At 63.1% G+C, this 82,069-nt stretch carries 75 protein-coding genes, 1 tRNA gene and 4 pseudogenes; 45 read left to right on the top strand and 35 right to left on the bottom strand.

The window, feature by feature from the left end; genetic code table 11:
• Positions 1–198 precede the first annotated feature (198 nt).
• Both NKH19_RS20665 and NKH19_RS20670 read left to right on the top strand, forming a co-directional pair.
• Positions 199–1,275, top strand: a complete 1,077-nt coding sequence (locus NKH19_RS20665; protein ID WP_352870680.1) for an extracellular solute-binding protein — start codon at positions 199–201, stop codon at positions 1,273–1,275.
• Complete coding sequence (locus NKH19_RS20670; protein WP_352870681.1) at positions 1,272–2,582, top strand: flavin monoamine oxidase family protein; 1,311 nt, start codon at positions 1,272–1,274, stop codon at positions 2,580–2,582. Before NKH19_RS20665 ends, NKH19_RS20670 begins: the two co-directional genes overlap by 4 nt.
• Here the strand turns inward: NKH19_RS20670 and NKH19_RS20675 are convergent.
• Genes NKH19_RS20675 through NKH19_RS20685 form a run of 3 tightly spaced genes read right to left on the bottom strand, consistent with a single transcriptional unit; the run spans position 2,546 to position 5,395 of the window.
• Positions 2,546–3,619 (bottom strand): ABC transporter ATP-binding protein, encoded by a 1,074-nt coding sequence (locus tag NKH19_RS20675; protein WP_352870682.1) that lies wholly within the window; start codon positions 3,617–3,619, stop codon positions 2,546–2,548. The two genes, NKH19_RS20670 and NKH19_RS20675, sit on opposite strands and share 37 nt — an antisense overlap.
• 37 nt (positions 3,620–3,656) lie before the next feature.
• On the bottom strand, positions 3,657–4,481 hold the full coding sequence (locus NKH19_RS20680; RefSeq protein ID WP_352870683.1) for an ABC transporter permease: 825 nt from the start codon (positions 4,479–4,481) through the stop codon (positions 3,657–3,659).
• Positions 4,478–5,395, bottom strand: a complete 918-nt coding sequence (locus tag NKH19_RS20685; protein WP_352870684.1) for an ABC transporter permease — start codon at positions 5,393–5,395, stop codon at positions 4,478–4,480. Before NKH19_RS20685 ends, NKH19_RS20680 begins: the two co-directional genes overlap by 4 nt.
• A 271-nt stretch (positions 5,396–5,666) precedes the next feature.
• Between NKH19_RS20685 and NKH19_RS20690 the strand changes: the two genes are divergently transcribed.
• Complete coding sequence (locus NKH19_RS20690) at positions 5,667–7,088, top strand: aminotransferase (protein WP_352870685.1); 1,422 nt, start codon at positions 5,667–5,669, stop codon at positions 7,086–7,088.
• 202 nt (positions 7,089–7,290) lie between these two features.
• On the opposite strand, the gene NKH19_RS20695 is transcribed toward NKH19_RS20690, so the two are convergent.
• Entirely contained in the window at positions 7,291–8,493 is a 1,203-nt protein-coding gene (locus tag NKH19_RS20695; protein ID WP_352870686.1) for an aromatic ring-hydroxylating oxygenase subunit alpha, read from the bottom strand.
• A gap of 494 nt (positions 8,494–8,987) precedes the next feature.
• On the opposite strand from NKH19_RS20695, the gene NKH19_RS20700 reads away from it, so the two are divergent.
• Positions 8,988–9,398: a hypothetical protein gene (locus tag NKH19_RS20700; protein WP_352870687.1), complete on the top strand. Its 411-nt coding sequence runs from the start codon at positions 8,988–8,990 to the stop codon at positions 9,396–9,398.
• Between the two features lie 116 nt (positions 9,399–9,514).
• Here the strand turns inward: NKH19_RS20700 and NKH19_RS20705 are convergent, their stop codons facing one another.
• A complete protein-coding gene (locus tag NKH19_RS20705; protein ID WP_352870688.1) occupies positions 9,515–11,602 on the bottom strand; it encodes an ATP-binding protein in 2,088 nt (695 codons plus the stop codon).
• Between the two features lie 79 nt (positions 11,603–11,681).
• Positions 11,682–12,455: a response regulator gene (locus tag NKH19_RS20710; protein WP_352870753.1), complete on the bottom strand. Its 774-nt coding sequence runs from the start codon at positions 12,453–12,455 to the stop codon at positions 11,682–11,684.
• 46 nt (positions 12,456–12,501) lie between these two features.
• Between NKH19_RS20710 and NKH19_RS20715 the strand changes: the two genes are divergently transcribed.
• Positions 12,502–13,203, top strand: coding sequence for a winged helix-turn-helix domain-containing protein (locus NKH19_RS20715; RefSeq protein WP_352870689.1), 702 nt, complete (start codon positions 12,502–12,504; stop codon positions 13,201–13,203).
• A 72-nt stretch (positions 13,204–13,275) separates the two neighbouring features.
• Here NKH19_RS20715 and NKH19_RS20720 read toward each other — a convergent pair whose 3' ends face one another.
• Both NKH19_RS20720 and NKH19_RS20725 read right to left on the bottom strand, forming a co-directional pair.
• Positions 13,276–13,443, bottom strand: a complete 168-nt coding sequence (locus tag NKH19_RS20720; protein WP_352870690.1) for a hypothetical protein — start codon at positions 13,441–13,443, stop codon at positions 13,276–13,278.
• A 55-nt stretch (positions 13,444–13,498) separates the two neighbouring features.
• On the bottom strand, positions 13,499–13,831 hold the full coding sequence (locus NKH19_RS20725) for a hypothetical protein (RefSeq protein ID WP_352879182.1): 333 nt from the start codon (positions 13,829–13,831) through the stop codon (positions 13,499–13,501).
• A gap of 355 nt (positions 13,832–14,186) precedes the next feature.
• Here NKH19_RS20725 and NKH19_RS20730 point away from each other — a divergent pair, with 355 nt between their 5' ends.
• On the top strand, positions 14,187–14,642 hold the full coding sequence (locus tag NKH19_RS20730; protein ID WP_352870692.1) for a L,D-transpeptidase: 456 nt from the start codon (positions 14,187–14,189) through the stop codon (positions 14,640–14,642).
• Between the two features lie 111 nt (positions 14,643–14,753).
• Here the strand turns inward: NKH19_RS20730 and NKH19_RS20735 are convergent, their stop codons facing one another.
• Both NKH19_RS20735 and NKH19_RS20740 read right to left on the bottom strand, forming a co-directional pair.
• Entirely contained in the window at positions 14,754–17,837 is a 3,084-nt protein-coding gene (locus NKH19_RS20735) for an efflux RND transporter permease subunit (RefSeq protein WP_352870693.1), read from the bottom strand.
• Positions 17,834–19,171 carry an efflux RND transporter periplasmic adaptor subunit gene (locus NKH19_RS20740; protein WP_352982729.1) on the bottom strand — a complete coding sequence of 446 codons (1,338 nt, stop codon included), beginning with the start codon at positions 19,169–19,171 and terminating at the stop codon, positions 17,834–17,836. The genes NKH19_RS20735 and NKH19_RS20740 overlap by 4 nt, the downstream gene beginning before the upstream one ends.
• 145 nt (positions 19,172–19,316) lie before the next feature.
• Here NKH19_RS20740 and NKH19_RS20745 point away from each other — a divergent pair, with 145 nt between their 5' ends.
• Positions 19,317–19,850 (top strand): TetR/AcrR family transcriptional regulator, encoded by a 534-nt coding sequence (locus NKH19_RS20745; protein WP_352870695.1) that lies wholly within the window; start codon positions 19,317–19,319, stop codon positions 19,848–19,850.
• 17 nt (positions 19,851–19,867) lie between these two features.
• Here the strand turns inward: NKH19_RS20745 and NKH19_RS20750 are convergent.
• Positions 19,868–20,002: pseudogene (locus NKH19_RS20750) on the bottom strand (Lrp/AsnC family transcriptional regulator); the annotation flags it as partial.
• A gap of 150 nt (positions 20,003–20,152) precedes the next feature.
• On the opposite strand from NKH19_RS20750, the gene NKH19_RS20755 reads away from it, so the two are divergent.
• The 5 genes from NKH19_RS20755 (at position 20,153) to NKH19_RS20775 (ending at position 25,401) form a co-directional block, all read left to right on the top strand.
• Positions 20,153–21,481 carry an NAD(P)H-dependent oxidoreductase gene (locus tag NKH19_RS20755; protein ID WP_352870696.1) on the top strand — a complete coding sequence of 443 codons (1,329 nt, stop codon included), beginning with the start codon at positions 20,153–20,155 and terminating at the stop codon, positions 21,479–21,481.
• A 2-nt stretch (positions 21,482–21,483) separates the two neighbouring features.
• Entirely contained in the window at positions 21,484–22,512 is a 1,029-nt protein-coding gene (locus NKH19_RS20760; RefSeq protein WP_352870697.1) for a thiamine pyrophosphate-dependent dehydrogenase E1 component subunit alpha, read from the top strand.
• Positions 22,512–23,510, top strand: coding sequence for an alpha-ketoacid dehydrogenase subunit beta (locus tag NKH19_RS20765; RefSeq protein WP_352870698.1), 999 nt, complete (start codon positions 22,512–22,514; stop codon positions 23,508–23,510). Before NKH19_RS20760 ends, NKH19_RS20765 begins: the two co-directional genes overlap by 1 nt.
• A 3-nt stretch (positions 23,511–23,513) precedes the next feature.
• Positions 23,514–24,923: a pyruvate dehydrogenase complex dihydrolipoamide acetyltransferase gene (locus tag NKH19_RS20770; RefSeq protein ID WP_352870699.1), complete on the top strand. Its 1,410-nt coding sequence runs from the start codon at positions 23,514–23,516 to the stop codon at positions 24,921–24,923.
• 109 nt (positions 24,924–25,032) lie between these two features.
• Positions 25,033–25,401 carry a hypothetical protein gene (locus NKH19_RS20775; protein ID WP_352870700.1) on the top strand — a complete coding sequence of 123 codons (369 nt, stop codon included), beginning with the start codon at positions 25,033–25,035 and terminating at the stop codon, positions 25,399–25,401.
• Positions 25,402–25,431: 30 nt separating this feature from the next.
• Here the strand turns inward: NKH19_RS20775 and NKH19_RS20780 are convergent, their stop codons facing one another.
• The gene (locus tag NKH19_RS20780; protein ID WP_352870701.1) at positions 25,432–26,403 is read right to left on the bottom strand and encodes a sugar-binding transcriptional regulator; all 972 of its coding nucleotides are present in this window, start codon (positions 26,401–26,403) and stop codon (positions 25,432–25,434) included.
• Positions 26,404–26,665: 262 nt separating this feature from the next.
• On the opposite strand from NKH19_RS20780, the gene NKH19_RS20785 reads away from it, so the two are divergent.
• From NKH19_RS20785 to NKH19_RS20810, 6 genes are all read left to right on the top strand, one after another.
• Positions 26,666–27,652, top strand: coding sequence for an ABC transporter substrate-binding protein (locus NKH19_RS20785; RefSeq protein WP_352870702.1), 987 nt, complete (start codon positions 26,666–26,668; stop codon positions 27,650–27,652).
• A gap of 183 nt (positions 27,653–27,835) precedes the next feature.
• Complete coding sequence (locus tag NKH19_RS20790) at positions 27,836–29,449, top strand: ABC transporter permease (RefSeq protein WP_352982746.1); 1,614 nt, start codon at positions 27,836–27,838, stop codon at positions 29,447–29,449.
• Entirely contained in the window at positions 29,437–30,516 is a 1,080-nt protein-coding gene (locus NKH19_RS20795; RefSeq protein WP_352870704.1) for an ABC transporter ATP-binding protein, read from the top strand. Before NKH19_RS20790 ends, NKH19_RS20795 begins: the two co-directional genes overlap by 13 nt.
• Positions 30,516–31,682 (top strand): MBL fold metallo-hydrolase, encoded by a 1,167-nt coding sequence (locus tag NKH19_RS20800; RefSeq protein ID WP_352870754.1) that lies wholly within the window; start codon positions 30,516–30,518, stop codon positions 31,680–31,682. Before NKH19_RS20795 ends, NKH19_RS20800 begins: the two co-directional genes overlap by 1 nt.
• Positions 31,679–32,437, top strand: coding sequence for a 5'/3'-nucleotidase SurE (locus tag NKH19_RS20805; RefSeq protein WP_352870705.1), 759 nt, complete (start codon positions 31,679–31,681; stop codon positions 32,435–32,437). Before NKH19_RS20800 ends, NKH19_RS20805 begins: the two co-directional genes overlap by 4 nt.
• A 163-nt stretch (positions 32,438–32,600) precedes the next feature.
• On the top strand, positions 32,601–33,764 hold the full coding sequence (locus NKH19_RS20810) for a DUF930 domain-containing protein (protein WP_352870706.1): 1,164 nt from the start codon (positions 32,601–32,603) through the stop codon (positions 33,762–33,764).
• A gap of 4 nt (positions 33,765–33,768) precedes the next feature.
• Here the strand turns inward: NKH19_RS20810 and NKH19_RS20815 are convergent, their stop codons facing one another.
• Together NKH19_RS20815 and NKH19_RS20820 are read right to left on the bottom strand one after the other, a co-directional pair.
• The gene (locus NKH19_RS20815; protein ID WP_352870707.1) at positions 33,769–34,443 is read right to left on the bottom strand and encodes an HAD family hydrolase; all 675 of its coding nucleotides are present in this window, start codon (positions 34,441–34,443) and stop codon (positions 33,769–33,771) included.
• 91 nt (positions 34,444–34,534) lie between these two features.
• Positions 34,535–35,176, bottom strand: a complete 642-nt coding sequence (locus NKH19_RS20820) for a hypothetical protein (protein WP_352870708.1) — start codon at positions 35,174–35,176, stop codon at positions 34,535–34,537.
• 195 nt (positions 35,177–35,371) lie between these two features.
• Between NKH19_RS20820 and NKH19_RS20825 the strand changes: the two genes are divergently transcribed.
• The 5 genes from NKH19_RS20825 to ptsP are packed head-to-tail and all read left to right on the top strand — an operon-like array spanning position 35,372 to position 40,091.
• Positions 35,372–35,809 (top strand): transcriptional regulator GutM, encoded by a 438-nt coding sequence (locus tag NKH19_RS20825; RefSeq protein ID WP_352870709.1) that lies wholly within the window; start codon positions 35,372–35,374, stop codon positions 35,807–35,809.
• 60 nt (positions 35,810–35,869) lie between these two features.
• The gene (gene srlA, locus NKH19_RS20830) at positions 35,870–36,631 is read left to right on the top strand and encodes a PTS glucitol/sorbitol transporter subunit IIC (protein ID WP_352870710.1); all 762 of its coding nucleotides are present in this window, start codon (positions 35,870–35,872) and stop codon (positions 36,629–36,631) included.
• A 16-nt stretch (positions 36,632–36,647) separates the two neighbouring features.
• Complete coding sequence (gene srlE / locus NKH19_RS20835) at positions 36,648–37,646, top strand: PTS glucitol/sorbitol transporter subunit IIB (RefSeq protein WP_352870712.1); 999 nt, start codon at positions 36,648–36,650, stop codon at positions 37,644–37,646.
• Positions 37,647–37,673: 27 nt separating this feature from the next.
• Positions 37,674–38,054, top strand: a complete 381-nt coding sequence (locus NKH19_RS20840; protein ID WP_352870713.1) for a PTS glucitol/sorbitol transporter subunit IIA — start codon at positions 37,674–37,676, stop codon at positions 38,052–38,054.
• A 57-nt stretch (positions 38,055–38,111) separates the two neighbouring features.
• Positions 38,112–40,091 (top strand): phosphoenolpyruvate--protein phosphotransferase, encoded by a 1,980-nt coding sequence (gene ptsP / locus NKH19_RS20845; RefSeq protein WP_352870714.1) that lies wholly within the window; start codon positions 38,112–38,114, stop codon positions 40,089–40,091.
• Between the two features lie 15 nt (positions 40,092–40,106).
• On the opposite strand, the gene NKH19_RS20850 is transcribed toward ptsP, so the two are convergent.
• Entirely contained in the window at positions 40,107–40,907 is an 801-nt protein-coding gene (locus NKH19_RS20850) for a hypothetical protein (protein ID WP_352870715.1), read from the bottom strand.
• Between the two features lie 158 nt (positions 40,908–41,065).
• Here NKH19_RS20850 and NKH19_RS20855 point away from each other — a divergent pair, with 158 nt between their 5' ends.
• Positions 41,066–42,076: a sugar-binding transcriptional regulator gene (locus NKH19_RS20855; RefSeq protein ID WP_352870716.1), complete on the top strand. Its 1,011-nt coding sequence runs from the start codon at positions 41,066–41,068 to the stop codon at positions 42,074–42,076.
• Here the strand turns inward: NKH19_RS20855 and NKH19_RS20860 are convergent.
• Both NKH19_RS20860 and NKH19_RS20865 read right to left on the bottom strand, forming a co-directional pair.
• Positions 42,063–42,731 (bottom strand): annotated as a pseudogene (locus tag NKH19_RS20860) (TIGR01459 family HAD-type hydrolase); the annotation flags it as partial. The gene NKH19_RS20855 and the pseudogene NKH19_RS20860 overlap by 14 nt on opposite strands.
• Positions 42,727–43,149 (bottom strand): annotated as a pseudogene (locus NKH19_RS20865) (carbohydrate kinase); the annotation flags it as partial. The pseudogenes NKH19_RS20865 and NKH19_RS20860, both read right to left, overlap by 5 nt.
• A 158-nt stretch (positions 43,150–43,307) precedes the next feature.
• Here NKH19_RS20865 and NKH19_RS20870 point away from each other — a divergent pair.
• The 3 genes from NKH19_RS20870 to NKH19_RS20880 all read left to right on the top strand — a co-directional run bounded on the left by NKH19_RS20870 (position 43,308) and on the right by NKH19_RS20880 (position 45,825).
• Positions 43,308–43,661: a cupin domain-containing protein gene (locus NKH19_RS20870; RefSeq protein WP_352870717.1), complete on the top strand. Its 354-nt coding sequence runs from the start codon at positions 43,308–43,310 to the stop codon at positions 43,659–43,661.
• Between the two features lie 214 nt (positions 43,662–43,875).
• Entirely contained in the window at positions 43,876–45,384 is a 1,509-nt protein-coding gene (locus NKH19_RS20875; RefSeq protein WP_352870718.1) for a multicopper oxidase family protein, read from the top strand.
• A 6-nt stretch (positions 45,385–45,390) separates the two neighbouring features.
• Positions 45,391–45,825, top strand: coding sequence for a YqaA family protein (locus tag NKH19_RS20880; protein WP_352870719.1), 435 nt, complete (start codon positions 45,391–45,393; stop codon positions 45,823–45,825).
• On the opposite strand, the gene NKH19_RS20885 is transcribed toward NKH19_RS20880, so the two are convergent.
• The 3 genes from NKH19_RS20885 to NKH19_RS20895 form a co-directional block, all read right to left on the bottom strand.
• A complete protein-coding gene (locus tag NKH19_RS20885; protein ID WP_352870720.1) occupies positions 45,808–46,419 on the bottom strand; it encodes a cytochrome b in 612 nt (203 codons plus the stop codon). The two genes, NKH19_RS20880 and NKH19_RS20885, sit on opposite strands and share 18 nt — an antisense overlap.
• Before the next feature lie 133 nt (positions 46,420–46,552).
• A tRNA-Arg gene (locus tag NKH19_RS20890) sits at positions 46,553–46,629 on the bottom strand.
• Positions 46,630–46,714: 85 nt separating this feature from the next.
• Positions 46,715–47,878 (bottom strand): M20 aminoacylase family protein, encoded by a 1,164-nt coding sequence (locus NKH19_RS20895; protein WP_352870721.1) that lies wholly within the window; start codon positions 47,876–47,878, stop codon positions 46,715–46,717.
• Positions 47,879–48,094: 216 nt separating this feature from the next.
• On the opposite strand from NKH19_RS20895, the gene NKH19_RS20900 reads away from it, so the two are divergent.
• Positions 48,095–49,258 carry a D-alanyl-D-alanine carboxypeptidase family protein gene (locus NKH19_RS20900; RefSeq protein ID WP_352870722.1) on the top strand — a complete coding sequence of 388 codons (1,164 nt, stop codon included), beginning with the start codon at positions 48,095–48,097 and terminating at the stop codon, positions 49,256–49,258.
• Positions 49,259–49,346: 88 nt separating this feature from the next.
• Positions 49,347–50,477 carry a CobW family GTP-binding protein gene (locus NKH19_RS20905; protein WP_352870723.1) on the top strand — a complete coding sequence of 377 codons (1,131 nt, stop codon included), beginning with the start codon at positions 49,347–49,349 and terminating at the stop codon, positions 50,475–50,477.
• 3 nt (positions 50,478–50,480) lie between these two features.
• On the opposite strand, the gene NKH19_RS20910 is transcribed toward NKH19_RS20905, so the two are convergent.
• The 5 genes from NKH19_RS20910 to NKH19_RS20930 form a co-directional block, all read right to left on the bottom strand.
• Entirely contained in the window at positions 50,481–50,723 is a 243-nt protein-coding gene (locus tag NKH19_RS20910) for a sulfurtransferase TusA family protein (protein WP_352870724.1), read from the bottom strand.
• 8 nt (positions 50,724–50,731) lie between these two features.
• Positions 50,732–52,030 carry a L,D-transpeptidase family protein gene (locus NKH19_RS20915; RefSeq protein ID WP_352870725.1) on the bottom strand — a complete coding sequence of 433 codons (1,299 nt, stop codon included), beginning with the start codon at positions 52,028–52,030 and terminating at the stop codon, positions 50,732–50,734.
• A 217-nt stretch (positions 52,031–52,247) separates the two neighbouring features.
• Positions 52,248–53,198: an acetyl-CoA carboxylase carboxyltransferase subunit alpha gene (locus tag NKH19_RS20920; protein ID WP_352870726.1), complete on the bottom strand. Its 951-nt coding sequence runs from the start codon at positions 53,196–53,198 to the stop codon at positions 52,248–52,250.
• A 99-nt stretch (positions 53,199–53,297) separates the two neighbouring features.
• Complete coding sequence (locus NKH19_RS20925) at positions 53,298–54,215, bottom strand: site-specific tyrosine recombinase XerD (protein ID WP_352870727.1); 918 nt, start codon at positions 54,213–54,215, stop codon at positions 53,298–53,300.
• A gap of 17 nt (positions 54,216–54,232) precedes the next feature.
• Entirely contained in the window at positions 54,233–54,385 is a 153-nt protein-coding gene (locus tag NKH19_RS20930) for a histidine kinase (RefSeq protein WP_183454671.1), read from the bottom strand.
• 210 nt (positions 54,386–54,595) lie between these two features.
• Here NKH19_RS20930 and NKH19_RS20935 point away from each other — a divergent pair, with 210 nt between their 5' ends.
• The 3 genes from NKH19_RS20935 to NKH19_RS20945 are packed head-to-tail and all read left to right on the top strand — an operon-like array spanning position 54,596 to position 57,239.
• The gene (locus NKH19_RS20935) at positions 54,596–55,207 is read left to right on the top strand and encodes a shikimate kinase (protein WP_352870728.1); all 612 of its coding nucleotides are present in this window, start codon (positions 54,596–54,598) and stop codon (positions 55,205–55,207) included.
• On the top strand, positions 55,204–56,346 hold the full coding sequence (aroB, locus tag NKH19_RS20940; protein ID WP_352870729.1) for a 3-dehydroquinate synthase: 1,143 nt from the start codon (positions 55,204–55,206) through the stop codon (positions 56,344–56,346). The genes NKH19_RS20935 and aroB overlap by 4 nt, the downstream gene beginning before the upstream one ends.
• A complete protein-coding gene (locus NKH19_RS20945) occupies positions 56,343–57,239 on the top strand; it encodes an HlyC/CorC family transporter (protein WP_352870730.1) in 897 nt (298 codons plus the stop codon). Before aroB ends, NKH19_RS20945 begins: the two co-directional genes overlap by 4 nt.
• Before the next feature lie 116 nt (positions 57,240–57,355).
• On the opposite strand, the gene NKH19_RS20950 is transcribed toward NKH19_RS20945, so the two are convergent.
• From NKH19_RS20950 to NKH19_RS20960, 3 genes are read right to left on the bottom strand one after another with little or no spacing between them, the layout of a single operon-like run.
• Positions 57,356–58,900 carry a SpoVR family protein gene (locus NKH19_RS20950; protein ID WP_352870731.1) on the bottom strand — a complete coding sequence of 515 codons (1,545 nt, stop codon included), beginning with the start codon at positions 58,898–58,900 and terminating at the stop codon, positions 57,356–57,358.
• A 9-nt stretch (positions 58,901–58,909) separates the two neighbouring features.
• Complete coding sequence (locus NKH19_RS20955; RefSeq protein WP_352870732.1) at positions 58,910–60,217, bottom strand: YeaH/YhbH family protein; 1,308 nt, start codon at positions 60,215–60,217, stop codon at positions 58,910–58,912.
• A gap of 18 nt (positions 60,218–60,235) precedes the next feature.
• Positions 60,236–62,185 carry a PrkA family serine protein kinase gene (locus NKH19_RS20960; RefSeq protein WP_352870733.1) on the bottom strand — a complete coding sequence of 650 codons (1,950 nt, stop codon included), beginning with the start codon at positions 62,183–62,185 and terminating at the stop codon, positions 60,236–60,238.
• Between the two features lie 409 nt (positions 62,186–62,594).
• Between NKH19_RS20960 and NKH19_RS20965 the strand changes: the two genes are divergently transcribed.
• Positions 62,595–63,401 carry an alpha/beta hydrolase gene (locus NKH19_RS20965; protein ID WP_352870734.1) on the top strand — a complete coding sequence of 269 codons (807 nt, stop codon included), beginning with the start codon at positions 62,595–62,597 and terminating at the stop codon, positions 63,399–63,401.
• 106 nt (positions 63,402–63,507) lie between these two features.
• Positions 63,508–65,060 (top strand): annotated as a pseudogene (locus NKH19_RS20970) (acetolactate synthase large subunit).
• 30 nt (positions 65,061–65,090) lie between these two features.
• Here NKH19_RS20970 and NKH19_RS20975 read toward each other — a convergent pair.
• Positions 65,091–65,393, bottom strand: coding sequence for a BolA family protein (locus tag NKH19_RS20975; protein ID WP_352870736.1), 303 nt, complete (start codon positions 65,391–65,393; stop codon positions 65,091–65,093).
• Between the two features lie 189 nt (positions 65,394–65,582).
• Here NKH19_RS20975 and NKH19_RS20980 point away from each other — a divergent pair, with 189 nt between their 5' ends.
• The 4 genes from NKH19_RS20980 to NKH19_RS20995 all read left to right on the top strand — a co-directional run bounded on the left by NKH19_RS20980 (position 65,583) and on the right by NKH19_RS20995 (position 70,374).
• A complete protein-coding gene (locus tag NKH19_RS20980; protein WP_352870737.1) occupies positions 65,583–66,203 on the top strand; it encodes a J domain-containing protein in 621 nt (206 codons plus the stop codon).
• Positions 66,204–66,326: 123 nt separating this feature from the next.
• Positions 66,327–67,313: a cobaltochelatase subunit CobS gene (cobS, locus tag NKH19_RS20985; RefSeq protein WP_352870738.1), complete on the top strand. Its 987-nt coding sequence runs from the start codon at positions 66,327–66,329 to the stop codon at positions 67,311–67,313.
• 11 nt (positions 67,314–67,324) lie between these two features.
• Positions 67,325–69,223: a cobaltochelatase subunit CobT gene (gene cobT / locus NKH19_RS20990; protein ID WP_352870739.1), complete on the top strand. Its 1,899-nt coding sequence runs from the start codon at positions 67,325–67,327 to the stop codon at positions 69,221–69,223.
• Between the two features lie 185 nt (positions 69,224–69,408).
• Positions 69,409–70,374, top strand: coding sequence for an esterase-like activity of phytase family protein (locus NKH19_RS20995; protein WP_352870740.1), 966 nt, complete (start codon positions 69,409–69,411; stop codon positions 70,372–70,374).
• A 236-nt stretch (positions 70,375–70,610) separates the two neighbouring features.
• Here NKH19_RS20995 and NKH19_RS21000 read toward each other — a convergent pair whose 3' ends face one another.
• From NKH19_RS21000 to rpmB, 3 genes are all read right to left on the bottom strand, one after another.
• Positions 70,611–71,291, bottom strand: coding sequence for a spermidine synthase (locus NKH19_RS21000; protein WP_352870741.1), 681 nt, complete (start codon positions 71,289–71,291; stop codon positions 70,611–70,613).
• Between the two features lie 59 nt (positions 71,292–71,350).
• Positions 71,351–72,031, bottom strand: coding sequence for a queuosine precursor transporter (locus tag NKH19_RS21005; RefSeq protein ID WP_352870742.1), 681 nt, complete (start codon positions 72,029–72,031; stop codon positions 71,351–71,353).
• A 162-nt stretch (positions 72,032–72,193) separates the two neighbouring features.
• Positions 72,194–72,490 carry a 50S ribosomal protein L28 gene (gene rpmB, locus NKH19_RS21010; RefSeq protein WP_056583698.1) on the bottom strand — a complete coding sequence of 99 codons (297 nt, stop codon included), beginning with the start codon at positions 72,488–72,490 and terminating at the stop codon, positions 72,194–72,196.
• A 257-nt stretch (positions 72,491–72,747) separates the two neighbouring features.
• On the opposite strand from rpmB, the gene NKH19_RS21015 reads away from it, so the two are divergent.
• Genes NKH19_RS21015 through NKH19_RS21025 form a run of 3 tightly spaced genes read left to right on the top strand, consistent with a single transcriptional unit; the run spans position 72,748 to position 75,152 of the window.
• Positions 72,748–73,533: a DUF3108 domain-containing protein gene (locus NKH19_RS21015; protein ID WP_352870743.1), complete on the top strand. Its 786-nt coding sequence runs from the start codon at positions 72,748–72,750 to the stop codon at positions 73,531–73,533.
• Between the two features lie 33 nt (positions 73,534–73,566).
• Positions 73,567–74,481 carry an aromatic amino acid exporter YddG gene (gene yddG / locus NKH19_RS21020; RefSeq protein ID WP_352870744.1) on the top strand — a complete coding sequence of 305 codons (915 nt, stop codon included), beginning with the start codon at positions 73,567–73,569 and terminating at the stop codon, positions 74,479–74,481.
• Positions 74,478–75,152: a lysoplasmalogenase gene (locus tag NKH19_RS21025; protein WP_352870745.1), complete on the top strand. Its 675-nt coding sequence runs from the start codon at positions 74,478–74,480 to the stop codon at positions 75,150–75,152. Before yddG ends, NKH19_RS21025 begins: the two co-directional genes overlap by 4 nt.
• Here NKH19_RS21025 and NKH19_RS21030 read toward each other — a convergent pair.
• Both NKH19_RS21030 and gloB read right to left on the bottom strand, forming a co-directional pair.
• A complete protein-coding gene (locus tag NKH19_RS21030) occupies positions 75,149–75,577 on the bottom strand; it encodes a cupin domain-containing protein (RefSeq protein ID WP_352870746.1) in 429 nt (142 codons plus the stop codon). The two genes, NKH19_RS21025 and NKH19_RS21030, sit on opposite strands and share 4 nt — an antisense overlap.
• Positions 75,578–75,600: 23 nt before the next feature.
• Positions 75,601–76,368 (bottom strand): hydroxyacylglutathione hydrolase, encoded by a 768-nt coding sequence (gloB, locus tag NKH19_RS21035; RefSeq protein ID WP_352870747.1) that lies wholly within the window; start codon positions 76,366–76,368, stop codon positions 75,601–75,603.
• 215 nt (positions 76,369–76,583) lie between these two features.
• Here gloB and NKH19_RS21040 point away from each other — a divergent pair, with 215 nt between their 5' ends.
• The 3 genes from NKH19_RS21040 (at position 76,584) to NKH19_RS21050 (ending at position 80,236) form a co-directional block, all read left to right on the top strand.
• The gene (locus NKH19_RS21040) at positions 76,584–77,372 is read left to right on the top strand and encodes a class I SAM-dependent methyltransferase (RefSeq protein WP_352870748.1); all 789 of its coding nucleotides are present in this window, start codon (positions 76,584–76,586) and stop codon (positions 77,370–77,372) included.
• Positions 77,373–77,524: 152 nt separating this feature from the next.
• On the top strand, positions 77,525–79,357 hold the full coding sequence (locus NKH19_RS21045; protein WP_352870749.1) for an ABC transporter ATP-binding protein/permease: 1,833 nt from the start codon (positions 77,525–77,527) through the stop codon (positions 79,355–79,357).
• A gap of 81 nt (positions 79,358–79,438) precedes the next feature.
• Positions 79,439–80,236 carry a DUF1194 domain-containing protein gene (locus NKH19_RS21050; protein WP_352982743.1) on the top strand — a complete coding sequence of 266 codons (798 nt, stop codon included), beginning with the start codon at positions 79,439–79,441 and terminating at the stop codon, positions 80,234–80,236.
• A gap of 66 nt (positions 80,237–80,302) precedes the next feature.
• On the opposite strand, the gene NKH19_RS21055 is transcribed toward NKH19_RS21050, so the two are convergent.
• The gene (locus tag NKH19_RS21055; protein ID WP_352870751.1) at positions 80,303–81,238 is read right to left on the bottom strand and encodes a glycosyltransferase family 2 protein; all 936 of its coding nucleotides are present in this window, start codon (positions 81,236–81,238) and stop codon (positions 80,303–80,305) included.
• 368 nt (positions 81,239–81,606) lie between these two features.
• Between NKH19_RS21055 and NKH19_RS21060 the strand changes: the two genes are divergently transcribed.
• Positions 81,607–81,927 (top strand): DUF1330 domain-containing protein, encoded by a 321-nt coding sequence (locus tag NKH19_RS21060; protein WP_352870752.1) that lies wholly within the window; start codon positions 81,607–81,609, stop codon positions 81,925–81,927.
• Positions 81,928–82,069 lie beyond the last annotated feature (142 nt).

An 82,069-nucleotide genomic window follows, 5' to 3' on the forward strand; every position in this document is an offset into this window, starting at 1 on the left:
CAACCGAACAAGCGCGCCTTAAATTGGCCAAGGCCTATCCAAAGCCAACGGCCAAAGAGTCATAATCCCTGTGCAGAGGTACTAGCCCCTTTCTGGGTGTCCCGCCTGCGCGTCGATCGAGTGGCAGACGGCTCGCAAAAGTCTGGGAATTCTCCTAACTTTGCGGTGACGTTTTCGCGACCGGGGGAATTCTCAGCCATGAAATCGATGCTACGCCGCCTTGCCCTTGCCGCCGCATGCATGATCGGCGTCGGCGTGGTCCATGCCTTCGCCGAGGGCGGCGGCGACCTCGTGGTGTTCGACTGGTCGGGCTATGAAGATCCGTTGCTGCATCCGGCCTACACCGCCAAATATGGCGCCGAGCCGACCTTCGCCTTCTTCGGCGACGAGGATGAAGCGTTCGAGAAGATGCGCGCCGGCTTCAAGGCCGACATCGCCCATCCCTGTTCGCAAAGCGTGGTCAAATGGCGCGAGGCCGGCATGTTGCAGCCGCTCGACACGTCCAGGATATCAGGCTGGAAGGATCTCAATCCCGGCATCATGGCGATGAGGGATCTCGCCGTCACCGCCGACGGCAAGGCCTGGTTCATGCCGTTCGACTGGGGCAACACCTCGCTGCTCTACCGCACCGACAAGGTGACGACAGAACAGGCGCAGTCGCTGAAGGTCTTCGCCGATCCCAAGTTCAAGGGCCGCGTCACCATCGGCGACAATGTCGATGACGCCTACGCGCTGGCAAGCCTGGTGATAGGCCTCAAGGACTGGACCAAGATGACCGATGCGCAGTTCCAAGAGGCATCCGCCTTCCTGCGCGATGTGCACAAGAATATCCGCTTCTACTGGACCGACGACACCGACCTCAACCAGGCGTTTATCGGCAATGAGGTCGATCTCGTCTGGGGCTGGAACGAGACCTTCGTGACGCTAAAAGGGCAAGGGATGCCGATCGCCATGAACCGCGACACCAAGGAAGGCATTTCGACCTGGGTGTGCGGTTATGTGCTGATGAAGGACGCGCCTGGCAAGCTCGACGAAGCCTATGAATTCCTGAGCGCCGTCAACGCACCCGGCGTGTCGGACTACCTGGTCAAGACCTTCGGCTACGGCCATGGCAACGGCGCCGGCATGGCAGCGATCGACCACAAGGTGCTGGCCGAGCGCGGCTTCGACAATCTCGACGAGTTTCTCGACAAGACGCTGTTTCAGCAGCCTGTGGCGCCGGAGCTCAAGCAGCGCATGGCCGCCGAGTTCGAGAAGATCAAGGCCGGCTATTGAAGAGCGAACAGGAAAGAACCGATGTCGTCATCGTCGGCGCCGGCTTCACCGGCCTGTCGGCGGCGCTTGAGCTGAAGGCAGCCGGCATAGATTTTCTGTTGCTCGAAGCGGGCGACCGCGTCGGCGGGCGGGTCGAGTCCATGGAGATCGGCGACGGCGAGCGTGTCGACAGCGGTGGTCAGTTCCTGTGCGAGGATATGCCGGCGCTGATGGCGTTGGTCGAGGAGCACGGCAAGACGCTGGTCGAGACCTATGTAGACGGCGAATTTATCGCCCAGCCGGCGATGTCCGCGGGGGAGGCGGCACAAACCTATGTCGGCTCGATGGCGATCCGCGATCGCATGAATGCTATCGCGCCTGATGATCCTGATACAGCCGGCTTATCAGCCGCCGCCTGGCTCGATCGCCAGGGCGACCCCGAGGACGCCAAGGCAGCCTTTCGCTCGATGATCGAAGGTCTGTGGTGCCAGGCACTGGAGAAGCTACCGCTTTGGCACCTCATCGACAATGATCGCCGTATTACCAACGAGGTGTCGGAGCTGCAATATTTTCTCGCGGAGACGATGCATTCGCTGGCGGAGGATTTGGCTCAAGATCTGGGCATCCGGGTGCGGCTTGGCGCGCATGTCACGCGCATCGAGCAAGGCGCAAATGGCGTGTCAGTCCATGCCGGCGCGGGTTCGATAGAGGCTCGTTGTCTGCTCGTCGCCGTGCCGCCAGTCATGGCGTCGAGGATCGACTATTCGCCGCCACTGCCGGCGGCCCTGGAGAAAGCACTCGGTGTCTGGCGGAGCGGTACGGTGATCAAGATGCTGGTGCGCTATCCCACCGCCTTCTGGCGAGCCAAGGGCTTGAGCGGCATGGTGATGTGGCGCGACCAGCCAGGTTTGTTTGCCTGCGACGCCAGCAAGGATGACGATCATCCGGCGCTGGTGGTTTTCATTGGCGGTCCGTCCGCCATCGAATGGCGCGGCTTTGGGCAGGAAGGCCTCCGCACCAGAATTGCGGCGCGTCTCGTTGCGGCTCTCGGTCAAGAGGCTGCGAAATGGCTCGGCTTTGCCGTCCGATACTGGTTCGACGACGAAGGCAGCGTTGGCGGCTACAGCGACCTCATCGTCGACATGGATGCGACCGACGCCGAGCGTACCATCCTGGCCGGCGCGCCGCCGGTTTATTTTGCGTCGTCGGAACTGTCGCCGTCATTTCCCGGCTATGTCGAAGGCGCGATCGTTGCCGGGCGCATTGCCGCGCGAAGAATCATCGCCGAGCTTCAATCGGCCATCGCCACCAAAGCCTCGGGATCGTAGGCGAGGCGGATCGAGGTCCCGACCGGGATGTCATCGGCACCGAAATCGTTGGTTTCGGTCACCGATAGCGGCTTTTCCAGTCCCGGTATCTCGACGATCAGATGGGTGATCTCGCCGAAATAGTGGCGTTCGACCACCTTGCCGGCAACCTCGAACTTCGCTGTCGCATTGTCCCACAGCACGCGTAGGCGCTCCGGCCTGATGCCGAGCGTGGCGCCGCCGCCATTGCGGACAAAAGCCTTGGGCTTGTCGGTCTTGATCCGGCCGAAGCCAAGCGTGTCGACGACCAGCGACGCGCCGTTCTCCTCGACGATCCGAGCCTTGACGAAATTCATGCCGCCGAGGAAGTCGGCGACCTGGCGGGTGACCGGCCGCTGGTAGATCTCCTTCGGCGAGGCGACCTGTGCGATCCGGCCGCCGAACATCACGGCGATGCGGTCGGACATGGCGAGCGCTTCGTACTGGTCGTGAGTGACCAGTACGAAGGTGATGCCGACCGCCTGCTGCAGGCGGCGCAGTTCGACCTGCATCTGCTCGCGCAGTTTCTTGTCCAGCGCCGACAGTGGTTCGTCGAGCAGCAGCACCTTGGGCCGCATGACCAGAGCGCGCGCGAGCGCGACGCGCTGTCGCTGACCGCCGGAAAGTTCTGTCGCCAGGCGCTTGCCGAAGCCGGTCAGTGAGACTTGCGCCAGCGCCTCCTCGACCCGGCGCCTTTCCTCGCCGCCCTGCAGCTTCAGCCGCTTCAGCCCATAGGCGACGTTCTGTTCGACATTGAGATGCGGGAAGATCGCGTAGCTCTGGAACACCATGTTGGTTGGCCGGCGATTGGCCGGGATGCCTTCCATCGGCTGGCCGCCGACAGAGATCGAACCGCTGGTCGGATTGTCGAAGCCGGCGATCATGCGCAGCAGCGTGGTCTTGCCGCAACCGGACGGGCCGAGCAACGAGAAGAACTCGCCTTCCCTGATGGTCAAGGAGGCGTCGTCAAGCGCCTTGAACGCCCCGTAGCTGCGGGTGACGCTCTTGATCTCGATCATGGATCGGTCGGATTGGGGGCGCAAGATTTGGGGCTGCTCAGGCATAGAGGCCTCCCTCGTTCCGGGTGCGTCTGGCCGTGCGGCGACGCAGGGTTTCGGCGACGGTCATCAACAGGAAAGAGGCAACCAGCAACAGTGTGCCCAGCGCCAGCACGCCCGGCAGCTTGGCCGCGAAGCGCAATTGCCCCCAGATGTAGATCGGCAGCGTCGCCTCGGTGCCGGTGAGGAAGAAGGCGATGATGAACTCGTCGAGCGAGATGGTGAAGCAGACAAGCAGGCTGGAGATGATGGCAGGCGCCACCATCGGCAGCGTTACCCGCCGGAAGGTGCCGAAGGCGCTCTCGCCGAGGTCGGCGGAGGCTTCCTCCAGGCTGCGGTCGAAGCCTTCGAAGCCGGAGGTCAGCACCGTCATCGAATAGGGAATGCAGACCAGCACATGGCCGAGCACGACGGTGAACAGCGACAGGCTCAAGCCAAGCTGCAGCATCACCAGCAGCATCGAGATGGCGACGATGACTTCCGGCAGCACCAGCGGCGCCATGATCAGGCCGTTGATGGTGCGACGGCCGGGATAGCGGTAGCGGGTGATCGAACGGGCGGCGAGGATGCCGAGCACAGTGGACAAGACCGCTGCCGACATCCCGACGATCAGGCTGTTCCAGGTGGCGTCGAGCAGTGCCGGCGTGCGCGGCAGGTCCTCGTACCAATGCAAGGTGAAGCCGGTGAGCGGGAATTTTGGTGTCGCCGCCGTGTTGACCGAGAAGATCGGCAGGAAAATGACTGGCAGATAGAGGAACACGACGTAGAGAAACGCATAGACGGCCAGCCAGCCGCCGGACAGGAGGCGCCGCACCGCACTCATCGCGCCAGCCTCTGGACGGCGCGGATGATCAGCACCGTGGCGCCGGCCATCAGGGTCACGATCAGCATTGTGGCGACGGATAGGGCGGCACCCAGTGGCCAGTTGGACGCCTTGCCGAACTGCGCCTGGATGGCATTGGCGATCATGACGCCGTCCTTGCCGCCGACAAGCTTCGGCGTGACGTAGTCGCCGACGGTCGGGATCATGACGATCAGCGCCGCCGAGATGACGCCTGGCGCCGACAATGGCAAGGTCACGCGCACGAACGAGCGCAGCGGTCCGTCACCGAGATCGGTGGCCGCCTCGACCAGCGTGCGGTCTATCTTTTCCAGCGAGACGAAGATCGGCAGGATGGCGAAGGCCGCCCAGGCATGGGTGAGCGTGATGATGACGGCGCTCGAATTGTAGAGCAGCGCGGTCGACGGCTCATCGATAATGCCGAGGCCCATCAGGCCGGAATTCAGGACGCCGTTGTAGCCGAGGATGACCTTCCACGACATCACGCGCAGCAGATAGCTGGTCCAGAACGGGATGGTGATGAGGAACAGCCAAAGGCTCTTGTGGCGGCCGCCATGGAACGAGATGAAGTACGCGATCGGATAGGCCAAAAGGACTGTGAGCAGGCTGACCGTCAGCGAGATATAGAGCGAGCGCCACAGCAGATCACGGTAGATCGGCTCGGTCAGCGCGACGCGGTAGTTTTCCAGCGTGAAGGTGCGGTCGATGGTCAGGTAGTGCTGCGTCCAGAAGGAATGCGCGATGACCACCAGGATCGGCAGGACCAGAAGAATGAGTGCGTAGATGAAGGTCGGGCTGATTAGAGCGAGGCCCTGTACGGGTTCGGACTGCAGAAGGGCATTTCGTCTGGCCCGCGTCATGCGCAACGGGGGCGACCCTTCCGCGGCCGCCGTCATTGCCAGTCTCCGGGGGGCAGGGCCCCAGGTGCGATCTCGGTTGCTGGCCTGGACTGTCCCGCCATGCGGCATCCCATTGTGCTGGCGCCGGCTGCTTTTTCCCCTTGCCGGCTTTCTTTCATCATGCGCGCATCCTTGGATTGAAATCAAGCGCCAATTCTGAAATATTGATTGAACGAACATTCAAAATGAAGTGACGAAAGCCGCTGTTTCCGACGCTTGGCATCTCATTTCATGACCGATGAATTCTGTGAAGCAATGTGAGGCGATGATGGCTGCGGCAAGAGACCTGAAGGCGACCGAGATGGCCGGCGGGGAGCCCGGCGACCATGCCGTCGAACTGGCCAAGCGCCATCTCGTCCAGCCTTGGCCGTTCGCCGGTTCGGTCGGCACCGAGGCTCGCGCGCTGATCGGCGAGGGCGACGGCATCTACATCACCGACAGCACCGGCAAGCGGCTGATCGACGGGCCAGCCGGCATGTGGTGCGTCAATGTCGGTCACCGCCGCGAGGAGCTCGCCAAGGTGATGTACGACCAGGCGATGGCGCTGTCCTACAACACGCCGTGGTACACGATGAACGCGCCGTCGGCGGAGCTTGCCATGCGCATCGCCGGCCACGCGCCGGGCGACCTCAGCCACGTCTTCTACACCACCGGCGGCTCTTCCGCGGTCGAAACGGCGCTGCGCTTCATGCAGTTCTACAACAATGTGCGTGGCCGGCCGGAAAAGAAGCTGATCCTGAGCCGCGGCGGCGCCTATCACGGCTCGACCTATCTGTCGGCCTCGCTCAACGGCCGCCCCCGCGACCGCGACTGGATGGACGGTGCCGGCGAACTGGTCATCAAGCTGTCGTCGCCCGATCCGTTCCGTCGTCCGCACGGCATGAGCCTTGCCGCCTTCGCCGATTTCCTCGTTGATCAGTTCCGCGACACCATCGCCCGTGTCGGCGCTGAACGGATCGGTGCTTTCGTCGGCGAATCGGTACAGGCATCCGGCGGCGTCGTGGTGCCGCCCGATGGCTATCTCAAGCGCATCCGCGAGATCTGCCGTGACAACGACATTCTCTATGTCTGCGACGAGGTGGTGACGGCCTTCGGCCGGCTCGGTCACGTCTTTGCCTCGGGCGAAATGTTCGGCATCGATCCGGACATGATCACCTTCGCCAAGGGCGTCACCTCGGGCTATTTCCCGCTCGGCGGCGTCATCATCTCGGAGCGGCTGCTGGAAGAGCTGCGCCGGTCGAACCATCCCGATGCGATGTTCGGTCACGGCCTGACCTACACCAGTCATCCCGTCGGCTGCGCCGTGGCGTTGAAGAACCTCGATCTGCTGGAAGAGGGCGTGCTTGCCCACACGCGGGAGGTCGCGCCTTATTTCCAGGCGCAGCTGAAGACGCTGGAAGATCTGCCACTGGTCGGCGAGGTGCGAGGCCTCGGACTGATGGGCTGCGTCGAATGCGTGGCGGACCGCGAAAGCAAGGACCAGCTGCAGCTCGACAAGGATGTGGGAAAACGCATCGACGCCCATTGCCATGAGCTCGGCCTGCTGGTCCGGCCGCTGATCAACATGTGCGTGATGTCGCCGCCGCTGGTCATCACGCGCGAGCAGATCGACGACATGATCGGCATTCTGCGCGAGGGCATTTCACGAACGATGGATGATCTGAGGAAAGAAGGCGTGTGGCGGGGGTAACTCGCTTCTCCCCGTTCTACGGTGCCGGCAGGCGGATGAGGGGCTGCGTTGGCGATTGGCCGCATCCGCTGCAAAGCAGTCGTCTGTCGAGGCGACAATTTCGCAAGTTCGGCGCTGCCCCTCACCTGCCAGCCGGCATCCTCTCCCGTAGAACCGGGAGAGGGGCGCTCTCATCGGCGATTTCGCCAACCACCAACGTCGTCTACGACCGCGACCTCAGCGCGTCGTTCAAGTTCCACATGTCCTTCTCCTCGGGCGCGGTCTCTAGGCCGAGCACCGGCAGCATCTTGCGCAGGTGGTCGTGGTGGGTGCGCACGCCGTATTCGAGGTCCGAGAGATAGAAACCCTCGAAGGCTTCGGACAGCATGGATTCGTTCGACCACACCGACAGTTGCACATCTTCCGACATGGTGTCGCGGTCGATGCGGAAGGAGAGGTAGCGGGCGGCGGCCTGCTCGCGGCTTTCGTCGCGGTAGCGGTAGATGGCGCCGCGCAGCAGCGTCTCACCCGTCGACAGTGGAAATTCGTGATAGAACTGCACCGATTCCGGCATCACCGAAATGACCGCATTGGGGAAGATGCCGTAATAGACCCAGGCCTTCTTCAGATAGTCGGGCAGATGTGCCGGCTCCGGCGCGATCTCGACGTAGTTCTTGACGCTCCAGCGCCGGCCGGCATGTGGGTTGTAGGTGGCGAATGAGCGCGAGACGCCGTTGATGAAGGGCTCGTCGAAATAGGTCGCGCCATAAAGATCCTGCAAGGCGGGATGCGCCATGGCGACGTGATAGCCCTCATTGTCGACATCGCGCACCGACTTCCAGTTGACCGGGGTCTTCTGGCTCCAGATGCCCCAGGAGGGCACCATGTCGGCGGCGTTGTAATGCGCGAATTCGGGTTCGATCGGCTTCATCAGTTCGGCGACCGAGGGCTGCGGCCCGCCATTGCGGAAGCGGATGAAGATAAAGCCCATCCAGACCTCCAGATCGAGCGGCATCAAGCCGAACTCGGTCTTGTCGAGATCGGGGAAGGAGCGCGGGCGCGCGGCACCGCGCAGCGTGCCGTCCAGATTGTAGACCCAGCCATGGAACGGGCACACCAGCGCGTTCTTGCAATTGCCCTGGCTGTCGGCGACGACGCGGCTGCCCCGGTGGCGGCACATGTTGTTGAAGCCGCGCACGACGCCATCCTTGCCGCGCACGATCAAGGCGCGTTCACCGACAACGTCCATGGTTAGATAGTCGCCAACGTCAGGCACGTCCGAAACGTGTCCGACGATCTGCCAGTGATTGCGGAAAACATGCTCCTTCTCAAGCTCGAGAAGAGCATCGGAATGGTAACTCCAGCCCGGGAGCCCCCGCCGGTCCCAATCGTTGGGGATCGCCACGTCACGGAGGTGCGGGTTCATAAAACGTCTCTTCTTTTTATTGAATACTTATTCAATAAAAGCATATTTCTCATTGAAATGCAATGGTTTGTGAAAATTAGGCGGTTTCCGCAGTGGAATTTTCATCTCGTCCGGAGCCGAAATCCACTCAGCTGTAGGCCCGGAAAGTCCCGGAGAATCCCGGGTGTTAGTCGGGGTTTCAGGGGACACTGTACCGACCCGACTTCGGAAGCGAAGGGGAGCAGGACCAGGCGCTTTCGCGAGGGCGAAAATGGCTTCGCTATTCTCCGGCCGGTTCGCTGATTCACAGGCATTCGGATCAGCACAGTCGGCGGAATCAGTCGAGAGTCGCTGTCGGGATGAAGAACGCATCAGCGCGCCCGCTTTTGCCCGATTCTGCCCGAAATGCTGTTTCCAACTCGTTACATTGTCAGTCATGCGCCACCGTTGCCTTGTTACAAAGCGCGGCTAAGTTCGTTTCATCACCAAAAAGAAACTCGGCGAAGGGGAAGGCAATGCATGCGAAAATCCAGACGATCCGCGGCGATTGCCGCCTTCAGGCTCCAGAGCGCAATGACCGCCGTCCGAAGCTGGCGCTGCGCCAGCGGGCCAGCGACCACCCCATGGCGATGTTCATGGTGCTGGCTGCTTGCGCCTTCGTCGGCATGGCGTTCATGCCGACAATCGGGCCGGCCTTCGCTTCGTTGAATCCGCCGGCCAACCTCATCGACGGCGCGCAGACGACGAGCAGGACCGCGCGTCTGCCGATGCCGGTGACCGACTTCGCCTGCAAGGGCCAGGCCTGGGGTGCCGAGAGCATCGATTGCCTGCACGCCATCGCCGAGCAGTCCGGAGCGCACAAGACCCGTGCGATACGCATGATCGCCAACGCCGCGCCGTTGACCGGCACGCCGAACATTTTCTGATTTCCGTCGAAGCATGATCTCGAACCGGTTCCCACTTTGGGATCATGCTCTGAACTCCCCGAGCGCTCCCTCCAGGCGCGCTCTTCTTCGGCCCCCGCCCCCGGGGGCCTCCTTTTTTATCCTTTCAAGGCCGCCTGTTCGGCGATGGCTGACAGCACACTGCGCACATCCAGCGTACTGAACGGCTTTTCCAGGATCTGCGGCCGCTGCTGCGCCGGCAGGGCCTCGATTTCGGCCTTCGCGCCGATCAGATCGCCGGTGACCAGCACGAAACGCCGCGCCAGGTCAGGCTTTTCGGCGAGCAGCTCGCGATAGATCGATATGCCGCTGATGCCGGGCATGCGCAGGTCCGAAAAGACGATGTCGGGCGGCATGTGGCCGCCCAAGGTGGCCGCGCCCGATTCCCAGACCGGAGCGATCCGCGACTTGATGCCCATCAATTCGAGAATGTCGGAGAGCGAGCCGGCGACATCCGGCTCGTCGTCGATGATCAGGGCATGGCGCAGGCCGCTCGATCGCGGCTGGTTGTCGCCAACAGTGGCGAGGCCGGCTACAATGGCGGGCAGCTGGACGACGAAACGCGCCCCCCTCGGCATCGCTTCCTCGAACCAGACATTGCCATTGTGCCGCTCGATGATCGATTTCGAGATCGACAGGCCGATGCCGGTGCCGACGCCGACCGGCTTGGTGGTGAAATAGGATTCGAAGATGCGGCCGCGGATCGCTTCCGGCACGCCGGGCCCATTGTCTTCGACCGAGAAGCAGGGGTGACCCCGGTCGCTGCGGAACGTCCGCACCTTGATCAGCCGGTCGCCGGCAATGCCGGCCAAGGCGTGTTGGCTGTTGATGAGGAAGTTGGCCGCCACCTGCGTCACGTGGTCGGCGTCGGCCATGGCCAGCAGCGGACCGGCGGCGAAGTCGGTGTCGATGATGATGCCGCTGGAGCGCGCGCCATAGGCGGTCACTTCCAGTGCCGCCCGGATCACCTGGTTGAGGTCGGTCTCGGCTTGCGCCGCCGGATGAAGCCGGACCATCGACAGGAAGCTCTTGACGATGCGGCCGCAGCGCTCGGCGGCCGCGCGCACTTTCTCGGCGCGCACCTTGGTCTGCGGATCGGAGGCGAATTCGTGCAGCAGCGTCGATTGCGCCACCACGACGGCCAGCGGGTTGTTCAACTCGTGCGAGACGCCGGCCAGCAACGAACCCATCGCCGCCATCTTCTCGTTCTGATGCAACTTCTCGCGCTGACGGCCGATCTCCTCCTCGGCGCGCAATTTGTCGCGCAGGTCGCGGATGGAGCCGAAGATCAGGCGACGGTCCGCGACCCGCATCTCGGTCGCCGTCAGTTCGATCGGGAACACTTCGCCGGCGGCGTTCTGGGTCACCGTCTCGAGCCGTTGGCCGACCATCGGCGCGCCGCGGCCGGACATGTATTCGGCCCCCGAAGCATAGCCCTTTCGGTAGTAGATCGGCACGATGGTATCGAGCAGGTCCTTGCCGAGGATGTCGCTGCGCTGGAAGCCGAACATCTTCTCGGCGGCCGGATTGAATTCGATGATCGAGCCGGTCTCATCGATGACGACGATGGCGTCGAGCGAGGCCTGCAGCATGGTGCGGCGAATGACCTCGCTGGCATGGGCTTCGGAGGGCGAGTGCTCGATGGCGTCGCCGATGGCGAGTGCGATGATGTGCAGCGTCGCTTCTTCCTCGTCGGTCCACTCGCGCTCGTTGACGCAGTCATTGACCGCCAGCGTGCCCCACAGATGGCCATGCGCGAAGACCGACACCGACAGGAACGACTTGATGTTCTGCTTTTCGAAGTCGGTCCTCAGAAAGCCTTCGAGATCGCGCGTATGGCCAGCGAAGATCTTGCCTTGCCGTTCGTCCTCGGCCAGCCGCTCCAGCAGCGGATCCGAATTGACGACCGACTGCATGATGACGGTCGGCGACGCCAGTTCGCCGCCGAAAAGAGGGTCGATCCAGTAGGCGGCGACGGATTGGGCGAAACCCTGGCCGGGCAGCTCGCGCAAGCGAAACAGGATGCCGCGCTGGCAATCCATGGCCCGGCAGAGCGTTTCCAGGATGCCGTCCATCTCGCGCTGCCAGTCGCCGGCCTCACGCAGCCGGCGAACGACACGCACGGCCGCCATCGCCGCGCCCTGCCTGAACCCTTGCATATCCGTGCTTGCTGCCTCAGCGATCATCTTGTGCCGTCATTCCGGAGTCGTGCCAATTCGATCGGCGAGCAATTGCTGCGAATGCTAACCCCTCTGGCCTCGCTGCTCAGTTGCCGTCGCCGGTCGGCAGCGAGAAGATATAGCCCTCGCCGCGCACCGTGCGCAGGAATTTTGGGTTGGCCGGGTCGGTCTCGATCTTCTTGCGCAGCCGCATGATGCGAATGTCGACCGCGCGCGACGATTCCGGGTCTTCGGTGAAGCCGATCGCCTCGGAGATCGCGGCGCGGGTCAGCAGCCGGTTGGCGCGAGTCAGGAAAACCTCCAGCACGTCGAATTCGCTCTTGGCCATGTCGATCACCGCGCCATTGGCGCCGGTGACCAGCCTGCCGTCGAGATCGGCCTGGAAAGGGCCGAAGGCAACGGCACGGCGATCCGTCCTGGCCTTCTTGTCCTGAAGCTCCTGCGGCTGGGGAACCCGGCGCAACACGCTGCGGACCCTCGCCAGCACTTCGCGCAATTCGTAGGGCTTGACGATGTAGTCGTCGGCACCGAGTTCCAGCCCGACGATGCGGTCGAGCGCGGTGCCGGCGGCGGTCGCGTAGATGATGCCGATCGGCAGTTTCGAGCGCAGCCAGCGGCCGAGCGAGAGGCCGTCCTCGCCGGGCATGGCGATGTCGAGGATGGCGAGATGGAACGACTGCGTTTCAACGAGGCTGCGTGCGGCGGCGGCGCTTTCAGCCGTGACCACGTCATAGCCGGCGGCGCCAAGATATTCGGCGACCGCGTCCCTCAAATCGGGCTCATCCTCGACGATGACAATTCTTGCCCGCACGATGTTTTCGCTCCCACTTTCAGTGGAAAGTAGATTGGGTATAAACATCATGTCCAGCACTCATATCCGGTTGCCAGGGAACGGTTTGGAAAACATGGCCGCACGATCGATCATCGCGCTTGTTTCCGTTGCCGAAGTGGTCGCGACCGAGCTCGCCGACCATCTTGAGCGGCGCGGCCATGATGTGCATCAGGCGCGCCAGCCCTGGGAGGCCGAATCGCTGCTGTCGGGAAAGGGCATCGATGTCGTCGTCGTCGGCGACAGTCTCAGCCAGGCGGAGGGGCGGGACCTGCTCCGGCGTTATGGCGGCCAAGGCGGGGGCGGCGAGGGCGGGCCGGATTTCATCCTGATCTGCCGGCCGGCCGATCTCGTCGACAAGGTGCTGGCGCTGGAGCTTGGTGCGGCCGACGTCGTCGAGAGCCCGCTCAATGTCAGGGAGCTGGCTGCCCGTGTTGGCGGCCTGCTTTCGCGACGCGGCAGGGGCATCCAGGAACTGATCGTGCTGGAGAACGCGACCGTCGATCTGAGGTCGGCCATGGTCATGCATCGCTCCGGCACGGAGGAACAGCTCTCGCCGGGCCAGGTGGCGCTGCTTAGGCTGTTCCTGGCCAGTCCGCGCAAGGTGCTGACGCGCGACGATATCATCGCCGCCGCACCGGCGGAAAACGCCGACGCCTTCGATCGCTCGATCGATTCGCGCATCGTGCGGCTGCGCCGCAAGCTCGACACCGAAACCATCACCACCATACGCGGCGCCGGCTACCGCTTCGATCCGCCGCGGCAATTCGCCGACTGATTGCCGGACGCTGACGCGGTCTCTTTTGTTGGGCATCGGCTTTTCCATCTCTGGGTCCGATGCTCCTGGCGCTCAGCGTACCAGCAGAAGTGATGGGCCCACCGGCATGTCACCGCCCATGGTGAGTTCGCTGGCATGGGCGCGGTCCCTGAGCAGCACGGTGACAAGGCCGGCAAAGCCGAGCAGGCCCTGCGCGTAGAGCAGTGCCGACAGCACCGAAGCGGCAAATTTCGTTTTCATCGCAGCAGTTCTCCAAAATGGCAATTCTTTAGAAATGAACGTGTTGCGGGTCGCTTCAGGACACCCCCGAAGTGCCCGCGCCGCCCACGGAACCCCCCGTCTCGGCGCGGGCCTTCGGTCCTCTCGGCAGCAAGTTGCCGGAGGGGCCGCGCAAACCCGTCAGCCTAAGGCCGACCCGCCAGAGGGCCTTGAGCCGGGCGATGCGCAGGCTGGAGACAATCCAGACCGAGGCGAAAAACAGTGCGGCATGCAGTGTCGAAATCTCGCCTGAAGTCATCGCGCCGAGCCTTGCCAATGGGGTGCCGGCAACCGTGCCGACGCCACCGATGACAGTTGCCGCGATGCTGATCCTGAGAAGCCAGGACAGCGCGTTCGATTTCGTTCCCATGTTTCGTTACCGGCTGTTTTCGTTGCGTCAACCTTGCTTGCGGCGCGTTTCCGGATCATGCCGCTCGAAGCCGCGCTTTGTTGCAATTCGGTTTCGAGATTGTCGGATTTTCTTCGTATAGTGATAATTCGCACTTTCGTTTAGAGGCGGATACCCATGTTTCCGATTTCGGCCTAGCCCGCCGGGTTACGGAACCGCTCCTATCGGGTTCTAGGAAGGGCTGCATTTGTTAACCAGTGGAAACAGATTCGAAACACAAACGAGCGTTTTGCGAAATCTGCTCGAAACATGACGTTGGGATAAGCGGCCATCGAATTGGAGCCGGCTGGACCGGCAGAGAGAGGGGAACATCATCATGCATACCGCCATTGCCGCCAAGCTCATCAACATCACCGCAGCCGCCTTGACGGGTGCCGCACTGCTGTTTGGTTCGGGCGCCGCGCACGCCGCCAACAAGATCGTGGCGCGCGTTTCGCTTTCACAGCAGATCATGGAAGTCTCGGTCGACGGCCGCCCGACCTTCGCCTGGAAGGTTTCCACCGGCGACCGGGCCCATGTGACGCCGACCGGCTCGTTCAAGCCGACCCGCATGCATGAGATGTGGTACTCGAAGAAATACGACAACGCCCCAATGCCGCACTCGGTCTTCTTCAGCGGCGGCTACGCGGTGCATGCGACCTATGCGATCAAGCGTCTCGGCCAGCCGGCTTCGCATGGCTGCGTGCGGCTGCATCCCGACAACGCCGCCGATTTCTACCAGCTCGTCGAAACCTTCGGGGCGACCAACACCAGCATCGTCATCGTAAAGTAGCCTGACGGGGTCGCTGCCTTCGGCCCATTGCGCCGAAGCCGTGGAGCGACCGTCAGAAAAAGAGGCCGGAAAAATCCGGCCACTTTCTATTTCCAGCTATTTTTTGTGCAATTAGCTCGGCAGTGCCGGCATCAGCTTGGGATCTGGTTTCTCGGCCAGATGAGGCAGGTCCTTGCTGGCGATGAAGGTGTAGAACATGGGCACGACGAAGAGCGTGAACATGGTGCCGACCAGTATGCCGGTGAAGATCACCAGGCCCATCGAGTAGCGGGCCGCGGCACCGGCGCCGCTGGACGTGATCAGCGGCACAACGCCAAGCGCCATCGCCGCTGTCGTCATCAGGATCGGCCGCAGGCGTACCTTGGCCGAGGCGATGATGGCGTCACGCCGCCGCATGCCATGGATTTCGCGCTGCTGGTTGGCGAACTCGACAAGCAGGATGCCGTGTTTTGTGATCAGGCCGATCAGCGTGATCAGGCCGACCTGCGTATAGATATTGAGCGTGCCGAGGCCCAGATTGAGCGGCACGATCGCGCCGAAGATCGACAGCGGCACCGCCATCATGATGATCAGCGGGTCGCGGAAGCTTTCAAACTGCGCCGCCAGAACCAGGTAGATCACGACAACGGCCGCCGCGAAAGCGATCAGGATGGTGTTGCCCTGTTCCTTTTCCTGTCGGGACTGGCCGGAATAGTCGAGGAAGAAGGCGTCGGGCAGGCTCTCCCTGGCGATGTCCTCCAGCGCTTTCAGCCCGTCGCCAGTGGTGACGCCGGGCAACGGAAGCGCTGAAATCGTCGATGAATTCAACTGGTTGAACTGCTCGATTGCCGCCGGCGCCGCATTGGTCGAAATCTTGACCACCGCCGACAGCGGCACCATCTCGCCCGTTACGCTGCGCACGAAGTATTCGCCGAGTTTGTCGGGGTTGTCGCGAAATTCCTGCGGCACCTGCGGGATGATGTCGTAGCTGTTGGAGTCGCGGTCGAACTGCGCCACTTCGGCGCCGCCGACCAGCAGTGTCAGCGTGCGGCCGATATCGGCGATCGGCAGGTTCAGCGCCGCTGCGCGGTCACGGTCGATGGTCACCGTCACTTCCGGCGCGTCATAGGCCATGGAATTCTGCACGACGATGAAGCGGCCGGAGGCTTGCGCCTTTTTCTTGATCTGCTCGGCCACCTCGTACACCTCCGAGGAAGCGCCGGTCGATCGCACCACCATGGAAATCGGCAGGCCGCCGCCGGAGCCCGGCAGCGTCGGCGGCGCGAAGACGAAGGCCTCGACGCCGGCGACTTTGGCAATACGGGCCGTAATGTCGGCCTGCAGTTCCTTCGAATTGCGCTTGCGTTCCGCCCAATCCTTGAAGGCATAGCCGACGAAGGCGCTGTTTGTCGTGCCGCCGAAGGCAACGGCCGAGAACTGCGCCCGTGTCTCGGGAATATCCTTCACCAGACCGAGGATCTGATTGACGTATGTCTCGGTGTAATCGGACGTCGCATAACGTGGTCCTGTCACAATCGAGAGCAGAAAGCCCTGATCTTCTTCCGGCGCCAGCTCGGTTGAGGTCTTGGTGAACATGAAACCGGTCACGCCGGCAAGCGCAAGCACGATGATCAGCGTCAATGGGCGATAGTTGAGCGAGCCGGAGACGGCCCGTTCATAGACATGTTCGACGCGTGCGAAGGTGCCGTCGACAATGCGCTGGAAACGGCCCGGCGTGCCGGATTTCAGGAGGCGTGCCGACATCATCGGGGTGATGGTGATGGCGATGACGCCCGATAGCACCACCGAGCCGGCGAGCGTGACCGCGAATTCACGGAACAGCGCGCCGGTCAGGCCGCCGGTGAAGGCCAGCGGCGCGAACACAGCTGCCAGCGTCATGGTCATGGCAACGATGGCTGACGCTATTTCGCGCATACCGCTGAACGCAGCCTGCATCGGTGACATGTGGTCTTCTTCCATGTGACGATGGATGTTCTCCACCACCACGATGGCGTCATCGACGACCAGGCCGATCGCCAGCACCATGGCCAGCAGCGACAAAAGGTTGATCGAATAGCCGATCGCGAACAAAAGGAAACAGACGCCGATCAACGACAGCGGGATGGTGACGATCGGCATCATCACCGAACGGAAGGAGCCAAGGAACAAAAGGATGACGACGACGACGATGGCAACCGCCTCGGCGATGGTCTTGAACACCTCTTCGATCGAGGCGCTGATCTGCTCGGTCGCGTCGTAGACGACCTCGATCGTCATGCCCTTCGGCAGAGTCTCCTGAATCTCCGGCACCAGCTTGGTGAGCGCCGCCGCCGTGGTCAGCGGATTGGCTGCCGGCGTCGGGAAGATGGCGAGGAAGGTGCCGGGCTTGCCGTTGAAACTGACCCTGGTATCGGTGTTCTCGGCGCCGAGTTCGACGCGAGCCACGTCGCGCAGCCGCACCACATTGCCGTCGGTCGAGCGCAGCGGCAGCTCGGCGAACGCCTCCGGCGTCTGCAATGTCGAGCGCACGGTGATCGATGAGACGACATACTCGTTCTGGGTGGTGCCGGGCGCCGACAGGAAGTTGGAATTGTTGATCGCCGTCAGCAGTTCGGAGGCCGTCACGCCGCGCGCGGCAAGCTTGATCGGATCGATCCAGACGCGCATCGAGTATTCCTGGGCGCCGAAGATCTGCACGTCGGCGACGCCTTCGACCGTCGACATGCGTGGCCTGATGACGCGCTCGATGTACTCCGTCAGCTGCTCCTTCGTCATGTTCGGATTCTGCATCGAGATGTACATCATCGCGAACTGCTGGCCGGTGCCCTTGACGATGACAGGGTCCTTGGAGGCGTCCGGCAAGGTGCCGCGCACGCCCTGGACCTTGGACAGCACTTCGGTCAGCGCGACGTCAGGGTTGGAGCCGAGCTTCATCTGCACCGTAACGGTGCTGGAGGACGGGCGGCTGGACGAGGTGACGTAGTCGATGTTCTCGGTCGAGGCGACGGCGCGGGCGATCGGGGCGGAAATGAAGCCCTGGATCAGATCGGCGCTGGCGCCTGGATAGGCCGTCGTGATGGTGATCGCCGTTTCGTCGACCTTCGGATACTGCCGGATCGACAGGTTGAAGATGCCCTGGAAACCCAAGAGCAGGATCATGCAAGCAAGGACCGTCGAAAGGACAGGCCGGCGAATGAAGAGATCGGAAACGCTCATTGCGGGTCGGCCTGCTTGTTCGCCGATTTGGTCGGGTCGATGGTGTTGTCCACAACGACGGACATGCCGTTGAAGAGGCGGTTCTGACCGGCGGTGACGACCTCGTCGCCAGTCTTCAGCCCCTCGACGATCTCGACCATGCCTTGATTGTGCCGGCCTGGCTTGACGAACACCTGCGACAGCACCAGCGCGGGCTTGTCACCTTCCGCCGCTGGCTTGGCCGGATCGGCAGCCTTGTCCGCCGGCTTTGCCGCATCGGCGGCAGGCTTGGCTGCGTCAGCCGCGGACTTCGTGGCATCGGCCGGCTTCGTGTCCGCGGGCTTGGCGTCCGCCGATTTGTCGGCTGCCGGCGCCGCGGGTTTTTCTTCCGGCTTGTCTGCCTGCGCCGGGGCCGCCTCGGCGGGCTTCGTCGGCCGCACCACAAATATGTAGTCGCCATAGAGGCTGGTCGTCAGTGCCGTTTGCGGCAGCGTCAGCACGTTCTGCTCTTCAGGCAGTTCGACACGCACCTGCACAAACTGGCCAGGGGTCAGCTTGCCGTCGGGATTGGCGACCTCCGCCCTGATGTTCACCAGCCGGCTGGACGAGTCGATCTTCGGGTCGATGCCGCGAATGGCGCCGGCAAACGGCCTGTCCTCACCGCCGAAGCCCAACCGAACCGTCTGGCCGATCTTGAGCAACGGGAGTTGCTGTTCGGGAACCGAGAAATCGACCCGCATCGTGTCGAGATCCTGCAGCGTCACCACGGCGGTGCCGGGGGCCAGGTACTGGCCGATATCGATCTTGGGAATGCCCACCGTACCGCCGAAAGGCGCCGCCAGTTGCTTCTGATCGAGCACGGCCCGCAGCTTGGTAACCTGGGACGCCGAGGCCGAGGCCGCCGCACGCGCCGTGTCCAGCGTCGAATCGGAGCCGACGCCACGCTTGGTCAGTTCGATGGCGCGGGCCAGTGATGTCTGATCGAGCGCGGCCTGCGCCTTCTGGGCGTCCAGATCGGCGCGCTCGACGGCGTCGTCGAGCTGCACCAGAACCGCATTGTCCGCCACCTTTTGGTTGGCGTGGAAAAGGATGCTTTTGACGATGCCGGTGGTCTCAACCGTCAGGTCGACACCGCGCACCGCCTTGACCGTACCGATCGCCTCGACGCCCGGCGTCCAGGTCGACGGCTTGGCGATGGTCGTCGAAACGGTTGCCGCCGGCGGCTTCATCGATGCGAAATATTGCTTGATGCCGTTGTCGCGCAGGAAGTTGAAGCCGACGATGCCGCCGACCACGACGACGAGCACGGCCAGAACCAGAACGATAAGAAAGATACGAAGTATGCGCTTGAACAAGGAAGTCCCCTCAGTCGAAATCCGGCGCGAAGCGCGGACATCGGGACACATATCGACTGCGGGTCCCGATTTCAAATAACGGCGATCTTACTGTACCGTCTGGACGGTCTTGTCAATTGGGCCTAAGTTTGCGAAGGGAGACGCCATGAGAGTCCAGCGAACGAACTCGCGCGAGAAGATTCTCGCCGCGGCGGCCGACGTCGCACGGGAATCCGGGCCCGGCAGCCTGTCGCTGGAAGCGGTCGCCAGCCGCGCCGGCGTATCGAAGGGCGGGCTGCTCTACAATTTCCCGACCAAGGCCAAATTGATGCAGGGGTTGGTCGAGGGCTATCTGCGCGAGTTCGAGCAAGCGCTGGACTCCGCCCGCGCGAATGACAAGGACGAAAACCCGCTGGCCGTCTACATCAGGCTGTCGGCCAATGATTGCGAGGAGAAGCGGCCGTCCGCGTCCTGGATATTCTCGGCGATCGCCGAGGATCCCGATTTCATGACGCCGATAAAGACATTCAAGCGGCAACTTTTCGAGCGGCTGAAGGGTGAGACGCCAGACCTCAAATCGCTGCTGGTCTGCTATCTCGCCATTGAGGGGTTGCGCAGCATGAACCTCTTCGACGCGGATGTCCTGTCGAAGGACGAACGAGAGCTGCTCGTGTCGTCCTTGCTCGAGATTGCCAAATAGGCGCCTGATCGAAGCGCTCAATCCACGGCGCGCTCAATGTCGCGGCGCAGGACGATCGCGGTTGTCAAATCCTCGACAACGCCATGAGTGGCGATGAGATCGCGCAGCGTGTTCAGCCTGTCGATGGATGGCACCTCGACCTCGACAATGAGCATTCCCCGCCTCTTTTTCGCTCCCGTCCGGACTGCCGGGAAAGTGGCCTAAAAGCCGACGGAATATGGACATTAGTCTTGACAGAAATACATATGTTCAATACCCGTCAGGCAATTGAACAAGCCTGCAATGTGGGAGGAATAAGCGGTATGGCTTCCAATGTTTCGTTGACGGGTCTTGCCCGCGATCTCGAGGAACGCGCCAAGTCGGGCAAGCCTATCCGCATCGGGCTGATCGGCGCCGGCGAGATGGGAACCGACATCGTCACCCGCGTCGCTCATATGTCGGGCATCGAGATCGGCGCCATTTCCGAACTGAACCTGCCCGCCGCCAGCAAGGCGGTCGATATCGCCTTCCAGGAAACCGGGCATGCGCGCCAAGTCTCGAACGCCTCGGCGATGACGGCGGCGATGGAGGCCGGCAAGGTGGCGGTCACCAGCGATGCCAGCCTGGTCATCAACAATGATCTCATCGACGTCGTCATCGACGCCACCGGGGTTCCCGCCGTCGGCGCCGAGATCGGGTTGCGGGCCATGGAACATGGCAAGCATCTGGTGATGATGAATGTCGAGGCCGACGTCACCATCGGCGCCTATCTGAAGAGCGAGGCCGACCGGCTTGGCGTCACCTATTCGCTGGGTGCCGGGGACGAGCCGTCCTCCTGTATGGAGCTGATCGAGTTCGTCTCGGCCATGGGCCACCCGATCGTTGCCGCCGGCAAGGGTAAGAACAATCCGCTCAACGTCGATGCCATTCCCCCCGATTATGAGGAGGAAGCCCGGCGCCGGCACATGAATGTGCGCATGCTGGTCGAATTCGTCGATGGCTCCAAGACCATGGTCGAGATGGCGGCGATCGCCAACGCCACCGGGCTGGTTCCCGACAAGGCTGGCATGCACGGCCCGGCCGCGACGCTCGGCGAATTGTCCAAGGTCCTGGTGCCGCAGAAGGATGGCGGCGTGCTGTCGAAGGTCGGCGTCGTCGATTATTCGATCGGCAAGGGTGTCGCGCCCGGCGTCTTCGTCGTCGCCGACATGTCGCATCCGCGCATCTCGGAGCGCATGGAAGATCTGAAGATGGGCAAAGGCCCGTACTTCACCTTCCACCGTCCCTATCACCTGACCTCGCTCGAAGTGCCGCTGACCTGCGCCCGCGTCGTGCTCTACGGCAAGGCCGACATGGTGCCGCTGGCGAAGCCCGTGGCCGAGGTCTGCGCGGTGGCCAAGAAGGACATGAAGCCGGGCGAGAAGCTCGATGCGATCGGCGAATATTGCTACCGCGCCTGGATCATGACGACGCCGGAGGCGCGCGCCGCCAAGGCCATTCCCTGCGGCCTGCTGCAGGGCGGCTCGGTCACGGCGCCGATCAAGAAGGGCGAGCTCATCACCTATGCGAATGCAGCTCCCGCGGCGGGCTCCAAGATCGCCGAACTGCGCGCCCGCCAGGACAAGCTCGTCTATGGGTCCGTGGGGGCGTGATCATGGCCGGAGCCAGCAAAGCCGTCGCGGACAGTCGCGCCAACCTGCCCTTCGTCTATCGCCAGTACAGCGCCGAGCAGCTCAGGCAGGTGCTCTACAAGATGTACCTCATCCGCCGCTTCGAGGAGGGCGCGGAGGAGTGCTACACGCGCGGCCTCATCCACGGCACCATGCATCTGTCGATCGGCCAGGAAGCCAGCGCCATGGGCATCTGCATGCCGCTCGCCGAGGATGACCAGATCACCTCGACGCATCGCGGCCATGGTCACTGCATCGCCAAGGGCGCCGAGGTCAAGCGCATGTTCGCCGAGTTCTTCGGCAAGACCACCGGCTACTGCAAGGGACGCGGCGGCTCGATGCACATCGCCGATGTCGGCAAGGGCAATCTCGGCGCCAACGGCATCGTCGGCGGCGGCATCCCGATCGCTGTCGGCGCGGCGCTCTCCTCCAAGATGATGAAGACCGGCAAGGTCGTAGTCTCCTTCTTCGGCGACGGCGCAAACAATGAAGGCGCCTTCCACGAGGCACTCAACATGGCGGCGATCTGGAAGCTGCCGGTCATCTTCGTGTGCGAGAACAATGGCTACGGCATGTCGACATCGACGGCCCGCTCGACCGCCGTCAAGAACATCGCCGAGCGCGCCGCCGCCTATTCGATGCCGGGCGTCATCGTCGATGGCAACATCTTCTCCGAGGTCGCCGAGGCGTCTCATCAGGCCGTCGCCCGAGCCCGCGCGGGCGAGGGGCCGACGCTGATCGAATCCAAGACCTATCGCCATCGCGGCCATTCCAAGAGCGACCGCAACCGCTATCGCACCAAGGAGGAGATCGAGGACTGGATGTCGAACCGCGATCCGATCACCCTGTTCGAGAGCGAGCTCAGGGAATTCGGCTTCATCGACGACAAGGGTATCGAGGCCATCCGTGACGCGGTGGCGCAGGAGATCGCCGACGGCATCGAGTTCGCCAAGGTGAGCCCGTCGCCCGACGTTCGCGACACCGGGAGTTATGTCTATACGGAGCAGGCGTGATGGACGCGATGGTGCGTGAACTGAGCTACGCCCAGGCGATCCAGGAAGCCATGGCGATCGCCATGGACATGGACGAACGCGTCTTCCTGATGGGCGAGGATATCGGCGTCTATGGCGGCGCCTTCCAGGTCACCGGCGATCTGGTCGAACGTTACGGCGCTGGCCGCGTGATCGACACACCGATCTCGGAACTGGGCGGTGCGGGCGTCGCGGTGGGCGCTGCCCTCACCGGCATGCGGCCGATCTTCGAATTCCAGTTTTCCGATTTCGCCACGCTCGCCATGGAGCAGATCGTCAACCAGGCGGCCAAGATGCGCTTCATGCTGGGTGGCGAGGTCTCGGTTCCCGTGGTGATGCGCTTTCCCGCCGGTTCCGGCACCGGTGCGGCGGCCCAGCATAGCCAGAGCCTCGAGGCCTGGCTCGGCCATGTGCCGGGTCTGAAAGTCATCCAGCCGGCGACGCCCTACGACGCCAAGGGCATGCTGCTGGCGGCGGTCGCCGATCCCGATCCGGTGATGATCTTCGAGCACAAGCTGCTCTACAAGACGAAGGGCCCGGTGCCCGAAGGCTATTACACGGTGCCGATCGGCAAGGCCGATATCCGCCGCGAGGGCCGCGACCTGACGATCGTCGCCACCTCGATCATGGTGCAGAAGGCGCTCGACGCCGCTGCCGCGCTGGAGAGCGAAGGCATCGACGTCGAAGTCGTCGATCTGCGAACCATCCGGCCGATGGACAAGCAGACCGTCATCGACAGCGTCAAGAAGACGTCGCGGCTGATGTGCGTCTACGAAGCGGTCAAGACGCTGGGCATCGGCGCCGAGGTCAGCGCCATGATCGCCGAGAGCGAGGCGTTCGACTACCTCGACGCGCCGATCGTGCGGCTGGGCGGCGCCGAAACGCCGATCCCCTACAATCCGGAACTCGAGAAAGCGACGGTGCCGCAGGTTCCCGACATCATCACCGCCGCGCGCGCCCTCGTGAAAGGGGTTCGCTAGCCCATGCCGACCGAAGTCATTCTTCCAAAGGTCGACATGGACATGGCGACCGGACAGATCTCGCGCTGGTTCGCCGAGGAAGGCGCCAGGGTCAAGAAGGGCGATGTGCTGTTCGAGATCGAGACCGACAAGGCGGCGATGGAAATCGACGCGCCGGCCAGCGGCGTCCTGCGCGATGTCACCGGCAAGGAAGGTGTCGATATCGCGGTCGGCGCGGCTGTCGCGTGGATCTATGCCGACGATGAAAGCTATGCGCCAATTTCCCCCCTCGAGGGGGAGATGTCGACAAAGTCGACAGAGGGGGTTGCCTCAGGAGGCACCGCCCCCGCGTCGAGCACTGCCGAGAGGACCCCACCCGACCGGCCTGCGGCCGGCCACCCTCCCCTCGAGGGGGAGGGGAGAACCCGCGCGACACCTTTGGCACGGCGCCTTGCCCGTGAGGCAGGCATTGCGCTCTCCAATATATCAGGCACGGGCCCGCATGGCCGTGTGGTGAAGGCCGATGTCGATGCGGCACTTTCCTCCCCCCTCGAGGGAGAGGTGTCCGCGAAACGGACGGAGGGCGTCGCCTCAGAAGGCACCGCCCAATCCAGCACTGCCATAACGCCGAGCCCGGTCGAAGCGACCCCACCCGACCGGCCGTTGGCCGGCCACCCTCCCCTCAAGGGGGAGGGGGACGTGCTGCGCTTGTTCGAAGCGGGCTCCTACGAACTCGTCCCGCATGACAACATGCGCAAGACCATCGCGCGCCGGCTGGTCGAGGCCAAGACCACCATCCCGCATTTCTACCTGACGCTCGACTGCGAACTCGATGCGCTCTTGGCGCTGCGCACGCAGATCAATGCGGCGGCGCCGGTGAAGAAGACCGAAAAGGGCGAGGCTCCCGCCTACAAGCTGTCGGTCAACGACATGGTGATCAAGGCGATGGCGATGGCGCTGAAGGCGGTGCCGGATGCCAATGCGTCGTGGACGGAAAGCGCCATGGTCAAGCACAAGCATGCCGATGTCGGCGTTGCCGTGTCGATCCCGGGTGGCTTGATCACGCCGATCATCCGCAAGGCGGACGAAAAGACGCTGTCCACCATCTCCAACGAGATGAAGGATCTGGCCAGTCGCGCGCGCGGCCGCAAGCTGAAGCCGGAAGAGTATCAGGGCGGCACCACGGCGGTGTCCAGTCTCGGCATGTTCGGCATCAAGGATTTTGCCGCGGTCATCAACCCGCCGCATGCGACGATCCTGGCGGTCGGCGCCGGCGAGGAGCGGGCAGTGGTCAAGAACGGCGAGATCAAAATCGCCACCGTGATGTCGGTGACATTGTCGACCGACCATCGCGCCGTCGACGGTGCGCTCGGTGCCGAATTGCTCGTCGCCTTCAAGCGGCTGATTGAGAACCCGATGGGCATGCTGGTCTAGGCTCTGTAGGCCGGCGCCAGATGATGCGCCGGCTCACAAACAGAAACGACTTGTCAGGCGCCGACCCTTGACCCATGTTCTAGATGGATCGCTATCCACGGAGGCCAACATGCCCGCATTCGACCCATCTGACGTCAAAACCCTGTTCAGCAAGGTCATGGGCGCGTCGCCGTCCGATATCAAGCTGGTGGCGCAGCGCCTGCACGATCACGCCTTCGAGCCGCGCATGTCGGCGGAGGAGACGAGGCAGCTTGTCGTCGGCCTCGGCTATGACAGCCTGGATGCGTTCTGCGCCGACATCGGCCTTCCCCTGCATATCGCAGAGCGCTGGAGCCGTTTTGGCGTTTCCGGCGAGATGAAGCAGGTGTTCACGCTGCTGGCGGCCCAGCGCAAGCGGGTGGCCGAGGCGATCGCCGAGTTCGAGTCCATGACCCATGTCGGCGTCGAGGATTTTTTGCGCGAGCGCGGGCTGATATAGCCCGTAAAAACCCGTCGGATCGAAGCCGTTTCAGCCACCCTTGGCAAGCAGCGCCGTGGCCGTATTGCTATCAGTGATCAGCACATTGGTGCTGACGGCTTTCAGCGCGGCGAGGATCGCCGCGACCTTGCGCTTGCCGCCGGCGGCCAGCACCACGTTCGGCACCTGGGCGACAACATCGAGATCGATGGCCATGACACGTCCGTTGACTTCATGGTCGACCAACGCGCCATTGGCGTCGACGAAATAGCACAGCATGTTGGCGACCGCGCCCTTCGCTTTCAGCGAGGCGATCAGCGAGGATGGCACGATGCCGTGCCGGAAGATGGTGGCATCCGGCGACATGTCGCCCACCGTCAGTAGCGCGATGTCGGCGGCGGCCGCGCGCTGGCGTACGTCCTGCAGGGTCGGCTGTGCCCAGAGGAGATCGCGCAGCGAGGAATAGTCGACGATCACCGGCGCGGTAATCTGGTAGCTGTCCACATCGAAGACATCGGCGACCTTGGCGGCGACGATGGACGGATTGATCCATTGCGAGTGCGGCAGGCTGCCGACGAGCGCCACCACGGAGGCGCGCTTCAGCTGCCGGCGGGCGAGGAAACCGAGGCTGGCATGCAGCGTCGCGCCGCCGCCGATCGCCAGCGTCATGCCGTCCCGCATCTGCTCGCCGAGGTAGGCGGCGACGGCATGGCCGATCGCCTTTTCAAGATGGTCATGGGCCGAAGGCGTCGGGATGACCACGGCGGCGTTGAGACCCCAGCGCTTCTCAAGCGCGCGCTCGAGCCCGACCTGTTCGGCCGTCGGGGCATTGATCATGGTGACGACGATGCCTTCGGCGGTGCAGGCGGCAAGTGTGCGCATGACCTTCACCCTGGAGACATCGAGCTTTTCGGCGATCTGCTCCTGCGTGAAGCCTTCGACATAGTAGAGCCACGCCGTCTTGACGTTGAGATCCGACGAGACCATCGGGAGGCGAGCCGGTGTGGGTTTTTCCGGGGGCATCGGTCCTCCTCCCTCATGAGCCATGGCATGGCCGGATGCCCTCTTCGGAGAAACGCCGGCCGGATGTCAACTGATGCCGGTTTCCGGCACGTCGATTGTCGCACAACCCCTGTTCATTTGTAATTGACATTGTACATATGAACATATTTTGTGGGTTTCATGCGCTGTGTCATCCACCAGTCATATGCGCCGTGCAGGGAGGAAGAGACGGGGAACTGGCCAGGGGCCGGACCGGTCATGCACAGACAAGACAGGAGGTCTCATGAAGACGCACTTCATCAAGCTGCTGGCCAGCCAGCTGGCGCTCGCGGCAACTTTGTTTGCCGGCGTGGCAAACGCCGAAGCACTGACGCTTTATACATCACAGCCTGAAGCCGACGCGGCCAAGACCGTAGATGCGTTCAAGAAAGCGCAGCCGGGTATCGATGTGAACATCTATCGCTCCGGAACAAGCGACATCCTCACCAAGATGGCGGCGGAGTTCGCCGCCGGCAGCCCGCAGCCCGATGTGCTTCTGATCGCCGATGCGGTCAGCATGGAGCTGTTGAAGAAGGACGACCGGCTGCTGCCCTATCCAGAGGCAGAGCTTGATGGCATCGAGCCGGATGCCTATGACGCCGACAAGACCTATTTCGGCAGCAAGCTGATCACCACCGGCATCGTCTACAACACAGCGGCCGCTGAAAAGCCGGAGCATTGGGCCGACCTCACCAAGCCCGTCTATGCCGATGGCCTGGTCATGCCGAGCCCGCTTTATTCGGGTGCGGCCGCCTACTTGCTTTCGGGCTTCGTCGGCGACAGCAATTATGGCTGGGATTTCTTCCAGAAGCTGAAGGCCAACAATACCGTCAGCGTGCGCGGCAATGGCGCCGTGCTGAAGTCGGTGGCATCAGGCGAGAAGCCCTATGGCATCCTGGTCGACTTCATGGCGATGAATGCCAAGAAGAAGGGTTCGCCGGTCGAGTTCGTGTTCCCCAGCGAAGGCGTGCCGGCGGTGACCGAACCGGTCGCCATCATGAAGACCGCCAAGAATGTCGACGGCGCCAAGAAGTTCGTCGACTTCATTCTTTCCGACGACGGCCAGAAGCTCGCACTGTCCATGGGCTATCTGCCGGCGCGCGCCTCGGTCGGCCGCCCCGAATGGCTGCCGGAAGGCGTCAAGATCAAGGTGATGCCGTTCGACACCAAGGCAATCGTCACCAAGACCGTCGCCGACAAGGCGAAGTTCTCGGAACTGTTCGGCGGCTGAGCCGGCAAATCCCGGCGGGATGCCGTCACAACGGCATCCCTGACGGGCGAGACCCGAGCGCATCGGCCGATCGATCCCCAGGAAAAGCAATCATGTCAACACGGATCAGGGAAAGCCGTGGCCAGGAAATGGCCCCTGACGGCGGCGGTAGCCATCGTCATCGTCCTGCTGTCGCTGCTGCCGATGCTGCGCCTCATCAAGGAGATCGTCGCACCCGGCGGCACACTGTCGGCCGCCGCGATAAAGGCGGGGCTCGCCAGCCCAGCGACCTGGATCGCGACCTGGCACACGCTGGTAGTCGGCGTCGGCGGCACCCTGCTGGCGGTGCTGTCTGGAACGCTGGTGGCCCTCCTCATCACGCTGACCGATATCCGTCGCCGCGGTGCCCTGGTGCTCTGCTACGTCATGCCCTTGATGATCGCACCACAGGTGACGGCGCTGGCCTGGCTGCAACTGTTCGGCCCGGCGAGCCCGTTCCTCAAACTCTTCGGCGCGGCACCGCCGCTCGGTACCAAAAATCCGCTCTATTCCACATCAGGCATTGTCCTGCTGCTCGGCGTGCAGTACGGCCCGCTGGTCTTCCTCCTGGTGCGTGCCGGCCTGCGCAAGCTGCCGCGCGAACTGGTCGAGGCGGCGCGGGCGGGCGGCGCCGGCTGGTTCACCGTGCTGATCACCATCGTGCTGCCGCTGATGACGCCGTCGATCATGGCGGCAGCGGCACTCGCCTTCGTGTCCTGCGTCGGCAATTTCGGTATCCCGGCCTTCCTTGGCATTCCCGCCAACTATCTCGTGCTGCCAACGCTGATTTATCAAAAATTGGCCGGCGGCGGCCCCGCCGTGCTGGGCGAAACCGCATTCCTGTCGGTGCTGATCGGCGTCATCGCCATGGCGGGTATTCTGGCCCAGGAGGTCATGAGCCGCCGCCGCGACTATCGCATCAGCTCGACATCGCTGGCGGCCGAGCCCTATGAACTCGGCCGGTGGCGGCCCGCCGTCCAGGCCGGCATGTGGCTGCTGGTCGTCCTGGTGCTGGTCCTGCCGCTGTTCGGGCTAGCGCTGACGTCGCTGGTGCCGGGCTACGGAATTGCGCTCACCGCCAAGACGATAACGCTCGACAATTATCGTTTCGTGCTGTTCGAGCATGACGCGGCCAATCGCGCCTTCTTCAACAGCTTCTGGCTATCGATCGCGGCTGCCTTCTTCGCGGTCATCGTCGCCGTGCCGATCGGCTATCTGATCGCCTGGGGCAAGCAGCGCTGGGTGCGGTTGCTCAACCTTTCGGTCGAATTGCCCTATGCCTTGCCGGGCGTGGTGCTGGCGATCGCCTCGCTGCTGCTGTTCCTGCGGCCGATCCCGCTGACCGGCATCCAGCTCTACAACACGGTCTGGATCATCCTCTATGCCTACCTCGCCCGCTTCCTGGTGCTGGCGCTGCGGCCAATCATCAGCGGCTATCATCAGATCGACCGGGCATTGGAGGAGGCTGCGCAAGTGGCGGGCGCCGGGCTGTTCACGCGCATGCGCACGATCATCTTTCCGCTCGTCGCACCCGCGGCGATCGCCGGCGGCCTGCTGATCTTCATGACCGCGCTCAGCGAGCTTACCGTGTCGGCGCTGCTGTGGTCGTCGGGCTCGGAGACGATCGGCGTCGTGATGTTTTCCTTCGAGCAGGGCGGCGATTCCAACTACGCGGCGGCGATGTCGGTCATCACGGTGGCGGTCACCTTCATGCTGATGCTGGTGACCAATCTGCTTGCCCCCTACCTTCCCAGCGGAGTGCTGCCATGGCGCGATTGAGCCTGGACAATGTGACCAAGAGCTTCGCCAATTTCGATGCGGTGAAGGATGTGTCGATCGATGTCGCCGACGGCGAGTTCCTGGCGGTGCTCGGGCCCTCCGGCTGCGGCAAGACGACGTTGCTGCGGCTGGTCGCCGGATTCGAGAAAGTGACATCAGGCGAAATCCGCATCGGCAGCGAGGTCGTGTCGGGCAAGGGCGGCAGTGTCGCGCCGGAGAAGCGGCGGGTCGGCATCGTCTTCCAGAACTATGCGCTGTGGCCGCACATGACGGTGGCAGAAAACATCGGCTATTCGCTGAAGGTGGCGAAGCTCGATAGGGCTGTCGCACGCCGGAAGGTTGCCGATGCGCTGGCGCTGGTCAACCTGCAAGGGCTGGGCGACCGCCGGCCGGCCAATCTCTCGGGCGGCCAGCGCCAGCGCGTGGCGTTGGCGCGCTGCCTTGTCGCCGCGCCCTCGCTGGTGCTGTTCGACGAGCCGCTCGCCAATCTCGACGTGCATCTGAGGGCCTCTATGGAGGACGAGTTCGCGTCCTTCCACAAGCGCACCGGCACGACCATCGTCTACATCACCCATGATCAGGCCGAGGCGATGGCTCTGGCCAACCGCATCGCGGTGATGGATGGCGGGCGCCTTGCCCAGCTGGCGACGCCGCGCGAACTCTATCATGAGCCGGCAAATGAAATGGTGGCGTCCTTCATTTCGCAAGGTATTTTGCTGCCCGCCGATGTGCTCGGCGCGGAGCAGGCAGGTCACTGCAAGGTCCGGGTTCTCGGCGCTGAGCTGGTTGTCCGCTGCCGGCTTGGCGAGCGGCCGCGCGCTGGCGCAAGGATCTGCTGCCGGTCAGCCGATCTCGACGTGTCGCCGGACGGCCCCGGTTTCGACGGCTTGGTCAAGCGAGTGATCTACCAGGGCGGCTCGGCGCGCATCGAATTCACGCCTTTCGCCAGCCCCGACCTCATCTTGCATTTCGAACAGCCCGACCCGGTCGTGCTGGAGAGCGGAGCCCAGGCGCGCCTGCGGATACGATCCGGCTGGCTGATCCCGGCGGTGGGGGCGGTATCATGATGATGCTCGATCTGTTCGGTGGCTTTGGGGAAAAGGGCCGCACCAGTCTTGCTGTCAGCAGCGGAAACGATCGCATCCTGCTCGACATCGGCATCAAGGTCGGCGCTTCCGGAGCAGAATATTATCCGGCGCTGAACGGGTCGATCGCCGACATCGACGCGCTGCTCGTGTCGCATGCCCATGAGGACCATATCGGCGCGCTGAGCTGGCTGTTGTCGCGCGGCTATGTCGGCCCGATCTTCATGACGGCCGAGACCCGCGACGAGGCTCCGGCCGCACTTGCCGGCTACGCGGACCCCAATGATCTTAAGCAGTTCCCCTTTCCAAAAGATCGCGTCGAGCTTTTCGAGCCCGGCGATACGCTGGAGAGCGGCAATCTCTCCATCAGGACTGGACGGTCAGGGCATGTCGTTGGCGGCGTCTGGTTTGCCGTCGATGATGGCGAAAGCCGCGTTGCCTATTCCGCCGACGTGGTGCCGGACAGCAATGTCTTCGTCATGGACACGATCCCGCAATGCGACCTTCTTGTCCTCGACGCCTCCTACGGCGCCGATCCAGTGCCGGGCGCGGCGCGGGCGCGCGAGATTTCGCAGTGGGTTGCGAAGCATCCGCAGGGGTGTCTTTTGCCGACGCCGCTGTCGGGCCGGTCGCTCGAATTGATCGCGGCCTTGCCGGGACCGTTTGCCATCCATGCCGGCATGCGTTCGTCACTGGAAGCGCAGATCGGCGCCACCGCATCCCTGCTGCCAGGTGTCTCGGAGTTCTTGCTTCGCCGATTGCAGGATGCAGCCGACTGGACCGATGCCGATCCCCTGCCGTCGCTGCCGTTGCTTGCCGATGACGGCATGGGTGAGGCCGGACCCTCGTCGCGGCTGCTGCCGCGCGCCGACCAGGCCGGTTTTCCAGTGCTGCTCACCGGGCATCTGCCGTCCGGCTCGCCGGGCGATCTGTTGCACAAGGCCGGTCGGGCGGACTGGGTGCGCATGCCCACCCATCCGACGCTGTCGGGCAATGTCGAAATCTGGGAAAGAGCGGGGCGCCCTATGGCGCTCGGTCATTCCTGCGCCGCCGATCTTCTCGATGATCTCAAAAGCCACATCCCGCCGCTGCGCACGCAATGCCGCACCGGCCAGCGCATCACGGTGCCGGAGGCAAGAAAACCATGAGAATTCTGATCTGCAACGATGACGGCATCGAAGCCCCGGGGCTTGCCCGTCTCGTCAAGGCCGCCGGCTTGTTGAGCGACGATGTGTGGGTGGTCGCGCCCGATGGCAAGCGCACCGCCGCCGGTTCGTCGCTGACGATCGCTCGGCCCTTGACCATGCAGCGCGTGAGGCCGGGCTGGTATTCCTGTTCCGGCACGCCCGCCGACTGCGTGGTGAGCGCAATGACGTGGCTGTTTGCCGATGCGCGGAAGCCGGACCTGGTGCTGGCGGGCGTCAATGACGGCCGCAACGTCGCCGAGGATCTCGCCTATTCCGGCACGCTTGGGATTGCGCGAGAGGCGACCTTCTGGGGCTTGCCTGCCATAGGCTTCTCTCGCGTGAAGAACCCTCACTTCACCGATGCCGATGACCAGTGGCTGGGCACACTGATCGCCTCACTGTGGCGGTCGCGTGCCGACTGGGCGACGGATGGCCATTGGTTGAGCATCAACCTGCCGACTTCGCTGCCGGCCGAAGTCAGGCAGCCGCGCATCGGCCGCGACAAGATCGCCCGCAAGGCCGAGATCATGGAGAGCGATGGTAATCGCACGGTCATCACCATTCCGCGCGGCCGCGACCATGCCAGCCAGCCGGGCGACGAAAACGCGGCGATCGATGCAGGCTTCATCAGCATCAACCGGCTGAACTGGTTTGGAGAAACGCGGCTGGACCAGGGGCTTCTGAACGGGGTCCTGGGCCCGCAGCAAGCTAGCTGATCCCAGGTCTGATGAAATCGGACGGGCGGCCGCTTGTTGAGTCGCGCCTCGATAGCAAGGCCCTGCGCGTGGTGATCCAGATCACCAACCTCTCAGGGGCCAAATTGCGCCAATCCAGTGCTTATGCTTGAAGCCGCCGCTATTTCATTCCACATCGGTCAGGATGAAGGGCGAGACAGGAGAACGGCGTCGGAATCTGTTGTGGGGCATCCCCGCATCGCTGATCCTGCATGCGCTTGTCGCGGCGCTCCTGGTATATGGCATACCCACGCCTCCGGAACAGCCGCAGGAGGAGCAGCCAGTCAATGTCGCGCTCGTGCCTCCGCCCGAGCAGCCGAAGCCGAGACCTGCTCCCGTGTTGCCCCCTAAGCCGCCGGAACCGAAGGTTGAAAAGCCGCCCGAACAGAAAGTTGAAAAACCGCCTCCGTCGGAAAAGCAGGCGCGCAAGCCCCCTCCAATCGAAGTCCTGAAGCCCGTTTTTCAGTTCGGCGACAAGGATGGCGGCCCCAGGAAATCCCTGGATGGGGCCAGCGCTGAAGACAATTCGCCCGCGCCGGCCAAGGATGAGGATTCGAAGCCTGTCGTGCCGAAGCAGGCAGAGGAAAAATCCATCGCGCCGGCAGATTCAACCAGAGTCGGCGAGAAGCCGGCAACCGCAGCCAAGCAGGCCGAGCCCACGCAGGAGAAACAGGCAGCTTCAGCCCAGGACGTAGACAAACAGCAGGCAGTCCAACAAGACGCGCACGACGCAAACAAGCAAACGGCCGAGGCACCAACGCCATTGGCTACGGCCGGTAGCGACAGTGAGGCCGAGCTTCCCACAATCGAGCTTCCCACATCAGCCGAAGCGCCGAAGCCCAGGCCTGCAAATGCGCCAAAGCCCGAGCCTTCAAAGGTCTCGAAGTCCGCAAGCGAGAGCGCTAGGAGGCCAAGTTCCACGGACGTAGCCGCTGCATCGCGGCGCTATTCGGACCTTCCGGGCGTCCGCAAGCTCTACTCACAGGGCGCGACCGGCGACGCGTCGGCCACAAGCTCGATGGCCGGAGTGCCTCGCGGCAAGCGGGCAGCCAAACTTTGCGCCAGCGCGTTGCAGCAGCAATTGCTGGATGCCTCCTATTTTCCCGAGTTGATCCCAAGTGTTCCGCTGAAGGCTGGCAACATCCTCGACGCCCCCGATGTAGCCTTCCGCACGACAACCACCTGGTATCATCTGGGCTTTCGATGCGAGGTCGACAGCGATGCGACGAGGGTCTTGTCTTTCAATTTCCGTGTCGGGCCAGTGATCCCGCCTGGCGATTGGGTCCGTCTTGGACTGCCTGTTCGCTAGCAGATCAGGCAGGAACACCGAGTCCAGCCAATTGCCGGCTAACTTCATGCCAGTCGACGCAGACGAAATCGGCACCCGCCGCCATCAGCCGTGCGCCATGTTCGGCGTAGGTATGACCACCCCCGGTGTAGCCGATCGCCGTCATCCCGGCGGCGACGGCGCCCTGGATGCCGAAGGGCGAATCCTCGATGACGATGCAGTCGGCGGGGTTGGCGCCCATCTTGTCGGCGGCGAACAGGAAAATGTCCGGCGCGGGCTTGCCGTTCTTGACCATCGAGGAGCTGTAGATCGCATCGCCGAAAAATCGCGCCAGTCCCGTAACGGCCAGGCTGTGGTTGATGCGCTCGACGGAGGATGACGAGGCAACGCAGCGGTCGCCGGCAAGAGTCCGCAGAAACGCGGTGATGCCCGGTGTCGGTTTCAATTCCTGCGAAAACACCACCTTGGTCTCGGCCCAGATATCGTCATCCGCCGCCGCCGGAAACTGGTGGCCGGTCAAATCCTTGATCTTGGCGATGATGTCGGACTGCTTCATGCCGACGCATTGGGCGATAATGCCGCCATGGACGCCGGGCATGCCGTGCTTTTCATAGACGCGCTCATAGGCCCTGGCGGCCAGCGGTTCGCTGTCGACGAGAACGCCGTCGCAATCGAAAATAATAGGCCTTGGTCGCGCCACGCGCTTCTCCATCGAGTCAATTCCGCACATCGCTATCGGCAAAAAATCAAATGTTCAATAGCGCGGGTGTTTGGGCCACAAGCCGACGGGCTCAAAGCTGGCGCAGCGCATCGCTCGCACGGGAAGTCCCGAGCGCCCGTTGCATGGCTTGCCGGGACTGCGCTCGATCCGGCGTTATCCAGTTCGGCTCGGCGCCGAGGAAGCGGTCGAGGAAAGCCACCGCATACGCCGGCACCTCGGTCACGTTCTCGCGATAAGACCACCAGGTGCGCAGGTCGTCGGCGCATTTGTCGATGCTGGGTGCCGTGCCGAATTCCTGCTCGTGGATCGCCGAAATCACCGAGACGCAGTAGTTGGTGTAGAGGAAACCCTCCGGCCAGAAGCGGACGATTTCCAGCGTGCCGGCATTCGTTTCCGTCTCGATCAGCTGAGTGAGGCCGGAGATTTCCCTGGCCGGCGCCTGTTTGATCAGCTCGCGCAGCACGAGGCCGGCGGCAAAGACGATGAAGTCGGCGCGGTCGATCGCGGCGAAGCGCTTCTGCGCCTCCATGATCTCGACCCAGTCGAGAAAGGCCCTGGTGAGCTTGGCCTCGTCGATTTCAAAGCGCACGCCAAAAGTCTCCGAAACCACCTTGGCGCTGCCGCGAAAGGTGGCGCGGAACCAGCGCAGCTGCCGCAACCGATGGCGAAGGTCGGGCATTAAGGCCAGTTCGTCCCTAAAGGGCAGATCCATATTCCTCGTATCCTGTTTCCCGGCCAGGGTAGCACAATGGCGCCGTCGCCGAAATCTGTCAGCGTTCCTGTGGATGATGGCAGATAAGGTCAATATCATACATATTGACATTCTCGGAAACAAATGTTCTCACTTTGCTGTTGTCGCGTGCTGGTCCAAGGTGCGGTTCAACTGAGGCTTCGGGAGGAGAACCGAATGGCGATTTGGCAGTGGGGACTGCTTCTGCTGGTTATCGTGTGGGCGCTGCAATCGCTCGGCGTCTGGCTGCAGATGCGGCACTATTCGGATGTCTTCAGGGGCGTCACCGATCAGTACAAGGATGGCTTCGTCGGAGCCGGCAATTTTCGCGGTCGATTGGCCAAGGGCACCATCGCGCTTGTCGTGGTGACACCCGATCTGGTCGTGCGCCGCCTGATGGTGATGAGCGGCCGTTCCGTGTTCACCAAATTCAAAAGACATGAAGAGTTCGAGGGCGTTCCCCTCGATCGGCTCCGGTCCAACCCTGCAATCATGGGGGAGGGGGAATCCGGTGTGGCCGAGGCCGTGAAACGGGCGATCGAACAGATCGACAAAACACGGTCGGAGCCGGGGAAGAAGCCGGGTCTGTCCGGTTTGAACGTAGCAAGGGCCTAGAGGACGAGAGGACGCCGCGCACCGACTGGGATTAACCGGCGGGCGGCATAAGGAGGAGAAATGTCTGTATTTTCGTTGTTGGCGCAGCATGCCGACATGGCCGTGCACAATCTGCATGTCGCAGGTGCCATGGTCTCGGATGCTGCTTTGCATGGCAAGCTCGCTGTCGAGCATGCCTCCGACCATCTCGTTGTCCTGGCGCAAGCGGACAGCGGACCCATCACCGTCGATGAGTTCAAGGAAAAGCTGAAAGACGTCCAGCAGGAAGAGCAACTCGGCTGGCTGACCGCCATCGGCAAGTACTTCATCGGCATCTTCCAGAAGGGCGGCGAGGTGTTCGCCGGCTTCGTCACCGGCATCATTCCGACGCTGGTGGTGCTGATGACGGCCTTCTACGCCGTCACCGAACTGGTCGGCGAAGAGCGCGTGCATGGCCTGGCGCGCGGCGCCGGCCGGATCGCACTGACTCGCTACACGCTGTTGCCGCTGCTTGCGGTGTTCTTCCTCACCAATCCGATGGCCTATACGTTCGGATCGTTCCTGGAAGAAAAGCACAAGCCGGCCTTCTATGACGCGGCCGTGTCCTATGTGCACCCGCCGCTCGGCCTGTTCCCGCACATCAATCCCGGCGAATATTTCGTCTGGGGCGGCATTCTCGTCGCGCTGCTGGAGCTGGAGAAGAAGGGCGTCGTCGTGGCCGGCTACCACGTCAAGGTGGCGATCTGGTACGCCATCGTCGGTCTCGTCATCATCCTGCTCAAGGGCATGCTGACCGAACGCATCACCGCCATCATGGCACGCCGCCAGGGCGTCGAGCTGTAAGGGCGGGGAGGACATCATGGACAGGACATACAAAGCGGTACGGATTTCCCAGGGCAAGACCGGCTGGGGTGGCCCGCTGGTCATCGAGCCGACCGCGCAGCGAAGCAAGGTTGTTTCGGTGACCGGCGGTGGCATTCATCCCGTGGCGCAACTCATCGCCGATATGACTGGTGCCGAAGCCGTCGACGGGTTCAGGGCGCCGCCGATCGAAAGCGAGATGGCGGTTGTCGTCGTCGACTGCGGCGGCACCGCACGATGCGGCGTCTATCCGCGCAAGCGCATCCCGACCGTCAATCTGACGCCGGTCGGTCAGTCCGGGCCGCTGGCCCAGTTCATCACCGAGGACATCTACGTTTCGGGCGTGAAGCCGGCCAACATCACAATGGCGGACGGATCCGAAACGGTCACGACCGCAGGGGGAGCAGCAGCGATGAGTTCGAGCAACACCAATGCGACGCCGACGGCGCTGCCTAGCGAGGGCGGGCTGATCGGCCTCATCAGCACGATCGGCCGCGTCATGGGTCGTATCGTCGGCATCTTCTTCAACGCCGGCCGCCGCACCATCGATCAGGTCATCCGCAACGTGCTGCCGTTCATGGCCTTCGTGACCATGCTCATCGGCCTGATCCTCTACACCGGTATCGGCGATGTGCTGGCACAGCCGATGGGTCCGCTGGCCAACAACATCGTCGGCCTGCTGATCATCTCGGCGATCTGCGGCCTGCCGTTCCTGTCGCCCATCCTCGGGCCGGGCGCTGTTATCGCGCAGGTCATCGGTGTCGCCATCATCGGCCCGCAGATCGCCAACGGCACGATTTCGCCGGCAATGGCGCTGCCGGCGCTGTTTGCCTACAATACCCAGGTGGGCTGCGACTTCGTCCCCGTCGGCCTGGCGCTCGGTGAAGCCAAACCGAAGACGATCGAAATCGGGGTTCCGGCGGTGCTCATCAGCCGCCAGATCATGGGCCCGGTCTCGGTGCTGATCGCCTGGGTCGTCAGCCTGATCGTGTTCTAGAGACAGGTACAAAATGAGGTTCGCCATATGACGGTTCTTCTGAGAACACGGGTCACCGCCATCGGCCCCGAAGTGGCGGACCTCGCCGAAGCGGGCGTGGTCATACTGTTTGCGGATGGCTCGCCGCCGGAACTTGCAGAGGTTTCCGTGCTCCACAAGACGGAGCACGGACCCAGCGACGGCGCGCCTCAAAAGGGCGCGTCGATCACCCTCGGCCCGGTTTCAGCTGCCATAACGGCGATCGGCGCCAGCGCCTGGAGCAAGGTGGTTGAAATGGGCCATGTCGTCATCTCGTTCAACGGCGCCGCCGAGGCCGAGAGGCCAGGGGAAATCTGCGCATCGCCGGTCGATCCGGAAGCGCTCGTGGCCGCCCTGAAGACCGGCACGATCATCACCATCGCCGCCTGACAGTATCCGAGCCGTCACCCGTCTGGCGGTGGCGCCAAGAAAAGCAGAGTATTTGCCATGGAACGCTCGACCATCGTCAGAGTGCATGAAGGTTTGCACGCCCGTCCCGCGACGCGGTTCGTCAAGCTCGCCAAGGGTTTCGAATCCGATGTCGAGTTGGTCAAGGACGGCAAGGCGGTCAGCGCCAAGAGTTCGGTCAAGCTCATGCTGCTGGCGGTCAAGGAGAACCAGGAAGTCACTGTGCGGGCGAACGGCGCCGACGCCATCGAGGCGATCGAGGCGCTGATCGGCTATCTGGAAAATCCGAGAGCGGGCCTGGATGATGAAGCTGAGTCGCAGAGCCCGGCGAATGGGCAGGAAATGGCACCCGCGCCAGCGCCCGAATCCGTGCCGGCGACGCTTGGTCGAGCAACCGGCTTGCGTGGTGTAGCCGCAAGCGAAGGATTTGCCATCGGACCGGCCTTTGCGCATTTCCCGCCCGATATTGCCGGACAAGGCCGCATGTTGCAGGCGGAGGAGATTGCCGGCGAGATCGACAGGTTCCGCGCCGCCGTTGGCGCCGTCCAGGCGCGCATGGACCATGCGTTGGCGCAGGACAGCCTGTCGGCTGGAGACCGCGGCATCGTCGCCGCGCTTCGTGACATCGCCGCCGACGACAGCCTGACCGGCGAGGCCGAGACCTTGATCAAGGGCGGCAACGATGCGATTTCGGCTGTCATCACAGCAGCTTCCACCATCGCCGCCGATTTCGGCGCTGTCGACGATCACTATCTCAACGCGCGGGCGGACGACGTCCAGGCGGTCGGCCGGCAGATCTGCCTGGTGCTGCTGGGGCAGGACGATGTCAGCCTCGAAAACATCCCCGAAGGGGCTATCCTGATTGCCGACGACATCGGCGCCTGGGATCTGGCGCGCGCGCCGCTGAAGCGCATCGGCGGCGTGGTCTGCGGCCATGGCGGCGCGACCTCGCACATCGCCATTATCGCCCGCTCGCACGGCATTCCGGCGGTGCTCGGCCTCGGCGATCAGGTCAATGCCTTGCGCACGGCGCGAGAAGTCGCGCTCGACGGCAATGCCGGCCATGTGATCATCGACCCCGACGAGGCGACCCGCGCCGACTTCGCCGGCCGCGTCGAAGCGGCGGCAAGGGAGCGCGCCGGGCTGACCGTCTTCAAGACGGTGACGCCGAAGCTCGCCGACGGCAGGATCATCGAAGTCGCGGCCAATATCGGCTCGCTGGAGGAAATCGAGGCGGCGCTGGAGGCCGGCGCCATGGGCGTCGGCCTGTTCCGCACCGAGCTTCTGTTCATGCGCCACATGCACCTGCCCTCGGAAGACATGCAGGCGGAAACCTACGCGGCGCTGGCCAAGGCTTTTGCGCCGTATCCGGTTATCGTGCGGACGCTCGACATTGGCGGCGACAAGCCGATTGCCGGCATCGAATTTCCCGATGAGGAAAACCCCTTCCTCGGCTGGCGCGGCATCCGCATGTGCCTCGACCGGCCCGACATCTTCAAGCGCCAGCTGCGGGCGCTGCTGCGGGCGGCCGTCCACGGCAACATCAAGGTGATGCTGCCGATGGTGTCCGATATTGGTGAGGTCAGGCAGACGCGGCTTCTGGTCGATGAATGCGCCGCCGAACTGAAAGCCGAAGGCGTGCCACATGCGACGTTCGATCTCGGCGTGATGATCGAAACCCCGGCCGCCGTGCTGATCGCCCCGGCTTTGGCCAGGGAGGTCGCTTTCTTCTCGATCGGCACCAATGACCTCACCCAGTACATCATGGCCGCCGACCGGCTCAACCCGACCGTGGCGAAGCTCAACGATGTCACCAATCCGGCCGTCATGTCGGCGATCGACATGACGGCCAAAGCCGGCGTCGCCGCCGGCATCATGGTCGGCATGTGCGGTGAGGCGGCCGGCCGCCCCGATCTCATTGCGACCTTCGTGAGGATGGGGCTGACCGAACTCTCGATGAGCCCGGCCTCGATCCAGCGCGCCAAGAAAACGATCATGGCGATGGCGGCGGAAGGCTAGCCGAGGTCTCGATAATTACGGCAAATGGGCAAGCAAGGTGGCGAAAACCGGTGTCAATTCACTGATCGGGTTCGCCCTGGCGCAGGCCTGAACGATGCGGTCGTGGCGGATATCGGCTGCCAGGATCGCGATCTCCAGCATATCCGGCTCCGGCGAACCGTCCCTGCCGGTGGTGGCCAGGCCGCAAGCCAAAGCGAGCGGCGCCAGGCAGCTTATGTCGAGCGCTTGGCCGCCCACCGCCGGCGTTTCCGGCGCGGTCTCGGCAAAGCGAACGGGACGCTGGTTGAGGCACTCGACCAGCAACGCCGAACAAATGGCCGCGATCGCCTGCAGTCCGGCGCCCGGCGCGGCCAATGCGGCCAAAAGGTCGCCATGCCGCTTGCGCATCGTTGCATGGACGGCCGCGAAATCGGCTTCGTGGATGCGGGCATTGTCGATGTTCAGGCCGGCAAGCACTGCCTTGGTCAGATAGTACATATCGCGCCGGAACAGGCGCTCCGCGCTCAGCTGGCGATCCTCATTGCCGACCGGAAAATAGGTGCCGAGGCCTTTTACCGTCGTGCCGTCCACCTCTATCGGGCGCTCATGCGGGACGAAGGATTCAGCGATCGACAGCGCTTCATCGACGGCACTCGCGGCATGGCTGAGCAGGCCTTCGATGCCCTTGCCCGGAAACGACGGCAGATGGCTGGTTGCTTCGCGCAGGACACTGGCGTCGCCGCTGCCGTCATGGCGGCTCTGGCGGATCACGTCGCGGACTTCCCGCAGCCGGTCTTTCAGATTGACGCGGACATCTTCGGAGATTTGTCGGAGCATCGCGGATCGCCTCGAAATTGCTGCGGATGGCCGCCAACAGGTGGCGGCCATCACCTCTACATTGTTCCTATCGATTGGTAGATCAATAGGCGATACTAGACCAGCATGCAGAATCGGCGACGGCGCGCTCGTCCATTGCCGCAGGGGGAGAGACAAGCGTGGGCAGGCGACGACAGGGCGAAAGCGAAAACGGCCGAGGCGAGGCAACCGAGCAGGTCGCCAGCGAAAGCCGGACGGATCGCCTGAGGATCCGCGCCGCCTGGATGTATTTCGTCGAGCAGATGACGCAGAACGAGATCGCCGATGTGCTTGGCGTCGGCCGCGTCACCATCGTACGCATGCTGGCGGACGCCCGCGCGCGCAACGAGGTTAAGATCAGCATCGAAAGCGAGTTGTCCGAAATCGTGCGGCTGGAGCGCGCGCTGGAAAAGACGTTCGGGCTGCAGCAGGCGCTGGTGGCGCCGCTTTCCACGCCCGACGCCGATCCGTTGCCGGCAATCAGCGCCAAGACCGGCAGTTTCCTGTCCGACACGATGAAATCCGGCATGCGGGTCGGCGTGGGCTGGGGCCGGACGCTGTTCTCGAGCCTGCCCTTCATCAGCGCCAAGTCGCTCACCGACTTCAAGGTCATTTCTCTGCTTGGCGGCGTCGGCGTCGTGCGGCGCTACAACCCGGCGGAGTTCGCCTGGCGCTTCGCCCAAATCTTCCAGGGCGACGGCTATCTGATCCCGACGCCGGCCGTCGTCGACAGCGTCGAGACCAAGATCGCGCTGGTCGAGCGATGCGGCCTGCAGGAGGTTTTTGAAATGGCCAACGTGCTCGATGCCGTTCTGCTGAGCGTCGGCGGCATCGCCTCGGCCACCACCTTCTCTCGCGGCGGCTTTCTCAAGGAAGCGGATCGGGAGGCCCTGCTTGCGCGTGGCGCCGTTGGCGACCTTCTGTTCCATTTCTTCGACCTCAATGGCGATCTGGTCGACCATCCCGTCAACAGCCACGTGATGTCGGTGGATGTCGACCGTCTGCGCAAGGCGCCGATCCGCATCCTCACCTCCGGCGGTGCGGAGAAGACCGAGGCGCTGCTCGGCGCCATGACCCTGATCGCACCGACGATCCTGATCACCGACGAGGAAAGCGCGCGGCGCATGCTGGAAGCGGTCACCGGAAGCTGAAGCTTTCGGTGATATAGTCCGGCCAGGCCTGCTGTTCGTCGAAAACGGCGGCGAGATCTGAAGTGTCCGCCAGTATTCCACTTAGCACCAGCGCGGTGGCGATTCCGGCGCTTTTTCCCCCCGATATGTCGTGCTCGACGCTGTCGCCGACGCAGACCACGCCACGGCGCTCCGGGTCGCCGACCAGCGTCAGGGCCACGTCGAAAATCGCCCTGTAGGGCTTGCCGATGCGGATGACGTTGCCGCCAAGGCTTTCGTAGAGATCGGCGATCTCGCCGGCGCCGAAGCGGGGGCCGACCGCCGTCAGCATGATCCTGTCGGGGTTGGTGCAGAAGCATGGCACGCGCCGCGCCGCTGCCGGGCCAAGCAGCCGGCGGTAATGGTCGAGATCGTAGCGGTCGCCCCCGCTGGCCGAGAGCAGCACCAGTTCGGCGTCTTCGCCGGCCTCGGTCAGTATAAAAGGCAGGCCCTCGATGGCCGTGCGGTCGTCGTCGCGGCTGATCAGCAGGCATTTTGTCCCCGGGCGCAGCCTTCCCGATGCCGCCATGTCATGAAAGGATCGCCACGCCACCTCTCCGAAGGAGACAAAATGGTCCCAGCTTCGCGGTTCGAAGCCAAGTTTTATGAGCCGGCTTTCATTGGGCTGCGCCCGCTTGCGCCGCTGGCCGGGGCAGGAGGCGTGGCGGCAACGCCGGATCGGCGATCGGGAAGCGCTCGCCAGCGGCGCTGAGCGGGTAGTAGTCGAGGCCGGTCGTGGTCCCCGGGTCGATTGCCGCGCTGAGTTCGATGATACGCGCGAGCGTAAAATGCTGGGCCAGCACCTTGCCGCCCGAATTCGACGCGCCGCCCGCCAGCCAGGCATTGCCGAGCCGATGGCTGTAGATGCCGAAGCGAAGCGCCGAAATCGGCTTGTCGGACAGGATCTTGATGGTCAGCGAGGATCCCAGCGCCGTGACGCCGTCGCCGATGGCCGCAGCATCGGTCGCCAGGAACGAGGCGCAGCCGTCCGTGGTGCCGGCGACAACGGCCACATCGCGCGGCAGGCCGAACAGCTCCGAGGCGGCCGCGGTGAGGGCGCAAGGCCGAGCTGGTTTCGGCCCGGCACAAACCCTAGGCCCAAACCGGATGCGCGGGCGCCTGGCACTGCCGGCGGCATTGCCCGCGGCAGGTGCATCGGATATCTGACCGTCCAGGCAAATAACGCCCACAACGCATAGACGGAGCCAAGGACATGACACGCAGCACGATCCTCAAATTCGGCGCCGTCGAAAACGCGGAAGCCGGCGATCTGGCCGGCTGGGTAGTGGTCGAGGGCAAGCCGACCATGAAAACCGCCGTGCAGCACACGACCGAGGACGGCAAGGTGTTGTCGGGGACCTGGCAGGCGACGCCCGGCACCTATCACGCGACCTACACCGACTACGAGTTCGTGCACATGATCGCCGGCCGCATCATCATCACCCCCGACGGCGGCACGCCGGTCGAAGTGGGCCCCGGCGACGCCTTCGTCGTGGAAGCCGATTTCAAGGGAACCTGGAAGATCATCGAGCCGGTGACGAAGCATTTTGTCGTCAGGGTCGGCTGAGACGGTCCTGTTCGCGTCAGCCGCTGACGGTCGGTGCCCATGGCGGGTCTTTGGCGCAATGGTTGCGCAGGCTGCTCGATCACCGACGAGCTTCCAATGGCCATGATGCTGGGCCGATCAGATGGCCTAAACGCCGCATTGACCTGACCGGGTATTGGCAGTCTTCTTCTTAGGATCATCCTTGGCATTCCAGGACTGATCGGGGAGACGGCAGATGCATCGACGCGGTTTTCTGGCGGCAGGTCTTGCGATGGTTCTCGTGAGCGAGCGTGCCGTCGCCCAGATGAAGATGGACGACATGCCTGACGTGGATATGGGCGGCCACGCAGGCCACGATATGGGCGCCGCGCCGCAAGGCTCAGCCGTGCTGCCGGAAGGAGAAGCCCTTCGCGACTTGTCCCGCCTCGCCAACGAAGCCAGCACGCCCGGCCTGTTCAAGGCGAGGCTGACGGCTGGGTCCACCACGGTGCGTTTTTTAGAAGGGCTGGACACGCCGATCCTCGGCTATAACGGTATCTCCCCCGGGCCGCTCATCGAGGCGGTCGAGGGCGACCGGGTCGAGATTACCTTCGCCAACCGGATTGCGGACGAGGCGAGCACCATTCATTGGCACGGCATGCCGGTACCAGCCGACCAGGACGGCAATCCGATGGACCCGGTCGCAACGGGCACCGATCGCACTTACAGCTTCGACCTGCCGGAAGGCAGCGCCGGTTCCTACTGGTATCACCCGCATCCGCACGGCAAGACGGCCGAGCAGGTCTATCGCGGCCTTGCCGGCGCGTTCGTGGTCAAGCCGAAGGCCGATCCGATCCCGGCCGCTTACGGCGACACCGTGCTGGTGTTCACGGATCTACGCCTCGCAGCCGATGGCACGATGCCGGACAATACGATGACCGACCTGATGAATGGGCGCGTCGGCGACCATGTGCTGGTCAACGGGCAGAAGAATCCGGTGCTGACGGTCCCTTTCGGCACGAAGCGGCGCTTCCGGTTTTACAACGCGACCAACGCGCGCTTCTTGCGGCTCTCCTTCGACGGTGCGGCCATGACGATCATCGGAACGGACGGCGGTCTGCTGGAGGCGCCAGTGGCAGCCGACGACATCCTGCTTAGCCCGGCGGAACGGCTTGAACTGATTGTCTCCTTCGAGAAGCCTGGCCCCGTCACGCTGTACACGCTCGACTACGATCGCGGCTGGATGGGTCCTGGACGTCCCGCCGATGCCGGCCTGACGCTCTTTACGGTCAATGTTTCGGAGACGCCGGCCGAGCCGGTCCCGCCACTGCCCGACAGGCTGCGGCCAATCGCGGCCCTCGGCATTCCTGGCGTCAGCCGTCGCTTCGTCTTCACCGAGACCATGACCATGAATGCCACCGGCATGGAGATGGGGTTCCTGATCAACGGCGTCGCTTTCGACATGAACCGCGTCGACGTCGTCGGCAAAGCTGGACAGGTCGAACTCTGGGAGATCGTCAACAAGGCGGACATGGATCATCCATTCCATGTGCATGGGACGCAGTTCCAGGTGGTCGAGCACGAGCGCGGCGGCAAGATATCAAAGCCGGCCTATCGCGCCTGGAAAGACACCGTCAACGTCGCACGCGGAGAGACGGTGCGGCTGCTGTTGCGGCAGGATCGGCCGGGGCCGAGAATGTATCACTGCCACATCCTCGAGCATGAGCAGCTGGGCATGATGGGCGTTGTAGACATGCGGGCATAGTCCGGCGTGGTGACGCTCTATGGCGCGCTGTTCATCAGCGCGTTCCTCGCCGCAACCATCCTGCCGGTCTCGTCGGAGGTGGTCCTCGCCGGCCTTATCGCATCGGGTCGTGGTGATCCGGCGCTGCTTCTGACAGTCGCCACGATTGGTAACACGCTCGGCTCCGTGGTGAACTGGATTGTGGGGCGTGGCGTCGATACGCTCCGGCTCAGACCCTGGTTTCCGGTCACTCCCGATCGTTATGAGCAGGCAAGCCGGACTTTCCGACGATTTGGCAAATGGACGCTGCTGTTTGCGTGGCTTCCGGTAATCGGAGATGCTTTCACCATCGCGGCAGGCGCGGCACGGGTGAATCTCGGCGTGTTCGTTGTTCTCGTCGCCTTGGGCAAGGCGGCGCGATACGCGGCTGTCATTGCGGGAGGATTATGGGCGATTGCGTGAGCTGCCGGCGTCATCGTCGACAGCAAGCTGCGCTTTCTCTTTGCGCGAAGCGATGTCCTCTTTGCGCGAAACGATGTCCGAACGTCCAAAGAGCATGGTGTACATGACATCATCGCGAAGCAGCACGAAATGCACAAACGCAGCCAGGATGTGAATGCCGACGAATCCAAGCAGTATCCAGACCAGCTTTGCGTGGATGAACGCGAAAGCCCTTGCCGCTCCGACGGATGGCGCCGGCGGGACAGGCAAGTATCCGAAAAGCCGTGCGGGAGGCATGAAAGGCATTGGCCGGTAGCCCAGCCATCCCGTTATCAGGACGGCGAGAATCGTGACGTAGAGAAGCACGTGGAAGAATGAAGTCGCAAATCGTACGGGCTGTGAAGTTTGCCCGGCAGGAGCCTGGGTGAGGACGCGCCAGCAAAGCCTGAGGACAATGATGGCAAGGATCGTCACGCCGATCGACATATGGAGCGGAAGCCAGTTCATCGTCGCCATACCCGGCCCGTTCATCGGCCCGAAGGCAATGGCTATCTGCGCCGCGAGCGCGATCACGGTTAGCCAATGCAGAATACGAATGCCAAAATGCCAGCGCAAGCGAGGGTTCTCTCTCACATCCGAGGCCCGACGATTGTCAAATGCGCGCATGAGGGCGTGATGGCTTCACCCTCTCCAACGGGCCTAGTTTCGCAAAAAATATGGCGGTTCTTCACTAAGCCATTGAAAAGCATGGTGATCCCGACAGGAATCGAACCTGTGACCTACAGATTAGGAATCTGCCGCTCTATCCTACTGAGCTACGGGACCACGCGGGCAGACACATAGCCGCTTCGGATCGTTTCGCCAAGAGGCCGGCCGAACGCAATTCGGCCAGCTCTCCGCGCGGTAGGCGTCAGGCCGCTAGCGCCGTTTCCGCCAGTTTCACCCAGTAGCTCATGCCGTGCGGGATGACCTCGTCGTTGAAGTCGTAGGCCGGGTGGTGGAGACCGGCGGTGTCGCCATTGCCGATGAAGATGAAGGCGCCAGGGCGGGCTTCCAGCATATAGGAGAAATCCTCTCCGCCCATCACCGGCTGGATGCCGCGGTGGACATGGGCGTCGCCGGCGACACCGATCGCGACGTCGCCGGCAAACACCGTCTCTTCCGCGTGGTTGAAGGTCACTGGGTAATTTGCCTGATAATCGACCTCGATCTTGGCGCCGAACGCGGTCGCCAGCCCGTCGCAAATGGTGCGGATGCGCTCTTCGGACTTCTTGGCGATTTCCTTGCGCAAGGTGCGCACGGTGCCGGCGATTTCGGCGGTTTCCGGGATGATGTTGTAGGCGTCACCCGCATGGAATTTAGTCACCGACACCACCACCGCCTCGACCGGGTCGGTGCTGCGTGAGGCGATCGTCTGCAAGGCGCCGACCAGCTGGCTGGTGATGACGATCGGGTCGATCGTGCCGTGCGGCATCGCCGCGTGGCCGCCCTTGCCGCGCACGGTGATGGTGAATTCGGCGGTGGCGGCCATGATCGGGCCCGGGCGAATGGCGAATTGCCCGACAGGCAGGCCTGGCATGTTGTGCATGCCGAACACTTTTGAGATGTCGAAACGGTCCATCATGCCGTCCTTGACCATCTCGTTGCCGCCGCCGCCACCTTCCTCGGCCGGCTGGAAGATCACCGCCACCGAACCTGTGAAGTTGCGCGTCTCGGCGAGATATTTCGCGGCACCCAAAAGCATTGCCGTGTGGCCGTCATGGCCGCAGGCATGCATCTTGCCGGGAATGGTCGAGGCGTAGGACTTGCCGGTGATCTCGTTGAGCGGCAGCGCGTCCATGTCGGCGCGCAGGCCGATGGTGGGGCCTTGGCCCTGGCGGCCGCGGATGATGCCGACCACGCCGGTCTTGCCAAGGCCGGTGACCACATCGTCGCAGCCGAAGGCCTTCAGCTTTTCGGTGACGAAGGCAGCGGTCTTGAAGACGTCGAAGTTCAATTCTGGCGTCTGGTGCAGATGCCGGCGCCAGCCGGCAACTTCGTCCTGCATTTCGGCGGCACGGTTCAGGATTGGCATGATGGTTCCATCTCGCTGTTGGGACAGGCGGGTGTTGGCCGCTGCCTTGCAATTGTGATCGCCAGGCACTTTGCCATCTTGGCGTCACATAGGGTAAATAGCACCGCATCGATGCGGTCCGGTTTTTGAGGGTCGGACCTATCATGCTGGCGACCGCGTAACGAAATCTTACGGAGCCAGGGGCGACTACGGCAAGAGGCGATTTCGGATTTGATCATGCGGCACAGGCATTTCCTCAAGCTATTTTCGGCTGGCACAATCGCGCTGTCGGTCCTGGCCGGGCCTGCGCGGGCCAATCCGGTGGTTGTTTTCGACCTCGGCAGCGGCCAGATCCTGCAGCATCAGGATGCATTCAAGCGCTGGTATCCGGCGTCGTTGACCAAGCTGATGACTGCTTATGTGACCTTTCGGGCGATCGCGGCCGGCGAGGTCCAGCTTGATTCGCCGATCAAGGTGACGAAACATTCTGCTTCCGAGCCGCCAAGCAAGATGGGCTTCAAGCCGGGCTCGGTGATGCGGCTCGACAACGCGCTGAAGATGATGCTGGTCAAATCGGCCAACGACATCGCCATGGCCGTCGGCGAGAATGTCGGCGGTTCGCAGGCAGCCTTTGCCGAACGGATGAACGCCGAAGCCACCCGGCTCGGCATGAACGGCACGCATTTCGTCAATCCGAATGGGCTCTATTCGCCGGACCAGTACACGACGGCGCGCGACCTTGCCGTCCTGGTGATGGCGATCCGGCGCGAGTTCCCACAATATGCGTCTTGGTTTTCGATAGAAGGGCTTGCCGTCGGCAAGAAGGCGATCGCGAACTACAATCTTTTGATCGGCCGTTATCCCGGCGCCGATGGCATGAAGACCGGCTTTGTCTGCCCCTCCGGCTTCAACATGATCGGTTCGGCGACCCGCAACGGGCGCACGCTGGTCGCGGTGGTGCTTGGCGAGAAATCGGCGGTCACCCGTGCCGAGGCCGCCGCGAGACTGCTCGACCAGGGTTTTGACACGTCTGCCGCTGGGTCGGCCACCGTCACCACGCTGGCGCCCTATGGCGACACGGTCTCGCCCAACGACATGCAGGACGAGGTCTGCAAGAGGAAGGCGCCGCAGGAACAATCCGAAGCGCCGCCGGTTGTTGCCAAGAACGTGCCGAAATCGCCCTATCAGAAAAAGCTCGACCATGTGCCGACGCTGGTTGCCGTCGGCCTTGGCGGCGCCACGGGTCCAGCGCCGAAAGCTATTCTCGACCAGGGCGGCCAGGAATACGCCGACGTGCCTATTCCGAGTTGGCGGCCCGACAGACCGGCGCCGACCGGCGCGGGCCCGAAGATTGCCGGCTCCGCCGCGCAGGGCGACCAGCCGGTCAAGGTTGCGAACTAAAGCCTGATGCCGAACCGAAGGTCCGCGACAGCGAAACTTTGATACCGTTTTTCGGAAAAGACATGCTCAAACAGGCAGATAGAGATCAATGAGCGGCTTCCCGATCCCCGTCTCGGTGCTGACCGGTTTCCTCGGAGCCGGCAAGACGACGCTGCTCAACCGGCTGTTGAAGGATCCGGCGCTGGCCGACACGGCGGTCATCATCAACGAGTTCGGCGAGGTGGCGATCGACCATTTGCTGGTCGAGCAGTCTTCCGACGGCATCATCCAACTTTCCGACGGTTGCCTGTGCTGCACGGTGCGCGGCGAACTGGTCGATACGCTGGCCGATCTGGTCGACCGGCTGCAGACCGGCCGCATCGCCCGTCTTGCCAGGGTCATCGTCGAGACCACCGGGCTGGCCGATCCGGCGCCTGTGCTGCAGTCGATCATGGCGCATCCCGCGCTGGTCCAGGCTTTCCGGCTCGACGGCGTCATCACGCTGGTCGATGCGGTCAACGGCAATGCCACGCTCGATGCCCATGTCGAGGCGGTCAAGCAGGTTGCCGTTGCCGACCGTATCGTGCTCAGCAAGGCCGATCTGCTCAGCGACCCCCGCGAATTGGAAACGCTGCGCGCGCGCCTGCGGCACATCAATCCGGGCGCCGAACTGTTCGATGCCGCCGACACCGGAACAGGAGTGGCGGCGCTGTTCGACTGCGGCCTTTACAATCCCGCCACCAAATCCGCTGATGTGCGGCGCTGGCTTGGCGAGGAAGCAGCGCACGATCACCACCACCATCATCATCACGACCACGATCATCATGATGGGCATGATCACGAACATGGCCATGACCACGGCCATCGGCACGATTCGCGTGTGCGCTCCTATTCGCTGGTGCATGACGGCCCGGTGCCGTTTTCAGCCATCGAGATGTTTCTCGACCTGCTGCGTTCGACGCATGGCGAGCGCCTGCTGCGGATGAAGGGCGTCATCGAACTCAGCGAAGACCCGTCGCGGCCGCTGGTGATCCATGGTGTGCAAAAAATCCTGCATCCGCCGGTGCAACTGCCGGCCTGGCCGGATGGCCAGCGCGGCACGCGGCTGGTGCTGATCACGCTCGACATGCCGGAGGATTATATCCGCCGGCTGTTCGCCGCCTTCACCAACCGGCCGTCAATCGATACGCCCGACCGCGCGGCGCTGGAAAACAATCCGCTGGCGATTGCCGGACGTTGAACTCTACGATTGCTGTTTTCCGCGCTCGACCAGGAAGCGATGACCACCGGACATTGCCGCCGTTTCAATCAACTGGTGGCCGCTGTCGGAACAGAATGCCGGAATGTCGATGACGGCGAGCGGGTCGGTGGTCTCTAACCACAACCGGCTGCCCGGTTGCATGCCGGCAAGGCGCTTCTTCGCCTTGAGCACGGGCAGGGGGCAGTTCAGTCCTTTGAGGTCATAGACAACGGCGCGATCAGCCACGGGTGAGATCAACCGCCAAACATGCCGAGCAACTTGTTCTTCAGCTTCGTCACCCGGCTCTCGTCGGCACTCGCCGCTTGCGTTTCAGCCACTGGCGCGGCTTCGGTAGGGGTCGCGATGGTCGCGGTGGCGACAGGGGCTTCCTTGGCGGCCTTCTCGGCCTCCTTTTCAGCCAGAGCCTGAGCCTTGGCGGCTTCCTTGGCTTGCTTGGCCGCCTCTATCGCAGCCAGCCTCCGCTCCTCGGCCTTCTGCTTGGCGGCTCGTTCGGCGTCGAGGGCGGCCATCTTGCGGCCGGCCGGCGAATCGATACGGCCCATGCGCGCCGTTTCGGTGACCGAGCCGTCGTTGTTGAGCGACGGCGGGTCGATCGGCACGCGTTCGCCGCGCGCCCTGCGCTTGGACCAGTCGGAGACGATGCTGGCTTCCTTGATGCCGGCGATGGTCGGCTTGGGCGCCGGCACGCTGGCCTTGACCGCGCCGCTGAACGCCGCGTCGTAGGTGCTCATGTAGGAGTTGTAGGCGCTTTTCAGCGAATCAGGCTGCGTCGTCGCCGGGCAGGCACCGGTCGGATCGAATGTCTGGCCGTCGGCGGCAACCTGGTTGAAGACGTAGCGCTTCTCGCAGACATCGACCTTCGGCGGCACCTTGGTGATCTCGAAATTGTCGTAGCCGACCTTCAGCATCTTCCAGAATTCGTAATTCGGATCGTTGCGGTAGCGTGCCATGTTGGCGGCGGTCATGCGGAACGGAAACGCCTGGATCTGGAATTCGGTCTGGCCGCCCTGGAAGGCGTCGCGGCCGAAGGCGTAGATCTGTTCGATCTGCGCGTCGGTCATCGAATAGCAGCCCGACGACGAACAGGCGCCGTGCACCATCAAATTGGAGCCGGTGCGGCCATTGGCGCGATCGTAGGCGTTGGGATAGCCGATGTTGAACGACAGATGGTAGTTCGAGCGCGGGTTCATCTGCGCCGGGCGCACCGTGTAGAAGCCTTCCGGCGCCTGGCGGTCGCCTTCGGTGTATTTCGGCCCGAGCTTGCCCGACCATTTGCAGATGTCGTAGCTGGCCACCATGTCGTAGCGGCCGTTGGTCTTGGCCTTCCAGATTTCGAGCTTGCCTTCTTCCTTGAAGATGCGGGCCATCACCGACGAGGTGCGAACCATGCCCTTGGCCCTCATGTCGGCGAGGATCTTGTCGGGCAGCGGCTTGTTGGCCTCCGGGGCAAAATCCTTCATCGACGAATTGTTACACCCGGCAACGCCGAGGGCGGCGATCAGGATTCCGGTGCGGGCAAGCTTGACAAACATGGCTGCGGATATCGTCTTTTCTCTGGCGCGAGGGCAATTCATACCCGGCTACTGCACTGAACGTGGACGGACCCTAAGCCCGTTAACCCTAACAAATTCCTTACCGCAAGTGCCGACGCGTCCCCCTGCGGCAGTCTCATTGAGCCGAATGCAGCGGCATTTTTGTGGCAAAAATGCTCCTCGCCGCCACAATTGTGGCGGGCAAGGTTGCCTGTGGTCAGAGGCTGCGGCCCATTGCCAGGTATTTCTCGCGGCGCTGCTCGCGAAAATCGGTGTTGGCTCCGGCAAATTCCTTCATCGTCCGGGCGATGAGGTCGCCGGTCGCGGCGATCACGGTTTCGGCGCCACGATGCGCGCCGCCGAGCGGCTCGGGAATGATGGCGTCGATAATCTTCAGCTCAAGAAGATCCTGGGCGGTGATCTTCATGTTCGTCGCCGCGTCCTTGGATCGCGTCGTGTCGCGCCACAGGATCGAGGCCGCACCCTCCGGCGAAATCACCGAATAGATGGAGTGTTCGAGCATGTAGACGCGGTTGGCGGTGGCGATGGCGATGGCGCCGCCCGAACCGCCCTCGCCGATGACAACCGAGATCGACGGCACCCTGAGCCTAAGGCATGTGGAGGTCGAACGGGCGATGGCTTCCGCCTGGCCGCGCTCCTCGGCGCCGACGCCGGGGTAGGCGCCGGCGGTGTCGACCAGTGTCAGTAGCGGGATGTTGAACCGGTCGGCGAGTTCCATCAGCCGCACCGCCTTGCGGTAGCCTTCCGGCCGCACCGAGCCGAAATTGTGTTTCAGGCGGCTGGTCGTGTCGGAACCCTTTTCCTGGCCGATGATGGCAACAGGCTCGCCGCGGAAGCGGGCGAAGCCGCCGACGATCGCCTGGTCCTCGCCGAAATTGCGGTCGCCGGCCAGCGGCGTGAAATCGTTGAACAGGCCCTTGATGTAGTCGACGCAATGCGGCCTGTCGGGATGGCGCGCGACCTGCACCTTCTGCCATGGCGTCAGCGCCTTGTAGGCGTCGCGCAGCGCGTCGCGGGAGCGCTTCTCGAGACGGCTGATCTCGTCGCCGACATCGACCGCCTCGCCATTCTCGGCGAGCTTCTTCAGCTCGAGGATCTTGCCCTCGAGGTCCTGCACCGGCTTTTCGAAATCGAGGTAATTATACATGCGTGGGCGGACCGATACATCGGAAGGCAATGGCTGACGGAACCCTTATATCCAAGGCTCCGGGCGGTGAAACGTCGTCCTCACATAGCGATATGAGGCCTAGTCGGCAAGCGGATGATGATCGTTGACCAACCGCACCAGCCGCTCTTCCAGCACATGGGTATAAATCTGTGTCGTCGATATGTCGGCATGGCCGAGCAACTGCTGCACGGCCCTGAGATCGGCGCCGTTCTGCAGGAGATGGCTGGCGAAAGCATGGCGCAGTACGTGCGGCGAGATTTTCGCCGAGGCGATGCCGGCCCTCGCTGCCAGCCCTTTCAGGTCGCGGGCGAAGACCTGGCGCGAGAGATAGCCGCTGTCGGATGCGGCCGGGAACAGGAATGGACTGTCGGCGAAGGCTGGAACCTTGGCACGGGCGGCAAGCCAGGTCTTCATTGCCGTGCGCGCCTTGACCGAGAGCGGCACCATGCGCTCCTTGTCACCCTTGCCGCGCACCATGAAGAAGCGGTCGTCGCGCTGTGCCACCGTCACCGGCAGGCCGACCAACTCGGAAACACGCAGGCCGGTGGCATAAAGCACCTCGACCAGCGCATGCAGGCGCAGTGCCGCCAGCCACTCACTGTTGCCGAGCCCTAAACCGCCGGCCTCAAGTGCCGCGCGGTCGATCAGCCGGCCGGTGTCGGCCTCGCTCATCGTCTTGGGCAGCGGGCGGCCTTTTTTCGGGCTGTCCAGCGTGCCCGTCGGGTCATCGCCGCGCAGGCCTTCGGCGTAGAGGAATTTGAAGAACTGGCGGATCGCCGACAGCTTGCGCGCCTGCGACGTGGCGGCAAAGCCGCGCGCGGCGATGTCATCGAGATAGGCGCGGATGTCGGCGGCCGCCGCGCCGGCGAGCCCGCCATCGATCTCGCTCGAGGCGTCTTCGAGGTCACGGCGGTAGGAGGAAAGCGTGTTTTCGGCCGCACCCCGCTCGGCGCTCATCATTTCCAGAAAGGCTTCGATGCGGGCGGCGCTGTTCATTCAGCTTTTCTTGTCATTCAACTTTTCTTGGGGTTCAGCTTTTCCGCGGGGATGCGCACGCTCATTTCCCCCTTCTTGGGCTCCACGAACATCACCAGCGCGAACATCGTACCATAGGCAATGCCAGCTAGAATCGCTGTTATCACGACAAAGCGAAACAGTGTCGGCATCAATTTTCGCCCGTCTTCTTGTTCTGCGTTTCCAAACCCTGTGCCCTTATGGGACGCCAATCCGCCCAATTCAAGGAAGAAGCTGAGGCCTGTTAGCAACTTCCGATGCGGACCCAGCCAGCCCATATCGGGCTCAAGGTGCTTGCCACGCTTGACGCAAACGGGCTTTTCATGTCGATACGCCGGCAAAGAGGGCCCTCGAAGCATTCGATGAACGCGCTGCCAGCAAATCCCCCAGACGAGACCCACGCCGCGCTGCTTGGCCGGCTGGGCGGCCGTTCCATCGTCTTTGTCGGGCTGATGGGCGCCGGCAAGACGGCGATCGGCCGCAAGGTGGCGACGATGCTGGCGCTGCCCTTCATCGACAGCGACCAGGAGATCGAAAGCGTCTCGCGCATGACCGTTCCGGAACTGTTCGAGCGCTATGGCGAGACCGAGTTCAGAGCGCTGGAGCAGCGCGTCATCCTGCGCGTGCTGGAAAACGGCCCGCAAGTGCTGTCGACGGGCGGCGGCGCCTTCATGAACGCGCAGACGCGCGAGGCTATCGCCGCGCAAGGCGTGTCGGTTTGGCTGAAGGCCGAACTCGATCTTTTGATGGACCGCGTCTCCAAGAAGCAGAACCGGCCGCTGTTGAAAAGTGCCGATCCTCGCGCCGTGCTGGAGCGGCTGGTGAGCGAGCGCTATCCGGTCTACGCGACATCTGACGTCACCGTGCCGACCCGCGACGACCGCAAGGAGGTCATCGCGACCGAGGTGGTGGACGCGCTGCGCCGGCATTTCGGCATCGATGAGACTGCCGCGACAGGCGAGGTGCGATCGTGAGCGTCGATGAACCCGTTGTTGTCGAAGTGGGCCTTGGCGACCGGACCTACGACATCCTGATCGGCTCGGGGCTGCTGTCGCGCGCCGGTGCCGAGATTGCGCGCCGCCTGCCGGGTACGCGCGCCGCTGTGATCACCGACGCCAATGTCGCGGCAGCGCATCTCGATGCGCTGAAGGCCGGCCTCGAAACGAGCGGCATCCAACCAGCCGTCATCACGCTGCCGCCCGGCGAGAAGACCAAGAGCTTTGCCCATCTCGAAGAGGTGGTCGACGGCGTGCTGGCTGCGAAACTGGAACGCGGCGACATCGTCATCGCCTTCGGCGGCGGCGTTATCGGCGATCTCGCCGGCTTTGCCGCCGGAATCGTGCGGCGCGGCATGAATTTCGTGCAGATCCCGACCTCACTGCTGGCACAGGTCGATTCCTCGGTCGGCGGCAAGACCGGCATCAACAGCGCGCGCGGCAAGAACCTTGTCGGCGTCTTCCATCAGCCGAAGCTGGTGCTGGCCGACACCGGAGTGCTCGACACGCTGCCGATCCGCGAATTCCGCGCCGGCTATGCCGAGCTCGCCAAATACGGGCTCATCGACCGGCCGGAATTTTTCACCTGGCTGGAAGAGAACTGGGTGCAGGTTTTTGCCGGCGGACCGGAGAGGGCGCAGGCTATTGCCGAAGCCTGCCGCGCCAAGGCCGACGTGGTTGCGCGCGACGAGTTCGAGACCGGCGACCGCGCGCTGCTCAATCTCGGCCACACGTTCGGCCACGCACTGGAAGCCGCCACCCAGTATGACGGAACCCGCCTCGTCCATGGCGAGGGCGTTGCCATCGGCATGGCGCTGGCACATCGGTTCTCGTCGCGGCTGAACCTGGCCAGTCCCGACGACGCGGCGCGCGTCGAGGCGCATCTGCGCGCCGTCGGCCTGCCCTGGCGCATGGCCGATATCCCAGGCGATTTGCCGGATGCCGAGGCACTTCTTGCCTTCATCACCCAGGACAAGAAGGTGTCGCGCGGTGCGCTGACGTTCATTCTGACGCGCGGTATCGGCCAGGCCTTCATCGCCAAGGATGTTCCAGCGTCGGAAGTGCTGTCGTTCCTGAAAGAAAACCATCCCAGCCAGCAGGAAAGCCGGCTGAAATGAACAACGAGACCGGCTGGATCGTCGTCGCTGTCCTTGCCATCCTCATCCTGCTGGTCGTTGCCGTGCGCACGCGCCTGCTTGCCGCTTTTGGTTATGAGCTGTCGCGCATCGAGCCGCAGCGCTCGACCCAGGACGAATTGCGCGGCGCGGTCGACGATTTCCGTCGCGACGGCCAGGTGGTGCGCGAGGATCGCGATCGCGTCGGCGGCCTGTTCGATCTCGCCGAGCTCGAAGTCTCCGACATCATGGTCCACCGCACCAACATGCGCTCCGTCAATGCCGACAATGCGCCGGAGGCGGTGGTGCGCGAGATCTTGCAGAGTCCGCACACCCGCATGCCGCTGTGGAAGGGCTCGCTCGACAACATCGTCGGCGTGCTGCACGCCAAGGATCTGCTGCGTGCCTTGAACGAAGTCGGCAACGACTTCTCCAGGATCGACGTGATGAAGATCGCCTCGAAACCGTGGTTCGTGCCCGACACCACGACATTGCAGGAACAGCTCAACGCCTTCCTGCGTCGCAAGGCGCATTTCGCCGTCGTCGTCGACGAATATGGCGAGGTCGAAGGGCTGGTGACGCTGGAGGACATTATCGAGGAGATCGTCGGCGAGATCGCGGACGAGCATGATGTCGACATCCAGGGGGTCAAGCAGGAGGCCGACGGCTCCGTCGTCGTCGACGGGACCGTGCCGATCCGCGACCTGAACCGGGCGCTCGACTGGAACCTGCCGGATGAGGAGGCGACCACCATTGCCGGGCTCGTCATCCACGAGACGCAGTCGATCCCCGAGGAGAAGCAGGCTTTCACGTTCCACGGCAAGCGCTTCACCGTCATGAAGCGCGATAAGAACCGGATTGCCAGGCTGAGGATCAGGCCAGCCGGCGACGCTTAAAACGCATCCCATTGAAACGAAGACAGGCGACGCGCTTCAAGCCCCTGTTCAATGCATGTCGCGCAGGACCACCGCGCACTTTTTAGCGCCATGAAAACCAGCGCAGCTATGGAGCCTCATTCCGCGATCTGGCTCGTCGAGCGTTCGTGGATAGCCGCGCCCGTCTCAGCGTCGACGGCCGCCAAGCTGACCTCATAACCCCAAAGCCTGCGGATGTGACGAAGCGTGGCATCGCGGCTGGCATCCTCGAGAAGGATGCCGTCATTGACCTTGTGCCGCAGTCTCAAATGCCGGTCGCCGAGCAGATCGACGTCCACCACCTGGATGTCCGGTTGGTTCGCGCCGATCTCGTAGCTGTGGGCAAGCGCGGCGCGGATCTTGGCATAGCCGCGTTCGTTATGGATCGAGGCGACCCGGCAATGCGGTTGGTCGGCAACGTCACCGAGCACAAAGAACCGCCATTTCCGGATCAAGGTCGGACTGAGATACTGGCGGATGAAGGACTCATCGCGGTGGTCCGCCCAGGCATCGAGCAGGATCTCGAGCCAGTCGCCGTGGCCGGCGATGTCGGGAAACCATTCCCGGTCTTCCGCCGTCGGCTCGGTCGAGATGCGCTTAATGTCCTGCATCATATCGAGGCCGAGAGCGTAGGGGTTGATGCCGGAAAAGCGCGGATCGTCGTATGCCGGCTGGAAGACCACGTTGGAATGGTTCCGCAGGATTTCGAGCATGGCACCTTCGCTGATCTGGCCGCGATCGAACAGCATGTTCATCAGCGTATAGTGAACGAAAGTGGCGCAGCCCTCGTTCATCACCTGTGTTTGCCGTTGAGGATAAAAATATTGTGCTATGACACGAACGATCCTGATCACCTCACGCTGCCAAGGCTCCAGGACCAGGCTGTTCTTTTCCAGGAAATAAAGCAGGTTTTCCTCGGGCAGGTTGAGCGATTTCTTCCGCTCCGGCTCGTCGTGTCCCTTGTCGTTGGCCGTTTGCCGCGACGGCGGCAGCGTGCGCCACAAATCATTATAGGAGTGTTCTTCGTATTCGAGGCGCTCGCGAAGCCCTTCACGCTGCCGCTCCGACGACAGCTTCGGCGGCCGGTGATAGCGGAATACGCCCTGCGCCATCAGCGCGTGGGCGGAATCAAGAATAGTCTCGACGGCGGCGAGGCCGTGCCGCTCCTCGCAACGGACAATGTAGCCCTTTGCGAAGTCCAGGTAGCCGAGGATCGCCCCGGCGTCCGTCCACTGCTTGAACAACTGATTGTTCTTGAAGAAATGGTTGTGCCCGAGCGCAGCATGGGCCGTCACCAAGGCCTGCAGGGCCATGGTGTTTTCCTCCATCAGATAGACGATGCAAGGATTGGAATTGATGACCAGTTCATAGGCAAGGCCTCGCCCGCCTTTGCGATAAAGCAGGTCCTGGTGGAGGAAATGTTTGCCGAAAGACCAGTGACGGTACATCAGTGGCATGCCGACCGATGAATAGGCGTCGAGCATCTGCTGGGAGGAGATGATCTCCATCTGCACGGGGTAGGTTTCGAGATGAAGCTCTTCGACCGCGATTGCCTCGATCGCGTCATAGGTCCGCGACAATGTCTTGAAATCCCAGTCGGACCCTGAAAAAAGCAGGCTGGATTTACTGGCTTGTCTGGCCATCGGACCCCCTCATGCCCTCTTGAGGGAAGCCGGCTGTCTGCCGAAGAGTTGGCGAAAAACCGGGTAGATATCGGCGGGCGTGGCAATGCGGCTCATCTGGAAGTTCGGCCATCTCAGGTCGATTTCGCTATAGGCACGCCATAGCGATGTCCCGTTTTCGGTCGTGCCGAAGATATGGGCTTCCCGCTCGTCGATGATCTCGACATAGGCAAAATACTGGCACAACCGCATGAGCTTGCCGTTGAGCAATGCCATGCATCGCTCGGAATCGCCGCCAAAATTGTCGCCGTCCGAGGCCTGGGCGGCGTAGATGTTCCATTCGTGGGCGGGGTAACGTTCGCCAATAATGCGGTGCATTTCCTCCAGCGCGGTGGAAACGACAGTGCCGCCGCTTTGCGTGTTGTAGAAAAATGTTTCCTCATCGACCTCCTGGGCCAGATGCGTGTGGCGGATGAAGACGATCTCGATGCGGTCGTAGCGCCGTTTCAAGAACAGGTGCAGCAGTACGAAGAAGCGCTTGGCCAGATCCTTTTCGCGCTCACCCATCGAGCCGGACACATCCATCAGACAAAACATGACGGCATTGGCGTTCGGCACAGGTCGGGGATCGAAGCGGTTGAAGCGGATGTCGACCGGATCGACATAGGCAATTCGTCTGCGCCGCCGCTCCAGCCGGTCAAGTTCTTCGCGCAACGCCGCAATGCGCTGGCGCGCCGCTGGGCTGGACGGCACCAACTCAAGCGTGGCGATTTCCTGAAGGATCGCGTCCAAATCCTCCTGCTTAGGACGCCTCAGCGCAATGCGGCGGCCGTGGCTGTTGCGCATCGTGCGCACAACATTGATGTTGGTCGGTGAACCGGTGGCGGCGAAGCCAGCCCGGCGCGGCTTGAAGGCAAGGATCTCCTTGAGGTTGAGCTTGACCATATCTGGGAGTTCGAGATCCTCGAAAAAAAGATCGAGCACCTCTTCACGTGACAGCACGAAACGAAAGTCGTCTTCAGACGCCGTGTTCCCCGGGGACGACGCTCCCGCGCCGCCGCCGGGCTTGGGGATCAGGTCTCCAGGGGAGAAATGCCTGTTGCCCGGCAGGATGTGCTGGCGCCTGCCGCTGTTGCGGGCGTTGTTGAAGCTTGGCTCGCCCGTGCCACTTTCGGGCATGGGCACAGCGTGCTCGGCATCGGCGTCGGCGATGCTGCCGGTGCGGATCTGATCGCGTATGCTCCGCTTCAGCTCCTCGCGCGCACGCCTGAGAAAGCGCTGGCGATTGCCGAGGCTCTTGTCTTTCGGATTCAGGCGACGGTCGATGAAGATCGGCATGGAACCATCCGGGCTCTTTCAACCCGCCCTGTTCACCCGCATGTACCAGTCCACAAGGCGACGCACCTGCCGCTGGGTGTAGCCACGCTCGACCATCCGCTGCACGAACTCATTGTGCCGCTTTTCCGTGACGCTATCCTGCTTGGAGCCGAAGCTGATCACCGGCAGGAGGTCCTCGACCTGGCCGAACATGCGCTTCTCGATGACTTCCCGCAGCTTTTCGTAACTTGTCCACGCCGGGTTGCGGTCGTGGTTTCTTGCGCGCGCGCGCAATGTGAACTTCACCACCTCGTTGCGGAAGTCCTTGGGATTGGCGATGCCGGCCGGTTTTTCGACCTGCGACAATTCCTTGTCCAATATCTCGCGATTGAGAACTTGGCCGGTATCGGGATCCTTGTAGTCCTGATCCTCGATCCAGGCATCGGCATAGGCGATGTAACGGTCGAAGAGGTTCTGGCCATACTCGCTGTATGATTCCAGATAGGCCTTCTGGATTTCGTGGCCGATGAACTCGGCATAGCGCGTTGCCAGCTCCGACTTGATGAACTCGAGATAGGCCGCTTCCGTCTCCTTTGGAAACTGCTCGCGCTTGATCGCCTCTTCCAGGATGTACATGAGATGCACGGGATCGGCAGCCACCTCCTTCGTATCGTAGTTGAATGTCTGCGACAGAATCTTGAAGGCGAAGCGTGTGCTGACGCCGGTCATGCCTTCGGCGACGCCGGCGGCGTCGCGATATTCCTGAACCGACTTCGCCTTAGGGTCGACGTCCTTCAGGTTCTCGCCGTCATAGGCGCGCATCTTGGTGTAGAGTGGCGAATTGTCATGCTCGGCCAGGCGGGTCGAGACGGTGAAGCGGCTGAGAATGTCCAGCACTTCGGGGGCGCAGGGGCTGGCGGCCAATTCGCTCTCCCGCAGCAGCTTTTCGTAAATCTGCCTCTCTTCGGTGATCCGCAGACAATAGGGCACCTTGACCACGAGGATGCGATCGAGAAAGGCCTCATTGTTTTTGTTGTTCTTGAACTGCTGCCATTCCGATTCGTTGGAATGGGCCACGATGATCCCCTGGTAGGGAAAGGCGCCGAAATTTTCGGTGCCGTTGTAGCTGCCCTCCTGGGTCGCGGTCAGCAGCGGATGCAGGACCTTGATGGGCGCCTTGAACATTTCCACGAATTCAAGCAGGCCCTGGGTGGTCCGGTTCAGTCCGCCGCTATAGGAATAGGCGTCCGGATCGGACTGGCTGAAATTTTCCAATTGCCGGATGTCGACCTTGCCGACCAGGGCCGAGACGTCCTGATTGTTCTCATCGCCGGGCTCGGTCTTGGCGATGCCGATCTGGCGCAATCGCGAAGGCATCAGCTTGACCACGCTGAACTTGGAAATGTCACCGGACAGTTCGTCGAGGCGCTTGGCCGCCCATGGCGAGATAAGCCCGTTCAGCCGGCGTCGGGCTATGCCGTATTTATCCTGCAGCAGGTCGCCCATGCGATCGGGATGGAAGAGGCCAAGCGGCGATTCGAAAACCGGGCTGATCTGGTTACCGACCTTCAGCGTGTAGATCGGGCGTTCCTCCATCAGTCTCTTCAGCCGCTCGGCCAGAGAGGATTTGCCGCCGCCGACAGGGCCGAGAAGGTAGAGGATCTGCTTGCGCTCCTCGAGGCCCTGGGAGGCATAGCGGAAATATCCGGCGATGCGCTCGATCGTATCCTCCATTCCATAGAAGTCGGAGAAGGAGGGATAGATCTTGACGGTGCGGTTTGAGAAAATGCGGCCTAGTCGCTCGTCCTTGCTGGTGTCGACCAAGTTCGGCTCGCCGATTGCCTCGACCATCCGTTCAGGCGCCGAGGCATACATCGATTTGTCCTCTCGGCAGGCAAGAAGGTACTGCTGGAGGCTGATTTCTTCCTGGGCCGCGTTCGCATAAATCTCCGAAAACAGATCGAAGACGTCGGACTGATTCTCACGCATGATATTCTGCCCTCAAAGCCGTTCTGGCCGCCGGATGGCTCCTCAATCTATTCAACTACCGGGAGTGCATTGTGGTTCCCTTCAGATGATGCACTTGGCATCGAAACTCGGAGACCTCGCGTCGAAACCCGGGACGGCACCCCATGTGATTGGAATGCGTATCCAACAACTTAGGGCGGTGATGGCCAGATGAAGCCATCGAGGACAAATATTGATTTCGTGATCTGAACCGCGAGCGCGGTGCATTTGACGCGGTGAGAGCTGCCGCCCGATGCGGGTTCGATGAAGCAGGTCGATCGCGGTTCGGATCGATGATCGATCGCCGAACCAGATCTTTGGATATTGCCATCCTTAACTGGACGCTCGCGGCGCTCGGGGGCACTCTTGGCCGACACGGTCGGAGACCACGATGATCGATCGGCGAAGCCTCATTCTGGCTTCCGTGGCGGCGATGCTGCCGTTGGGAGCATCGGCCGCGTGGCGGCTGCGCCAACCGGCGCCAAAAACCGTCGACTACGGGCCGGCGAAACTCGACATCTATGCCCCCGCAGGTGCAACCGCACTGCCGGTCGTGTTTTTCGTTCATGGCGGCACCTGGCAGTCTGGAAAGCGAAGCCAAGTCAACGCCAAGCCGGCCTTCCTGCTGGCCAATGGCTTCTGCTTCGTCTCCATCGATTACCGGATGTTGCCTGAGGCTGATGTCGCAACCCAGGCCGGCGACGTCGAAAAGGCCTACGGCTATATCAGGGCCAACATCGCCCGGCATGGCGGCGACCCTAATCGCATTGTCGGCATGGGCCATTCGGCCGGCTGCCAACTGATTGCGCTGACTGGCATGCGCGGTGGGTTGCCTGGCGTCGCTGCCCTGCTTCTCGTCGATACAAGAGCCTACGACCTTGCAGCGCTTGCCAAGAATGGCGGCATGGTGCGGGCCTATGCGCGGGTCTTTTCCGACCCCGCGCAATGGGCCGCACTGTCACCCATCAGCTATGTCGACGGCCGCAAGCATCCGCCGACCTTCATCACCTATTCGCGGGCGCCTGGCCGTGGCGAGGCCTCCAAGGCCTTTGCCAAGCGCCTGCGCGCCACCGGCACCAGGGTTACGCTGTTCGACGGCAGCGCCTATACGCACATGTCGATCAATCGCGATTTCGGCGACGACGGCGATGCGCTGACCGCTGCCGCGCTGGCATTCCTGAAATCGACGGTCGGCTGATCGAGGCTCGTGCGTTAGCTGCTGGATCAGACCAAAAGCACTGGCGGGATATTGCCGTGCGGGCGCCCCCGGGTGCAAGTGCCCTCTTTGATCGGGAGAGAATTGCATGAACGGCGCCGATGTCCTGTGTGACGTGCTTCTGGCCAATGATGTGAGGGTCTGCTTCGCCAACCCCGGCACGTCAGAAATGCATTTCGTTGCAGCGCTTGACCGCAAACCGCGGATGCGTTGCGTCCTCGGCCTGTTCGAGGGCGTGGTGACGGGGGCCGCCGATGGCTATGCGCGGATGACCGATCGCCCGGCCGCGACGCTGCTGCATACCGGTCCCGGCTTGGCCAATGGTCTCGCCAACATGCACAATGCGCGGCGCGCGCTCAGCCCGATGATCAACATTGTCGGCGACCATGCCTCCTACCATCTGCCGCTCGATGCGCCACTGACCAGCGATATAGAGAGCCTCGCGGCGCCGATGTCGAACTGGGTGCGCCGCATCGGTGGCCCGGACGATGTCGCGCCGGCGACCGAGGCGGCCTTGCGCGCATCGCTGACGCCTCCCGGCGTGACGACGCTGATCCTGCCGGCCGATGCGGCCTGGGGTGAAGTCGGTGCGGCTTCGGTCGGTAAGGTAAGGCTGGCGCCGCCGCCCGCCGTCGACATGGACGCCGTGCGCATGGTCGCGGCAGCGATCCGTGCCGCTCCGGGTCGCGTTGGCATGGTCGTTCGCGGGAAGGCCGCACGAGCCGATGGGCTTGCCATTGCGGGGCGGATTTCGACAGGCAGCGATGTCCGTCTGTTCAGCGACGTCCTGATCGCCCGCATGCAACGCGGGCGCGGGCGAGTCGCGCCGACCCGCATCCCCTATCCGGTGGATGCGGCGACGGCGGTGCTCAGGGATATCGATGTTCTAGTGCTGGTCGGCGCGAAGGAGCCGGTTGCCTTCTTCGCCTATCCGGGAAAGCCCGGGCGGCTTGTCCGTGAGGGGTGCCAGGTGCTGACGCTGGCCGGCCATGGCAGCGATCTGAATGCGGCGCTGGAGGCGCTGCGCGACGAACTCGGCATAAAGCCGGCGCAACAACAGGCGTTCGCGACCGCCTTTCCCGACGAGACACCGCCGAGCGGAGGCTGACGGAAGATGCCATCGCATTGTCGGTGGCGCGCAAACTGCCGGCCGATGCGATCGTCTGCGATGAAGCGGTTACCTCGGCGCGGCGTTTCTTCGCGCTATCGGCCTTTGCCGCGCCGCACGACTACATGATGGGCACAGGCGGATCGATCGGCGGGGGCATCCCGATGGCGACCGGGGCGGCGATCGCCTGTCCGGACCGCAAGGTGATCAATCTCGAGGCCGATGGCAGCGGCATGTACACCGTGCAGGGGCTGTGGACCCAGGCCAGGGAGAATCTCGACGTGGTGACGATCGTGTTTTCCAACCGGACCTATGCGATCCTGCATGGCGAGATGAAGAATGTCGGGGTCGAGACGATCGGCGAGAACGCCAGGCGCATGCTGGACCTCGACCATCCCTCGCTGGACTGGATCTCGCTGGCCAAAGGCATGGGCGTGGAGGCGGCCCGCGCCGATACGTGCGAGCGGTTCGACGCACTGCTGGACAGTGCCCTGTCGCGGCGCGGGCCGTTCCTCATCGAAGCGGTGCTCTGAGCGCGCGGAAAGTGGGCGTCGGACCCTTGGCTACCAGCGGGTCTTTTCGCCGGGAGCCGCCGGTTCGATCGCCAGCGCGTGCACGCCGGCTTTCAGTTCGTCGGCAAGCAGTTCATTGACGGCGCGGTGGCGGTCGATGCGGCTCATGCCGGCAAAGGCGGAAGCGACGACGCGGACGCGAAAATGTGTCTCGCCGGTGCCGTCATAGGCGCCGTGATGTTCGGAGCCGTGGTGGTGATGGCCGGCATGGAGATGGCTCTCGTTGATGATGACCAGCCGCTCCGGCGAAAATGCTTTGTTGAGCTTGTCTTCCATGGTCGCCTGTATGGACATCGCCGTCTCCCTTCACCACATATGGCTGGCGCATCAGCCTGAAACCGAAAATCGGTCTTCGCAAAAGTCGCTGCCGTGCAACAAAATCCGCCATTCGCCTGCTTTATGCCGCGATTCAGCGGTTAGGGCGATGATCGCGAAAATGTCAATTCTTGTTTCGCATCTGCGAACGCCCCATAAATGGGTTAGATGAAGCCGTACCCCAAATATTTCGAGAAGATTCGCGTCCGCCCCGACAAGGACGCGGAGCTGAAGTCGCACTCGCCGATTTGCCAGTGGGACGGCTGCAAGGAGGCGGGCACCCATCGCGCGCCGGTCGGGCGGATGAAGGAGGGCGAGTATTTCCGTTTCTGCTTCGACCATGTGCGCGAGTACAACAAGGGCTTCAACTATTTCTCCGGCGTGCCGGACACCGAGGTCGCGCGCTTCCAGAAGGAAGCGATGACCGGTCACCGGCCGACCTGGAAGATGGGCGTCAACGGCGCCTCGACGCGTTCGTCGCCGGATGTGGCGCAGATGCGTTCCGGCCGCGCCGGCTACTACAACCGCATGCGCGACCCGTTCGACCTGTTCAAGGGGCCAAAGGATCCGCGCGAGGCGCGCGCGCGCAAGGCCAAGCCGCTTGAGGCCAAGGCGCTGGAAACGCTTGGCCTTGATACAAAGGCGACTGGCAAGGAGATCAAGGCGCGCTATAAGGAACTGGTGAAACTCCACCATCCGGATGCGAATGGTGGCGACAGAGGTTCGGAAGACCGGTTCCGCGATGTGCTGCAGGCCTATCGCGTGCTCAAACAGGCGGGCCTGTGCTGAGCGACCATACGGTTCGTGTCGTTTTCCAACTTTCATAAGGTTGGAAAAGGCTCTAAGACCGCCCCCGGACAAAATCGATTGCCGGCGAAATCAGGCTTTTCGCCCGTGGAGACGTTGAGAGATATGAACAAGGTCGATCGCGACATCGCCAACCTGCCCGACACGACGGTGTCGGTGAAGGAGAAATTCGGCTTTGAGTCCAAGATGGTTGTGCCGGCCTATTCGGTGACATCAGAGCATGTGCCCGACATCGATCCGGACTATCTGTTCGACAAGAACACGACGATGGCGATCCTGGCCGGCTTTGCCTACAACCGCCGGGTCATGGTGTCGGGCTATCACGGCACAGGCAAGTCGACCCATATCGAACAGGTCGCCGCCCGCCTCAACTGGCCCTGCGTGCGCGTCAATCTCGATAGCCATGTCAGCCGTATCGATCTCGTCGGCAAGGACGCGATCGTCGTCAAGGATGGGTTGCAGATCACCGAATTCCGCGACGGCATCCTGCCCTGGGCCTACCAGCACAATGTCGCGCTGTGCTTCGACGAGTACGATGCCGGCCGTCCGGACGTGATGTTCGTGATCCAGCGCGTGCTGGAATCGTCGGGTCGGCTGACGCTGCTCGACCAGAGCCGGGTTATCCGCCCGCATCCGGCCTTCCGGCTGTTTTCGACCGCCAACACGGTCGGCCTGGGTGATACCACCGGTCTCTATCATGGCACGCAGCAGATCAACCAGGCGCAGATGGATCGCTGGTCGATCGTCACCACGCTGAACTACCTGCCGCACGACAATGAAGTCGCTATCGTGCTGGCCAAGGCCAAGCATTATCGCGACGTCAAGGGCAAGGAAATCGTCAACAAGATGGTGCGCGTCGCCGACATGACGCGCTCGGCCTTCATCAACGGCGATCTGTCGACCGTGATGAGCCCGCGTACCGTCATCACCTGGGCCGAAAATGCCGAGATCTTCGGCAATATCGGCATGGCGTTCCGGCTGACCTTCCTCAACAAGTGCGACGAGCTCGAGCGCTCGGTGGTGGCAGAGTTCTATCAGCGCGCCTTCGGCGAGGATCTGCCCGAGAGCGCGGCCAACGTGGTGCTGGGCTAAGCAGAGTCTCGATGGCGGGTCCGGGCGACAACACGCGCAACAAGTCGAAGACGGGGTCTGAAGCCGACAGCTTCAAGCGCGCCGTCACCGTCTGCATGCGTGCCATCGCCGGCGACAAGGAACTTGAGGTCGGCTTCGCCAAGGATAGGCCGGCACTCGCCGGCAGCCGGGCGCGTTTGCCCGAACTGCCGAAGAAGGCGTCGAAGACCGACATTGCGATTACCCGCGGCCTCGGCGATTCCATGGCGCTGAAGCGCGCCTGTCACGATGTGCGCATCCACACCAGGCTGGCGCCGGAAGGCAAGGCGGCCCGCGCCATCTATGATGCGGTCGAGCAGGCCCGCGTCGAGGCGATCGGCTCACGCGCCATGCAAGGCGTCGCCGACAACATCGGCTCGATGCTGGAGGACAAATACGCCAAGGCCAACCTCGTCGACATCAAGGACAAGGTCGACGCGCCGATCGAGGAAGCACTCGCGCTGATGGTGCGCGAGAAGCTGACCGGCCGCCCGATCCCGAAGAGCGGTGAGCGGCTGGTCGAACTTTGGCGCCCTTGGGTCGAGGAAAAGGCCAAGGCCGACCTCGACGGACTGTCGGCCAAGCTCGGCGACCAGCAGGCCTTCGCCCGCGTCGTGCGCGAGATGCTCGCCTCCATGGAGATGGCCGAGGAACTCGGCGACGACCAGGAGACGGAAGATTCCGAGGACAATGACGACAACCAGCCGCAAGGCGAGGAGCAGAGCGAGGAGGGCGGCGAAGAGGATTCCGGCTCCGAGCAGTCGCAGTCCGAGGATGCCGAGGCATCGGCCGATGACGAGCAGTCGGCCGAGACCGAAGCCTCCGACGCCACCGCCGACGACCTGTCCGACGATGACGATGCAGACGCCGAGACGCCTGGCGAGGCGCGCCGCAACGACAATCCCTTCACCAATCTGCCGAAGGAGATCGACTACAAGGTCTTCACCACCGCTTTCGACGAGACGGTCGGCGCCGAGGAGCTGTGCGAGGAAGAAGAGCTCGACCGGCTGCGCGCCTTCCTCGACAAGCAGCTTGCCAACCTGTCGGGCGTCGTCGGCCGGCTGGCCAACCGGCTGCAGCGCCGGCTGATGGCGCAGCAGAACCGCTCCTGGGATTTCGACCTGGAAGAGGGCTACCTCGACCCGGCGCGGCTGGTGCGTGTCGTCATCGATCCAATGCAGCCGCTGTCTTTCAAGCAGGAACGCGACACGAAATTCCGCGACACGGTGGTGACGCTGGTGCTCGACAATTCCGGCTCCATGCGCGGCCGGCCGATCACGGTCGCCGCCACCTGCGCCGACATTTTGGCACGCACGCTGGAGCGTTGCGGCGTCTCGGTAGAGATCCTCGGCTTTACCACGCGGGCCTGGAAGGGCGGGCAAGCGCGCGAGAAGTGGCTGAAGGACGGCAAGCCGCCGAACCCCGGCCGGCTCAACGATCTGCGCCACATCATCTACAAATCGGCCGACCATCCGTGGCGGCGGGCACGGCGCAATCTCGGGCTGATGATGCGCGAGGGCCTGCTCAAGGAAAACATCGACGGCGAGGCCCTGTTGTGGGCGCATAACCGCCTGATCGCCCGGCCGGAACAGCGCAAGATCCTGATGATGATCTCGGACGGCGCGCCGGTCGACGATTCGACGCTGTCGGTCAACCCTGGCAATTATCTCGAGCGCCATCTGCGCGCGGTCATCGAGCTGATCGAGACGCGCTCGCCGGTGGAACTGCTGGCCATCGGCATCGGCCATGACGTCACGCGCTATTATCGCCGTGCCGTCACCATCGTCGATGCTGAGGAACTGGCCGGCGCCATGACCGAGCAACTGGCTTCGCTGTTCGCCGAGGAGAGCGCCAAGGATACGCGGCGCGGCGGCGTGCGGCGCGCCGGATGATCTTTTCGCGCGGCGGTTCTAGAGCGGCTCATCGTTTCACGGAAATGCCGAACCGCTCTAACTCTCTGTTCTTACGCAATTCCCAAGGGAAAGCGCCATGCGCTTTTCCCGGGAAAACCGTTTCACACTTTTCCTGGAATTGCTTTCGGCAAACGCTTTTCGCCGCCATTGCCCTGCTTACCGGCATGGCTTCGGCCGCAGCCGGTTCGGCTGATTCCACCTCGGTCGAACCGGTCGAGGTTTCGGCCCGCCCGATCACCGAATTCCACATTGGCCGTGCCGGCAAGCAGTTCGGTACGCTCGAATTCGTCGGCGGGCTGGAGATGACATCGCCGACGCGCGATTTCGGTGCGCTGTCGGCCCTCCGCTTCCTGAAGGCCGGCGGCGACTTCATTGGCGTTGCCGACACCGGGTTCTGGTTCTTCGGCACGGTGGTCCGCGACGCCGACAAGCGTCCATCCGGTATCCAGAATTTCCGCATGCAGCAGATGGTCGACGAGACGGGTCGGCCGATCGACAAGAAATGGGAGGTCGATGCGGAAGGCCTCGCGGTCAAGGACGGCATTGCCACCGTCGGCTTCGAGCGCAACCACCGCGTCGCCCAGTTCAAGATCGCCTCCCATGACATGAAGGCGCCGTTCAGGCAGCTGGATTTCGTGGTTCCGGCCCACGAGCTGCGCCAGAATCGCGGCTTCGAGACCGTCACCCACGCCAATGCCTACGGCCAGCATGAGGGCGGGCTGGTGGTGGTCTCCGAGAAGAGCCTCGACAAGGCCGGCAACATCTACGCCGCCATCATCGAAGGGCCGCACAAGGGCGTCTTTACCGTCAAGCGCAACGGCGATTTCGACATCACCGACGGCGCCTTCCTGCCGGATGGCGACCTGTTGCTTCTGGAGCGCAGTTTTTCGATGGCCAGAGGCGTCAAGATGCGGCTGCGGCGCATCTATGGCGAGAGCGTCGAGAAGGGCGCCGTCGCCGACGGGCCGGTGCTGCTGGAAGCCGACATGGGCTATCAGATTGATAACATGGAAGGGCTCGACGTCTGGACCCGCGACGACGGTGCGCTGATGGTGTCGATGATTTCCGACGACAACCACTCGATCCTGCAGCGCAATCTCTATCTGGAATTCATCCTGCACCAGGATTGAGCGACGTTCCAACCGCGGACCTGAAGTCGAGGACGGCGGGTTCGATTTTGGTCGGACGCCTTCCCCAACTCCGTCGCTGCTTCGCAGCGCCAACTCTCCTCCCTCCGGAGGGAGAGGAACGAGCTTGGTTGGCGAACGCATGTCCTTCCTCTACCCCGTCGATCGGCGAGCGTGGCGAGCGAAGCTCGACGGAGTGGGGGTCGACCGTTCATTAATAGAGCTACGACGGCATCCGGTCAGGATCGTGAGCCGTTGGCGGCTATCCAGATGACATGGCGCGCGCCACGCTTGCCGTTGGCGCGCGTGTTGACCTCTTCGACCGTAAAGCCTGCCTGCTTCAGCCGCCGCGTGAAGCCGCTGTCAGGGCCTTGCGACCAAACCGCCAGGACGCCACCCGGCTTGAGGGCGCCGCGCGCAGCGCCCAGTCCCTGCAGGCTGTAAAGCGCATCGTTGGATTTGTGGACGATGCCTTCCGGGCCGTTGTCGACATCCAGCAGGATGGCGTCCCAGGCGGCGGGCTCCGAGCGTATCAACTGCCCGACGTCGGTCTCTCGGATGATGACGCGCGGATCGTCGAGACAGCCGCCAAAGATCTCGGCCATCGGACCGCGTGCCCAGGCTACGACCGCCGGGACCAACTCCGCGACGACGATGCTGGCGTCATTGCCGAGCTCTGCGAGTGCGGCCCGCAGCGTAAAGCCCATACCAAGCCCGCCGATCAGGATCCTTGGCTGCCGATGGCCGGCAATCCTTTGGCAAGACAGGTTTGCCAGCGCTTCCTCGGAGCCGCTGAGACGGCTGTTCATCAGCTCGTTGGTGCCGAGCATGATCGAGAATTCGGTGCCACGCCGCTTGAGGCGAAGCTCCTGTGCGCCATCCGGGGTCCTCGCGGAGTCTATCTGGACCCACGGAATCATGGCCTTTGTCCGACCATTATCTTTTCCGAAAACCGGGTCCCACTTTTCGGGATCATGGTTTAAGCCGTGACTGCCGGTTGACTCCAGCGGGTGGCGAGCAGCCGGTAGGGGATGAGTGCGACCACCGCGATGATCAGCTTCACCGACAGGTCACCAAGCGCCCAGGAAACCCAGCGCATGGCATCGATATGGAAGACGCCCATCAAAGGTGCGGTTTCAAGCGCAAAGCTGTCGTTCGGACCAGCGAGGACAAACGCGGCCGAGAACGCGACGGTGAAGAACACCGCGGTGTCGAACACCGATCCGACCAGCGTGCCGACGATCGGCGCCCGCCACCAGCTCTGCCGGCGCAGCCGGTTGAACACGGTCACATCGAGCAGTTGCGCGGAAAGGAACGCCGCGCCGGACGCCGCCGCGATGCGCACCAGCCGGTCGGCGGCGGTCTCGAATTCGATCAGGCCGTGGCGGAACAGGAAGGGCGGGACAAGGATCGAGCAAACCACCGCCGTCATGAAGCCGACAAAGACGATCCTGCGCGCCACGGTGGGCCCGTAGCGGCGGTTGGCGAGATCGGTGACCAGGAACGAGAAGGGGTAGGTGAAGGCGCCCCAGGTCAAAAGGTCGGCCAGCGACAGGCCGCCGATCTGGCCCTGCATCGGGAATTGCACGAGAATGTTCGACGCCACGACGACAAGCGCCATGGCGGCCACGAATGGCAGGTATCGCGAGAAGGAAGTCATTTTTTTATCCTGGGTAATGGAACCAGCGGAGCATCATGCCCATCCGGGCGATGCTCGCTTCGTATTTGAGCACCGGATTGCCGAAACCTTGCGGGTTCCATCCGATGCCCAAGGCCAACAAGAGGTTGGCCAGGGCGGTTCGTCCCCCGCCTTTAAACGATATCAGGCAGCGGGCTGCTCGGCGATCTTCTTGGCGATCTGCTTCTTCAACAGACGGGCGCGCTGCGACAATTCCTTGACGTCGGCCTTGGCCAGGAAGGCGTCGAGACCGCCGCGATGTTCGACCGAACGCAGCGCGTTGGCCGAAATGCGCAGGCGCACATTCTGGTTCAGCGCTTCCGAAATCAGCGTCACATTGACGAGATTCGGCAGGAAGCGACGCTTGGTCTTGTTGTTGGCGTGGCTCACATTGTTGCCGGACATGACTGCCTTGGCAGTGAGTTCGCAGGTGCGGGACATGGTTCTAACCTTCAGTTCTCGGGGTCTGCCAAACCTTTGTGCCCACGCCGGGTGGCGCGCGGTTCTGGTCAGGCGGCCTTATGGAAAAAGTTGGCGTTCCATAGTTGCATTTCGCCGAGGCGTCAAGCACCGGCTTCCCCACGGACGCGCCCGGCATTTCATATTAAGGCCGGAATTCACCCTATAAGCGGTCTCATAGGGACATGCCAGACCGGAGTTGCCCGCCTCCGGCCGAAAATCAAGGACCAGATCCCGCCATGCTTCGTTGCCATGCCCTTGCTGCCCTGCTCGCCATTGCCTTGCCGTCCGCCGTTTCTGCTGCCTCGCCACAGTCGTTTAAGGGTGAGTACACAGTGTCGTTCCTTGGTCTTTCGATAGCGAAATCGACGTTTGCCAGCCACTATGAGAACGGCGCCTACGCGATCGAAGGCAGCGTTACCGCCGCGGGTCTGGCCAGGCTGTTCGACGACACGCGCGGCACGATCTCGTCGAAAGGCACGATTTCGGGCAAGAAGATGGTGCCGCGGGCGTTCCGTGCCGATTACACCTCTGGCAAGAAGGCATCGACGGTCGATATCCGCTTTGCAGATGGCGCGGTCACCTCGACGCGGGTCGTCCCGGCGCCGGGCAAGCGCGACCCCAAGAGCTGGGTGCCGATCGGTGCCGGCGATCTGGTCTCCGTGCTCGATCCGCTGGCCGCCACCGTCATCCATGCCGACAGTCTCGACCAGGTCTGTGGCCGCACGGTGAGGTTCTATGACGGCGAGATGCGTGCCGATCTGACACTGACCTACGCTTCGAAGGGCACGATCTCGGTGCCGGGTTACAAGGGCGACACCATCACCTGCCGAATGGGCTTCGAGCCGGTGGCGGGCTACCGCAGGGGCCGCAAGGCGCTGAATTATCTTAAGAACCGCAGCCGCATGATGGTGACGTTTGCATCGCTCGGCCAAACTGGCGTATATGCGCCGATCCACGCCACGGTGGGCACGCAGATCGGCACCTTGACCATCAGCGCCAGGCGTTTCGAGGCAGTACAGTAGGGCAGGCGCCATACGCGCGCCACTGGAGATGGAATGGCGCGCGCAACGCTGATCGGTTTTTCGGCGGTCGCCATGTGGGCGCTGCTGGCGCTGCTCACCGATAGGTCGGGCCAGGTGCCGCCGTTCCTGCTGTCGGCGATCACCTTCTCGATCGGCACCGGGGTCGGGCTCGTCGCGCGGCTGTTCATGCCGGCGCCCGACAAGGGCCAGGAAATCCCTCGCCAAGTCTGGCTGATCGGCATTGCCGGCCTGTTCGGCTACCATTTCTTCTACTTCACCGCGCTGCGCAATGCGCCGGCGGTGGAGGCGAGCCTGATCGCCTATCTGTGGCCTTTGCTGATCGTGCTTGGCTCGGCGCTGATGCCGGGCGAGCGCCTTGCCTGGAACCATGTCGTCGGCGCGCTGCTCGGCCTTGCAGGTACCGTGCTGATCGTCACCAAGGGCGGTGGGCTGGCCTTCGACGCCCGTTACGCCTTCGGCTATGCCATGGCCGCCGTCTGCGCCGTGCTGTGGTCGTCCTATTCGCTGCTGTCGCGGCGCTTTCCGTCGGTGCCGACCGGCATCGTCACCTGGTTCTGCGCCGCGACCGCGGTGCTGTCGCTCGCCTGCCACTTGGCGCTGGAACAAACGGTTCTGCCTGACGACGCCGGGCAGTGGCTGGCCGTGCTTGGCCTTGGCCTGATGCCGGTCGGTGCTGCCTTCTATGCCTGGGACATCGGCGTCAAACGCGGCAACATCCAGGTACTGGGTGCCGCAAGCTACGCCGCACCGCTGTTGTCGACGCTGGTGCTGATCGCGGCCGGTGTCGCCGAGCCATCGCTGCGCATCGTCGCCGCCTGTGTGCTCATCACCGGCGGGGCGGCCTTGGCGGCAAAGTCGCTGTTCCTGCGCAAGCCCGCCGTGACCGAGAGCGGAGCCGGGGCATCCGAAAGCAGAGCCGGGGCATGACGATGCCGTTCCCGGGCGGCATTGACGCCAACGCCAACGCGACGCTGATCTTTTCGCTGGCGGCCGCGGTGATCTACGCCTTCACGCTTGGCATGCCGCCGACGCTCGCACGCTCGGCGGCAAAGACGCTTGCCGTGGCGATGCTTGCCGTGCTGGCGGCGCTGCAAGGCGGGCCGCTGCTGCTGGTCGCCGCGCTCGCGATCAGCGCCGTTGGCGACGCCTTCCTGTCGCGCGACGGCGAAAAGGCCTTTCTTGGCGGGCTGGCCAGCTTTCTCGTCGCCCATATAGTCTATGTCGTGCTGTTCCTGCGCAGCGGCGGCGGCTTGGAATTGCTGGGCGCCGAATCGTGGCGTGGGGCGATCGCGCTGGCCATTGCGGTGTTTGCGATCGTCATGCTGGCGGCGCTGTGGCGACGCGTCGGCCCCGGCCTGCGCGTTCCGATCGCCGTCTATGTCGCTGCGATCCTGGCGATGGGCGTTTCGGCGCTGACGACAAGCAGCGTCTGGATTATCGGCGGCGCCATGTTGTTCATGGCATCGGACGGTCTGCTCGCCACGGAGAAATTCCTGGTGGCCGCCATCTCGCCGCACCGCGCCTGGATGCGCTTTGCCGTCTGGGTGCTCTACTGCGCGGCCCAGCTCGCGATCACGCTTGGGTTCTTGTTGCGTTAGGGTTGTTTCGGCTGCCAGCCAGGTGCTGCCAGCTCAAAGGCGGCGAAGTCAAAACCCGGTGCGACCGTGCAGCCGACCAGCGTCCATTCGCCCAGGCTGCGCGCCGATTGCCACCAGCCTGCCGGGACGACGATCTGCGGCCGCTCGCCGGCTGCGAGATCGATGCCGAGCACCTGCTCGACAACGGCGCTGCTTTCTTCCCACATCGCCAGCGCCAGCGGGGCGCCGGCATGGAAGTGCCAGACCTCGGCGGCGTCCTTGACCCGGTGCCAGGCCGAAACCTGATCCCGTTCCAGCAGGAAATAGATCGCGGTCGAATGACCGCGCGCACCGCCGGCGTCATCGCGAAAGGTCTCGGCGTACCAGCCGCCTTCCGGATGCGGTTTCAGGCCAAGCGTCGCGATGATTTCGGCGGAGCTGGTCATGGCTTCGAGGATACCACCGGGCTTTAGAAATTATCCTTGCGCTTGCGGATTTCGGCAAAGACCTCGGCGTCCGAGGCTTTCTCCAGCCCAAGATGCTTGCGGATCGCCGGATCGTGCCAGCGTAGGAAGGGATTGGTCGACAGTTCCTCGCCGATCGTCGTCGGCAGCGTCGCCTTGTCGGCGGTGCGCAGCGCCTCGATCTTGGCGGCGCGTTCCTTCAGCGCCGAATTGGTCGGGTCGACGGTCAGCGCGAAACGAGCGTTGGAGAGCGTGTATTCGTGGCCGCAATAGACGACCGTTTCAGCCGGAAGCGCCGCCAGTTTCTTCAGCGAATCATACATGATCGGCGGCTTGCATTCGAACAGCCGCCCACACCCCAGCGCAAACAGCGTGTCGGCGGTGAACGCCACTTTCGATCCAGGCAAATAGTAGGAGACGTGGCCGGCTGTGTGGCCGGGCGTGGCGATCACCTCGATCTTTTCATCACCAAGGTGAAGAACCGAGCCGCCTTCGACGGTTTCGTCGATGCCGGGGATCTTGGCTTTTTCCGCTTCCGGGCCGACGATGCGCAGCTTGAAGCGCGCCTTGAGCGCCAGATTGGCCTCGACATGGTCGGCATGATGATGCGTGGTCAGGATCATCGTCGGCGTCCAGCCGGTGCGTTTGAGCGCGGCCAGGATCGGCGCTTCCTCGGGCGCGTCGATGATCGCGGTCTGGCCGCTTTTGGGGTCATGCACCAGCACGCCAAAATTGTCGGTGCGGCACATGAACTGTTCGATTTCGACCGGCATCGCATCTCTCCGTTGGAGCGTCCTTTGTGCGTCCAGTTGGACGCACAAAGGACGCTCTGACACTTTTTATCTGCTGCATCGTGCTTTCCGAAATCGAAACCGATTTTCGGGCCGATGCGGGAATCGCCGCAGACATAGGGCGCTGGCTCGCGGATGTCATCCGGTCATCAAGGCCTTTTGTTGAAACCCGACGATATCACGGCTACATCCCTGCCATGCATTCCGACATCGTCGATCTTCGCTCCTTCTATTCGACAACGCTCGGCCGGTTCGCCGAGCATTCGATCACCATGGCGTTGTCGTCGATATGGGCAGCCGTGCCAAACGAGCGGCTGGTCGGTCTCGGCTACACCTTGCCTTGGCTGGAGCGCTTCGGCGCCGATGCCGAGCGGGTCTTCGCCTTCATGCCGGCAACGCAGGGCGCGGTGGTGTGGCCGGCGACGGGGCCGACGGCGACGGCATTGGTCTTCGACGAGGAGTTGCCGCTGGTCGATTCCTGCATCGACCGCATGCTGCTCGTCCATTCGCTCGAACATGTCGAGAACCCGCGTGAGACGCTGAACGAGATCTGGCGTGTGCTGTCGCCGGCGGGCCGGGTCGTCATCGTCGTGCCCAACCGGCGCGGCGTCTGGGCGCGCTTCGAGCACACGCCGTTCGGCAATGGCCGGCCTTTCTCGCGCGGCCAGCTGACCGAACTGCTGCGCGAGGCGAATTTCACGCCCGCCTCATGGTCCGATGCGCTGTTCTTTCCGCCGTCGCGGCGGCGCTTCATGATGCGGTTCCATAATGTGCTGGAACGCGTCGGCCGGCGGCTATGGCCGATCTTTTCCGGGGTCATCGTCGTCGAGGCACAGAAGCGGCTCTATCAAGGCGTGCCGGTCGCCCAGCGCGCCTCGCGCCGCGTCTTCGTGCCGGTGCTGTCGCCGCATGGCGCAACCCGGCTCGGCCGCCGAAATGAGCCCGGGGATGCCAAGCCATCGGTTGCGCGGGTGACGGCTTCGTGATCACGGCAAGAGTGCCTGGCGTCGTTTCCCTGCCTATCTGTCGCAAGTGGACTGACAGCGCATCTTGACAGCGCATCTGGCAGTCCATTTGAACGACGGATGCCTTCAAGTCTCTCCAACCGGTTTCAGCACTGAACGCAAGGACCCCGGCCATGGCTGATCAACCGGACTATGCCGCCACCGTTCAGCCGGTTGCCGTGGCGGTTGAAGCCAGCAGCCTGAGCGATCAGGTGGCGACGATCAGGTGGGCGCTGGCGGGATCGCCGGTTCGCAAGTGGTTGCTCTGGACATCGGTTGGCATCATGGCCGTGATCATTGCAACGTCGATCGGCCAGATTCTCCTCAACCGCTGGAATCAGCCTTTCTACGATGCGCTCGCGCGCCGCGACATGGCGGCCTTCCTGCACCAGCTTCTCGTCTTTGCGGCCATTGCTGGCGGGCTGCTGGTGCTCAATGTCGGCCAGACCTGGCTCAACCAGATGATCCGGCTCAGGCTGCGCCAGGCGCTGACGCTGGACCTGATCGACCAGTGGACGAGGCCCGCGCGCGCCTTCCGGCTGGCCAATGCAGGCGCCATCGGCGTCAATCCCGACCAGCGCATGCAGCAGGATGCTGCGCACCTCTCGGACCTGTCGACCGACCTCGGTGTCGGGCTGCTGCAGTCGCTCATCCTGCTCGTATCCTTCGTCGGCGTGCTGTGGGAGCTGTCCTCGGGCTTCGTGTTCCACATCGGCGGGACCGCGCTGGCCATACCGGGCTACATGGTCTGGGCTGCCATCCTTTATGCCGGCACCGCCTCCTGGTTGAGCTGGCTGGTCGGACGCCCGCTCATCGGCCTGAACAGCGACCGCTACACGCGCGAAGCCGAGCTGCGCTCCTCGATGGTGCGCGTCAACGAAAATGTCGATGCCATTGCGTTGTACCATGGCGAGGCCGACGCCAGGCGACGGCTCGAACTCGACCTCGGCACGGTGCTCGGCGCCATGCGGCGCATCTACAGCGCCCAGATCAACCTGGCCTGGGTGACCGACACTTATGGCTGGATCACGGTCGTGGCACCCATCTTGGTCGCCTCGCCGGTCTATTTCTCAGGCGATATCAGCTTTGGCGGACTGATGATGGCGGTGGGCGCCTTCAACCAGGTTCACTCGTCCTTGCGCTGGTTCATCAACAACATCGGCAGTATCGCCGATTGGCGCGCCACGCTCATGCGCGTCGCCGACTTCCGCATCGCGCTCGACGAAACCGATGTGCTGCACGACACGGAGAGGCGCATCGCCTTTGGCGAAAACGCCAATGGCAGCCTGACTTTCGAGAAGCTCGAAGTGGCCTCGCCGGAGGGCTGCACCAGGCTGGCCGACCAGCATGTCGAAATCCGCCCCGGCGAGCGCGTCATGATCACCGGCGACCGGGGCGCCGGCAAGACGCTGTTCTTCCGCGCCATTGCCGGCCTGTGGCCATGGGGCAGCGGACGGATCAGTTTGCCGGCGGGGGAACCCCCAATATTCGTGCCGCGCGTCCCTTATTTCCCGGTCGGTACGTTGCGCGAGGTGCTTGATCATCCGAATGGAGCCGCGCCGGCGAGCGATGCCGACATTTCGGCGGTGCTTGCAGAGGTCGGTCTCGAACGGCTGTCGTCGTCGCTCGACCGCGCCGGGCGCTGGGACCACGAGCTGGGCGATGACGAACAGCGCTCGCTGGCCTTCGCCAGGCTCGCCTTGCGGCGGCCGAAATGGGTGATCATCGATGAAGCGCTGGATGCGTTCGACGGCCCGTCGCTACGGCGGGTGCTGACGATGCTCGAGAAGCGTTTGCCTGGGACTGCGATCCTCAACATCGGGCAGGGCCAGCACAACAATCAGTTCTTTCCTCGCGCGTTGACGATCGTCAAGGATTCCGGCGCTCCAGCTCTGAAGCCCGCCCGCGTCAGGGCCGGCGCGATCGAACCGCCGCCTGCCGTCGCTCGCCGCGAGAAAGTAAGCTGATATCCAGGCGAGGGGTGCAAAGCTTTATTTTGCCGTGATCGCGCAGCAAGCTTGTCGGGAGAAACAACCCTGGCCACGGCCATGCTTGATGCTCTGCGCCTGCTTGCCTGTCTTGCCTGCGCCCAGGCCGCCGCCTCGCCGCCGGATGCGCTGGCCGTCGACGTCGAGCTGGTGCTGGCGGTCGACATCTCGCTATCGATGGACGAGAAGGAGTTCGCCCTGCAGCGCGCCGGTTATGTCGAGGCGCTGCGGCATCCCGACTTTATCAAGGCTGTTCGCGCCGGCCCCACGGGCCGGATCGCGCTCACCTATTTCGAATGGGCCGGCACGGTGCGCGACGACGCGGTCATCGGCTGGCAGATCATCGACAGCGCCGAGAGCGCCAACAGCTTTGCCGACAAGGTTGCGGCCCGCCCGTTCCGGAGCTTCCGCGGCACCTCGATTTCCGGTGCGCTGGCCTTCGGCACCGAGCTTTTCGATCGCACGTCCTTCGAGGGCGAACGCAGCGTCATCGATATTTCCGGTGACGGTCCGAACAATATCGGGCCGCCGGTCACCGCGACGCGCGATGCGGCGACCGCAAAAGGCATCGTCGTCAATGGCCTGCCGATCCTGATCAGCCCATCGCCCACCTTCAGTCATCTCGACCAGTATTATGCGCAGTGCGTGACCGGGGGCCCCGGTTCCTTCGTGCTGCCGATCTATGCGGCCGCCGAATTTTCGACGGCCATCCGGCGCAAGCCGATCCTCGAAGTAAGCGGCATTCAGAACAAGGCGAGAATCATCCCCGTCGACGCGGCCACGCCGATAGACTGTCTGCAAGGCGAGCGGGACAGGCGGTTCCTGTCAGATCCGTATTTTCCGGAACTCGACCGGTGAGCTTGCCGTGACTTGTCGTGCATGTCGTTGTCCCAAAACCGCTGGACACTTTTGGGCGACATGCAATCAGGCCGGTCGGGCGCCAAACTTGTCGCGGAACTCGTTGTAGAGATCGCGGCGCCAGCGCCGGCCATGGACATAGCCGTGCAGTAGCTCCGGCAACGAGTAGCCGAGCGCTGTCGACGAGCGATTGGCCATGTAGCCCTCAAATGCTTGAGGTATCCGGCCTCGGAGGATATCGGCGATAATCTGCCGCGAGATCATGTAGGGCGGAATATGCGGGTAGGCGTCGGCAATATGCGGATGTTTGCCCATCAGGTTCGCATAGGCTTCGACATAGCCGTTACGGCGGCCCGAAATCGAGTTTTCCGAATTGTATTTCGTCCAGTCGATGTCCTCGGACAAACGCGCGCCATGGCGGCGGGCAAGCCGCAGCAGCAATTCGCGATCCTGCATCCGGGTGATGTCGCTGTCATAGCCGCCAATGCCCAGCAAGGCCTCGCGACGGGCGGTTATCGCGGAGCCGGCGATGAAGATCGTCTGCGCGACCAGCGTTCGTTCCAGCATCGTCGGGCTCACGAATGCGTCGCGGTTGACGCAATTGGTGGCGCGGTTGCCCTTCAGGGAGACAAAAGAGCTGATCAGCACCTGAAGTGTCGGATTGTCATCGAAGCAGGCCAGGGTCCGTTCAAGCCGGTGCGGCAGGTAGACGTCGTCCGAATCGAGGAACGTCACCACGGGCGCCCGCGCTCGCTCGATGCCGGCATTCCTGGCGGCGTTGGCGCCTCGCCATTTCGCGCCGACATAGATCAGCCGCGGGTCTTGAATGCGGGCGAGCGCCGCCTCGGTTCCATCGGTCGAGCCATCGTCAACGACAATATGCTCGAGCCTTGGCATGCTCTGGGAAAGCACGCTTTCCACGGCGCGCAACACTGATTCGCGCCGATCGTGGGTCGGCGTTATGACCGTGATGAGAGGTGTCGGTTCGATGATCCCGGCCATGTCGTGTCAGCTGTTTCCTGCGCAGGGTTGCGCGTCTATCCAGGACTTTTCGATTTTCAGAACGGTCGAATGGATCGGACTTTCCTTTCCGCTACACCTCATAGTCGATGTGACGTTACAAAAACCAGCTGCCCGTGTCACTCACCGTGCCGGTCCATGGCCCGCGCGAGATAACGAATTCCCATTGTTAGCGCTCCAATTGCAACAGCACTGCCGGACAGAGCATTTGCGAATCACCACGGAAGCGACACGCGCGACCGATAGCGCGTATTCCATTACCTCGGACGTAATCGCTTTGCGCTCAACGTTTGAGCAGATTGCTGTTGCGAGGCCAGCTGGTCGGCTTCGATACAAAGGGAATACAAATCATGACCGCTTACGCCGTTGCCCATATGCGCCAGGCCACGATGGGCCCGCAGATCGTCGAATATCTGCACAAGATCGATGCCACGCTTAAGCCTTTCGGCGGCCGGTTTCTGGTTCATGGCGGCGATGTGGAGGTGATCGAGAACGACTGGCCGGGCCACCTGATCATCATCGAATTTCCCGACAGGCAGCATGCGCGTAACTGGTACAGCTCGCCCGCCTACCAGGCGATATTGGCGCTGCGTACGGACAATTCAGAGTCCGACGTGGTGTTCGCCGATGGCGTCGAATATCCGCACAAGGCCACGGATGTTCTGAGTTGACTGGTCCCAGACCAATCCAACGTTGCGGGCGTGGCTCAAGGGATCGCGACAAATCGCCTAGCCCGAATATCTCACAGAGTTGAGGTGCATCGGGGCTCCGAATCAGGGAAAATGCTTCTGCGACAAAGACTTACCCTAGGCA

The organism is Mesorhizobium sp. M1338 (genome assembly GCF_040318045.1).
Lineage (GTDB): Bacteria > Pseudomonadota > Alphaproteobacteria > Rhizobiales > Rhizobiaceae > Mesorhizobium.

Excerpts from the sequence above, each read along its gene's own strand:
- NKH19_RS20665 (WP_352870680.1), top strand. The coding sequence starts at position 199 with ATGAAATCGATGCTACGCCGCCTTGCCCTTGCCGCCGCATGCATGATC.
- NKH19_RS20675 (WP_352870682.1), bottom strand. The coding sequence starts at position 3,619 with ATGATCGAGATCAAGAGCGTCACCCGCAGCTACGGGGCGTTCAAGGCG.
- NKH19_RS20680 (WP_352870683.1), bottom strand. The coding sequence starts at position 4,481 with ATGAGTGCGGTGCGGCGCCTCCTGTCCGGCGGCTGGCTGGCCGTCTAT.
- NKH19_RS20685 (WP_352870684.1), bottom strand. The coding sequence starts at position 5,395 with ATGACGGCGGCCGCGGAAGGGTCGCCCCCGTTGCGCATGACGCGGGCC.
- NKH19_RS20690 (WP_352870685.1), top strand. The coding sequence starts at position 5,667 with ATGGCTGCGGCAAGAGACCTGAAGGCGACCGAGATGGCCGGCGGGGAG.
- NKH19_RS20695 (WP_352870686.1), bottom strand. The coding sequence starts at position 8,493 with ATGAACCCGCACCTCCGTGACGTGGCGATCCCCAACGATTGGGACCGG.
- NKH19_RS20700 (WP_352870687.1), top strand. The coding sequence starts at position 8,988 with ATGCATGCGAAAATCCAGACGATCCGCGGCGATTGCCGCCTTCAGGCT.
- NKH19_RS20705 (WP_352870688.1), bottom strand. The coding sequence starts at position 11,602 with ATGATCGCTGAGGCAGCAAGCACGGATATGCAAGGGTTCAGGCAGGGC.
- NKH19_RS20710 (WP_352870753.1), bottom strand. The coding sequence starts at position 12,455 with ATGTTTATACCCAATCTACTTTCCACTGAAAGTGGGAGCGAAAACATC.
- NKH19_RS20715 (WP_352870689.1), top strand. The coding sequence starts at position 12,502 with ATGGCCGCACGATCGATCATCGCGCTTGTTTCCGTTGCCGAAGTGGTC.
- NKH19_RS20720 (WP_352870690.1), bottom strand. The coding sequence starts at position 13,443 with ATGAAAACGAAATTTGCCGCTTCGGTGCTGTCGGCACTGCTCTACGCG.
- NKH19_RS20725 (WP_352879182.1), bottom strand. The coding sequence starts at position 13,831 with ATGGGAACGAAATCGAACGCGCTGTCCTGGCTTCTCAGGATCAGCATC.
- NKH19_RS20730 (WP_352870692.1), top strand. The coding sequence starts at position 14,187 with ATGCATACCGCCATTGCCGCCAAGCTCATCAACATCACCGCAGCCGCC.
- NKH19_RS20735 (WP_352870693.1), bottom strand. The coding sequence starts at position 17,837 with ATGAGCGTTTCCGATCTCTTCATTCGCCGGCCTGTCCTTTCGACGGTC.
- NKH19_RS20745 (WP_352870695.1), top strand. The coding sequence starts at position 19,317 with ATGAGAGTCCAGCGAACGAACTCGCGCGAGAAGATTCTCGCCGCGGCG.
- NKH19_RS20755 (WP_352870696.1), top strand. The coding sequence starts at position 20,153 with ATGGCTTCCAATGTTTCGTTGACGGGTCTTGCCCGCGATCTCGAGGAA.
- NKH19_RS20760 (WP_352870697.1), top strand. The coding sequence starts at position 21,484 with ATGGCCGGAGCCAGCAAAGCCGTCGCGGACAGTCGCGCCAACCTGCCC.
- NKH19_RS20765 (WP_352870698.1), top strand. The coding sequence starts at position 22,512 with ATGGACGCGATGGTGCGTGAACTGAGCTACGCCCAGGCGATCCAGGAA.
- NKH19_RS20770 (WP_352870699.1), top strand. The coding sequence starts at position 23,514 with ATGCCGACCGAAGTCATTCTTCCAAAGGTCGACATGGACATGGCGACC.
- NKH19_RS20775 (WP_352870700.1), top strand. The coding sequence starts at position 25,033 with ATGCCCGCATTCGACCCATCTGACGTCAAAACCCTGTTCAGCAAGGTC.
- NKH19_RS20780 (WP_352870701.1), bottom strand. The coding sequence starts at position 26,403 with ATGCCCCCGGAAAAACCCACACCGGCTCGCCTCCCGATGGTCTCGTCG.
- NKH19_RS20785 (WP_352870702.1), top strand. The coding sequence starts at position 26,666 with ATGAAGACGCACTTCATCAAGCTGCTGGCCAGCCAGCTGGCGCTCGCG.
- NKH19_RS20790 (WP_352982746.1), top strand. The coding sequence starts at position 27,836 with ATGCTGCGCCTCATCAAGGAGATCGTCGCACCCGGCGGCACACTGTCG.
- NKH19_RS20795 (WP_352870704.1), top strand. The coding sequence starts at position 29,437 with ATGGCGCGATTGAGCCTGGACAATGTGACCAAGAGCTTCGCCAATTTC.
- NKH19_RS20800 (WP_352870754.1), top strand. The coding sequence starts at position 30,516 with ATGATGCTCGATCTGTTCGGTGGCTTTGGGGAAAAGGGCCGCACCAGT.
- NKH19_RS20805 (WP_352870705.1), top strand. The coding sequence starts at position 31,679 with ATGAGAATTCTGATCTGCAACGATGACGGCATCGAAGCCCCGGGGCTT.
- NKH19_RS20810 (WP_352870706.1), top strand. The coding sequence starts at position 32,601 with ATGAAGGGCGAGACAGGAGAACGGCGTCGGAATCTGTTGTGGGGCATC.
- NKH19_RS20820 (WP_352870708.1), bottom strand. The coding sequence starts at position 35,176 with ATGGATCTGCCCTTTAGGGACGAACTGGCCTTAATGCCCGACCTTCGC.
- NKH19_RS20825 (WP_352870709.1), top strand. The coding sequence starts at position 35,372 with ATGGCGATTTGGCAGTGGGGACTGCTTCTGCTGGTTATCGTGTGGGCG.
- srlA (WP_352870710.1), top strand. The coding sequence starts at position 35,870 with ATGTCTGTATTTTCGTTGTTGGCGCAGCATGCCGACATGGCCGTGCAC.
- srlE (WP_352870712.1), top strand. The coding sequence starts at position 36,648 with ATGGACAGGACATACAAAGCGGTACGGATTTCCCAGGGCAAGACCGGC.
- NKH19_RS20840 (WP_352870713.1), top strand. The coding sequence starts at position 37,674 with ATGACGGTTCTTCTGAGAACACGGGTCACCGCCATCGGCCCCGAAGTG.
- ptsP (WP_352870714.1), top strand. The coding sequence starts at position 38,112 with ATGGAACGCTCGACCATCGTCAGAGTGCATGAAGGTTTGCACGCCCGT.
- NKH19_RS20850 (WP_352870715.1), bottom strand. The coding sequence starts at position 40,907 with ATGCTCCGACAAATCTCCGAAGATGTCCGCGTCAATCTGAAAGACCGG.
- NKH19_RS20870 (WP_352870717.1), top strand. The coding sequence starts at position 43,308 with ATGACACGCAGCACGATCCTCAAATTCGGCGCCGTCGAAAACGCGGAA.
- NKH19_RS20875 (WP_352870718.1), top strand. The coding sequence starts at position 43,876 with ATGCATCGACGCGGTTTTCTGGCGGCAGGTCTTGCGATGGTTCTCGTG.
- NKH19_RS20895 (WP_352870721.1), bottom strand. The coding sequence starts at position 47,878 with ATGCCAATCCTGAACCGTGCCGCCGAAATGCAGGACGAAGTTGCCGGC.
- NKH19_RS20900 (WP_352870722.1), top strand. The coding sequence starts at position 48,095 with ATGCGGCACAGGCATTTCCTCAAGCTATTTTCGGCTGGCACAATCGCG.
- NKH19_RS20905 (WP_352870723.1), top strand. The coding sequence starts at position 49,347 with ATGAGCGGCTTCCCGATCCCCGTCTCGGTGCTGACCGGTTTCCTCGGA.
- NKH19_RS20915 (WP_352870725.1), bottom strand. The coding sequence starts at position 52,030 with ATGTTTGTCAAGCTTGCCCGCACCGGAATCCTGATCGCCGCCCTCGGC.
- NKH19_RS20920 (WP_352870726.1), bottom strand. The coding sequence starts at position 53,198 with ATGTATAATTACCTCGATTTCGAAAAGCCGGTGCAGGACCTCGAGGGC.
- NKH19_RS20925 (WP_352870727.1), bottom strand. The coding sequence starts at position 54,215 with ATGAACAGCGCCGCCCGCATCGAAGCCTTTCTGGAAATGATGAGCGCC.
- NKH19_RS20930 (WP_183454671.1), bottom strand. The coding sequence starts at position 54,385 with ATGCCGACACTGTTTCGCTTTGTCGTGATAACAGCGATTCTAGCTGGC.
- NKH19_RS20935 (WP_352870728.1), top strand. The coding sequence starts at position 54,596 with ATGAACGCGCTGCCAGCAAATCCCCCAGACGAGACCCACGCCGCGCTG.
- NKH19_RS20945 (WP_352870730.1), top strand. The coding sequence starts at position 56,343 with ATGAACAACGAGACCGGCTGGATCGTCGTCGCTGTCCTTGCCATCCTC.
- NKH19_RS20950 (WP_352870731.1), bottom strand. The coding sequence starts at position 58,900 with ATGGCCAGACAAGCCAGTAAATCCAGCCTGCTTTTTTCAGGGTCCGAC.
- NKH19_RS20955 (WP_352870732.1), bottom strand. The coding sequence starts at position 60,217 with ATGCCGATCTTCATCGACCGTCGCCTGAATCCGAAAGACAAGAGCCTC.
- NKH19_RS20960 (WP_352870733.1), bottom strand. The coding sequence starts at position 62,185 with ATGCGTGAGAATCAGTCCGACGTCTTCGATCTGTTTTCGGAGATTTAT.
- NKH19_RS20965 (WP_352870734.1), top strand. The coding sequence starts at position 62,595 with ATGATCGATCGGCGAAGCCTCATTCTGGCTTCCGTGGCGGCGATGCTG.
- NKH19_RS20975 (WP_352870736.1), bottom strand. The coding sequence starts at position 65,393 with ATGTCCATACAGGCGACCATGGAAGACAAGCTCAACAAAGCATTTTCG.
- NKH19_RS20980 (WP_352870737.1), top strand. The coding sequence starts at position 65,583 with ATGAAGCCGTACCCCAAATATTTCGAGAAGATTCGCGTCCGCCCCGAC.
- cobS (WP_352870738.1), top strand. The coding sequence starts at position 66,327 with ATGAACAAGGTCGATCGCGACATCGCCAACCTGCCCGACACGACGGTG.
- cobT (WP_352870739.1), top strand. The coding sequence starts at position 67,325 with ATGGCGGGTCCGGGCGACAACACGCGCAACAAGTCGAAGACGGGGTCT.
- NKH19_RS20995 (WP_352870740.1), top strand. The coding sequence starts at position 69,409 with ATGGCTTCGGCCGCAGCCGGTTCGGCTGATTCCACCTCGGTCGAACCG.
- NKH19_RS21000 (WP_352870741.1), bottom strand. The coding sequence starts at position 71,291 with ATGATTCCGTGGGTCCAGATAGACTCCGCGAGGACCCCGGATGGCGCA.
- NKH19_RS21005 (WP_352870742.1), bottom strand. The coding sequence starts at position 72,031 with ATGACTTCCTTCTCGCGATACCTGCCATTCGTGGCCGCCATGGCGCTT.
- rpmB (WP_056583698.1), bottom strand. The coding sequence starts at position 72,490 with ATGTCCCGCACCTGCGAACTCACTGCCAAGGCAGTCATGTCCGGCAAC.
- NKH19_RS21015 (WP_352870743.1), top strand. The coding sequence starts at position 72,748 with ATGCTTCGTTGCCATGCCCTTGCTGCCCTGCTCGCCATTGCCTTGCCG.
- yddG (WP_352870744.1), top strand. The coding sequence starts at position 73,567 with ATGGCGCGCGCAACGCTGATCGGTTTTTCGGCGGTCGCCATGTGGGCG.
- NKH19_RS21025 (WP_352870745.1), top strand. The coding sequence starts at position 74,478 with ATGACGATGCCGTTCCCGGGCGGCATTGACGCCAACGCCAACGCGACG.
- NKH19_RS21030 (WP_352870746.1), bottom strand. The coding sequence starts at position 75,577 with ATGACCAGCTCCGCCGAAATCATCGCGACGCTTGGCCTGAAACCGCAT.
- gloB (WP_352870747.1), bottom strand. The coding sequence starts at position 76,368 with ATGCCGGTCGAAATCGAACAGTTCATGTGCCGCACCGACAATTTTGGC.
- NKH19_RS21040 (WP_352870748.1), top strand. The coding sequence starts at position 76,584 with ATGCATTCCGACATCGTCGATCTTCGCTCCTTCTATTCGACAACGCTC.
- NKH19_RS21045 (WP_352870749.1), top strand. The coding sequence starts at position 77,525 with ATGGCTGATCAACCGGACTATGCCGCCACCGTTCAGCCGGTTGCCGTG.
- NKH19_RS21050 (WP_352982743.1), top strand. The coding sequence starts at position 79,439 with ATGCTTGATGCTCTGCGCCTGCTTGCCTGTCTTGCCTGCGCCCAGGCC.
- NKH19_RS21055 (WP_352870751.1), bottom strand. The coding sequence starts at position 81,238 with ATGGCCGGGATCATCGAACCGACACCTCTCATCACGGTCATAACGCCG.
- NKH19_RS21060 (WP_352870752.1), top strand. The coding sequence starts at position 81,607 with ATGACCGCTTACGCCGTTGCCCATATGCGCCAGGCCACGATGGGCCCG.